Genomic DNA, 115,343 nt, shown 5'->3' with positions numbered 1-115,343 from the left:
CGAAACACCGCATGGTTCCAGTACTCCCGCCCTGATCCGCTGCGCCACTACGCCGACCTGCGCCACGTTCTCTCCAAGTACGCGCAGCGACTCGCCCGGGACATCGACTCGGGCGCTCGCCCAACGTCGCTCGGCTAGTAATCCAGCAGGATTTCGCTGTCTGACCTGGTCTTTTCGCTGGGTGGCGGGAGTATAGCGGGACTTCGATCGTGCGGGGCGGTCTCACGGGGACCGCGCTCGATCGTGCGACAACGCCGCAGGAAGTGCGTCTCACCCCTTCAGCCCACGGCCAGTCAGGGCATCGAGGAGTGCGATGGCCTCGCGGCGGCTCAGCAGCTCGTGGAAGCGCTCGTTGCGGAAGTTCCGCAGGCACGCGTAGCAGCTGCTCTCCGGGCCGCACTCGCAGGCCGCCACCCGGGCAAGCGCGGCAGAGACAACCGGTTCGAGCCGCAAGCCCATGGACACGGCGTTGCCCGCGCCCCCCGGAGTGGTGTCGAAGAGCAGCAGGGACGGCATGCCGTCGGTGCCGGTGTGAACCGTGCCGTCGATGTCGTCGCGGCTGATCTCCAGGCGCGCGGCGGCGCCTTCGAGCAGTGCGTACAAGCCGGAGCGCAGACGGGCCGGGGTGGCGGTCAGGGCTGTGAGCGGGTCCAGATGGATCTGGAGAAAGTCGGTCTGGTACCGGTGAGCGAGGGAGACGACGCGGAGGGGACCAGTGCACTGGGTGTCTTTCAGCAGGTGCGGGTGGCCGCCGCGCAAAGGCCCGGCCTGAGCGTGCGGACGGCCCCAGCCGCACCAGTCGCAGATCTGGTATCCGGCACCGGCCGGTCCCTCAGAGACAACCACCATCTCTCCCCGGGTGCCCGCCGACCAGAGCGTGGTGTGGCCGGAGACGAAGGTGATCGCGCCTTCCTGGAGGTCGGCGGTGTCGGTGGACATGTGGACGTCGCCGTACCAGGACCGTCGTGGCGGGGTCTGCCCCGGGCGGCGCTGTGGTCCGCGCGCGGCGACGAAACCGTAGACCGGTTCGACGTACCGGCGTTGCGCGGCCGCGGACTGCGTGCCGCAGGCGGCGCAGACGGGGTCCACGGGTTCGGTGGCCTCCCGGTAGCGGCCGCAGGCCACGCACACGGCGTAGTGGCGGCTGACCAGTTCGCGGTCCGGCAGCCGGTAGACGCCGGCGGACGCCCACAGGTGGCCGCCCGCCACGATCTCGGCCCCCGGGGCGTACTCGTGGACGGCGGCGCTCAGGTCACGGGTGAGTTCGAGTTGCCCCGAGACGGCGCCACCCTCCTGAGGGATGCGCAGTTCGACGGTGTCCACGGGGAAGCCGTACTTGGGCAGCACGTTGCGGTTGGCGAGGACGCCGAGCAGTTCGCGTTGGGTGAGGTTACGGATGACCTTCTCGTACATCTCCGCCTGCCGGTACTTGCGGGCGACCGCCGCTTGGTCGCGGCGTTCGCTGTACGAGGTGACGTCCTGGTCGAGAATCTGCTGCGCGGCCCGCAGGAGCCGGTCCAGTTCGGCGACCCAGTCGCCGGAGTCGATGCCGATCTCTTTCTGGACCTGGTTGGGGAGAACCCCGCGCAGGGAGGCCATGACGCTGTCCGGAACGGGGGTCAGCCAGTCGCGCACCGTGTGGGCGGCGATCTCGCCGGTGGTGTCGTCGGGAAGGAAGAACTCTCCCGCCTTGCGCCAGATCCGGCCCCGCTCGTCCTTCATGGCACGGAAGAAGGCGGCGAGCGCGATGGAGTGGGCGTGGCGGCGGTCGATCCGGACGTTGTCGACGGGGACGATCGGGGCCCGTACCTCCCCGGCGATCATCCGCTCGGGCTCCGCAAACCGGGCGAGGTCGTGGGGCCGCCGCTGCGCGTAGGTGAGGACCAGCGCGGCCGAGTCGGCGCGGCGGCCGGCGCGGCCGGCGCGCTGGACGTAGTTGGCGGTGGAGGGCGGCATGTTGCGCAGGACGACGGCCTGGAGTTCACCGACGTCGACGCCGAGTTCGAAGGTGGTGGAGCAGGACAGGGCGTTGACCTGCCCTCGGACGAACTCCCCCTGGATCTCGGCGGCCTTCTCCCCGGTCCACTGCGCGGTGTGCTCCTGGGCGCGCAGGGGAACGGGGTCGAACGTCAGGTAGAGGCGCCGCAGGTGCTCGTCCGTCTCGGGCGACGGCTTGAAGTCCTCCAGGCGTCCTGTGCAGCGCAGCGTCGGGCACACACCGCGCACGGACAGCGCGGTGATACGGCGGCAGCGGTCGCAGACGTACAGCGGACCGCTGTCCGCCGTCACCGGCCGCAACCGCAGCCAGGTGTGGTCGAGTCGGCGGACGACGCCGATCCCCGGTTGGCTTTCGGACGGCAGCCAGTCGGCGAGGTGACCTGTCGTGAGGTCGGTCCACAGGCGGTTCAAGACATCGAGGGCGGTGGCCCGTCGTTCGCCCTGGTGGCCGAGGGCGTCGAGCACGCGTACGAGGTAGTCGACGCGTCGGTTTGAGGCGCCCGCGGCGCTGGGCAGCCAGCTGATCACTCTGCGCTTAGCCTCGGAGCCCTGGGAGCGGACCCAGATGGGCCCCTTGCGTGGGGCGAACGCCTCGTCGCCCGCGTCGACGTCCTCGGGCATGGTGAGCGCACCCTGGTTGCGCAGGGTACGCAGGAGTTCCTGCAGCAGCAGCCATGCCTCGTCGTCCGTGAGGCCGAGTGGGGTGAGGGCGGCGGGCGGCTGCCAGAACGGCTCGCGGTCGATGTCGATCCGGAGCAGGCCGAGGCCTTCGAGTGACTGTCGGTCGTCGAGGCTGAGCACTTCCTGCATCACCCACAGAGCCACTTCGCGCTGCTTGGCCTGGCGGGAGTCGTTGCGGCGGAAGACTCCGGCGCGGTCGGCGGCGCGGATGGTGTGGGCGACGAGGTCGTCGATGTGCAGGGGCTCGTCGGGGTCGGGGCAGCCCTGTCGGACGGCCTGGGTGATCAGGCGCCGGTGCTGGATGCGGGTGTAGGAGTCCTCCAGGTAGGGCGCGAAGTACGCGGCGGCCTGTCGGCTGTCGCTGAAGAACAGCAGCTTGCGGCCCTGTCCGGGCAGTGCGGCGGCCGGGCCGTCGGTCGCCGGAGGCAGCGCCTGGTAAAGGGCGGTGCTGAGGACGGCGGCCGAAGCCTCGTTGCCCGCCTCGAACAGGCGGATCATGCCGTGACCACGCGCTCCGCAGGCGAGGCATGCGGCCGGGGTGCCCTCGTGGGTGTCGAGTTGGTGGACTCGGCGCAGTTCGGTGCCACCGCATCCAGGAGCGGTGCAGGATGCCGTGGCCGCGGGGTGCACGACCGCACAGCGAGTGCACAGTCGGCGTTCCTTGAGGCCGCCCTTGGCGTTGTCGCCGAGTGTCTCGTCGTCCTCGTCGGCACCGGTGTCCGAGCCGTCCCCGTCGAGGAGCAGCCAAGTGTGGGGGCTGTCGGGAGACTTGCGGTGTGCGAGGCGGGCCTGTGCCCCCTTGCCGGTGAGGGTGCCGTGCAGGTGTACGGCACCGCAGCGGCGGCAGGCGCCCACCTCGAAGGAGGGGCGGGCACACCGCGCGCAGGTCTCGTGGCGGGCCAGGTCGAGGTGGGGGCCTGCCGGGTCGAGGCAGGTGAAGGCGCCTTCCGTGGCGCGTGCGAAAAGGTGGTAGCGGGCGGAAAGCACGGGAGCACCGTCGGTGTCGGTCACCTGGCTGGCGAGTTGGATGAGCGCGGTGACCGCCGCGGGTCCGACGGGGTCACCGGGAAAGACGTCGCGGGCGATCTCGTTCACGGGCCGGGGTCCGTCGGCGAGGGCCCGGCGCAGAGCCACGGTGCCGGCCTCAGCGGCGAGGGCGGTGGCCGCGGTCGTGTCGGCGGGCAGGCCGTGCATGCGGGAGGCCGACACGATCTCCGGTCCGGGGTCGGCGGTCGTGGCCAGGCGCAGGTACTCGGTGGTCGGCAGCGGTCCCCAGTGCGGGCCGTCGGGTGTCCCGACCCGGGTGGCGGTGACCAGGTCCTGGGCGGCGGGTTCGCTCGCGTCCCACCGGAAGGGGACGTCGAAGAGGGCCTGGGCGAAGGCGGTGACGGCGGCCGGGTTCTCCTCCGCGCCGACGGTGGCACTGGTGGCGATGGCCTGGATCTCCCGACCCTGCCCCACACGGTCCTTCAAACGGCGCAGCAGCATGGCGAGTTCCGCGCCGCGCGCTCCGTCGTAGACGTGGGCCTCGTCGACGACGACGAACCGCCAGGAACCCGCCTGTTCTCCCTCGAAGAGGTCCATGTCCTGGGGGCGGAGCAGCAGGTACTCCAGCATGGCGTAGTTGGTGAGCAGGAGGTGGGGCGGTGTGGCGCGCATCTCGCGTCGGCTGAGCAGTTCGTTGGGCAGGCGCGGTTCGCCGGGGTTGAGCTGCTCGAAGGTGTCGGCGGCGCGCTGCGGATCGTCCTTGGTGTCGCCGGTGTAGCGGCCGAAGGTGATGTGGGGGGCGTCGGCGAGAAGTCGGCGCAGTCGCTTCATCTGGTCGTTGGCCAGGGCGTTCATCGGGTAGAGCAGCAGGGCGCGGACACCGGGTCCGAGGGTGCCGCGGGCGTGTTCGGCGGCAAGGGCGTTGAGGACGGGCAGGAGGAAGCTCTCGGTCTTGCCGGAGCCGGTGCCGGTGGCCACGACGAGGTTGTGTCCGGCGACGGCCTTGCGCAGCGCCTGTTCCTGATGCCGGTACAGGGGACGGTCGGCGGGCAGTGCGGGGCCGGTCAGCTGCTGGAACGCGGGGTCGAGTACGCCCTCTGCGACGAGCTCGTTCAGGGTGGCGCCCGGCGCGTAGGCGGGGGTGGCCTCCAGCAGGGGCCCCTTGGTGAGCAGCGGGCTGGTGTCGATGGCGTGGGCGAGGGCCTCGGCCAGGCGGGGCTCGCGCAGGGGCAGCAGGGAACGCAGGTAGCGGCGGTAGGTGTCGCTGATCATGCGGGAGGTGGCGAGCGGGTCGAGGCTGTGCACGGGAGGCTCCGATGTGAGGGTCGGCTTCGGACGAGCGGTGGGGCGGTACCGGTGCCGTACGGGATGGACGGGAACCGGTGGTCAGCCGGTGCTGTGCACGGCTTCCGCGGTGACCAGGCATTCCGCGAGGGCGATGTCGACGGCGGTGAGATCCGGTGCGTGGGACGCGATGGGCGTCCACAGGTGGCGAAGTCCCCGTTCCAGACCGGCAGCACGGGCGTCACCGGCGGCGGCGAGCCTCGCGATCAACGCGCATCCCAGAGACAGGTGAGGGACCCGCATCCAAGCTTCGCCCGGCCCGTGCAACCGGCCTGGGTCCCGTCCGCGGAAGGCCTGGGCCAGGTCGGGGTGTCCGTCGTCCAGGAAGAGCGATACGGCGTCGAGTGCTTCGGAGAACTCCTCACGCGTGGCGTGGTACTGGAGGTCCTTGCGGGCACGGAACGCCTGCCAGGCGGCGTCGGCACGAGTGTCGGGGTCCAGAAGGCCCCGAGGGACGACACGGGCGCTGCGCCACACGGCCTGCTGCTGGAGTTCAGGGAGCTGGTCGAGGGCACGGGTCTGGGCGTCGAACCGGCCGACCGCGCCGCTCGGATCTGCCTGCCCGGCCAGCAACGTCGCGCTGGCGTCGCCCAGAAACTGGCCGACCTCGCCGAGGAGTTCCGCCTCCTCCGGGTAGAGCTCGCCGACGTCATAAGCGGGGTGACCGGAGAGATACGGCAGCAACGGGGCCGTGAGCAGCAGCGCACACAAAGGAGCCTGCCGCCAGACGCGACGTACGGTGGCAGGGTCCGCCACTTCCCGTATCCGCAGGGCGGCGAGACCGCTGCCCGCGAGCACGGAGGCGAGTTCGCCGGAGCGCAGTGCGCTGTCGGCCGCTCCCGTGAGGGCGGTGGGCCCGGCGTCCGCGAGGGCGCTGCGGCATTCCGCCGGTGCCGTCTCTCTGGCTCCGCACGCCTGCAGGTCGCGTCCGCGGGCGGCCACGATCCACTGATAGGGGATCGCGTCGGTGTCGCGCGGCAACGCGCCGTGCCCAGCCAGGTACTCCGAGATCCTGGCGCCGGATCCGCGGCCGTCGGCGGAGGTCCACGGGGAGCGGCGCAGCACGAGGGTGTCGCGATCGCGCAGGTGGGGCCATCCGGGAGCTGTGGGTGTGAGGGCGCCCGCCTTCAGGTGCACGATCAGGGGGCCGAGCGACCGCCAGGCCGCTGGCAGCGGGATACGGCCGCTCTGGTCGACGGTGGCCGTCAACGGCTGTTCCCACGGGGCGAAGGCGGCGTACAGGCGGGCGATCAGTTCGCCCGGGTGGCTCAGCCCCCGCAGCAGCAGTCCGCCGCCGTCGGGTACGACGTTTTCCGCGATGGGCTGGGTGCGCACGGTCGCGACATGGACGCTCTCCCCCGCGACCAGCAGCCGTATCTCGGCTTTCACGCAGTCGCGCACGGTGTCCGCCAGGGCCGCCAGTGAGTACCGGAGGTCTCCTCTGCGCGTGCGAGTGCGGCGTTCTGGACGCAGCGTGAGCAGGTTCGTCCCTTCGACGACCAGTGCCAGCAGAGGTGTCAACGCCACCGCCTGTTCCGGCAGGCGGACGGTCAGGGCGCTCTCGCCGGCCAGGTCAGCTGCGTCGATGTCGAGCGGCCGGATGGACCAGGTCAGGGGGTGACCGCCGAGTTCGAGGCGGACCTCGGAGTGCGGAATGCACATCTCGACGGTGAACTGACGGATCCCGTCGCCCAGCACCAGCCCCTTGGTGATCTCGTACGGGGAGAACGCGACGACGCGCTCGGAGGCGGTGACCGGTCCGCCGGTGCCGAGAGTCAGCCGAGCGGGGGCCAGGCCTCCGTGCGGGGCAAGCAGACGCCACTCAGCGGTCGGTTCGGCCGTGATGCCCTCGGCGAGGAAGGCCGCCAGTCGGCGCCTGCGCCGGGAGCCGACGCGGTGGACGAGAATCTCATACGGTCCCAGAAGCGGGCGGGGTACGTCCTTCCAGGGATCGAGGAGCTCCCCGGGAGCACCGGTCTGACGGGCGAGAGGCTCCTCGTGGCCGCGGCGGCGCACTTCGGCCTGCCAGAGTCGCGCGTCCGGCTCACCGGCGCGCCGCGGAAGCCGGAGAGCGGGCGGACGATGCCACACGGGTGCACCGTCGTCGCCCGTGATCCAGGGCAGCGTCGCACCGCCCTCCCACCCGAGCGGCCGTCCGGCGGCTACGTCCAGCCAGTTTCCCGGAACCGCGGCGGCGGCCCGCACCCGCGTCACCCCGGTCAGTGACACCCTGCTCAGCGTCCAGCCGTTCCAGCCGTACGGGGTGGGCAGTTCCACGATGCCGGGGTCGGCGCCCTCGGTCTGCAGGGTGCCGGCGTGGAGAAGGCAGATCTCGGCGGCGGGCAGGGGCTCGTCCGGGGGGATGCGGTGGCCGTCGACGCCGAAGGCCAGGAGGGCGTCGTCCGGGTCCACGATCGCCGAGACATGAGTGGTTCCCGTCGGGTCTGTCGCCTCGACACGGCGCACGGGGCCCGGCAATACCCAGTAGGGCGGCAGGGCTGCAAACACCTCACCGTCGGCGGACAGTTGCCAGTCCCCCGCGTCCGGCTCGCCGGGCAGGGTCAGGAGCACGCTGCCCGCGCCGGGCCCGAGACGGACCTCGGGAGCGGAGGTAGCGCCGCGGGGCGGGGGGACCGAACCGTCCGCTGCGGTCGGCACGCGCCAAGTCCAGCCCAGCGAGCGGGCGGCCTCCTGCGCGGCGCGACTCCATTCGTCGGCGCTCTCCGGGGCGGCTCCGTGTGACCCCAGGTCAGGGCGCGCCGCGAGCACGCGCGCGCGGGCTTTAGCTACCAGGCGCGGGAGTTCCGGACCGTCGGCCAGCGCCACGGTGTGGACCGCGCAGGCGGGCCAGCGTGCGAAGACCGTGTCGCGCGGGAGGTCGGAGTGGTCCGCGAGCAGCCGGTACGCCACCAGCGCTTCCAGGACGAGCGCGGTCCGTACGCCAGCGACCGGCTCAACCGTGCCGGCAGACGGCTCCCCCGCCTCGCGCCAGGCCCGCTCGCAGTCGTCCAGCAACTGCGTGGGATCGACCAGCATGCCCCGCCCCTCCCCGTCTCGGACGTACCGATCTCGCCCGGGACCGACCATCGTTGTACGTTCTACCATTCCTTCACATAAGGAGCATGGGGAATCCGCAGGTGAACGGTGCGCTCCACCCAGGGCGTGACTGATTGTCAGTGGTGGGTGGTGAAATGCGATAAGGCTCGTCGCACCGCAGTACGGCACATGGGGGCACGCTGATGACGACGGACACCGAGGCCGGGACGTCGGCCGTGCTGCATGAGGCGCTGGTAACTGCCGCGGGGCCACAGCGAACCCTGACTCCGGTGGCCTTGCGGGGACTGGTGGCCGGCGTGGACACCGCGGTGGTGGCCGAGGTGCTGGGCCGGGTGATGGCGGAGGGGGTCGCACTGCCTCCGGCCGCGGTGGCCGCGTTCGGTCTGGGAGGCGGTTCGGCGGCACCGGCCGCGCCAGAGCTTCCCACGACGGCCGAGCCGTTGAGCGACACCCAGGATGAACGCAGCGTTCCGGCGGGGCCGGAGCCGGAACCACACCGACCACCATGCTTCGCCCTTGAGCTGCAGCAGGACAGCAGGCTGGACCTTTCCGCGTTGACCGTGCAAGCGCTCGGTCCCGGCGTTCCCTCCGCGTCCCGGCCGCCCCTGCGGGCCGAGAAGCCGTACGAGACGCCCGCCGGTCCTACCACCGCACTCACTGTGCCGCCTTTGCCACGCCCCCGCCCCGAGCTCGTCGCCGAGTCCCCGGAGGAGGACGCTTCCCCACGTCAGGCCGTGGGCGACTCTTTCACGCAATACCGCAAGGAGATCGACAGGTTCCCACTGCTCTCCCGGCAACAGGAGGCGGAGCTGGCCCAGGCCATCGAGGCGGGACTGCTGGCTCGCGAGCGGTTGGACGAGGCCGGCCGGAAGATTGCCCCGAGGCCGCGGCGTGAGCTGGAACAGCTGGTCCGGCTCGGGGAAGTGGCGTTCACGGACTTCGCCCAGGCGAACCTCCGGCTGGTGGTCAGCATGGCCACCTGGTACACGGGCCGTGGGCTGGACCTCATGGATCTGATCCAGGAGGGCAACCTCGGTCTGCTGCGCGCCATCGAGAAGTTCGACCACCTCAAGGGGAACAAATTTTCGACGTACGCCGTCTCGTGGATCCGGCAGGCGATCACACGAGCCCTGGCGGACAAAGGCCGCACGATACGGATCCCCGTCCACGCGTACGAATCCCTGGCCGCACTACGGAAGGCAGCGCGGGAGTTGGGGCACGAGTCACCCACCGACGCTCTTCCCACGGTGGCCGCCCGAGCGGGTGTCACCGTTGACGAGGCGCACGACCTGCTGGCCCGGGTCCGCCGCGTACTCCCCCTAGAAGACCTGACCGAGTCCATTGGTGACGATGCCTTGCACGAAGAAGCGGACCGGAGTATTCAGGGCCCGCACTGGATCGAACCGGACTTCTACTACGGTGACCTGTCGCCGGAAGAAGTCCGTGAGCTGCTCGGCTGCCTCTCCGAACGAGAGTGCCAGGTGATGACCCTCCGACTCGGACTCGACGGCGGCCCCGAGCTCACCCTCGAGGCAATCGGAGCGGAGATGAGCCGCACTCGGGAGCGGATCCGCCAGATCGAGTCCAAGGCCCTGTCGAAGCTGCGGGGGCAGATCGGCGAGAACCGCATCCGCGCCGCCCGTCCGGTCCGCGAGCCGTCGCGCGCCGTACCGAGCGACGTGGACGGGCATCCCAGCGACGTGGCCGTGCCTCCCACCGAGTTCGCTTCCGACGCCCCCTGTGTGCGTCGAAAAGTCTACCAGCCCGGGATCATCGTGGTCGGCCATCAGACGATCCACGTGGGCCTGCAGTGGCACGCGAAAACCGTCACCGTCCTGGTGGCGGACGAGTGGTTCCGAGTGGTGCACGACGGGCGCGAGATCACGACTGTCCGTCGCCAACGCACGGGAGTCGGCAAGATCCATGGGGCTCCGGACTGAGGCGGTGCCGGAGCCCACACTCGGCATCACGCCGCGAGGAACTCACTGGCCCGCCCGCTGTACGACACATACAGCGCCTCCCGCGCCCTCGTGCAGGCGACGAACAGCAGGCATCGCTCGGCGGCCAGGTCGGTGGTGTGCTGGATGCGGTCCACCTCGGCCGGGGTGACGGCCGGCGCGAACGGGAAGGCGGAGCGGGTGACCCCGGCGACGGCGACGCACCGGTACTCCAGGCCCTTCATGCTGTGCAGCGTCGACACCCGTACCCCGACCGCGCTCTCCGGTTCCCCGTCCCGCACCCGCACCACGGGGATGCCGGCCGCGGCGAGGCGGTCGCCGAGCTTGCCCGCCAGGGTGTTGAAGCGGGTGCAGACGGCGATGTCCGAGGGGGCGACACCGGCGTCCATCCAGTCGCGCACCCGGCGCACGACGGCGTCGGCCTCCTCGTTCTCACTCCCGTGCCCTTCGCACACGGGCTGTGCGCCGTGCAGCAGCGAGCGGTATCCGGTGAGGGTGTCGTGGGCGTCGCCGGTCAGGTCGGCGACGGGCTCGCTGTCGAGCAGGCCGCGGGCCCAGCGCAGGATCTCCTCGGTGGAGCGGTAGTTGACGCGCAGTCGTCCGCTGCGTCCCGCGACGGAGATACCGAGGGAGCGCAGCGAGACCCGGGCGTCGTAGATCCGCTGGTGCGGGTCGCCGGTGACGAACAGGTCGTCGGGGCCTTCGGCCGCCAGGACGCGCAGCAGGCGCCATTGCGCCGGGTGCAGGTCCTGCGCCTCGTCCACGACGACATGGTCGTACGCCGGTCCCGCACCCGGCTTGTCGCGCAGCAGCCGGGTGGCCTCGGCGCAGACCTGGAGCCAGGTGTGCGCCCGGTCACGGGTCAGGCCGTCCTCGAACAGGGTCACGGCCTGCCAGACGCGCCGCCGCTGGGTCTGCCCGAGCGCGCTGCCGCGTCCACGCCGTTCGCACGCCAGGTACTCCTCCTCGCTCCGCAGGTCCTGGGCGAGGACCACGTGCCGGTACTCCTGGGACAGGAACGCCTCGTTCCACGACAGTTCGAGGCGGCGGGCCACGCGCTGCCAACGGGTGCGCTCGTCCCGGTCGCCGAGCGCGGTCCCCGGGTTGCCGCGCAGTTGCCGTACGACGCGGTGGGCGACGGCGTCGACGGTGGTGACGTCGACACGGGCGAGCAGCGCCGGGTCGTGGTCGAGCAGCAGGGCGAGGCTGCTCTGCAGGGAGCGGGCCAGGGCTCCGGTGTAGGTGGTGAGGAGGACGCGCGTGTCGGGTGCCCGGTCCAGGAGGTGCTTGACCCGGTGCAGGGCGACGACCGTCTTTCCGGTGCCGGGGCCGCCGGTGATCTGGGCGGGTCCGGCATAGCCGGGCCGGTAGGCGATGCGCCGCTGGGTGGGGTGGAGGAAGATCCGCCAGGCGGCGAAGGGCTTGGTCAGGATGTCGGCGAGTTCGTCGGGGCCGGTGACAAGCGCGATGCGGCTGCGGGTGCGGATGACGGCGGCGGCCAGGTCGTCCCCGGCGGTGTCCTTCGCCGCCGCGCTCTCGGCGACGGTCGTCTTCTGGCGTACGGCGACGAGGTCCCGGTAGATGTCGTCGGGGTCGAGGCCCTCGGCGAGCAGCCACAGCGCCTCGTACTGGTCCTCCGGCATCAGCGACCCGAACGCCTCCAACTGCGCCTTGCCCGTGACGGTGCGTGCGGCGCGCAGGGTGACGTCGTCGACGCCGAGGTGTCGCAGGACGGTGTCCGACCAGGGGGCGAACAGGAGTTGGGGGGCCGCGACGGCCTCCTGAGCGAAGAGCGGGGTGATCTGCTCCATGGCGGTCAGGTCGCGTACTTCGAGGCAGCGGGTCACGGAGTTCACCGTGTAGAGCCGTCGGCGGGCCCAGGAGTAGGCCTTGTCGTGGGGGACGACGTGGACGAAGACGAAGACGTCGCTGCCGTCGTCGGGCGCGAGCAGCACGATCCGCAGCCCGTCGTCGACGCGGATGGTCCGCATCCGCGGGTCACGCGAGCTGACCACCGACTCCAGGTGCAGCCCCTTGTCCGCGTGGAGTTGCGGGACCGTCAACTGCTGGAACTTGGCCATCGCCTTGTGAACGCGGGCGCGGGCCGGTTTGTCCAGCCGGTCGACGCCCTCCCAGAACGTGTTGGTGATCGCGATCTGCGGCATGTTCCCCACCCTTCGACAACACCGACCGACAGAGTATCTGTTGACTCAGTTCACGAAAACCTCCATGATTCGTCGCAGGAGTTGCCGCACTGCACAGGGGCATCGCGAGCGCGGGGGTTGTTGGGGAGATGACACTGCTGGAACCAGATACGGACGGCCAACTCGCCCTGGAAGACGCCTGCGTGGACCTCTTCGATCTGGCCGGTGACCCTCTGGACGCGGCCATGGCCCGGCTGAAGGCGGGCGTGAAGCCGACGGCCGAGGACATCGCCCTGCTCACCGAGGCGGCCCGCACCGCGCAGCGCGCCTTCGAGGAGGTCGGCGCGGCGAACGACGTACTGGACGACGCCTCGGACCTGGGCGAGGACCTGACGACCGCACTCGCGGAGACCCTGCGGCGCCGGGCCCGGGCCGAGGTCCCGGCACTGCTCGGCGCCCTGCGGGCCCAGGCGGCGCGTGTGGAACGCTCCGAGGCCGTCCGCACGATCGCCAACCGCATCCTCGGCAACGGCGGACCTGCCGACCCGGCCGCCCTGGACTCCGTCCCCGCCCTCACCGCCGACCTGCTGCCCCGCGTGCCGTCCGTGTACGACGACGAGGAGGAACCGGGCGCGAGCCTAGCCGACCTGTGGGAGCGTCAGGAACGCCTGGAGCGGGTTCAGGACCGGGTGCGCGGGGAACGGGTGGAGCACGTCGCGGCGCACCTGGTCGCACTCACGGAGCGGATCGTCGACCGGGCCTTCCTCGACGCCCGGTTCACGCGGGCGGCACTTGACGAGATGGACCGGGCCCACGCGCTGTGGTGTGCGTGCCTGGACGAGGGCTGAAGCGCCCCTGACTGTCAGCGGGAAGCCCTAAGGTCCTTCCCACGCGCTACGACCGGACCGATCACCGAGGGGGACGCCGTGCAGGCGAAGGAGACGCTGTTCGCCGATCTCGTCCAGGGCAGGGCACAGCAGTTCCAGGTGCCGCTCTATCAGCGGACTTACTCCTGGACGGAGAAGCAGCTCAGACAGCTGTGGACCGACATCCTGGAGCAGGCCGAGCTGCTGGAGTCCGGGGAGAAGGCGAGCACACACTTCCTGGGGTCCGTGGTGCTCGCGCCGTCGCCGCAGAACGAGGCGACGTTCCCCCGCTGGCTCGTCGTCGACGGTCAGCAGCGGCTGACCACGCTGTCGCTCGCCCTGGCCGCGATCCGCGACCACATAGCGGACGGCGAGCCGGACGAGGCCGAGCGCATCGACGAGGAATACCTCATCAACAAGCGCAAGAACGGCAGCGATCGCTTCCGGCTACTGCCGACCCAGGCTGACCGGGCGCAGTTCGCGGCATACGTTCGCGGGCCGCTCGCGGAGCAGGCCGCCGACGGAGCCGTCGCCGCCGCCTACGGCTTCTTCCGCCGCAAGCTCGTCGAGGCCGCCGATCCGGCCGCCCCGCAGGACGTGCTCCGCATCGAGGAGGCCATCACCTCGCGGCTCACGCTGGTGGCGGTGACAGCCGAGCGCGCGGACAACGTGCACCGCATCTTCGAGTCCCTCAACAACACCGGCCTCAAGCTGAGCCAGGCCGACCTGCTGCGCAACTACCTGTTCATGCGGCTGCCCACCCGCGGTGAGCGCATTTACGAGACCTACTGGCTTCCGCTGCAGGACAGTCTGAGCAACGACGAGCTGGAACAGCTCATGTGGTTGCAGCTGGTGCTCGACGGAGATGACCGGGTCCGCCGCCAGGACCTCTACGCGGCTCAGCAGCAGCGCTTCGAGCGCGGTGAGGTCAGCGAAGCGGAGATCGAGGCGTACATCAAGGAGTTGTACCGGCGCGGCGCCCTCTTCCGTCGCCTGCTGCACCCCGAAGTGGAGCCGAACGCGGCCGTCCGCGCCCATCTGCACCGCTTGGACACCTGGCAGGCCCAGGTCACCTACCCCGCTCTGATGCTGCTGCTCGACCGACGCGAGCGCAGGGACCTCAACTCCGCGGACACGGCCCGCGCGATGTCGTACATCGAGAGCTTCCTAGTACGCCGGATGATGTGCCGCGTGCCGACGAACAACCTCAACAGGATCTTCCAGGCGGTGCCCGGGCAGCTGCCGCTCGACATGCCCGTCGCTGACGGGCTGCACCAGCTCCTCTCCGCCGAAAACCGCTTCTGGCCCGATGACGACGAGCTACGCGAGAAGGTCCGGACGGCACCCTTCTACAAATTCGGGCGCGGGCACCAGCGCAAGCTGGTGCTCCAGCGGCTGGAGGAGAGCTACGAGCATCCCGAACCGGTCGACTTCGCCGCCGCGCAGCTCACCATCGAGCACGTCATGCCGCAGTCGCCGGGCGACGAGTGGCTCCGGATGTTGAGCGAGGACGTGGTCGCCGGCGAGAGCGCGGAGGACCTGCACTCCCGGCTTCAGCACACGCTCGGGAACCTGACGCTGACCGCGGTCAACGCGGAGCTGTCCAACCACCCCTTCGAGCGCAAGCAGGACCTGCTCCAGGGCAGCCACCTGGAGATGAACCGCCGCGTCGCGGCCACAGAACGGTGGGGCGCGGACGAGATCCGCGCGCGTGCCGACGAACTCGCCGACCGCGCGATCGAGCTGTGGCCGGCTCCGTTGCGCGGAGTCGGCCGAGCGGAGCGGAGCCGGGACTGGAACCTGGCCCACCAGGTGCTCGCCGCGCTCCCCCACGGCACCTGGACGTCGTACGGCGATCTCGCGGCGTTCATCGGCTCCGGCGCCCAGGCCGTGGGCAACCATCTGGCCAATACGCCGGGGGTGGCCAACGCGTACCGGGTGCTCACTTCCGAGGGCAAGGTCTCCGACGGCTTCCGCTGGACGCCTCAGGACGCGGGAGGAGACGTCCGAGCCCGGCTGAGCGCCGACGGCGTGCGCTTCACGGCCAACGGGGCCGCCGATCCGGCGCAGCGCCTCTCCGCCGACGAGCTTGCCTCGCTGGTCGGGGAAGCCGACGGCGAGGAGGACGCTGCGCAGCGCGCCCCGGAGAGTCAGGGTGAGGAGACGCGGGCCGACCATTTCTACGCTCAGCTCGTGGCGGAGAACTCCGACGAGAGGCGGTTCTTCCGGCGGCTCGCGGTGCACGACTCTCCCGAGACCGTGGATGCGGTGCGCGCGCTCTTCGCCCACTGGGAGGAACTCGGCGGTTCAATCCAATGGGTAGGAAACGACACCATGAGCAGCGCGTTCCTCACGCTGGGTGAGACGATCGCCCCGGGCCGCTTGATCGCGCCGATGAGCCTCATGCCGGGCGCTGGGTGGGCCGGCTGGGCGCACGTCGACTTCCAGATTCTGGCCGCACACAAGCCTTTCACCGACCACGCCCTGCGTACCGAATTCCTCAGGCGCCTCAACGAACTTGAAGGTGTCGACCTCCAGGAGAGAAAGCCGGGGCCGGACCCCAGGTTCCAGTTGTCCGTGCTGGAGAAGGACCGCAACCGTGAGCTGCTCGTCGAGACTCTGACGTGGTTCCGGGACCGCTGGGAGAGTCGGGGCACGGACTGAGGCAAGGACTGAGGGGGCCCAGGTTGATCCTCACGAGTCAAACAGTGCCCCCTGGCGGTCCGCCCCTCGCCAAAGGGCGCGAGCAAGGACGAGACCCCCTACCTCAGCCACGCCCGCCCGCGTAACAGGCGGGCGACGGCCGGCATCTGATGGCCGGTGGTGAACAGACCGTCGAAGAGGAGGACGGTGCGGTCCTCGACACGGCGCACGATGCGGATGGCCTTGGCATGGGCGGCGGCCGCGAGGCGTTTGGCTCGTCACGCCCAGCTCACCTCACGTCGACGAGTCCTCGGCCGCCGAGCCGACGGCCCCATCGTGCCGCAAAGCGGGCTGTTCCGGCCGTCCCCGGAAGGCGGCTCCCTTGGCTGTCCGCGATTCGACGCGTTCCACGATGCGGTCGATGACCCGTTGAGGGTCCTTCCACTTCAGCGCCAGCCGGTCGTGGTCCATCCCGTGCTCGGAGACGATGTCCCGCAGTTGTTCGATGCCGAGCTCGCTCAAGCTCGAACGGAGTCCCGTGTCGCCGGTTTCGGCGAACACCGCGAACGGGTCGATCACTCCCGGAGCTCGTCGGCTACGCCTCGGGCGTTCTGCCGGCCGAGGTGCGGTCTGCGCATCGGGAGGCGTCAGCGCCTTGGCCAGTGCTCGGGCAAAGCGTGTCGTGCGTGCGGCTTCGGACGCCACCACGCCGAGGACACGTGCGAGCGTCGCCGCGAGCTCCGGGTCGGAGGCGCCGAGCTTGGTCAGGGCTTCTTCGGCCTCCCGCACCTGGGCATTCAGGAGACCGTTGTCGTCGGGCCGAGTGTCGCTCTGCTCGGTCACGCCTTCTCCTCGACCAGTTCGATGAACTCCTGCGTCATGCCACGGAAAGCGTCGAACCCGCCCTGGTAGCCATACTTCTGCCGCAGGGTACCGCGACCGACGAACTCCGCCGAACCGGCGATGTCGTTCTTCTCGGGGATGAAGGTCGGCAGCACGGCGGGGAGCTTCTTGTCGTCCTGAAGTCGCCTGACAGTGTTCCAGTGGACCGTCGAATTGGCCTTGTATTTCGTGATGACGATGCCGATCTCTTTGATGGTCTCACCCAGGTCGTCCGCGAAGGCCCGCACCCGCCGCTGGATCTGGGGGATGCCGTAGGTGGACAGGACGTCGGGAATGGTCGGGATGATGTATCCCTCGGAGATGCGCAGACCGTTCAAAGTGACGATGCCGAGGTTGGGAGGGCAGTCGACGAGGACGTAGTCATAGTCATCAATGATCTTCCGGATCGCCTTGCGCAGGAGATCGGTGGGGTTGTTGGCGTGGAAACGCCCCCTCGGCATGGACGCCAGGCGATCCTGGACGTCGATGAGATCCAGCGAAGAAGGCAGGAGGTCCACCTTCGTCACCGCGTCCACCGAAGAGACATTGCGCTGGAGTGTCTTCTCCAGGTCGAACTCCAGAGGCTCGTCCTCGGGCCGGAGGGCATCCTTGAACAGGGTCGCCAGGGTGTATCCCTCGTCGTTGAGCTCCTCCCACTTCTCCTCCCCGATCAGGACCGTGGTCAGATTGGTCTGCGGGTCGAGATCGACCACCAGGACCCGCTTGCGGAACTCCGCGGAGAGGAACTCCGCGAGTCCTGCCGTGGTCGTGGTCTTCCCGACTCCGCCCTTCAGGTTGATGGTCGAGATGACATGGGCTTTGGGTGCCATGTGTTTCTTCCTCCGTTTGAGGTAGCGCTGAATCTGACTCGCCCGGAAAACCGGACCGCTCCGCAGGTCCGCGACGGGAGCGGGGAAGTGTTTGTCACGGGCGCGCCAATTCGCTACGACCGTCCGGCCGACCCCCGCCATCTCCGCCACTTCGAACAGTCCGACGAGTTGGTCTTCCGCTTCGGGCGTGCCTGCCATGACATCTCCCCGTGAACGGCCTTCACGATTACCCGTTAAGCGTGAAGGCCGTTCACAACCACCGTCAATCCCCAACTCCGTTGACTGGGAGCACAGTTGAGCTCACGCGCCCCCCTTGGGCGCGGGTTTGCGCCGGGCGTACTCCGCCCACACCGTCTTCCCTCCAGGGTGATGGGGCGCGCAGCCCCAGGCGTCGGCGAGCGAGGCGACGAGGAGCAGACCGCGTCCGGACTCGCCGTCCGCGTCAGGCGTCGGTGCGGGGAGACGGTCGCCTCGGGCGTCCGTGACCTCGATCCGCAGGGTGCCGGCCGTGAGGGTCAGGGCGAGGCGGGCGTGGCGGCCCCGTACGCGGCCGTGCAGGGCGGCGTTCGCGGTGAGTTCCGCGATGAGGAGGGAGGCCGTGGCCGCGTCCTCGTCGCCGACCGCGCCCTCCGGGCAGTCCCGCTGGGCGGCGAGCCAGCGTTCGGCAGTGTGACGGGCGGTGTGGGCGCCGTGTCGGCTGGTGGGGAACGTGAGGCGGAAGTGGTGGGTGGTGGCGGTCGGTTCACCGGTGACGGTGACGGTTTGCTGGATCACCTCACCGAGAGTGACGGAGTGCTTCTACTGTGTGGAGGGTGCGGGGCGGTACGGAGGGTGACTGTCCCGGTCCGGAGGGCGGGATGTCCGGGCGTACGGCCGTGACCTGGCCGGACGTTCGACGGTTCGCCCCCGGTGCGACGGAAGTGGGCGGTGGTACGGGATGGCGGCACAGGCGGACGGTTCGGGGCTTCCCACCGGCGGTGAGGCGGACGGTACGGACGAGGTGGCCGACCTGTTCCGAGCGCTCGGGCGGCAGATCAAGGTCGCGCGGGCACGGGCCGGGATGAGCCAGAAGGAACTGGGCGACCGGCTCGGGTACGGGGAGGAGACCATCTCGTCCGTGGAGCGGGGGCGGCGGACGCCTCAGCCTGAACTTCTGGTCGCGGTCGATGAGTTGCTGGCGTGCGGGGGGCTGCTGGCTGCGGCTGCGGAGGATGTGGAGCGGGCGCGGGCGAGGAGGAGGGTGCGGCATCCGGAGTGGTTCAGGGATTATGCGCGGTTGGAGGCGGAGGCGGTTGAGCTCCACGACTACAGCGCGCTCGCCGTTCCCGGGCTCTTGCAGACCAAGGCGCACGCTCAGGTGGTGTTCCGGACGCGGCAACCCCTGTTGGACGAGGAGACCGTCGAACAACGCGTGGCCGCGAGGTTGGACCGCCAGGAGATCTTCAAGCGTTGGCCGCCGCCGTTCACGACGTTCACCATCGAGGAATCAGTCTTGCGCCGCCCGCTCGGTGGGTGGGACGTTCATCACGAGCAACTTGAAGCACTGCTGAGGTTCGGCAGACTGCGCAGCGTCGAACTCCAGGTGCTGCCGATGGACCGCAAGGAACACCCCAGCCTGGGCGGGCCGTTCATCCTGCTCACACCGAAGGGCAAGCCACAGGTGGCCTATCTGGAGGTGCAGCACATCAGCCGGTTGATCACCGACCCGGACGAGGTCCGTATCCTTGCCGCACGCTACGGCAGCACCAGGGCGCAGGCGCTCACGCCAGAAGAGTCACTGACCCTGATCGAGAAGATGCTGGGAGACCGATGAACGCCGAACAGCTCACAGGGCTGGACTGGTTCAAGAGCAGCTACAGCAGCGGCGAAGGGGGTGCGTGCGTCGAGGTCGCCGCCGACCGGACCGCCGTCCGCGTACGGGACTCCAAGGAGCGGGGCACCGGTCCGCAGCTCGCGTTCACGCAGGATGCGTGGGCCGGGTTCGTCGCGGACCTCGGGCGGGAAGGGTTCTGACCCACCCACCCGAGGCTGCGGTACTCAGGCCGCGTGACGCGGCCCCTTCCCCGGCGGCGGGTCCAGCACGGTTCGGTACTCGTCGCCGGTTACCCGCGCCTCTTCCATGCGGTCGTAGAGGTCGAGGATGAGGTTCTTGGTGCGGTAGGCGCCGCCGTGGGCGGCCTCGTCATCACTCTTGATCCTGGAGAACGTGTCCATCACGTACTCCACGTCAGTACGGGCGACGCCGTAGAGCTGGAAGAACGCGGCATCCAACTCCGCGCGCAGCAGGTCACGGCGTTCTTCATCCCATCTGAAGGGCGCTCCCGAGTAGCCGAGGTCCTTTGCAAAGCCCCCCATGTCAGTGCTGGTGTAGGCCAGTTCTACAACGCGATCAATGAACCAACGTGTCCCTCCGAGGGTCGCTTGGAAGTCTGCGAGCCGCGGAACTGGGAGCTGGTAGAGATATCCGAACGTCAGGTTCGTGCCCGCGATCTTCTGCCGAATGACGTAGTCGAAAGCGAACGAGGAAAGGCATCCCTGGAGCAGAGCCGCAGATTCCGCATCCCGGGGAAACATGAGCGGGTTGCTATGGCCGACCCCGAATGGGGGAAGCACAGTGGCCACCATCGTCCGCGAGTCCGTGGAGCGGGCGATGTTCCGCCACCCCATCAGCCACCCGTTCCACCACTCTCGCTCCACCAGCCGGAACTTGACCCCAGCCCACATGATCGGGTTCAGCTTTTTGTCCCGCTTGCCAGAGTCCACGTCGAACGCTGGCACCCAGTACCGGGGCAGCGGCGCGAAGTCGGGGTCGTCGTGCTGTTCCGGTGTTACGCGGGGGAGGGTGCCGACGTTGGCCTGGGCCTGGGTCTGGCCCTCGTACGTGCCGAGGCGGTGGTCGAAGTGGTGGAGCATCTTCGCCTCGTACAGCGGAAGGTACCGGCGCTTCTCCCCCGCTTCGGTGCGGGTGAAGATGTTGCCAGTCAACTCCCAGCCTTCCTTCTCCAGTTGCTGCTTCTCCTGGAACAGGTGGGAGTCGTTGGACATGTCGAACATGCGCATGAACGTCAGGTCCCACGGGTTTGCACCTCCGCTCCCCTCGTCATCCGGTTCCCTTATCAGGACGGGGGCGCGGCGGTAGATCCCCAGGGTGATCTCCGCGTCCCGCCGGGTGCGGAATACCGGAAGCGTGCCCGTGTTGGGGTTGACCAGCAGGATCTCCTCCGGGGGCATGGCGAACCGCCGGCCGTCCAGGTCCTCCATGTACCGGGTGCCGAAGGCGAAGGACGCCTCGTCGACGCGCGCGCCGACGCCGGTGACGGTGAACAGGGAGAAACGCACCGAGTGGTGCACGTCCCGGCTGAGGATGAACGCCTCGTTCTCGAAGTCCAGGAACGACGCGAGGCGGGCCGTACGCACGAGGTCCGAGAAGAACGGCGCCGTCGTCGCGTCGGTGGCGATGCCCGTCGGCAGGACCAGGCCCAGGCGCCCGGTCGGCGCGATGCCCAGGGAGGCCGCCTCGGCGAAGACGGCGTACGTATTGACGTCGCCCCGTCCGGCCAGCGGGAAACGGCCCGAGTCGCGCAGCAGATGGCTGACGCCCTCGGAGAAGCGGCGCGCGGCGATGAACTCGGTGTGCAGCGTGCGGTCCGTCTCCTCCTCGCTCTCGGTCAGCGCGTCGATCATGCGCTCGCGGGCCGCCTTGTTCGCGGCGTTCGCGATCTTCTCGTCACGGGTGGCGAAGAACTCCTGTTCCTGGAGCTTGACGCGCTCCCACGGCGGATTCCCCAGCACACAACTGAACCCGCCCTTCCACCCGGTCCGCTCGTCCACCCCGGGCGCCTCCGCATCCGCCGGAACCCGGAAGACCTCCGGGAACTCCAGATGCCAGTGGAAGAACCGGTACTCCTCCCGTAGGTCCTCGATGTGCTTCAACGTACCGTCCGGCAGGCTCGCGCCGCCGTCCTCGGAGTGCAGCGTGAGCAGGGACTTCGTGGTCAGCGCTGGCGGCGTCGCCGTCTTCGTCTTCTTCCAGACGAACGCCGCGCACCAGGCGTCGGCCAGCTCCAGGGCCCGGATGTAGTCCGGGGACGTGGTCAGCTCGCGGTACGCCTTGGCCTGGTTCTGGACGTCCTCCAGTTCCTGCGAGTCCGTCCCGGTGATCGCCGAGACCGTCTCGCCGAACGTCGAGTTGGACTCGGCCAGCACCTCCTCCTCCGCGAACAGCGCGTCCTGGTTCGCCCCGTGGCGCAGCGCGACCTTCCACGCGGTCCGCTCCGCCGCGTTGCGCTTCTTCAAGTCGGTGACATGCTTCGACTCGTCGCCCTCCAGCGGCTTGAACGCGTCGTCGGGCAGGCCCTCGGCCAGCAGCTTCGGCGTGGTGCCCAGGAGGCCGTTGCCGTGCTTGATGTGGGCGTCGAGGAAGGTGAGCGGACGGCCCGGCCTCATCGCCTCGATCCACAACGACACCTTGGCCAGCTCCACGGCCATCTCGTTGAGGTCGACGCCGTACACGCACCGCGCGATGACGTCGCGCAGCGCGTGCCGTACGTCCTCGGCGCTCGGCTCGGGGTCGTCGGTGCGGATCTCGGCGAGGCGGCGGGCGATGCGGCGGGCGGCGGCGACCAGGAAGTGGCCGGAGCCGCAGGCGGGGTCGCACACCGTCAGGGCGAGCAGCGCTTCCTCGCGCTCCTTCGGCGTCGTACCGGACTTGACGGCCTGGTCGATGACCGGGTCGAGGGTGGAGTCGAGGAGGCAGTCGATGAGGGGGGACGGGGTGTAGTAGGAGCCGGAGGTCTTGCGGTCGTTGCCGTCCAGCTTGGCCAGGACGTACTCGTTGCCCTCGCCGAGGCGCGGCTCCAGTTCGAGCAGGGACTCGTAGACCGAGCCGAGTTCGTCGGCGCCGAGGTGGCGGTAGTCGACCTTGCGGGGGCGGCCCAGCTTGGCGTCGTACACCTCGGACAGGGCGCGTACGGCCTCGTACAGGGACTGGTTGGACAGGCTGAGGCCGTCCAGGATCGCGTCCGTGGCGGTGGGCTCGAACAGGCCGCCCAGCGCGGGGAGTCCGAGTTCAGGGCGGCCGCCCGGCGTGCCGAGGCCCTCGATGACCAGCCGCAGCGCCTGCCACTGGTCGCCGTGGAGGGTGCCGGTGCGGCGGGCGACGCGGCGCAGGCGGGCCGTGGAGAAGTACTTCTCGTACGTGTCGCGGGCCTGCCTGGTGGCGTCGGGGTGCAGGAGCAGGTCGCGGTCCTCGGTGACGAAGAGGAACAGCAGGCGGTAGGCGAGGCGGAGCAGGGCGGGGTGGAGGTCGTCGCGGACGTTCTTGTCGCGGGTGGTGCGCAGGGCGTCGCGCAGGTCGGCGTTGTCGGGGTGGGTGATCAGGCCCGTGCCGATCACGGTCAGGGCCTTCTCGACGCCCTTGCGGAGTTCCTTCAGCGCGCGGGTGCCGCTGTCGATGGCCTCGGTGCGCCACTTCTCCAGCGGGCAGGTCGCGGCTGGCTCGCCCTCGGCGCGGGGCTCGAAGCGGGTGCGGTGCAGCAGGCGCCACAGGAGGACGAAGTCGTCCGAGCGGTCGCCGTCGAAGATCGCGCGCAGGTCGAACTCGATGAAGGCGGCGCCGGTGAGGGAGGCGGACTCGCGCAGCAGGCGCAGCTGGCGGCCGTTGGAGAGGACACCCCAGAGGGTGGAGTCCGCCGAGCGGTTGAGGTACTCCTGCACCATCGACTGGGGGGCCTGCTTGGCCAGTTCGGTGGTGCGCGTGTCGAGGGGGACGTTCCAGCCGGTGAGGTGGACGGGGACATGCGCCCAGTGGTGGCTGACCTCGAAGTCCTTCTCGCCGTCGTGGGAGGGCAGGCCGGGCGCGGGGACGGGGGTGAGGGCGCCGAAGCCGAGCTGCTCGAAGAGGGGCAGCAGCCAGCGTTCGGTGGTGACGCCGACCGCGTGTACGCCGGGGTCGGCGTCGGCGCCGTCGCGGGCCAGGGCGTCCTGGTAGGAGGCCCATACGCCGCGCAGGTAGCCCCAGGAGCGCTCGGCGGCGTCCCGTACCGAGTCGCCCTTGGCGTACAGGCGGTAGTCGGCGGGCTTGGAGCCGGTCTGCTCCTTGCCCTCCTTGATGCGGACCAGGAGGTCGTAGGGCAGGAGGCCGCCGACGGTGGCGACGGTGTCGGTGATGGAGGTCCTGGCGGTGCTCATGCGCCCACTCCCTGGGGGAACGTCGGGGCCGGGCGGTAGTGGTACACGCCCAGGATGTCCGGGTCGCCCTGCGGGACGACCTTCAGGCCCGCGAGGCGGGCGCGGGAGGCGGTGCGGACCCTGCGGTGCGAGGCCTCCAGGGTGCGGCCCAACTCAGCCGACTGGTCGCGCAGTTCGGGCATGATCGCGGGCAGGGCGGCAAGGATCTCGGCGATGTGCTCGGTGGCGAACTTCGGGTCGGTGTTCTGTGTGGCGCGCGCGTCGAGGAGGGCCAGCGCCTCGTCCTCCGGCAGCCAGTCGGGGGCATCGGGCCTGCCGCGGTAGGCGACCACGCGGGCGTCCTCGGCGAGCTGCTCGCGCACCGAGCCGTCACGGGCCGGCAGGTTCAGCTGGAAGCGGTGTCGTACGAGCAGGAGCGTGGTGTTCCGCTCCACGGCCTTCGTACGGACGACTCCGCAGCGGCGGGCCGGGCGCTGCCACTCCGGGACCTTGCCGGCGTCGTCGAGGGCCGCGTCCAGCACGAAGCGGGCGACGGCGGCGACCACCGGGTCCGTGCGGGTGAGGGCGGCCTCGCCGCGCGGGGCGCTGGGGGCGTCGTGGAAGACGACCGGGCGGGGGTGGCGGGGGCCGAGCGCGTGGGAGACGGTGTCGCGCAGGCCCTGCGGGAGGGCGTCGGTGTGCGCGGTGAAGCCACCCTGCTTCGTGAGGGCGGGCATACCGCGCAGGGCGCCCAGGGCGCGGCGGGTGAAGTCCCTCACCTCCTCGCCGGTGCCGAGCGCGGCGAGAATCTCGTCGACCTCGGCCGCCACCTCGTCCTTCTTGATGGTCAGCTGGGCGTAGCGGGAGCGGTGGCGCTTCTCCCGGTCGGCGGAGGACTGCCAGGCGATCTCAAGCTGCTCGGCCACCTCCTCCTGCGCGAACAGCCCCTCCTGCTCGTACGCCGACCGCTCACCGCGCAGGATCAGACCCTCGAACACGGCCTGCATGGCGCTCTCGGACTCCTGCGGCACAGGCACGGAGATGCCGGTGACACGGCGGATCCGCTCGTGCTTGCGGAGCAGGACGTTGAGGACGATGCCGTCGACGGGGTTGTCGGCGCCGTACAGGGTGAGCGCCTTGACGATGTCGGTGCGCTGGCCGAAGCGGTCCACGCGGCCCTCGCGCTGCTCGTGGCGGGTCGGGTTCCACGCGAGGTCGTAGTGGACGACGGCGTCGAAGGACTCCTGGAGGTTGACGCCCTCGGAGAGGCAGTCGGTGGCGACCAGGACGCGGCGCTCGGGCGCGGGGGTACCTTCCTCGTCGGTGCCGGTCAGCTCGGCGATGCGGGTGACGCGTTGGTCGGGCGAGAGTTCGCCGGTGACGGAGGCGACCGCGACCGGGTGTTCGGTGCCCTTCTTGTTGAGGATTTTCGTGAGGTGGTTGGCCACGTAGTCGGCTGTCGCGATGTAGCGGCAGAAGACGATGGGCCGGTAGCCCTTGTCGAGGAGGTCGGAGACGGTGGTGATCAGCTTCTTCAGCTTGGCGTCGCGGGTCGGGCCGTAGAGCTTCTTCGCCGATTCGGCCATGGCGACCAGGCGGGCCTTCTCCTCGTCGTCGGCCTCGGCGTCTTCGGCCTCGGTGCTGGTGGCCTCGGTGCCGGTGGCCGTGGGGAGGCGGGTGCCCGGTACGGCGTCCGCGGACTCGGGGGTCTCGCTGTCGGCCGGGTCGGAGACGGTGCGCTCCCCGGTGCGGTCCGCCTCGGCGGGGGTGTCCGCCTCCTCGACGCCGGCGCGCGTGTTCAGGGACTGCACGGCGGCGGCCGGGGAGGAGGACAGGGTGCGCAGCAGGGCGAGGGTGGACCACCAGCGCTGGCGCTGCTGGAGGGCGCCGTCGGCCGCGCGTACGGTCTCGCGGGCGTACGACAGGACCTCGTCGAGGAGCTTCTTGTAGTCGCGGTGCAAGGTGTAGGCGGTCTCGGCGGTGTCCCGGGAGGACGGGAAGTGCGCGCCGTCCTGGAAGTCCTCGCGGATGTCGGCGCGGCGGCGCTGCACGAAGAACTCGGCGAGCAGCCTACGGCCCGCGTCGGTGTCGAAGGGGACGGAGGCCAGACGGTCGTCGAGCAGGCCGATCAGGCGGCGGAAGGGCTCCTCCTTACCGCTGTGCGGGGTGGCCGTGACCAGCAGGAGGTGGCGGTCGGTCCGGTCGGCGAGGGCGCGCAGCAGCGCGTACCGCTGCTGGGAGGAGCGGGCGGACGCGCCGACCGTGGAGTCGGAGACGCAGGAGTGCGCCTCGTCGACGATCACCAGGTCGGGGCAGTGGCGCAGGAAGTCCTCCCGGTGGCGGGGGGACTTGATGAAGTCGGTGGAGACGACGTACGCGCCGTCCGGGCGGAACACCGACTGGCCGTACGGCGTCTCGCGCTCCAGACGGCCGATCGTGGACGGCAGCACGAGGCGGGCGTCGACGCCGAACTTGCCGTACAGCTCGGCCCGCCACTGCTCGGCCAGAGCGGGCGAGCACAGCACGACCAGGCCGCGGGCGTCGCCCTGCGCCAGCAGCTCGGCGGCGATCAGCCCGGCCTCCACCGTCTTGCCGATACCGACGTCGTCGGCGATCAGCAGCCGGACGGTGTCCTGGCGCAGCGCCATCAGCAGCGGGACCAGCTGGTAGGGGCGGGGGTCGACGGCGATCGAGGCGAGCGACCGGAAGGGGCCCGCGCCGGAGCGGAAGCCGATGCGCAGGGCGGTGCGCAGCAGCCCGGCGGCCTGCTGGTCGCCCAGGTCGGAGGGGGTGGGCGGGGCGAAGGTGGCGGGGACGACGGTCTCCAGGCCGGGCAGGACGCCCGCGATGTCGTCGTCGGCGCCACCGAGCGGGCGCAGGACGAGCAGGTCGGGTGTGGAGTCGGGCAGCACGACCCACTCACGGCCCCGGGCGTGGACGAGGGAGCCGACGGCGTACTGCCGGGTCGGCTGGGCGGCGGTGGTCATGCGGGCCTTCCGGGGTCGGGGCGGTAGGGGTCGTTCGGGCGGGTCAGCCGGGGCGGTGGCCGGGCGGATCGCGTGCGGTCCGTGGACCGGGGCGGACCGAAGGGGTCCTCCCCGGTCCCTGAGATCAGCGGCGCGCCTCGCCGAACACCGAAGGGTAGTCGGCCACGGCCTTCGACCAGTCGTCGTCGTAGCGGATGCGGACGACCTCCCAGCCGATCTCCTTCAGCCGCTCGGCGGCCTCCTCGTCGCGCAGCGTCGTCTCGGCGTGGTCGTGGTGCGGGCCGTCGACGAAGACCGCTACCGGACCGAAGGATGTGTCATAGACGAAGTCAGGCTTGGACAGGGCCGCGCTCAGCCTGACCTGCTGGTGGTCGGGCAGGCGGTGGCCGTGGGTCCTGAGGTAGGCGACGAACCGCTCCTCCAGGGAGGAGTCGGCGCCCTCGATGAGCGCGTCGGCGTGCTCGTCTCGGGTGCGGCCCGCGTGGCTGGAGCCGACCTCGCCGCCCGCGAAGTCCATCAGCAACTGCTTCACCAGGGTGCGGTCGATCATCCGGTGGTGGCGCTGGTTGCCGAAGGAGAGCAGGCAGTCGTAGCAGCCCTTCTCGCACGGGTCGCCCTTGCGCTTCTCGGCTCCCCGGTCGCGCCCGACCTGGTCGAAGTGCGCGATCTCCAGGGCCCGGCGGGCGGCGCGGGCGAGCGCGTCGGGCTCGGCCTGGAGGCGGCGCAGGACGCCCGCGCCGCCCTCGGCGCTCTCGATGAACAGCAGCCGCTCGCGGGGACCGTCGTGCGGCGGCAGCTCCTCGGTGTCCAACTCGGAGTCCTCCAGCTGGAACTCAGCCTCGATGCCCCGCTCCAGCGCGTACTGAAGGGTGATCGCGGTGTCCTTGTCGACGGGGGCCGCGAGCTTGAGGACGAGGATGTTGCGGGTGTCCTGGACGTACGGGATGACGGGGATCTTGCGCACGACCTTCTCCGCGTCGGCGAGGCCCTCGTCCTCCACCGGGGTCTCCCGGCCGGGCGCGCTCGCGCTCGGCCTGCCGGTGGAGCCGGCCAGCCACTGGCCGGTGACCGGGTCGAGCCAGAAGCCGATGTCGCCCTTGGCGACCGAGCGGCGGTAGCCCAGGTTGGTGAGCCGGACGGTGGCGCTGTCGCCGTAGACCAGTTCGGCGAGGAGGCGGCCGGCCGCGGCCTTCGCCTCGGCGCGCAGCGAACCGTCCCGGCCGCCCTCGTGCTGCTTGAAACGGTAGGAGATCTCCACCGCGTAGCCCGTGCGCTGGCGCTCCTCCTCGTCGGAGGAGATCCGGTCGCGGCGGTGGGTGAAGACGGTGTGCAGGTGCAGCAGCCCGGTGCGGGGGTCGCCGTACGAGCTGCCGCAGCCCAGGCAGGTGTCCTCGCGCCGCTCCTCGGGGGACAGATAGCCGCAGCCCTGGCACACCTTGGCGCTCTCGGTGGTCAGTTCGCCGCTGGTGTCCGGCGGCAGCTGCACCCGGTCCACCTTGAACCGGCTGCCCTCGTGGTAGATCAGCGCGCCCGGCCCGAACTCGCGGATCGCGATGAACCGGGACCGCTGGAGGTAGTCGCCGTCGTAGCCGCGGCTGGTGCGGCCGGTGCCGGGGATGTACGCGGCGAGCGGCAGCCGGGGGAAGGAGTAGCCGGGCAGGAAGCCCTCGGAGGCGAAGTAGCGGTACGGGTAGAAGTCGGACAGCACCGTGCGCTCGCCGCCCTGCCTGTTCTCCAGGAGGGCGATCTGGTTCTCCGCCTGGGCGCGGCGGCGGACGGCCTGGGCCTGGGAGCGGCCGGTCGCCGTGCGGTTGCGGATGTTGTCGTGCTGGATCTCCCGCTCCTCCAGGGCCTTGCGGTAGAGGTTCCGCCAGCGTCCGCACTTCTCGTCGAAACGCCCGGGGGCCTTGGCGACGGTGTCCTCCAGCCACTGCTCGTGCCACCAGGACGTCTCGCGCAGGGCGTCGACGCAGCCCGCGAGGACGGTGCGGGCCCGCACGAGGGCGCGCTGCTGGGCGGCCGGGCCGCCGATCTGCTCCCGCACCTCGGGCAGCAGCTCCAGCGAGGGGGTCTTGCCGTCGGTGTCGAGGATCCTGGTCATGGTGCGGCCGAGTTCCAGGCGGGTCTCGGCGAGCCAGATGGCGTGCACGTGCGAGGCGAGCAGGTCCTCGTTGGCCAGGTCGAGGCGGGGCGCGGCGACGGTGCCCGCGACCATCTGGTCGGAGCGGGTGAAGTAGTACTGGTCATGGCTGTTGCCGGTCGCGCAGTACGTGGTGACCAGCGCGGGCTGGCCCGAGCGGCCCGCGCGGCCCGAGCGCTGGGCATAGTTCGCGGGGGTCGGCGGGACGTTGCGGAGGTTGACGGCGTTGAGGCTGGCGATGTCGACGCCGAGCTCCATCGTGGGCGAGCAGTACAGCAGGGGCAGCGGCAGCCCCTTGCTGAACAGCTTCTCCCGCTCCTCGCGGACGTCGGGGTGGACCTGGGCGGTGTGCTCTGCGGCGTGCAGTCCGGCGAAGGTGGACGCGACCTCCTTGTAGAGACCCTTGAAGAAGGCGTTGACGCGGGGGCCCCGGCCGGTGCGGTAGGTGCGGCGCAGCCGGTCCACCGCGCCGTGCTCGTCGTCGCGGGCGTGCCAGCGGATCACCGGGTGGTGGATCTGGTAGCCGGGGTCCTCGCCCCGGCCCTGGGTGATCCGGCTCAGGACACCGCCGTCGGCGAGGACCTCCAGCAGGTCGCGGATCACGTCCTGGACGTCGTCGAGGGAGAGGTCGTGGCCCCAGCCCGGGAAGGTCTCCGGCTTGCGGACGTGGCGGCCGAAGGCGGTGCGGCCGGTGAGGTTCAGCTCGCTGCGGGTGCGCCCGGAGCGGCCCGGCCGGCCGGAGCGGGCCACCGCGACGCCGGGCGCGGGGGGCGCGGACTCGGTCTCGGCGATGGCCCAGGCGTCGTTGAGCTTGGCGGACTCCTTGCCCAGTTCGTTGAATTTGGCCTCGGTGAAGTACGGGGTGTCCACGGCGCGCTGGCGCCGCAACTCGTCCATGAGGACGCGGGCCAGGTCGAGCCGGGTCGCCGGAGTGGCGGTGCGCAGCGGCCCGGCGGCGCGCTGCCAGCGCTCCTCGTCCTGGGCGATCTGGTCGAGCCCCGCGTACTCCAGGCCCAGCAGACCGGTCTGCTCCAGGTTGGGCATGGTGATCCGCCAGCCACGCTCCAGGTCGAGGAAGAGCCGGTACTCCGCCACCTGGGCCAAGGCGCTCAGCGTCTCCTCGGCGAGTGCCTCCACCTCGGTGGGGTTGTTGGCGTACTCGTGACGGGCCAGCCCCATGGCGGCCACGACCTCTTCGCCCAGCCGCTTCCAGCGCAGGCCCGCCTCTCCCGCCTTCAGCATGGCGCGGTAGAGGGCGCCGCGCAGCTGGGTGACCATGACGAAGTCGTTGAAGTGCCCCGCCTGCAGGCTGGCGTCCTGACGGTTGTCGACGAACGTGAGCAACTTGCGTGCGTCGTCGTCGAGTTCGTCCGCGGGCAGGCTCTTGAGGTGGCGGACGATGGAGGCGCTGACGACGGAGGTGGCGGTGGAGCGGCCTTCCTGGTCGAGCGTCATCAGCTTGGCGAAGTCGCGCTCCCTGACCTGCTCGTAGCTGACCCCGCACTCCAGGCAGAACAAGAACGGGGCGGGCACGTAGGTGGCGTACAGGCCGTCTGCGTCCTTGTTCACCGCCGTGCCGTCGGGCCTCACCCACACGGGCTGCGGGGCGCGCTTCTTGCGGCTCGCGGTGAGGACGGGCGTGCCCTTCTTCGGGTCGAGGGTGAGCCAGCTGTCGGGGAAGCGGCGCTGGTCGATCGCGTCCGTGACACGCTCGGGCCACGGGTTGGCGGCCGAGAGGTAGAGGTAGCCCTGTTCGTCGTCCGCGTCCTCACGGGTCCGGAAGGCGACCCTGCCGTCGTCGCTCTGCTCGCGGGCCACGGTGAGGTACTCCTGGCCGCACTCGCGACAGAAGGACAGCGGCAGCAGGAGCTTCTCCGGCTCTCCGGGCACCCGCTGCTGGTAGGTGCGGGTGATGTGGCGGCTGTCCGCCGGCTCCAGGGAGACGTACGCCGAGCCGCCCTTGGAGAGGAACTGGTGGAGGCGGAACGCGAACAGCGCGCGATCGTCGGCGTCGCGGACCTGCGTGCCGGCCCGGAGGGTGGACCGGATGGCCTTGGCGCAGGCGGTGTACGGCTCGTCCTCGGGTGCGTCGCGCGGGATGTCGAAGGCGTCCTCGCGCAGGGCGCGCGCGGCGAGCTCCACGGTGGTGGGCTCGGCGCGCACCAGCAGGCGGGTGCCGTCCTCGTCGGTGGTCTCGGTGAGGCCGAACGCGGTCTCGACCCAGCGGGCCAGCGGGTCGGCCTTGAGTGCGTCGTACTCCAGCGGAGGGTTGTTCTCCCTTACACGGGCGGCGAGTTCGGCACGCGTGGGAGGCGTGTCCCCGGTTGCGCGGACCAGGGTCTCGCCCACCACCCGGTCCGGGGAGATCCCCGTGTCGAACAGCGTGGAGGCGACCTCGGCGACCTCACGGCGGCGGGCGGCGGGGGTGCCCTTGGTGGACATGGTGGCGGAGGTGCCGACGCACTGCAGGGCGGGCGACTCGCACGCCTCGCGCACACGCCGGACCAGCAGGGCGACGTCGGCGCCCTGACGGCCGCGGTAGGTGTGCAGTTCGTCCAGGACGAGGAAGCGCAGGCCCTTGGCCCGGCCGATGAGCCGCTTGCGCTCCTCGGGGCGGGTGAGCATCAGCTCCAGCATCACGTAGTTGGTGAGCAGGATGTCCGGGGGGGTGTCGAGGACCGCGTCCTTCTCGGACTGCTTCTCCTGGCCGGTGTAACGGGCGTATGTGACGGGCTCGTTGCCCTCGCCGTATCCGGCGGTGAGGAACTTTCTCAGCTCGCCCCGCTGGCTGTTGGCCAGCGCGTTCATCGGGTAGACGATGATCGCCTTGATGCTCGGGGGGTCTCCGGGCCGCTTCTCGCTCAGGATCCGGCTGACGATGGGCACGATGTAGCCGAGGCTCTTTCCGGAGCCGGTGCCGGTCGTCAGGACGTACGAGTCCTTCGAGTCGGCGGCCTCGATGGCGTCGCGCTGGTGCCGGTGGAAGCGGATGGGACGGATCGTCGCACCCCGCTTGTCCTTGCCGGTGCGGAAGATCCGCTTGCACTCGGGGTGGAGGAGGCCGAGGTCGTCGGCGAGGTGGTCGACAGTGCCGCCGCTCGCGAAGCTCGGGTTGAGCGAGAGCCAGGGGTCGGGCCACTGGTCGCCGTCGGCAAGGGACTTGGTCACCTTCTCGCCGATCCGCGGGTCGTCGATCACCACCGATCCGGACGTGTACTCCTTGTAGTCCCGGATGAGCCGGCGGTGCACCTCGAAGACGTCCACGTGATCCTCACTAGCTCCCGACGTGATCCACGCCTCACCGTAGTGGGTGAGGCGCACGGGACGAACCGCCCCGCCTTCACCCCATTAGAGCAAGAGCATGTGAACTCAGTCAACGAATAAAGCGTCGCGCGGACGGCATTCGAAGCACCACCGTGTCACACTCTCCCTGACACCAGCCCGGGCAGGGCGCGGCAGGGCACGGAGGGGACGGGCCGCAGCGCAAATGGACACCGGAACACTGATCGCCGGTCGCTACCGGATCAAGCGCCTCATCGGCCGGGGCGGCATGGGAGTCGTCTGGCTCGCCCACGACGAGAACCTGGGCCGCGACGTGGCACTGAAGACCATGAACGTCGATTTAGGACTCACCGAGGAGCAGCGCGCCCGCGACGCCGAAAGGTTCCGCCGGGAGGCGCAGGCCGTCGCGCGACTCGACCATGCGGGCCTCGCCACCGTCTACGACCTCGGCGAGGAGAACGGCACCCGCTTTCTGGTCATGCAGTACGTGATCGGGCCCCCGCTCGACGACCGGATCATCGAGGAGGGCCCGCTCTCCATCGAGGAGACCGCGTCGATCGGCGTCCAGATCGCCTCCGTTCTGGGCTCGGTGCACGCCCGCGAGGTCGTGCACCGCGACCTCAAGGGCAGCAACGTCGTGATCCGCACGGACGGCGTGGTCAAGGTCCTGGACTTCGGCGTCGCCGCCTTCCTCGACCCGGACACCACAGGCCTCACCACGACCGGTGAGCGCCCCGGCAGCCTGGAGTGCATGGCGCCGGAACAGGTGCGGGGCAAGCCGGTCGACCCCCGCACCGATCTGTACGCGCTGGGCTGTCTGCTGTACGCGATGCTGACGGGCGAGCCGGTCTTCACGCACGAGTCCGAACTGATGCTGCCCGGCATGATCCTTGAGCAGCCGCCCGTACCGCCCGGAAGGCTCCGCGCGGGCATCCCCTCCGAACTGGAGGACCTGGTGCTCCAGTTGCTGGCCAAGGACCCCGACGAACGCCCCGCCCACGCCGGCGAGGTGTGGCGGCGCCTCGCCGTGTGGCTGCCCGAGCGCCGCACCCCCGAACAGGCACTCGTCCCGTGGGCCGAGGTCGACCCGCTTCGGCCCTTCACCCACCCGATGGGACCCGAGGCGCGGCCGGTGCGGGCATGGGCGGCATCGGGGCGGAACGGCCGACCGGGGCGGACGGGGGCGGCGTCAGGGCGGCACGGCCGGCCATCGCGCTGACCCGCGCGCCTCGCCGACCGGAACGCGACGCACGCCCCCAAACCCGCCATGACGCATCTGTGAACAAAGTCAATGGTCATGTACGCTGACCGATGCAGTTCGGAGGAAGGGTGGCTTGATCACACACCCATGACCGAGGGAAAAGTCCTCCCTCCACCAGAAATGCCCTGGGAGTGTAGATGTCCACGTCGCGCGCCGTACCGGTGACCTTGGCCGAAATCGCCCGCCTTGCGGGTGTGGGACGAGCCGCGGTGAGCAACTGGCGGCGGCGGCATCCGTCCTTCCCCGAGCGGATCGCCGGCACCGACACCAATCCTCAGTTCTCCTTGACCGACATCGAGGGCTGGCTGCGCGACAACAAGAAGTTGAAGAAGTCCGCCGAGAGGGAATGGCTCTGGCCCGGTTTCGAGGCGCTCGGCGGGCGGGACGAGACCGGGGCCGCGATCGCCGAGGTAGGACGGCTCCTCTCCGGGCGGGTGAGCGACGAAGGCGAAGAGATCCGTGCCGACACACGGGAGTTGATCGAACGGGCCGTGGATCTCGGCCAGCGCGAGGGAGGCACGGAAACGTTCGCTTTTCTGCTGCGCCGCTGGCTCGACGTCCATGTGCGCCAGATCGCCACGACCCCGGAACCGCTGGCATCCCTCATGGCGCAACTCGCTCTCAGGGCGGCCAACGGCCTGGCGGGCGACAGCCCGGGCGGCTCCGGCGGCACCACGGTCATGGACCCTGCTTGCGGCCCCGGGCATCTCCTCCTGGCCGCGGCCGACGCCGCGAGGGCATCCGGCGCCGAGGCACTCACGCTGCTCGGCAGTGACCGGGATGCCGTCCTCGCCTCGCTGGCGGACTCCCGCATGGCCCTCGCCGAGAACGACGGCCACAGGGAGAAGGAGTGGGCGCAGGTCTCCGTACGGGCTGCTGACTCCCTACGCGACGACCCGTTCTCCGGCACCCCCGCCAACATCGTCCTGTGCAACCCGCCCTTCAACGAACGGGACTGGGGATACGAGGAGTTGGCCACCGACGCCCGCTGGAGCCACGGCCTTCCCCCGCGCACCGAGCCCGAACTCGCCTGGGTCCAGCACTGCCTGGCCCAGCTGCGGCCCGGCGGCGCCGCGGTACTGCTGCTGCCGCCCGCCGTCGCGGCCAGGAAGGCCGGCCGCCGCATCCGCGGCTCGCTGCTGCGCACCGGGCAACTGCGGGCCGTCGTCGCGTTGCCGCCGGGCTGCGCTGCACCGCACAGCGTCTCCCTGCACCTGTGGGTGCTGCGGATGCCCTTCCACGGGGAAGGCACACCGGTGGGCGATCGGCTGCTGGTCGCCGACGCGGCCTCGCGCTTCCCCCGGGACCCGGAGGAGAAGTGGACCCCCGACTGGGCGGCGATCAGCGCTTTCGTGCGCGAGGCCGTCGAAGAGGCGGACTCCCCACAGGCCCCTGCCTACGTACGACAGGTGCCCGTCATCGAACTGCTCAACGACGAGGTCGACCTCACCCCTGGACGCCACATTGCCCCGCCCCCGGCGGACACGGCACTCCGACTGGCCGAATCCTGGCGGGAGTTCACCGGGCTCACCGCGAACGTGAACAAGTCGGCCAGGCTGCTCGCGGCGCTCGACCTCGCCACGGCCGAGGCGGAAACACCGACGGCAACCACAGTCGCCGAGCTCGCCCGGGCCGGGGCGCTCACCCTGCGCGGCGGCCAGCAGCCACCGGAGGAATCGATCCACGCCGGCCCGCCGTCCGACGACGGCATCCCCCTCCTCACCGTCCCCGATCTTCTGGTGGACGGCGAACCCCGCAGCTGGCTCGCTCCCGGCACCGCGGCGGCCGGCGAGGCCGTCATCGCCGAACCCGGGGACATCGTGGTGGTGGGCGTCGCCCGTGCCTTCTCCGCCTGGGTCCACGAGGGGCCGCCGACCGCCCTCGGCCCCCAACTGCATGCCGTGCGAGTACAGCCCGAACAGCTCGACGCCTGGTTCCTCGCCGGTTCACTGCGGGCTCCCGCCAATGCCCGGCAGGCCGGCACCCACACCACGAACTCCTCCCGCATCGACGTCCGCCGTCTTCAGATCCGCCAGGTTCCCCTCGGAGAACAACGGCGCTACGGAGAGGCGTTCCGCGAACTCACCGCCTTCGAACGGCTGCTGCGCCGCGCGGCCGACCTCGGCACCAGCCTTGCCCGCGACCTTGGCGACGAACTGGCGGCCGGACGCCTGGCCAACCAGGCGTAGCACATCGGCTCGCCCGCAACGGCTGGCGTCACGCCTCCCCGTGTCTGGGCTCGGCCAAGCGGGCCGTGAGCTGGGCGTCGACCGCGTGGCGTACGGCCTCGACACGAGCCGCGAGTTCCGGTGGCAGTCCGGCGGCGGTGCGGCCCGCCGTGTCGACCGCCGCGATGGCCGCCTCCAGTTCACCGAACGTGAGCCGGCACTCGGCCGTGCGCAGCCGGATCAGCGCGCGATCGGCCCGCTCGGCCGGGCCGTCCCCGTGAATGAGATCGTTGTCGACGGCCTGGTAGAGGCGGGCCGCAGTGCCGAAGTTGCCGGAGAGGCGGAATCCGTCCGCAGCCCCCTGCCACACGCGACGCACCAGAGGGCGCCGATCACCCCACTCCTTGCGGACCCGTTCTGTCAGACCGTGCAGCCGGTCGGTCGCGTCGCCCGGCTCACCGGACGCAATCTCCGACTCGGCCTGCGCGCAGAGCTGTTCCACCACGCGGGCGTCCAGCCACTCGTCGGCCGGTGCGGACGCGACAGGCAGCGTGAGAGCGACCGGACGCGGACGAACAGCCTGGTCCCGCGGCCGACGCAGGGGGGCGGTGGGGTCGGGGTGGGTGCGGGGCCGGGGTTCGGGATCGCCGATCCCCGGGGCGAACGGGTCGAGGACCTCCAGGACCTCGTCAACGGCCGGGCGCTGCTCGGGCTTCTTGGCGAGCATCCGCAGTACGAGATCGTCGATCGGCTCCGGGATGCCCGCGGCGTACGTGCTCGGTGGCAGCGGCTCCTCGTTGAGGTGCTTGTCGGTCAGGCCGGACTCCGCGCCGAGCGGGAACGGGGGCCGCCCGGTGAGGAGTTCGTAGAAGATGCAGCCGAGGCAGTAGACATCCGTGCGCGTGGTGGGCTCGCGCTCCAGGAGCTGCTCCGGCGCCAGATAACCGCGGGTGCCAAGCGTCGAACCGTGTGCCGTGTAACGGGTGGCGTCGGCGTGCAGCGGCTTGGCGATGCCGAAGTCGATGAGGACGGCCCACCCCTCTTCATCGATCATGATGTTCGCGGGCTTGAGGTCCCGGTGTACGACCGGGAGCGTGTGTGCGCAGGCCAACGCCCCTGCCACCTGGATGGCGACGGCAACTGCCGTGGCCAGAGGCAGGGGGCTGTGCTCGTCGAGGAAGGTCCGCAGACTCACTCCGGTCACCAGGCGCATGGCGATGTAGGGGACGCCCCGGTGCGATCCGCTCCCGTAGAGTTCGGTGATTCCCGGATGATCGAGCGTGCCCAGGAGGTTGGCCTCGCGCCGGAACCGGGCGTTCCTGACGGCGAGTTCGACATCCCGCTCGTACGGGTCGAGGCAGTACAGGGCCTCGGAGTCGTGGCGCAGGAACTTCACCGCCACCTCCCGCCCCCCGGACACCTCTCGGGCCCGCCAGACCTGGGCCATCCCGCCCTTGCCCAGAGAGTCCTTCAACTCGTAGCGCCCGTCGACCAGATCACCCACGCCGGGCTTGTACGTATCCGCGTCCACCACTGTGCCCCTTCGCACCGCTGCGCATCAGACCCACCAGCGTAGCGTGAAAGATTCTGGACACGAGCCGTCCATGGACTCAGTTCACAGATTTATGCCATGCTCTAGTGGCGCCCGGACGTCCTCGGACTCCCGTTGCTCTGGGCACCCTCCTGCCCATACCGCCTGTCACGGGGGTCACCATGCAGAACCCACCCGGTGTCGCCGGCCACGACTGGTTGATCAGGGCGAGCCCCCGGATGGCCCGGCCCGACGACGCGGCCTGTCCCGCCCACCGACGCACCGCGATGCGGCCTCTGCTCGTCGCCGACCCGGCCGTGCCGTTCCGGCGGCCACCCCGCGAGGAGTTCGCATTCGGCCCGCTGTTCACCGCCCTCGACCTGGTGGAACACGACGGATGGTCCGTGGAGCGGGTACGCGAGGAACTCCGGGGCACCCGTGGTCCCTTCCGGGGATGGGGCGCCCCGGTCCACCCCGCCCACCTGGCCTGGACCGCCCACTCCCTGGAGCGCTACGTGGCCGCCCGTACCCGCGAACAGGCGGCCGCCGTCGAGGCCGGGCTGCCTGAGACCAAGCCGGTGAAGCAGCCATGGACGTGGCGCACTCCCCGCACGGACGCTCCCGACGCCCGTGGCGCCCGGCAGTACGAGCACACCCTCTGGGGCCGCATGTACGCCTCCTCCGACGGAAGAATGCGCGACCTATGGCTGCCTTCCATGGGCCGGGCCAAGACCGGCCGCCCCGACGCGGAACTCGGTGCCGTGGCACAGGTGATGGCCTTCGGCGCGCCCACGCCTCGCCGCAAGCAACGCGCCCAACCTCCGCCCACCGCGACCGAGAGCACCAGCTTGCCCCGATTGGTCCGCGTCTTCGACGTCGGGTGCGCCGACGGGTCCGTGGAGGAGCTGCTCTCCGAAGACCCCGGCGAGGCGAGGCAGCGGTTCAGGGACGACGCTGTGCCTGCCTTCGTCACGGCTGCCACCGAACTCGGCGTGCAGCCCGGGGAGAGCTGTGTCGACTGCAAGGCCATCGCCGGCTGCACGGATCTGAAACGCACCCCGCGGCTGTGGGGCGGGCGCCCTCCGGCTCTCGCACGCCAACGCCACTCCGTCTCCGTCTGGGACCTGCGGCTGCACGCCGAGTGCCCCGCCCAGTACCACCTGGTGCGGCGACTGCACCTCACCGACCTCTCGGCCGAGGACCGGGGGGCACGGCGCGGCAGAGCCGTCGATGCCTGGCTCGACGCAGAGCACGCCGAACGCCCGGTGCGCGGCTGCCGGGACCGCGAGATCCCCGAGCCGACGGCGGTACGGGCCAGGGCCGGACTCGACGACACCTCCGCACGCGAGGCTGCCGGGATGCTCGCGGAACACCGGCTCCTGTGCCCCCTCAACGGACTTGACGCCGACGAGCAGGTGCTCGTACAGCATCGGGTCACGGCCTACGTGCCCGAACTCGACATCGTCGTCCTCGCCGTACCCGACCTGGTGTACACCCACCGCGGCCGGTGGATCTGGCGCGAGACCAAGACGTCGGCCCGCCCGCTGTGGGAACGCGATTCCCTGCTCCACACCTATCCCCAACTCGCCCTCGGTGTCCTGCTGTTCCACGCGGGCGCGCTGGGCGACGACCCGCGCCGCTCCTGGGTCGAACTGGAGCACCTACGTGAGGGCCACGGGGAGAGTCGGCTGGAACCCATCGACCCCGGCCGCGACGAGAACGTCGACGAAGCCCGGGCCGTCATCGCCGAACTCGCCCAGCCACTCCTGGACGACACCACCTACGAACCGAGGACCGGACGCCACTGCTACGGCTGTCGGGCCCGGACCTGGTGTCGGCCCGGCACCGCCTACGTCACCGACCATCCGCGCCCCGACACGCAGACCTCGCCACGAGGAGACGCCACGCCCCATGCCTGACCAACAGCTCGTACCGGACTGGCTGTCCAACCCCGATGTCGTCCTCCTGCGGGACGTGGCCACCGCCGTACTGCACCTGGCGGCCGTCGACCGCCTCGACTCCTTCACTCTGCCCTACCCGGCTGGCGCGCAGCGGGCCCTGGATGCCCTGGTACTCCAGTGCCTGCGCAACGGCGCCAAGCCCCCGGCCGGAGTGCCCGAGATGATGCGCTGGGCCCGCGCCCGCCCCCTGGGCAGCTGGCCCCTGGACCGACTGCCCACCGACCTGTTCGACACCGCGGACCAGCTGATCGAGGAGGATTCCGGAGAACCCTCGCAGCTCTGCCACGAGCTCGCCGTGCAGGGGTACGGCGACAGCACCGGACGGCAGTACGACCGCCTGGTGATCCACGAGGCCCTGCGCGCCTGCCGGGCCATGTCGTCACCCGAGTCGTACACGGCCTTCCGTCGCCTCCTGGTGGATCGGCCCGTCCTCACCGAGGCGGACTGGGCCGAGGTGAGCACCGACCTCTTCCTCGACCCCGTGCGCTTTCTCGTCGAGGAGATCTATGCCCCCGTCCCGCTCGGGTTCCGCCGGGACGGCGCGTACCTGTGCTGTCACCGCTGCCTGACCCTGCTCCATCCAGTGTCCGACACCGAGTGGTGGTGCGAGCGCGACCAGTGCCGGCACCAAGGTCCCCCACCGCGCGGCCGGGAACTCGTCGCGTCCGAGGTGGGCGAGCTGCGTCAACTGCGGAAACCTCTGCGGCAGTTCGTCACCGGGCCCGGACGCGCCGAGGTCTTTCTGGAGGACGAGCTACGCGCCCTGGGCCTCACCGTCGAGATGTGGCCCGGCTTCGACGCGTACGACCTTCGCATCACCTTCCCCGACGGTCACGTGTGGGCCGTCGACGTCAAGGACTGGGCACACCCCGCCTTCCTCGGACGCGCCGCCACCGCCGTCCGCCCCGAGCCCCCGTACGACGAAGCCTGTTGGGTGGTGCCCGCATTCCGAGTGCGCGCCCGCCGTGACTACCTGGCCATGTACGCCAAGGAGCGGGGCGCGGGGGCTGGCGGTCTGCGGCTGCTGACGGACGACCAGCTGAAACGGACCGCGCGGCTGCGGCTGTCCGGCGAACGCGGGCCGGACGCGTCCATCGCGCCCCTGCACACAGTGCCTCCGGCCAGGGAGCACGGCGGGGCACGCACAGCGTCGTCCCGGTCCGGAAACCAGACGGCGGCGACCGACGGCGCCGGGAAGAAGGGAGCAGACCATGCGTGACCGTAGCAGCTGGTACCAGCCGGTCGTCGCCGCACTGAGGCCTTGGCCCGAAGAGCACGCCGGGACCCGGCCCGCTCTGCTCTGCCAGGTCGAACTCGCTCTGCGACTGATGGAGACCGTGGCGCCCGGTCACGCTGCCGGCGGGGCGTGGACGCTCCTCGGCGGCTACGGGCTCGCCTTCGCGCGGGCCTCGAAGCTCCCCACCGGCACCACCGAACAGGTCGCGCTGGCCGCGGCCCGGCACCTGCTCTGGCCGATGCGCCGCAGCCGGATGTGGGAACAGAGCCTGGGCGCCTATTTGGAACTGCCCGAACGGCTGCGCGCGTACCGTGTCCCGGCGGCCGGGGAGCCCGCCCACCGGGTCCCCCTCAAGGTGGCGGCCGACCGCTTCACCACCTACGACGACACACTCGCGAACCTCCCCGGCTTCGCGACGAAGGTGCTTCCCCCAGCGGAGGCGGGCGAACACCGGTTCATGGACCGCCGTCACCGGCGCACTTCCGTCACGGTTCCCGCCGATCTCGTGCGGGACCCCTTCCCCGGCCACCCCCTCACCGCCGAACGCCCGGCCACCGCAGGCCCCCTCGACGTCCCACTCGACGAACTCGCCGCCATCGCACGGTGGATGGACGCGGAGGAGCGGCGGCGCGGGCTCAAGGCGGGGAACTGGGAGCAGCGTCTCGCCCAGCTCGACCTCGACACCCGTACCCCGGACGGGACAGTCTTCGAAGCGGCGTCCGCGCTGCCGCTCGACCGGCTCACCCACCTCGTCGGCATGGTCGGCGCCGGCAAGTCGACCTTGATGACCCTGCTCGCCGTCTGGGCGTACCACAAAGGCCTGCGCATCACTCTCGTCGTCGGCGACGTGGCCGAACAGCTGACGCTGACCGAGCTGTTCCGCACGCTCGGCCTGAGCGCCGCCCTGGTACAGGGGGGAACGACGCGGCCCCAGCACACCCAGCGGCTGCACCGCAGACTCGCCGCTCGGGGAGAACACTCGCTACTGGCTCACACCGGGCCCGTCTTCGCCCACCTCAGCACCGCCTGTCCGCTGGACGCCCTGCGCGCACTCGACACGTCCGAGCCGCTGCGCTACACCGACGCGCCGTGCGGTGCCCTTCACCCCGCTCGGCGCAATGAGGCCGCCGAGGAGCTCGCGGCCGAACGCGCGGTACGCGAACTAGAACGAGCCCGAGGCGCCGTCGACAGGCAGGGCGCCACGGACGACAACGATACCGATGAGGAGGACCTGGGCACCCCGCACGCCTGCCCGCTGTGGAGCGTCTGCCCCCGGCACTCCGCCGCGCGTGACCTCGTGGACGCGCTGATCTGGGTGGCCAACCCGGCCAGTCTCGTCCAGACGGCGGTTCCGCGTCAGCTCAACGCCGAGCGCCTGCGCTATCTGGAGCTGGCCTGCCTGCGCAGCGACATCGTCGTCGTCGACGAGGCTGACCGCGTACAGATGCAGCTCGACCAGATGTTCGCCCCGTCGGCCACGCTCGTCACTACCGGTGTCTCCGACTCCTGGCTCGACCAGCTGCAGACCCACGAGATCGCCGAACTCGCCCGGCAGGGACGGCTGCAGCTCTCCGACCAGGACGTGGAACGGTGGTCCTCCGCCCTGGACGTCGTAGGTTCCGCCGCGGACCGGCTGTACGCCATGCTCATCGACGACGGAAGCCTGCGGGACTGGGCTCAGATCGACTACTTCAGTGCCTGGACCCTCCAGGAGAAGCTGCTGCACGCCTGGTACCCGCTGACGCGAGGCCAGGCCGCCGGGCGGCCGGACAGCACGAACGAAGGGGATGTCGAGGACGAGAGCGCACTCTACGAGGACGAGGAAGGGATCGGGGCCCATGGCGGCTCCCCCGTCCCTGACGCTCCCTGGGCGCAGCGACGCACTGAGATCACCGGGTTCTTCGACACGTTCCGCGACGATCCGCTCGGCGGGCGCGGCCCCTATGGAACCCCCGCCGACGAGCTCACGGCCCTCGCCCACGACGTCCTGCACACCCTCGACGAGAAGCGGACACGGCGCCGTGTCCGCGCGCTCCTCGACTCCTTCCTCATCGGAGCGCCGGGCCCGGAACAGCGCCCCATGCCCGCTGCCGAGCGAGGCAAGGAGCCTGCCCCCGAGGACGTACCACTCTCCGAGGAGTGGCGTGAACTCAACGCACGGCGGCTGGAGTTCACACTCGTCCTCGCCGCCCTGCACCAACGCCTGGACCGGGTGACGTTCCTGTGGCCTCAAGTGGAGGCAGCGCTACGGCTGGACTCCGCGGCCCACGAGCTGACCCGCCGCCCGCCCCTCGACTACGCGCCGCTGCTGCCCGAAGCGCCCATGGGCAACGTCCTGGGCTTCCAGTACCTGGTGGACGAACGGGCCGCCGCCCGCAACAAGGACGGGCACCGCACCGGCACCCTGCGCTTCTTCCGTTGCGCGGGCGTGGGCCGGGAACTGCTCCTGGGTCTTCACCAGCTCGGCGCCGACCCAGGCCTCGGCAAGGCAGGCCCACACGTGCTGCTGATGTCGGGCACCAGTTGGGCCGGCACCTCTACCCGGGCCCACGTCCTCGCCCCCGTCCGCGCCGTACTGAAACCGCAGCGCAAGGCTCTCGATGCTATCCGGAAGACCGTGTTCCGCACCGAGTTCCTCTACGACGCCGCAGGACAGCCGATCCGGCTCTCCGGCCAGGACCCCGACCAGCGCGAGGACGTCCTGCGCCTGATGATCGACCGGCTCGCCCGGTCCCGGAGCGACGGCAACGCCTCCCCTCTCCAGAGCGAACTCGCCCAGATCCCCGACCAGCGCCGCAGGCGTGCCCTGCTTCTGGTGGGCAGCTACGCGGAAGCCAAGGTGGCCGCCACCGCCCTGAACGAGATCCCGCGCTGGCGTGGCCGGGTACGCGTCCTGGCCGCCGACGACGCCGAACTGGAGGCCGCCGTCGACGGGACGGCGCCGACGGGGAGCCAGGCGCCGGGCACGGGATCAGGTGCGGGAGCGGTCCGGCGTGGGGACCTCGCGTCCTTCGCCGACGACCCGGACGCCGAACTGCTCGTGGCACCCCTCCTCGCCGTGGAGCGAGGACACAACATCCTCACCGCCCCCCAACGGCACGGCGAGGAGAAGGTGGCGGCGTTCGGAACGGTGTTCTTCCTGGTCCGCCCGCATCCCCGCCCTGACGACCTCTCCCTGGCGGTCTTCGCCATCAACGACTGGGCGACGCGGTTCGTACGCGGTCAGCTGAAGCTGCCGGACGAAGGGACGTTCAGCGACATGGTCACCCAGGCCGGGGACCTGAACGCGGCAGGCAGTGCTTTCAGGACCACCGCACGCGGCGTGTGGCGGCACGTACTGTCACGGCCCTACATCTACTCCTCGCTCTCCGATGACGAGAAGAAGTCCTTCGTCTGGGACCAGCTCGTCACCATCTGGCAGGTCATCGGGCGCCTCGTCCGCGGTGGCGTACCCGCCCGCGTCGTGTTCGTCGACGCGGCCTTCGCACCGCAACTCGCCGCGGCACAGGCCCCCTTCACCGGCCAGGGCCGGCGTCCACGCCGCGCAGGCGACCCCGGGCTGCTGGTCAGGCTACGGGACGTTCTGGCGCCGTACTTCGCCCACACCGACAAGGACACCGGCACCGTCGAGTACGGCGCGCGCACCGATCCCGCCGACGCCGCACTCGTCAAGCTGCTCTACCGCCCGCTGTACGAAGCACTGTGCGCCATGGGGACGTCACCCGGCCCGCGACCGATCGACTGAAATACGTCAACCACCGCCCTGAGCAGCACTGTTGGCGAGCAACCGCACCGCCTAGGTATGGACATCGCAGGGAGAACCGATATGTACAAGAACATCCGCCGATCCGCGTACCACCTGGCCGAGGAGGGCACCCCCTGGACCGAGGACTTCCACGCACTTCCCTTCCCCGAACACTGGCATGCCGGACTCCTCGAACTGCACAACCACGGGCGGGACGAGGAGAAGCGGCAGCCGACGCTGCCCACCCGCCGACTCGACGGCGTGCTCCAGACCCTCGCCCCCGACGTGATCGTCCGCCCCCGGCCGCGGATCCCCGTGGAACCGGGGCCGCAGGCCGCCGAGGACTTCTGGATGTATGTACCGGCCTCGGCGCCCGACCCCCTCCCGGGCCGTTCCATGCAGCAACTCCTCGATGCCTGGCTGCGTACCCTCGGCCCCAAGGACTCCGCACAGGATCCCCGGTTCCGCTCACTGTTGCTCGCGAGCAGCACCGAGCTGAAGCAGAACCTGCCCGAGTGGCAGCCGGTCACAGGCGTCGAACTCCTCACCACCCCGACCACCGGGGGCGGCACAGCCGCCCCGGAACCGCGCCAGTTCCAACTCGCCACCGACGCCCTGGCACGCCGCATCCTGACCCTCGATCCCTTCCCGTTCGAGGGCGGGGAGCTGCGGTTCCGAGCCCTGCCCCGCGGGCCTCGGGACCAGGGCGCGGAACTCATGTCGCAGCCTCTGTGCCGGACCGTCAAACGCAAGGAGTGGTGGTTCTCCGTCCTCCTGAACATCTCCCTGCACACCACGCCCTTCGACCCCAGGCCGCGGCTCCACCTGCACTGGGGTGTACGCCGCTGGGCGACCCACCCTCGGACCACCACCAAACGCCTCAACCTGCCCATCCGGGAGGCCACTACGGTCTACCTGCGGCCCACCATCCCCTGGCTGCCGGGCGCACCGGCCACCGAACGCTACGCACTGGCACGCCTGCGCCGCGACCGGGCCGCCGACACCTTCGTCTGGTCGGAGAACGACACCGCCGGCATCCTGCGCGGACTCAGCCTCGCCGGCAACTTCCCCGACCCCGAACAGCTCCTCACCGAACCGGTTTCCTGGATCGGCGAGGGCCGCGGCGTCCGCGCCGCCGTGGTCCACAGCACCAGAATGGGCAAGCACGAGATCGGCACCGGCTTCATGCCCAACCAGCGGGCCCAGCTCACCGAATGGGCCGAGCAGGCCCTCCCTGAAACACTGGCCCGGGTACCCGACCTCACGCGCGGACGCGGCAAGGGCATCGGCGCTCCGGAGAACCGGCGGCCCAAGCCCAGGACCGACGAGGCCAAGAAGACCGAGCTGCTGCGTGAGACCCGGGCACGGCGCGTGGCACTCGCGGCACAAGCCCGGATCGCCTCCCACGGCCCGGAACAGGCCGACCCGCCCGTGGTGGAGGCCCGGCTGCTGTGGCAGTCGCCCGAGGTACGCGGCGAGGCAGTGGAACAGTTCGCCAAGGCCCTGGGCCTCGACGGCGACGGCGGCGCCAGTGCCGCCCATGTCACGGACCGGGACTTCGACGAGGCCACGCCCGGAGCACCGGTCGTCCTGGAGTGGCGGACGGCGGAGGTCACACTCCGGCTGCGCTGCCTGCCCCTCGCCGACGGACTGGGCGACCGGCTCGTGCCCGACCCGGCCGTCAAGGGCAAAGGCGCGGCGCTCGCGGCTGCCGTCGCCGGACGGCGCCGCGCCCTGCGCGCATGGCTCCGCACGGACGGCGCGGACCCCTTCCGCCCCGAACTCGCCCTCGTGGAAGTCGCACACCGCAGCACATTCCGCCCGGCGTCGACGGACCCCAAGTTCGCCATCCGCCTCGGGTGCGCCGACGCGGGCCTGTTGACTCAGTTCGTCGTCACCCCGTCCACCGACCGGCAGATCGACAATGCGGAAAGCCTCGACCACCGCACGTGCAGCTCGTGGCTCGACGGACTGCGCCAGCTCGGCGTCCGCGTTCTGCCCCAGCACACCCTCGGTGACGATCTTCCGGACTCGCTGCAATACGCGGCGGTGTGGATGGTGAAACGTCGCAAGGACGGCCCGACCCGGTTGCCCAAGCACCTGCCTGTGGCCGTCCTCGTCACCCCGCTCCCGGCCGGGGAAGGCCTTGCAGCCGTACGCGGCTGGGATGACACCGCGGGGGAATGGGTGCCCTACCCGCAGTTCCTCCTCGGTCTGGTGAAACAGGCGGAGATCGACCCCGAAGCGTTCACGGAACCCGGGACTCCAGACGATGACGCACGTCCCGATGCCCCTAGGGTCACCGGCAAGCAGTGGCGCAGCAACCTCGCCCAACAGCGCAGGGAGACCGCGGCATTCCTCCAACGCGTGCTGCACTCCCTCCGAGGGCAACCCACCGCACTGATCACCCACGCTCAGAACAGCCGATTGCACTGGCCCTGGCTCCAGGACGGCCAGACCGAACGCGATCTGATCAAGACCGGCCACGCCCCAGCAGGACGACTGGACGACGAACTGCGCCTCGTACGCGTGCGCGGATGCGGCGGTCGCGAGAGCGCCCAGTGGTGGGGGCTGGCCGACCCGGGCAAGCCCCACGGACAGCCGGCCGGCTTCTGGGCACAGGATCCCCAGCAGCAGTACAGGGCTTCATCGCGCGAGCGGATCTTCTACAGCACCACCGAACGCCCCGGAACCCATGCGATCTCCCCCGCACTCGACCGCCTCGCCACCCGGGTCAACGCAGCAGGCAACCTCACCTCGCAGGCGGGCACCAGCGCCTGGAACCCGACCCTGGTGGAGATCGCGGTACTGGGCTGCCACGAGGATGACGATCCGGCTGCCCCCGTACCGGAGAAGCCCGACGACCCCGAGGCCCTGGCCCTCGCCATGCACCAGCTCCGCCAGGCCCCGGACTACGCCGCTGCCCTGTCTCTCCCCCTCCCACTCCACCTCGCGGGGCTGGCCCAGGCATATGTCCTCCCGACACTCGCCGACGGCGACCGGACTTCGAACGAGGGGTCGGACACACCTGCTGGAAACCAGAGCATGGAGGACCCAGATCTCGCCGACGCGGCCGGACTGTCCACGACGCCGGACGACGAGGCCGAGACTGCCCACGACTGACGACGGGATCGACACCTACGCGGTGCCCTGACGACGGAGGACACCAGTATCCACAGGACCTGTGTTCTGAGAGACCGACGACAGCCCCTGCATGCACCCTTCTCTACTCGTGTGCGCGGTCAGCGGAGGAAGGCGGAACACTGGGGTGACCGTGACCAGTTCGGGTCTGGCCGCGACGTCGGTCACGTCGCCATCGGTCCCCTCGCCGCCGGCGCGGTCAGGCGTTTCCCTCGCTCATCCCGTTCCAGGGTTCGAACCCGCAACCGCTTACCCGACAGCACGTCTGACGAGCCAAGTCACCCCCGCCGGCCGTTCCCGCATCTCACGGTCAGCAAGGGGTTGCCGATCATCGCCTCGGCGCTAGCGTCCAGTGCACGTCGCCTAAATCCGGGCAGATCCACCACCCTTCCAAAACGCCGTTCGCCGTCAGATGGCTGAGCACACCGTGGAACCCTTGATCGCGCAGGCCACAGTCACGGATGATCCGGTCGCACTCACTCAGCCCCTCCCCCGAGGACGGATCGCTGCGCGCCGCGAGATAGACGCCCGACAGTCGCAGCTGCGGCTCTGCTCCACCGATCCGGGCAGGGCACCCGGTGCGCAACGCCCAGTCGGCCGCGCGCCGCCGGTCGGGGCGGGCCGGTGACTGGGCGAGCAGCGTGGCGTCGCGAAGCTCCGCAGCCACTCCGGCCGCTCCGGGACCGTTCACCATGCTTGCCCACCGCGCCTGTTCCAACTCGCGGCAGGCCTGCACCGGATCGATACGAAGGCTGCGCAGCAGGCCCGCACGGAGTTCGACGTGCAGGTACGCGTTCATGCGCAGGGCGCACTGCAGGGCGAGGAGCCTCGCCCCGGCGGACACGTCCGCGGGCAGGGCCGCGGCCAGGTAGCTGAGGATCTCGCTCACGCGGACACGCTCCCCCGGCCCCCGGCCGGGCCGGGGACCGCGCGGCCGCGCGGAAGGCGGGTGGAACGGTGCGGCCAGCACGGTGTCGGGCACGACGGCGGCCTGGGCGGTTGCCGCGGCGCAGGCGCCGCAGGCGTCGGCGAGGCGCCAGACACGGCCGCCACGTTCGCAAGCCAGGAGCAGGCGGATGGGCCCCGCGCACCCGCGGTGACGGCGGTGCCACCGGCAGCCACGTTCATGACACTGACAGATCCGCAGGTGAGGAGCCCTCAGGTCACCGCGGGCATGCCGGGCGAGGTGAGCAAGGGCCGCCGAGCGCGCGGACTGCGCGGTGACCCGTCGGCCGTCCCGGGGACAGTGCTGGCAGACGAGAACGAGCCCGCCGGTCTGGCATCGCAGTTCCACCGTCCAGGTCCGCGCCGCCCGTGGACACACGGTGCGCAGCCTCATGGGCGTGTGTCCCTCCCTTCCCGGTCCGGCGCCAGCCCCACCGCGCGGTACGGCGGGACGGCCGACACCGTAGTGCAGACCCCTGCCCTCCCGCCGGTGGAGCCATCGGGAGAAATAGGGCAGAGGTCTGCACTGACAGGGCAGGGGTCTGCACCGTCGGATGGTCGGGTGACGATCTTGCCGCCCGATCCGGACCTCGACGCCCTCCGACTGGAGCTCGGGCGTCTGCGGGCTGAGCGCAGGTGGAGCTACGACGAGCTCGCCTCCCGCAGCGGCCTGGGCAGGCGCACTGTGATCGAGATCGAGCAGGGCCGCACCGTCGGCACCCTCAAGACATGGCACGCCCTCGCACACGCCCTGGACACACCGCTCGACGAGCTCTTCGCCACCCTCTGCCACGAGCACGGCCTCCCCAGCACCGACGACAGCTCCGACAGCTGATACGGGCCCGTCCAGCGCCGGCGGCGATTCACTCGATCCGGCAACGCCCTATCGAATGCGCGAGCAAGCGTTCGCACTGTTGTCGCCCCGTTCTGCTCTGCCCGGGGGATCATCAGGGTCGCGTACCGCAGGCGGGGCGTGTCGGCTGGCAGGTTCGCCCGCATGTGCCCCTCTCCTTCTCCTTCCGCGCGGCGCTGGGACGGCAGCCGCGCGAGCGCGCCCCAGCGGCGGTCCCTGCGTATCGCCCCCGACAGTGCCAGCCGGTTGCTGCGATGCGGCCAGACCACGTCCTGCCGCGAATGCGGCAATCCGGTCGAGTGCTACCTGGGGGCCGACGACCGGCTGGTGCGGCTGCATCCGCACGAACTGCCGGTGGCCGGGGTGCCGGAGTCCTGCCGCTGGCACGTCAGCCGCGGCATCGTCCATCCCGCGGGCGACGGGAGCATCTGGTGCCGGCTGGCACACGACCTGCTGTGCCCAACCCGCCCGGCTCCGACGGCCGCGCCGCAGCTGTCCGGCCTGCGCCGGACTCTCGCCCTGCGCACCCGCCGTCTGCTGGACACCGGAGTCCTCGCTCCACCTGCCACACTGGCAGGCGGCCCGTCACCGGGCGAGGCCGTCTGCCGTCCAGCCCGGCCCGTCGTGCAGCTGCTGTTCGTCCGCTACCTGGCCTCCCGCCCCGTCGATGAGATCCAGTGCGTCGCCCAGACCCGGCGCCGAACCCGCTGTACGGCCGAGGTCCTCGGCCCCGGCGGGTTGCTCGGGGTGTGGACCCTGGTACCCGTGACCGTGCACCACGGTCAGCTCGCACTGCCGTCGGATGTCATGGCCGTCTACAGCCTGTCCGCACTGCCGTACCAGAACAGCTGCGCTGGCGCACCCAACGGTGCCGGGACCATGCCACAGCGTCGACCGCCGGTGACCTCGCCGTCGCGGACTGGGAACCCTTCGACCCGCTCCGCCACCACGAGCACATCCACACCCGCCTGCCCACGCACGGGCGCCGCCCGGGTGGCCACGCACCTGGGCGGGTCTGGTCGTGACGCATCAGTACGCCGTCGAGATCGTCCTGACGCGACCCGCCACCGTTCGGGAACTTCACCAGGCCCGCCACCGGGTGACGTTCGCCGCGAACGCAGACCGCACCCGGCCGATGACGGTGCAGCGCGGCAAGAGCCCGGGCCGCGCCCTGCACCGCCTGCGCCGCCGCCTGGACACGGTCCTGCCGATCGACGTGCTGACCACGCACTATCCCGACCGCCAGGGCCATGTCCTGCTCAATGTCGCCTTCAGCCGCCGCGCCGACGCGCAGATCCGCGAGGAGGCGGCCGCGCTTGGCCAGCGCGCCGGGGACGTCCTGGCCGAACGAATCACGGCCTATCTCGCGCACGAGCAACGCCAGCGGCGCCACCGCCTCGCATCGCAGATACAGCGCCTGCTCACCCACCACTCCCCGGAAGAAGTTCTGGCCTGCGCCGCAGGCCGCCTTCTGCAGGTACGTCTGCCACGCTGAGCCCGCCGTCGCCTCCCCGGCCGGACGCAGCCACCCGCTGCGCCCCGTTCCGGCCGTTCCCATCCCACGGAGCCCACGTTGCCCACCCCCACCCACGAACAGGTTCACGCGGCGGACACTTTCCGCGCCGGACGGCACCTCGCACTGCAGGCCGGAGCCGGAACCGGGAAGACCAGCACCCTGTGCATGCTCGCCGCCGGCACCAAACGCCGGGGACGCTACCTGGCCTTCAACAAGGACATCGCGCAGGACGCCGCAGCCCGCTTCCCGTCCACGGTGCAGTGCCGGACCGCCCACGCCTTCGCCGCACTCGGACACCGCTATGCCGACCGACTCAACAGCCCCCGCCAGCCGGCCTGGAAGACCGGACAGTCCCTCGGCATCCTCCGCCCCGTACGGATCGCCGACCACGAGATCAGCCAGAGAACCCTGTCCCACAACGTGCTGCGCACCGTCACCCGCTTCTGCCACTCCGCCGACAGCGCACTGGCCCAACACCACGTGCCGCGCCTACGCGGCCTCGACGCCCCCGCCGCCCATCGGCAGTTCGCCGAACTCGTGCTCCCCTTCGCCGCCAAGGCATGGGCGGACCTGCAGCGGCCCGACCACGGCATCGTCCGCTTCGAACACGACCACTACCTCAAGATGTGGGCGCTGACCAGGCCGAAGATCGAGGCCGACTTCCTCCTCCTCGACGAGGCCCAGGACACCAACCCGGTGCTGGAGCAGGTGTTCACCGCACAGCGCGACCACGCCCAGCTCGTCATGGTCGGCGACTCCGCCCAAGCCATCTACGGCTGGCGGGGCGCAACCGACGTGATGACCGGCTTCGACGCCGAACAGCTGACCCTCACCCGCTCGTTCCGCTTCGGGCCACAGATCGCCAACGAGGCCAACCGGTGGCTCGCGCTCGCCGACGCCCCTATCCGACTGACGGGCACCACCAGCGTTCCCGCAGAGGTCAGCAGCGTCGACCACCCCGACGCCGTGCTGTGCCGCACCAACATCGGCGCCATGACAGAGGTCATGCGTCTGCTCGGCGAAGGACACCGCGTAGCCCTCACCCGGGGAGGCCGGCAACTGGCCCAACTTGCCTCTGCCGCACGCGACTTGAAGGGAAGGCGCCGCACTCATCACCCCGAGCTGGTGCTGTTCGCGTCCTGGGGCGACCTGCAGGACTACGCCGCCTACGATCCGGCCGGCTGCGACCTGCAGCCCTTCGTCGACCTCATCGACACCCACGGTCCCGACACCATCCTCGCTGCCGTGTCCGACCTCACCGAGGAAGCACACGCCGACGTCACCGTCTCCACCGCCCACAAAGCCAAAGGCCGCGAATGGCCGACCGTCAGGATCGGCAACGACTTCCCCCAGCCGAAGGACCCCAACTCCGGCACGAGCGCGGCCGACCAGGCCCCGGAAGTAAGCGGCACGGACGCCCGCCTCGCCTACGTCGCCGTCACCCGTGCCCGCCACCAACTCGACCTCGGCGGCCTGGCATGGAACGCCACCCCTCAGGAGAACGAGAGTGGTTGACGCCGCAGACATCGAGGGGCAGCCAGTTCCCCAGCCCGTCCACGACCAGGGCGGCCGAGTGGTGGCCTAGCCAGTCGACTCGGTCATCTCGCAAGCCTTGTGCAGCACACTCAACCTCTCGCTGGTGTCGTCGCAGGTAGAGCTACCTCCAGTTACAGAGAGTCAACGACGGCGACCATGATTTGCCAACTAGGGTTCTCATGATTTGCCAACAAGGATTCTCCACCCGCTCCCGACCTGCGCATCCCAGTCCATGATTCGCCAACTAGAGTTCTCGGTCACAGAAGGATCCATGCCCAGAACTTAGGGTGACCTTACTTCACGGTCGCGCGCAACGCGCCGCCGCCAGGCCAGGGCGCAGACCCCGAGCAGGATCACCAGCGACCCGCTCCCGACCACCGTGCCGAGCCGCAGACCGGGCGGGTGGAAGGTGCAGGTGACGCTGGTCGAGGAGCCGTCGAGGGGCACCGCGATCAGCCCGTGGTACTCGGCGGCGGGCACGGGGTCGGCGTCACCCGCGGCGCAGCGCCAGCCGGCGATCCGCGGGGCCGCGAGGACGGCCGTTCCCTTGCTGCCGGCGGGGAGCTCGGCGCGGACGGTCCCGTCGTCCACGCTCACTTCGGTGGCGCCGGTGGCCTCGAGCCGCGCGGTGGCGGCGCTCAGTTTCCCGGTGTCCAGACAGCCGACCGCCCGGTCCGGGACGGTGCCGTCCGCGTTCGGCGACAGCTCGATCCGCAGGCGCCCGGAGGCCGGGACCAGTCCGAGCCGCTGCATGGCGGCGATCTTGGTGAGGGGGTGGTGATCGGCCCGGAACCGCCCGGTCAGGCCCTCGGCGGAGGCGCCGGCGAGCCGTGCGGTGCCCGAGAAGTGCGGCGCCCACAGATACACCTCGCTGCCCGCGGGGCACGAGGCCGTGATCGTCGGGCGGTCGGGGGCGTCGACCCGCAGGCCGGGCCGGTCGTCCCGGCTGCGGTGCGGGACGTCGCCGGCGGCGGTGCGCACGGTGAGCCGGGGCACGGTGTAGACACGGCTGCCCAGCAGCAGTTCCTGGTTGCGGTACGGGGACGGGCCGAAGGAAGCGGCCCCCGCGGAGGGCCGCACGGTCACCAGGGGCGGTACGTCCGCGCGGGACACGGTCACTCCGGTGCCGTCCTGCGGGAACCAGTTCTGGTGCGGGTCCGGCGGGGAGTGCACCCGGGCGCCGACGGAGAAGATCACGTCCGTGACGGCGTTGTCCAGGCTCTGCAGGCTGCGGCCACCCGAGGTCCAGCCGGCGCCGAGGGCGGTGAGCGTGCGGTAGAGCACGTCGGAGGTGTGGCTGCTGTAGTACTGGGCGCCCTGGCCGCCCACCATGAGCGGATCGTTGCCCACGGTCTGCTCTCGGCCCGGGTCGGTGCGGTAGCGGGGCCAGCCGTCGGCCCGCGCCGCCGCCTCCGCCTGCTGGTCCCGCCGCTCCCCCCAGGGCGCGTAGTCGTCCATGTGGCCGAACCGCATCCGGGTGGCCACGGCGGAGGTGGCGGTGGCCTCGCCGAGCTGGGTGCCGAGGAGGAGGGCCACCGCGAGCAGGGCTGCCGGTGTGCGGCGGCGTGCCCCGGGGGCGCGGGCGAGCAGGGCCAGCCCGCCCAGCGCGCCGGCGGCGGCCGCCAGGAGTACCGGCCAGGCGAAGGAACGGACCAGGTCGCTGCCGCTCGCGACCAGGACGATCAGCGCGTACAGCGCGGCCGCCGCGCTCAGCGCACGCCGGTCGGGAGGGCCGTAGGACAGGGTGTGCCAGGCCGCGATCACCAGCAGGGCGCACAGGACGAAGGCCTCGCGGTAGGAGCTGCCCTGCGGCGGGGTAAGGGCGTGCCACAGCAGCTGGGTGGGCCCCCACTGCATCGACAGGGTCACCGCGGCCACCAGCAGGGGCCAGCCGGCCCGCACCCGGCGGGGGGCCGCCCGGTGGAAGGGCAGGGCGAGGGCCAGCAGCAGTGCGGTGGTGCCCACGTAGACGGCGGGCGAGCCGAAGCTGTAGGTCGTCGGCAGCAGGCGGGCCAGCAGGTCCTCGGTCGGCACCGGGGTGAAGTGCTTGAACCGGCCCGGGGAGGCGTGCGCGGTCCCGAAGTACACCACCGCCACCACCGGTGCGGCCAGCCCCATGCCGAGGGCGACGGTCGCACCGGCCCGGCCGGCCACCGCGAGGGCCCGGCGGCGTGGGAGGCCGGAGAGCCACAGCCGTAACAGCAGGACGAGTCCGGCGGCGAGGGTGGCCATGTACGCCGTGTAGAAGTTGGCGATCCAGGCCGCCGCCACGACCGCCACACCGAGGAGGGGCCGCCGTCCGTGCAGGGTCCATTCGCCGGCCAGGCACAGCAGCGGCAGGGCTATGAGCCCGTCGAGCCACATCAGGTTGTACGAGGCGCTCGCCACGGTCCAGCCGCACAGGGCGTACGACGCCCCCAGCAGCCCCGCCGCCCACCAGCGGCCGGGCCGCAGCCGAGGCAGCAGCCAGGCCATGGCGGCGCCGGCGCAGGCGATCTTCAGCACGGTGATCACATAGACCGCGAGGTCGATCTCGTCCCGCGGGAACACCGCCACGAGCAGGGCGAACGGGCTGGTGAGGTAGGTGCCGAGGTCGGGCAGGAAGCTCGCGCCGAACCCGGACTGCCAGTTGACGAGCAGCCCGCCGTCGGCTCTGCCGTGCAGCAGGTCCCAGAGGTGGGCGTGGAACGGCAGGTACTGGTTGCCCAGGTCGTTGACGCTGCGGGTGCGGGGGCCGAAGGGGTAGCTGCGGGCGATGGCGTCGGCGGCGCAGAGCACGGTGACGCAGATCAGGGCCGCGAGCAGGGCGGCCCGGCCCGGGCCGGTCGGGCGGGGCGGCCGGAGCCGGGCGAGGCGGCGGGGGGCCTGGCCCGACGGCGCCTTCCCTGCCAACGGTGCCGGAGCCTTCTCCGGCCGGACGTCTTTGTGCAGGGTCGAGCGATTCATGTCGGACAGGCCCCCCTGAGAATCGGCACGGGCCGGTGTTCCCCCGGGGTGGTCACCCCCGCACCGGCATGATCCGCCGACTTAGACGGCGGGCCTCACCGGTTGGTTGGGTGCTCCCGGGGGAACAGGAGGTGTCCCGCGGATGAACCGGGCCTACCGCTGTCCGATCCGCAGAAAGGTGACCGAGTTCGCCGGGAAGGTGTACGTGAACGTGTCGGAGACTCCGCTGAAGGTGGAGGTCACCGGGGCCACCGGGGTCTCCGTCTCCGTGTTGACCGCGTTCGGGTCGGCGGTGAGCGTGGTCACCTTCGCCCGGGGCGCGACCTCGGTGCCGCCGAGGTCGATCGCCGTACGGGCGTCGGCGGACTGGGCGTTGACGACCTTGACGATCAGGTCGCCGGTCTTCCTGTCCTCGGTGACGACCTGGCGGAACGGCTCGGCCGGCTTGTCGTCGGTGAAGCTCCCCCATTCCTGGCCGTCGAGGTAGAGGGTGACCTGTCGGCCCCGCACCTTGATGTCGATGTCGTAGGCGCGGCCCGTCTCGATGGTGCCGGCCTTGGAGACCAGCGTCGACTTGCCGCCGTCCACGGCCTGTTCGACGGCGGTGGTGGTGTTGTTCCAGCCGCCGAGGTTCCACCAGTAGTAGTTGCCGGTGTCCTTGACGCCGAAGGCGACGAGGAAGCCCTCCTTGCCGGCCTTCTTGGTGGCCTTCACATGCAGGTCGTAGTCGTGCCAGTCGGCGTCACCGGCCGAGACCATGGTGTTCTCGGCGGCGACGTCGGTCTGCACGTACTGGCCGTCCTGGAGGGTCCAGCTGCCGCCGCCGGTGTGCGTCCACTGCGCGGCGTCGCCGGAGAAGTCGTCGGAGAGCAGCGTGCCGCCGTCCGCGTCCGTCACCTTCACGTCGTCGTACGCCGCCGTGGTCGCCCAGGTGGAGAGACCGACGGCGCCGGTGATCGGGCCCTGCAGGGACGGTGTGCCGGTGGCGGTCGAGGGGACGACCCGGTCGCCGACGTTGGTCATGAACAGCTTCTGGACCTCGTAGTCGGCGGAGTTCCAGGCGGCGTGGTTGTTGAACCACACCATGTCCGGGCTCCACTGGACGTAGTCCTCGTTGGCGAACAGCGGGGCGTAGGAGGCGAGTTTCACGACGTCCGCGTTGCGTTCCAGGCCGGTCATGAAGGCGGCTTCGGCGAGGCCGTTCTTGAAGGCGTTGCCCTGGGACGCGTACTCGCCGAGGAAGACCGCGGGGCCGCCGCGGTCGTAGGAGTCGTAGCGGTCGTTGTTCTGCAGGAACCACTGCGGGCTGTTGTAGTAGTGCTCGTCGACCATGTCGACCTGGGCGTCCCTGTTGAGCTGCCAGGCCGTGTCGAAGGTCGAACCCGAGTCGTCCGGGCCGGAGTTGGAGATGACGGTGATGTCCGGGTACTTCGCCTCGATGGCGGCCCGGAACTCCTTGAAGCGGGCGAGGAACTCGTTCGGGAGGTTCTCCTCGTTGCCGACCTCGATGTGGGTGAGGTGGAAGGGCTCGGGGTGGCCCATCCGGGCGCGCTTCCTGCCCCAGGTGGACGTCACCGGCCCGTTGGCGAACTCGATGAGGTCGAGGGTGTCCTGCACATGCCGCTCGAGCAGGGCGTCGTCGACGACCGCCTTGTTCTGGCCGCAGCCGGTCACCAGGGCCGGCACGACGGGCAGCGGCATCGCGCCGACGTCCTCGGCGAAGCGGAAGTACTCGTAGTAGCCGAGTCCGTAACTCTGGTTGTAGCCCCAGAAGTTGGCGTTGGTGGCCCGCTCCTCGACCGGTCCGACGGTGTCCTTCCACTGGTAGGAGCGGGCACGCTGATAACCGGAGGCCGCGCTGTAGTCCTGCATGGAGCCGGTGTTGACCAGACAGCCGCCGGGGAAGCGGACGAAGCCCGGGTGCAGGGCCGCGATCTTCTCGGCGAGGTCCTTGCGCAGACCGTTGGGCTCGTGCCGGTAGGTGTCGCGGGGGAACAGGGACACCATGTCGAGCGCGGTCGCGGCCGAGGAGGCCACGGTGAGCCGGCCCTCGCTGCTGGTGCGGCCGGCGGTGAAGGCCGCCTTGTACCGCGCCCAGCCGCCGCTGCGCACGGCGACGCGGCGGGCGGTGGCGAGCGTGCCGTCGGCGTCCTGCAGCGAGACCGTCAGGGTGGTGCCGCTCTCGGCGCGGGCCCACACCGAGAAGTCGTACTTCTTGCCCTGCTCGACCCGGACGCCGGTGTTGTAGCCCGCGTTGGTGACGGACGAACCGGCGCCCAGGGAGAGGTAGTTGCGGTTGCGGTCGCCCAGACGGCCCGCGTCGTCCACGACGTTCGCCGTTCCGGAGACCGTCCAGGAGGTCAGCGGGGTGTACGCCTTGTTGTCCACGGCGGAGTACTCGAAGGACCGGTTCTGGACGAGCTCGGCGTACAGACCGCCGTCGGCCGCCCGGTTGATGTCCTCGAAGAAGACGCCGTACATCGTGTCGTCGATCTTCGCGCCCTTCGCGGTGGGGTCGACGGTGATGGCGTAGTCCGTGACGTCGGCGGTGCCGGCGGCCTGAGCGGGGGCGGGGACCAGACCTGCGGCCAGCAGGAAGGTGCTCGCCCCGAGACCGAGTCTCAGTCGGGTGGTGCTGCGTGACATGGATGCTCCGCGGCTCTCTGTTCAGGAACGGGTCAGGAACGTTCGAGATGTCGGACCTTGATCAGCACTTCGAACGGCAAGATAGGGAGGGGGCCGGGGGGCGTCAATGGGTCTCGCGGCAACGGAAGTTTCGGGAGTGAACGCCGATGGACGAGTACTGGCCGGTCTCCGATGTGCTCCTGTACCTGGCCGGGAGCTGGCGGGTGGAGCGGTCGGTGCGGGATCTCACGAGCGGTGACGCGGGCGCGTTCACGGGTGCGACCGATTTCCGGCCGCTCGCCGAGGGCGGGCTGCTGCACCTCGAGTCCGGCACGTTCACCTGGCAGGGCGTGGCACGGCCCGCCGAACGCACCCTGCGCTTCCTGCCGGGTCCGGTGCCCGGCACGGCGGACGTCCGGTTCGCCGACGGCCGCCCCTTCCACGACCTGGACCTGACGACCGGCCGGCACACGGCCGACCATCCCTGCTCGGCCGACCTCTACCGCGGCGAGTTCGCCGTCCGCGACGCGGACCACTGGCGGACCGTGTGGCGGGTGGGCGGCCCGGCCAAGGACCTGCTGCTGACCACGGACTACGCGCGCGTGGGCTGAACCGACGCCCCCTCGAAACGGAGGTTCCAGCGGCCGCCGCGGCCGGTGACGGTCGTCGTCGACAGGGGGCGTACGTCGATGTTCCAGTACGTGGCCGGCGGCGCCTTGAGCGCGTACACCAGGGCGGCGCGGATCACGCTGGGCTCGGCGACCGCGACGATCTTGTCGCCGTCGCCGATCGGCCGGGTGTCGAGCCAGTCGCCCACCCGGGTGATGAAGTCCAGCAGGGACTCGCCGCCGTGCGGGGTCGCCAGGGGGTCGGCCAGCCAGGTGTCCACGGCCTGCGGCTCACGGGCCATCGCCTCGCCGAGGGTGAGGCCCCGCCAGCGGCCCATGTCGCAGTCCCGCAGCGCGAGTTGTACCAGCGGGGCGTACCCGAGGACGTCACCGGTGGCGCGGCTGCGCGGGGTGGGCGAGCAGTAGCGCAGCTCGGCGGCGGCGAGGGGCAGGAGATCGGGGACCACCCGCTGCACCTCCTGCCAGCCCGCCTGATCCAGCGGCCGGTCGTCCTCGAAGCGCTCCGCGAGCAGCGGTGAGCTGCGCGCGGCGGCGACGAACGTGACCCGAAGTGGCATGCGGAGATGGTGAGCCGAGCAACTGCGCAGGTCAAGAGATGCCGGCCGACGGCCGTGGGAATTCTTACCAACGAGTCAGGACCTGCCGGACAAGTCGCCGGAAATCGAGTGGCCGGACCCCGTCGCCGGGAGCGCCTCGTCACAGGCCGCCCGCAGCCGCCGCACCCCTTCCACGATCTCCTCCGGGCCGGCGACGGCCGCGAAGCTCAGGCGGATGTGCGGGGCCGGGGGCTCGGCGCTGAAGTACGGGCGCCCGGGGAGGACGGCGACTCCGGCACGCAGGGCGGCGCCCGTGAGCGCGGTCTCGTCGGCTCCGTCGGGCAGTCGCAGCCACAGGTGGTAGCCGCCGGACGGGACGTGCGGGAGGGCCAGTTCGGGCAGGTGCAGCCGGAGTGCCGAGGTCATGACGTCCCGGCGGGCCCGCAACTCGGCGGCGACGGCCCGAAGATGGCGGGGCCAGGCGGGCGAGCCGACGAGCTCGAGGGCCGCCTCCTGGAGCGGGCGGGGCACGAAGAAGGTGTCGACGACCTGGATGGCGCGCAGCCGTTCCAGCACGGGCCCGCGGGCGGCCAGGGCACAGACCCGGAAGCTGGGCGAGGTCGCCTTGGTGAGCGAGCCGACGTGGACGACGACGCCGTCGGGATCGTCGGAGGCGAGCGGACGCGGCAGCGGTCCGGCGTCCTCGTGCGCGAGCCGCCGTACGAAGTCGTCCTCGACGACGAAGGCACCCGCCTCCCGGGCGATGCGCAGCACCTCGCCGCGGCGGGCGGGGGCGAGGACGGCGCCGGTCGGGTTCTGGAACAGCGGCTGGCAGACGAACACCCGGGCGCCGGTGGCCCGGAACGCGTCGGCGAGCAGCTCCGGCCGCACCCCGTCGGGGTCGACCGGGACCGGTACGGGACGCAGTCCCGCGGAGCGGGCGATCGCGAGCATGCCGGGGTACGTGGGCGACTCGACGAGCACCGGCGCGCCGGGCGGGGCGAGGGCGTGCAGGGCGGTGGTGAGCGCCGCCTGACCGCCCGCGCCGATCAGCACCTCGGCCGCGTTCACGGCTCCGCCGATGGTGCGCGCGAACCACTCCCGCAACTCGGGCAGGCCCTCCATCGGCGGCCGCCCCCAGGCGCCGGGCCGCCGGCCGGCCCGGGCCAGCGCCGCGGACATCGCGCGCTCCGGCTGGAGCGAGGGGTGCAGATAGCCGCCGTTGAACTCGATCACCCCGGGAGGCGGGGCGGCCAGCGAGACGGTGACTCCGGAGGCGTCCACCGAGCGCGGGACGAGATCGGCGGCGCCGTCCGCGCTGAGGGCAACCTCCTGCCAGGACGTGTCGCCGGCCGGGGCGGACGCGGCGCGTGGCCGGGCCCGGAAGGCGCCCGCGCCCGGCCGGGTCACCACCAGGCCCTCGGCGGCGAGTTGCGCCAGGGCGCGCGAGACCGTGACCGGGCTCACCCGGAACCGCTCCACGAGAACGCGGCTCGACGGGAGTCTTCCCCCTGGCGAATAGCGGTCCAGCTCTCGTCGCAGCTGACCGGCCAGTTCACCGACACTGCTACTCTCTTGCATGAAGACACAGAGTAGCGCTACTGCGCCGCCCGCGATAGCGGTCACCGCCTCGCGCACCACCGGCCTCGGCACGCTCCAGGCCGCCCTGGGTGTCGTCACCTTTTCCCTCACCTTCCCCGCCACCGTCTGGGGCCTGGAGGGCTTCGGGCCCTGGTCGCTGGTCGCCGTCCGCGGTGTGCTGGCCGCGCTGATCGCGGGCGGCTGTCTGCTGGCCCTGCGTGTGCCGGTGCCCGAGCGGCGGCACCGGGCGGGACTGGCGGTCGTGGCGGCCGGGGTCGTCGTCGGCTTCCCCCTCTTCACCACGCTCGCCCTGCAGACGTCCACCACCTCGCACGCCGCGGTCATCGTGGGCCTCCTGCCGCTGACCACCGCGCTGCTGTCCGCTCTGCGCGTCGGCACCCGCCCCTCGCGCGCCTTCTGGGCGGCGGCGCTGGCAGGTGCCGCCGCGGTGCTGGCGTTCACCGTGCAGCAGAGCGGCTCCACCCTGACCAGCGCCGACCTCTTTCTGTTCGCGGCGCTGCTGGTGTGCGGGGCCGCCTACACCGAGGGCGGCCGGCTGGCCCGGATGATGCCGGGCTGGCAGGTGATCGGCTGGGCGCTGGTGTTCTGCCTGCCGATCGGCGTGCCCGCCGCCGCCCTGGCCCTGGCCCATGAGCCCGTGCGTCTGACCGCGCACAGCGTCGCCGGGCTGCTCTGGACCGCGGCCGGCTCGCAGTTCCTGGGCCTGGTCGTCTGGTACCGCGGCATGGCGGCCATCGGCATTCCCAAGGCCAGCCAGTTGCAGTTGGCGCAGCCCCTGCTCACACTGGTGTGGTCGGTGCTGCTGCTGGGCGAGCACCTCACGCCCGCCGCCCCGCTGACGGCCGCGGCCGTCCTGGTCTGCATCGCCGTCACACAACGGGCACGCGGCTAGACTCGAACACACGGACGCTCCCACGTCGTGAGGAGGCCCCAGAGATGCATGCAACCACGGGCGACCAGTTCGTCCAGCACGGCAGAGTGGTCGGCCAGGCCGACAAGGTCGGCGAGATCGTCGAAGTCATGGGCCCCGAGGGCACTCCCCCGTACCGCGTCCGCTTCGCGGACGGGCACGAGGGCCTGTGCTCCCCCGGCCCGGACACCGAGATCCGGCACCGGACCACCGAGGAACGGCGGTAGGTCAGCGCGGCGGCTTCGCCGGCTTCCCGTAGTGGTCGGCGACCACCCGCCCCATCGCCCCCAGCCGGTTCGCCTGCACGTCCTTCGCCGCGAAGAACACATGCCCGCGCGCCTGCGGGTACTTCTTGGCGAGAGTGAGGTGCCGGGTCAGCTCGTCCTGGTCCGCCCAGGCCGCGGGCTGACCCGAGGTGCCCGCCTTGTACAGGCCCTCGCCCAGGTACAGCCGGGTCCGGCTTCCCTCGGCCACCTCCGCCCACCAGGGCACGAGCTTGGCGTAGTCGGCCGCCGAGTTGCCGATCTCCCAGTACAGCTGGGGGACGACGTAGTCGAGCCAGCCCTCCCGCACCCACTTGCGGCTGTCCGCGTAGATCTCGTCGTACGACTGGAACGCCCGGGTGTCCGAGCCCCGGGAGTCGCTGGAGGCGTTGCGCCACACGCCGAACGGGCTGATGCCGAACTGGGTGCCCGGCCGTACGTCCTTGATCCGGGCGGCCGTCTCCTGCACCAGTCTGTCCACGTTGTCGCGCCGCCAGGCGGCCCGGTTGGCGAAACCGCCGCCGTGGGCGTCGTAGGCGGCGTCGTCGTCGAAGGTCTGGCCCGCCAGCGGGTAGGGGTAGAAGTAGTCGTCGAAGTGCACCGCGTCGACCGGGTACTTCTTCACGGCGTCCAGGATCGCGTCCTGCACGAAGGAACGGACGGCCGGCAGACCGGGGTTGTAGTAGAGCTTCCCGCCGTACGACACCACCCAGTCCGGGTGCCTGCGCGCCGGGTGGGCGGCGACCAGCTTCGAGAGGTCGTCGTGGGTGGCGATCCGGTACGGGTTGAACCAGGCGTGCAGCTCCAGACCGCGGGCGTGGGCCTCGGTGACGGCCGTGCCCAGCGGGTCCCAGCCCGGTGATTCGCCCTGGGTGCCGGTGAGGACCTGCGACCAGGGCTCGTACGGCGACGGCCACAGCGCGTCGGCGGCCGGCCGCACCTGGAGGAGCACGGTGTTGAGCCGGTCGCGGACCGCGAGGTCGAGCCACGTGATCAGCTCGGCCCGCTGCTGTGCCGCCGTCAGGCCCGGCCGCGAGGGCCAGTCGCGGTTGCCGACCGTGGCCAGCCACATGCCCCGCATCTCGGTCGTCGCCCGGGGGTCCCCGTCTCCCGTCCCCGCAGGAGCGGCCGCCGGAGTGGCCGCCGCGCCCGTCGTCGTGAACGCCGACAGCGCCGCCAGCGCGAAGGCCCGCCGGGTCAGTCGCCCCATCGCACCCATCCCCACATCACACCGTGGATCCGCTCGGTCACGGATCGTCTCCGCGCACAGCATGCACCCACCCCGGCGATCGATCATCGATACTTGCTAGTAACGTGCACGATCGGAGCAGGCAGAGTCCCAGTGCGGCGGAAAGGATCGATGTGAACGACATCGAACAGATCGGAGTGGTGGGCTGCGGCCAGATGGGGGCGGGCATCGCCGAGGTCTGTGCCCGCGCCGGACTCGACGTCAAGGTCGCCGAGACCACCGGGGAGGCCCTGGAGATAGGCCGGACCCGGCTGCTGAACTCCCTGGCCAAGGCCGCCGAGCGCGGCAAGATCAGCGAGGAGGAACGGGACGCGACCCTGTCGCGGCTCAGCTTCACCACGGATCTCGGCGAGTTCGCCGACCGCGATCTGGTCATCGAGGCCGTCGTCGAGAACGAGCAGGTCAAGACCGAGATCTTCCAGGTCCTCGACCAGGTGGTGACCCGCCCGGACGCGATCCTGGCCTCCAACACCTCCTCCATCCCGCTGGTGAGGCTGGCGGTCACCACCTCACGGCCCGACCAGGTCGTCGGCATCCACTTCTTCAACCCGGCCCCGGTGCAGAAGCTGGTCGAGCTGATCCCGGCGCTGACCACCTCCGAGGGCACGCTGAGCCGGGCACAGCTGTTCGCCGAGAAGGTGCTCGGCAAGCACGCCATCCGCGCCCAGGACCGCTCCGGTTTCGTGGTCAACGCGCTGCTGATCCCCTATCTGCTCTCCGCGATCCGGATGTTCGAGACGGGCATCGCCAGCCGCGAGGACATCGACAACGGCATGGAGATGGGCTGCGCCCACCCGATGGGCCCGCTGAAGCTGTCCGACCTGATCGGCCTGGACACGGTCGCCTCGGTCGCGCAGTCGATGTACGACGAGTACAAGGAGCCGCTGTACGCCGCTCCCCCGCTGCTGGCGCGCATGGTCGACGCGGGCCGGCTGGGCCGCAAGACGGGCTCGGGCTTCTACACGTACGCCTGACTACCGGCGGTGAACGAGACGGGCCCGGCGCTCCGCGGAGTGCCGGGCCCGTCCGTTTCACACGCCGTGTGCGCGGCGGGCCCGCATATGCCGGGCGCACACGCTCCCCTCCGGCCCACCAGGCGAGTTGACTCATCATGCACATGCAAGGGATGTGAGACGACTACGGAAAGGAGCGGACTCGTGACCGCCGACCCCGAGCATCCCGTGGTTCATGGAGAACTCGCAGAGTTACGTCGCCGGCTGGACGTGGCCTACGCCCGCGTCGAGGGTGGGCTGGCCCTGCTGTCCCATCGCACCGAGGAGACCGCCAAGGAACTGGACGAGCTGAACACCCGGATGATCTCGCTGGAACACGCGCGCTGGCCGCTGCCCTCGCTGGCGGCGCTCACGGCCCTGGGGGCACTGGTCGTCACGGTCTGGCAGGCCCTGGGCCGCTGAGTGTCTCCTACGCTTCGCCGAGCCTGAGGTGGTGCAGCAGCATCAACGCGGCCGCCATGTTGGCGGCCGGGACCTCCCCCCGGGCGACCAGGTCGGGCACGAGCTTGAGGGGAACCCACTCCCGGCGGTCCGACTCGAAGTCGTCCACGGGGTGCCCCACGTACTCGCCGTCGTCCGACCAGTAGATGTGGTGGACGGCGTCGGTGAGACCGTTGGACGGTTCCACGCTCATGAGGTGGTGCAGGGGCCCCGGCCGCCAGCCGGTCTCCTCCTCGAGTTCCCTGGCGGCCGCGTGCTCGATGTCCTCGCCGTCCTCGACGACACCCGCCGCGAGTTCCCAGCCCCAGCTGTCGGTGATGAAGCGGTGTCGCCACAGGAGCAGCACCTCGTTCGCCTCGTTGACCACGGTGGCCACGGCGACCGGCCGCAGCCGTATCAGGAAGTGGTCCAGGTGCCGGCCGTCCGGCAGCTCGACGTCGGCCAGGTTGACGCTGAACCAGCGGTTTTCATACACAGTTTGTTCGTTCTGTTTCGTCCACTGCACGGTTCTGCCACCTTCCGTCGGGTGAGTGGCAATATCGCAGCAGGGACTGTGCCTCGCCGGTGTTCAGGTACCCGCTGACCGCCAAGGTCTACAGCGGGACGCGCAGCGCTCCGTCGATGAGTTCGGCGGCCTCGGCCGTGCCCGCGCAGCCGCTGCGCGCCAGGTGTTCGCGCACCGCCCGGAGCCGGTCGCGCAGCCGCTGGGACTCCATCCCTCTCGCCTGCTCGGCCATCTGCACCGCGGTGACCACCGCGTTGTCGGCGTTGCCCTGACGCAGTTCGATCGTGCTGAGCATGGCGAGCCGGTGCACCCGGCCCCGGTCGTGCGCGGGACTGCCGACGGCCGCATGCGCGTGTTCGGCGGCCGCGGCGATCTCCCCCAGACTGAGCAGCGCCTCCGCCACCTGTACGTTGACCAGCCCCGGCTGGACATAGCCGGTCTCGTCGGGCTCGTGCCCCCGCCGGATGCGTTCGGCGGCCGTCTCCGCCCGCCGGATGCACGACAGGGCACTCGTGCCGTCACCGAGGTGGGCGTACGCCTTGGCCTGCATCGCGTACAGATCGGAGGCGAGGGCGGGGGTGATGTGTTTGCCGGCGGCCCGCAGCGCGGCCTCCGCGAAGGCGACGGCCTGCCGGTGCTCCCGCATGAACAGCGACTGGTTGACGAGCAGCGCGATCACGTACGCCCCGAGTCCCCGGTCCCCGCTGGCCTTCGCCAGCCGCAGGGCCTGGTGGAAGTAACGCTGGGCCAGACCGTGCGCGTCGGAGTCGTACGCGCAGATGCCCGCGACCGCGACCAACCCACCGGTGGCCCGGTGCAGTTGACGCCCCGTCTCGTCGGTGTAGCTGCCGCGCAGCAGGGGCGCGGCCTCGGCGTTCAGGAACCCGACGATCCGGCTGCGGGTCGCCACGCCGCCGGCCTTGCGGTACATCTGCTCGTAGTGCGTACGGGCGGCGCGCAGCATCTCGATGTCGGCGGACGTGACGTGATGCCGGCCGCCGCGGGAGACGTCCACGTCCTCCGGCGGGTTCTCCCACTCCCACACCGGCATCACGGCGGGCGTCCCGGTCACGGCGGGCGCGCCGAGGAGGTGCGGCCGCTGCTGCTCGTCGGAACGCCACAGCGCGGTGGCCCGCTCGACGAAGCCGGAGAGGGAGGTGCCGTGCGGGGTGGACGGCTGGCCCGGCACGCCGAGGCCGATGTCGTCCAGGGTCACCGGCCGGTGCAGACGGCTCGCGAGGACCTCACAGATCAGGTCGGGCACCTGCCCGCGCGGCCGCTGGCCCTTCAACCACCGGGCCACGGCGGTGTGTTCGTACCGCAGCGCGAGTCCACGGGCCCGGCCCGCCTGGTTCACATGGGCGGCGAGGCCCGCGTGCGAGATGCCCGCCTCGTCCAGGATCGCGTCGAGCAGAGTGTTGGGCTGCATTGGGTGCCCCCCGGTGCCTCGGTGCCGCCAGAGTAGTGGGTCCGAATTCACACGGGGTGTGAAGCGAGTGCGCGTATCCGTGATGTGCGCGCGCTGTCGCGGAGAGTTTCCGGCCTGTTGAGTTGAATGCCTCGCAAGAGGCTCGCCGGGCCGTCGGCTCCCCCTCATGAACGACGGTCCGGCGTTCGCGTGGGGCGCGTCCGCGCGGCGGAGCCCGGGAACAGACTCGGACCGGCCCCGAGAGGCCGGTCCGAGTCTGTCACCTGGATGAAGGCATCAGCCCCGCAGGACCGCCCCCGTCCGCTCCCCCGCCAGGGCGACGGCCGCGTCGCGCGCGGCCGACGCCTCGTCGACCGTCAGCGTCCGGTCGCCCGCGCGGAAGCGCAGCGCGTACGCCAGCGACTGCTTCCCGTCGCCGAGCTGCTCGTCGTTCACGTACACGTCGAACAGCCGGATTCCCTCCAGCAGTTCGCCCGCGCCCTCGCGCAGCGCGGCCTCGACCTCGGCGTGCGGGACGAACTTGTCGACGACGAGAGCGACGTCCTGCGTGGCGACGGGGAAGGTGGAGATGCTCGGCGCCTGCGGGGTGTCGTCGCCGACCGCCTCCAGGACGTCGAGGTCCAGCTCCATCGCGGAGGTGCGGGCCGGCAGGCCGAGCGCCTTCAGGACGCGCGGGTGCAGCTCGCCGGCGTGGCCGACGACCGTCTCCGTGCCGTCGGCCACGACCGCGAACTCGGCGCAGCGCCCCGGGTGCCACGGGCCGTACTGGCCCTTGCGGACGATCAGTTCGGCCCCGGCCTCCCGGGCGACCGCGCGTCCGGCCTCGACCGCGTCGGCCCAGTCGGCCGGACGGCCCCTGCCCCACCAGCCGGCCTGCTCGCGGGCGCCCGCGAGGACGGCGGCGACGTGGCGCGGCTGCTCGGGGAGGACCGCGTTCAGCGCGGCGAGCTCCTCGTCGGTGGGCCGGCGGTCGACCGGGAGGTGACCGGCGACCCCGGCCTCCTCACGCGGGTGGAAGACCAGGCCGGTCTCGAACAGCGCGAGGTCGTGGCTGCCCCGGCCGTCGTTGCGCCGCAGCGCGCCGAGCAGGCCCGGCAGCAGCGACGTGCGGAGCGCGGGCTCCTCGTCGTTCAGCGGGTTGGTGAGCTTGACGACCCGGCGGGCCGGGTCGTCCGCGTCCAGTCCGAGCTGGTCGAAGACGCCCTCGCTGATGAACGGGTAGTTCGGCGCCTCGACATAGCCGGCCCCGGCCAGGGCGCGCCCGACGCGGCGGTGCAGGCGCTGGCGGTGGGTGAGGCCGCGGCCCGAGGGGAGCTTGGGCAGCGTGGAGGGCAGGTTCTCGTAGCCCTCCAGGCGGATGACCTCCTCCGCCAGGTCGTTGGCCTCGGCGAGGTCGGGCCGCCAGGACGGCACGGTGACGATCAGCTCGTCCTGCCCGTAGACGTCGCAGCCGATCTCCTGGAGACGGCGGACGACGGTCTCCCGGCCGTAGCCGACGCCCGCGACCTGGTCCGGGTGGTTCGCCGGCACGGTGATGGTGTGCGGGGCGGACGGGGCGAGGATCGTCGTGACGCCCGCGTCGGCGGTACCGCCCGCGAGGAGGACCAGCAGGTCGACCGTGCGCTGGGCGGCGGCCGCGGCGGCGGCCGGGTCGACGCCGCGCTCGAAGCGGCGGGACGCCTCGGAGGACAGCTTGTGCCGGCGGGCCGTGCGCGCGATGGAGACCGCGTCGAAGTGCGCGGCCTCGATGACGACGTCACCGGTGGACTTCTCGGTGTCGTCGTGGTCGGCGATCTCGGTGTCGGCGCCGCCCATGACCCCGGCGAGACCGATGGGGCCGCGGTCGTCGGTGATGACGAGGTCCTCGGAGTGCAGCTTCCGCGTGACGCCGTCGAGGGTGACGATCTGCTCGCCCTCCCCGGCCCGGCGGACGCCGATGGCGCCCTGGACCAGCGAGCGGTCGTAGGCGTGCAGCGGCTGGCCGAGCTCCATCATCACGTAGTTGGTGATGTCGACGGCGAGGGAGATCGGGCGCATGCCGACCTTCTGCAGCCTGCGCTTCAGCCAGATCGGGGAGCGCGCCTCGGGGCTCAGACCGGTGACGGTGCGGGCGGTGAAGCGGTCGCAGCCGAAGGGGTCGGAGACCTGGACCGGGTAGCCGAAGGCGTTGGGGCCCGGTACGTCGATCAGGGCGGGGTCGCGCAGCGGCAGGCCGTAGGCGATGGCGGTCTCGCGGGCGACGCCCCGGATGGACAGGCAGTCGCCGCGGTTGGCGGTGACGGCGATGTCCAGGACCTCGTCGACCAGCTCCAGGAGCTCGATGGCGTCCTTGCCGACCTCGGTCTCGGGCGGCAGCACGATGATGCCCTTGGTGCCGTCGTCGCCCATGCCCAGCTCGTCGCTCGAGCAGATCATGCCGTGCGAGGTCTTGCCGTACGTCTTGCGCGCGGCGATGGCGAAGCCGCCGGGCAGGACGGCGCCCGGGAGGACGACGACGACCTTGTCGCCGACGGCGAAGTTGCGGGCGCCGCAGACGATCTCCTGCGGCTCGCCGGTGCCGTTGGCGGTGGAGACGTCGACGGTGCAGAAGCGGATCGGCTTCTTGAAGCCCTCCAGCTCCTCGATCGTCAGCACCTGGCCCACGACGAGCGGGCCCTTCAGGTCGGCTCCGAGGTGTTCGACGGTCTCGACCTCGAGACCCGCCGACACGAGCTTGGCCTGCACGTCACGGCCGGTCTCGGTGGCCGGCAGGTCGACGTACTCCCGCAGCCAGGAAAGCGGGACCCGCATCAGATCTCCATCCCGAACGGCCGGGTGAACCGGACGTCACCCTCGACCATGTCTCGCATGTCCTCGACGTTGTGGCGGAACATCAGCATCCGCTCGATGCCGAACCCGAAGGCGAACCCGCTGTACTTCTCCGGGTCGACACCGCAGGCGGCCAGCACCTTGGGGTTGACCATGCCGCAGCCGCCCAGCTCGATCCAGCCCTCGCTGGAGCAGGTGCGGCAGGGCCGGTCGGGGTTGCCGACGGACTCGCCGCGGCAGACGTAGCACACCATGTCCATCTCGGCGGACGGCTCGGTGAAGGGGAAGAAGTTCGGCCGCAGCCGGGTCTTCATGCCCTCGCCGAACAGGGACTGGACCATGTGGTCCAGGGTGCCCTTGAGGTCGGCCATGGTCAGGCCCTCGTCGACGGCGAGCAGCTCGACCTGGTGGAAGACCGGGGTGTGCGTGGCGTCCAGCTCGTCGGTGCGGTACACACGGCCGGGGCAGATCACGTACACCGGCAGCTCGCGGTCGAGCAGGGAGCGGATCTGCACCGGCGAGGTGTGGGTGCGCAGGACGACGCCGGACTCGGTGCCGCCTTCGGGGCCCTGCACGAAGAAGGTGTCGGCCTCGCCGCGGGCCGGGTGGTCCGGGCCGATGTTGAGGGCGTCGAAGTTGAACCACTCGGCCTCGACCTGGGGGCCCTCGGCGACCTCGTAGCCCATGGCCACGAAGACGTCCTCGATGCGCTCCGAGAGGGTGGTGAGGGGGTGGCGGGCGCCGGCCGGTACGCGGTCGTACGGCAGGGTGACGTCCACCGCCTCCTCGACCAGCACCCGGGCGTCACGCTCGGCCTCCAGCTCCTCCTGACGGGCGGCGAGGCCCTTGTTCACGGCGCTGCGGGCCTGGCCGACCAGCTTGCCCGCGGCGGCCTTGGCGTGCGGCGGCAGGGCGCCGATCTCGCGGTTGGCGAGGGCCAGCGGGGAGGTGCCCCCGGTGTGGGCGACCTTGGCCTCCTGGAGCGCGTCGAGCGAGTCCGCGGCGGCGAAGGCGGCGAGCGCCTCGTCCCGCAGCGATTCGATCTCTTCCGGTTTCAACGCCTCGACCTCGACAGGGTCGTACGACTTATTCGGTGCCGACATCTCTTCCCGTGCTTCCGATTGGCTGGCTGAAGGTCCCCGTGACCGGCTCGTGGGTCTGATGTGTGTGGGACACAAAGGTGCCAAAGGCCGAGTCTAACGGGGTGAGGGAGTGCGAACGCGCCCGCGGGCGGCTCAGGCGTATCTCTCAGGAGAGATAGGCCGGGGCGCCGACGGGCAACGTAAATCGAAACTCGGCGCCGCCGCCGGGGGCGCGGCCGACCGTGATGGTGCCGCCGTGGGCTTCGACGATGCCCTTCACGATGTACAGCCCGAGGCCGGTGCCACCGCGCTTGCTGCCCCGCCAGAAGCGGGTGAAGACGCGGTTCATGGACTCCTCCGGGATGCCGGCGCCCTCGTCGCTCACGGTGACCGACGTGCCGATGTCCTCCCCCTCCCGGGGGGACGCGGCGGGCGTGACGTCAATCGTGACGGTTCCCTCGCCGTGGCGCACCGCATTTTCGATGAGGTTGCTGAGGACCTGGTCGACCTTGTCGGGGTCGGCCCACAGCGCGGGCAGCGGCTGCTCGATGCGCAGCAGGAACCGGTCGGCGGGCTGCCCGGCGGCGACGTAGGCCTGGATGTGCCGTCCGACGGCGGCGCCTATGTCGACCGGCTGCCGCCGCACCTCCAGCCTGCCGCTGTCTATCCGCGAGATGTCCAGCAGTTCGGCGATGAGGCGGGTGACGCGGTCGGCGTCGGCGTCGACGGTCTCCAGCATCAGCCGCTTCTGGTCGTCGGTGAAGCGGGACCACTTGGCGAGCAGGGTGGCGGTGAAGCCCTTGACGGAGGTGAGCGGGGAGCGCAGTTCGTGGGCGACGGTGGCGATCAGCTCGGCGTGGCTGCGCTCGGTGCGGCGGCGGGCCTCGGTGTCGCGCAGGGAGACGACGACACGGCGGACCGGCCCGGTGGGTTCGCCGCGCACGTAGCGCACGGTGACCAGCACTTCCCGCCCGCCGGGCAGCAGCAGGTTGCGCTCGGGCTGCCCGACGCGGATGGCGAGGCCGCCGTAGGGGTCGGTGAGCTGCCACCAGCGGCGGCCTTCGAGGTCCTCCAACGGAAGGGCCGCCTCGAGCCGCTGTCCGAGGGCGTCCTCGGCCGCCATCGCCGTGATGCGGGCGGCGGCCGCGTTGAAGCAGATCACCTGGCCGTGTTCGTCGGCGACGACGAGCCCGTCGGGCAGGTCGTCGGGGTCGATGCCGAGTTCGGCGAGGTCACCGGCGGGACGGGCCGCTCCCGGTGCGCTGCTCGTGCCGACACTCATCCCCGTACCTCACCTCCCGTCCTCCCGGAAGAGGCGCCCCGAGCACGTCACCCTACTAGCTCTCGGTGACGGAGCGGCACCCTCCGGAGGCGCGCTGTGCACGGGCCGATGCGTAGAGACATACGGCCGCGGCGGTCGCGAGGTTCAGGCTCTCGGCCTTCCCGTGGATCGGGACGCGCACGACGGCGTCCGCGAGCGCGCGGGTCTCCTCCGGAAGCCCCCAGGCCTCGTTGCCGAACACCCACGCGGTGGGCCCGCCCATGGTCCCCTTGTCGAGTTCGTCGTCCAGGTCGTCCTCGCCCGCCCCGTCGGCGGCGAGGATCCGCACACCGGCCTCCTTGAGCCCGGCCACGGCCCGCTCGACGGGCACGCCGACGGCGACGGGCAGATGGAACAGCGACCCGACGGAGGCGCGCACGGCCTTGGGGTTGTAGAGATCGACGGACGCGTCGGTCAGGACGACGGCCTCGGCGCCGGCGGCGTCGGCGCACCGCAGGACGGTCCCGGCGTTCCCGGGATCCCGCACGTGCGCCAGGACGGCGACCAGTCCGGGCCGGGCGGCGAGGATCTCCTCGAAGGGCGTGTCGACGAACCGGCAGATCCCGACGAGCCCCTGTGGGGTCACCGTCGTCGAGATGTCCGCGATGACCTGCTCGTCGGCGAGGTGGACGCGGGCACCGACGTCCCGTGCCTCCCCGATGATGTCCGCGTACCGCTCGGCCGCCTCCACGGTGGCGAACAGCTCCACGAGCGTGTCCCCGCCGTGCCCGGCCGCCTCCCGCACGGCCTGCGGCCCCTCCGCGAGAAACAGCCGCTCCTTCCCCCGGAAGTTCCGCCGCGCGAGCCGCCGGGCGGCGGAGACTCGGGGGGAGCGGGGGGAGATGAGGTCGGGGGTGGCGGGCATGTGCGGTTCACCTTCAGCGGTAAGTGCGGACACGGCAGGACCCGCAGGCTTCCGGAGCCTGCGGGTCCTCAGTCACGTCGGCCTGACGCCGGCGCGGCGTCACGCAGCCTTGGGGGCGTTCACGTCCGACGGCAGCGCCTTCTGGGCCACCTCGACGAGCGCGGCGAACGCGTTCGCGTCGTTCACGGCCAGCTCGGCCAGGATCTTGCGGTCGACCTCGACGTTCGCGGCCTTCAGACCCTGGATGAAGCGGTTGTAGGTGATGCCGTTGGCGCGGGCAGCGGCGTTGATGCGCTGGATCCACAGCTGACGGAAGTCGCCCTTGCGCTTCTTGCGGTCGTTGTAGTTGTAGACCAGCGAGTGGGTGACCTGCTCCTTGGCCTTGCGGTACAGGCGCGAACGCTGACCGCGGTAGCCGGAGGCCTGCTCGAGGATCGCCCGGCGCTTCTTGTGGGCGTTGACTGCCCGCTTGACGCGTGCCACTTGTTAACTCCTTGTAGCGGGGCCGTGGTTGGACTCACACGGCCCGGAATCGATTGGGTCCCGGTCCTGACGTACGGCGCTCAGTGGAAGGCGCCGGAGCGTCACTTGCCGAGAAGCTTCTTGATCTTCGCGGCGTCGCCCGGGGCCATCTCGGCGTTGCCGGTGAGGCGACGCGTCACGCGGGACGACTTGTGCTCAAGCAGGTGGCGCTTGCCGGCGCGCTCACGGAGCACCTTGCCGGAGCCGGTGATCTTGAAGCGCTTGCTGGCACCGCTGTGCGACTTGTTCTTCGGCATAGCGCCGTTCTCTCCTCGTCGGTGGCGCTCCGGTGCCCGGTCGTGAAACCGGGCACGGGGTGGAGCGTCGCTCTAGTGTCGGTTACGTCAGTGGGGACTCGCGTCCCCCCTGGATCACGCCTCGGCTGAAGCCTCGGCCGGTGCCTCGGCGTCTTCCGCCTCGGCGTTCACGGCGTCGGCGTCCGCGGCGTTCTGCGAGCGGCCGGGGTTGGCCTTCGCCTCGGCCTTGCGGGCCTCCTGCGCCTGACGGGCCTCGGCCATGGCCTCGGTCTTCTTCTTGTGCGGACCGAGGACCATGATCATGTTGCGGCCGTCCTGCTTCGGGTTCGACTCGACGAACCCGAGATCCTGGACGTCCTCCGCGAGACGCTGCAGCAGTCGGTATCCCAGTTCGGGACGGGACTGCTCACGACCGCGGAACATGATCGTGATCTTGACCTTGTCGCCCTGCTTGAGGAACCGGACGACGTGACCCTTCTTGGTGTCATAGTCGTGCGGGTCGATCTTCGGCCGGAGCTTCATCTCCTTGATGACCGTGTGCGCCTGGTTCTTGCGCGCCTCACGGGCCTTCATGGCCGACTCGTACTTGAATTTCCCGTAGTCCATGAGCTTGCAGACCGGCGGGCGGGCGTTCGCCGCGACCTCGACCAGGTCCAGGTCGTACTCCTGCGCAAGCTCCAGTGCCTTGGCCAGGGGGACGATGCCCACCTGCTCGCCACTGGGACCGACAAGTCGCACCTCGGGAACGCGAATCCGGTCGTTGATGCGGGGCTCGGCGCTGATGGATCCTCCTATGTAGCACCACGCGGCAGCCTGGCGGACGGCCACGTAACGTCTGTGTCGTTAGACCTATAACCACGCCGAAGCACAAAAAATGCCCCGAACGATCACATGCGGGGCTCCAAGCACTACCGGAGCACCGTCGCGAGGGATCGCGGGGCGCACTACCGGGCGACTCCATCGTCCGTACGGAACGATGGTGGCCGCCTGACCGGGGTGACCCGCCGTCCCTGGGGGACAGTCGGGTGGGAGCTCGGAGTCTCCACTTGTGGGCCGGGCCCGCCTGCCGAGTGGCACGCGTGTCCGACCGGTCGTTACACGAGATTAGCAGTCTGCGCCAGGAACGGCCAATCGAGCCCTCGGCACGGGGCCCGGCGGGCCTGCGCCTATGGTGTCCTGCATGAGTGAGAGCCCCGATTTCAACGAGATGACCCGCGACATCGCCGAGGTCCCGGCGGTCGAGGTGATCGTGACGGTCGCCGTGAACCTGATGAGCGCCGCCGCGGTGAAACTCGGGCTCACCGAGGAAGGCGACAAGTACAAGGACCTCGACGAGGCCCGCAAGCTGGTCACCGCCCTCGCCGGTCTGCTCGACGCGAGCGCGACCGAGATCAGTTCCTTCCACGCGGCCCCGCTGCGCGACGGCCTGAAGTCGCTGCAGCTCGCCTTCCGCGAGGCGTCACTCGTCCCGGACGAGCCGGGCCATGGCCCGGGCGAGAAGTACACCGGCCCGATCTACGGCTGAGGCCGGCGGGCACTGGATTCACTCGCGTACGTACAGGGGCTCGCCCGGAGGTGTCGTCCCGGCCGGCAGCAGTGCCAGGTCGAGGCCGCGCACGAGGCGGGCCCGCAGCGTCTCGTCGGCGGCGAGGCGCCCGGCGACCGACCGGGCGGCCTCCGCGGGGACGGCGGCCGGGCCGAGGACGAGGGCGAGGGTGCCGTCGGCCCGCCCCGGCCCGAGGTGGGCGCTGAGCACGTCCGGTTCCGCGGCCACCACGGCCCGTACCGCCTCCCGCACCGCCGGATCGGCGAGCGGATCGGCGCTCGTACGGCCCTCCGCGAGCGCCAGCAGCGCGGGCCCCGTCAGCTCGAAGGCGACCGGCCCCGCCAGGTCGAGCACCACGGTGTCCGCCTTCTCGTGCGCGGCGGCCTGCAGGGCCTGGTGCAGGGGTACGGCGACGGGCCGGGCAGCCGGGTCCCAGCGGGCCAGGGAGTCGGTGGACGTGAAGGCCGGCAGGGCGGTGCGGGCGCCCGCCTTCAGGGTGGGGACCGCCATGTCGCTGGTCTTCTCGCGGCGCAGCCCGTTCTCGTCCTCCTCGACCTCGCCGAGCACGGCCACGACGGGAACCAGCAGCCGGGCGCCCTTGAGCGCCTGCAGGACGGGTCCCACGGCGGTGCGGTCCTCGGCCCAGGCGGCGAGCGCCGCGCTCAGCCCGGGGTCGGCCGAGCCGTCGTCGTCGGAGAAGCCTGGGTCGGGAATGTTCTTGTTCGCCACGGTCACCGACCTTATCGGGGGGATGCTGCTGGGCTTGTGCGGGCCCGGAAACACGGCGGTCACGGATTTCACAGGATTCTCAGTCTCCGCTGACGTACCTCTAACGTCCGTCTAACGGCCCGCACAGTCGGCGTCGCCACCATCTCGGGCATGGAGTCTTCCAGAGCACGTCGTGGCCGCCGCTCCCGCCCTTCCCGGCGACGTCCGCTCCTCTACATCACGCTCGCCACCGTGGCCGTCCTGGGCGCCACCGCGGGCGGGACCGTCTATGTGAAGGGGCACGCTCACTCCGGTACGGGCGCCGTATCGTCGTCCTCTCCGGCGCCGTCGGCGTCCGCGTCGGAGTCGGAGTCGGAGTCGGACGAGGGGATCTCGGTGGAGTCGGTGGCAGCACCCGAGGTGGACTACGACACTCTGCTGGCCAAGGCCATGACGTCGGTGAGCGTGCCGAGCGGGGCGAAGGTGTCCGCGGCCGTGCTCGACGTGGACTCCGGGGACGGCGCCGCGTACGGGGACGCCGCGTTCGACACGGCGAGCATCGTCAAGGTGGACATCCTGGCGACATTGCTGCTCCAGGCGCAGGACGCGGGCCGGCACCTCACCGCGAGCGAGAAGTCGTACGCCACCACGATGATCGAGAACAGCGACAACACCTCGGCCTCGGCGCTGTGGGACGCCATCGGGCAGGCCGAGGGGCTGGACGCGGCGAACGAGCGGTTCGGGCTCACGGACACCGAGGGCGGCGACGGGGCGTTGTGGGGGCTGACCCAGACCACGGCCGCCGACCAGCTCACGCTGCTCCAGCAGGTCTTCGGGGACGACTCGGAACTGAGCGAGGCCTCGCAGGCGTACATCCAGGGGCTGATGGGGCAGATCGCCGCCGATCAGCACTGGGGCGTCTCCGCGGCGGCGGACGGCTCGGCGTGGGCGCTGAAGAACGGCTGGCTGCCGCGGAGCACGACCGGGCTGTGGGACATCAACAGCATCGGACGGGTGACGTCCGGCGGGCACACCTACCTGGTGGCGGTGCTGTCGAACGGCAACGCGACGCAGGCGAAGGGCATCACGCTGGTGGAGGCGGCGGCGAAGGCTGCGGTCTCGGCCCTCGCGGACGACACCACGTCGGCGACCGCTTCGGCTTCGGCCACCGGGTGGTGACGGGCGGTCCCAGTGCTGGATTCCTCATGAGGTCGAACAGCACGCGTACGTGCTCCTGCGGCTGAACCGGCGCCGGTGAGGCCCCTCCTGGGGTCCGGCGCCTCGCCGGCATCGCCGTCCGCTTCGGCATCTCCGTCCGCGCCGCACCCGCCTGCGCTCAGCAGCGGAGCGAGGACATGCGGCCGGAAAGTATCGCCATGTGTCCCTCCGGCCACTCATCACCTCCCCCGGCTGCGCCGAGACTGGTTCGCGTAACTGCATTTGCCAGCCAATGACAACGCCGCTTTCCCGCTCGGCGATGTTTCTCGGACCCACCACGTGGGCCAACAGGGCTGCGATCCATTCGGAGGCTCCATGGATGTCGTGGAAGACACCACAGGCAGCAGGTCGGAGACCAACTGGAAGGAAATCCAACGCAGTTCTGAGTTCGTCGAACTGCGGCGTCGGCAGCGTGTTTTCGCTTTTCCGCTGACTGGGTTCTTCCTGACCTGGTACCTGCTCTATCTGGTGCTGGCCGACTACGCGCACGAGTTCATGGCCACGAAGGTGGCCGGCAACATCACGCTCGGGCTGGTACTCGGTCTCCTGCAGTTCGTGTCCACCTTTCTGATCACGATCGCGTACGTGTGGTTCGCGAACCGGCGACTGGATCCCGTCGCCGATGCCGTCCGAGACCGGGCCGAGGTGTGATCGCGTGAACAACAACCACCCGGGCCTGAACATCACCGTCTTCGGCGTGTTCGTCGCCATCAGCCTCGTCGTCGTGTACCGCGTCAACCGCGGCACCCGGTCCGCATCCGGTTTCTACACCGGCGACAGCGGCTTCACCGGTCGGCAGAACGGCGTCGCACTCGCAGGTGACTACCTGTCGGCCGCCGCGTTCCTCGGCATCACCGGGGCCATCGCCCTCAACGGGTACGACGGCTTCCTGTACTCGATCGGGTTCCTCGTCGCATGGCTCGTCGCGCTCCTGCTCGTCGCCGAGTTGCTGCGCAACACCGGCCGTTTCACGATGGCCGACGTCCTCAGCTTCCGGATGCGCCAGCGCCCCGTACGCACGGCGGCGGCGATCTCCACACTCGCCGTGACCTTCTTCTACCTGCTCGCCCAGATGAACGGTGCGGGCGGCCTGGTCGCCCTCCTGCTCGGCGTGGGCGACGAGGTGGGACAGGCCGTGGTCATCACGGTGGTGGGCGTCGTGATGATCGCCTACGTGTTGATCGGCGGCATGAAGGGCACCACCTGGGTCCAGATCATCAAGGCGTTGCTGCTGTTCGCGACGGCATTCGTGATGACCGTCTGGATCCTCAGCCGTTACGGATTCAACGTCTCCTCGCTGCTCGGCGATGTGGTGCGGCACGGCGGGGAGAACGGCGAGGCGATGCTCGCACCGGGCAAGCAATACGGTGCGACCGGCACCACCAGGGCCGACTTCCTCTCCCTCGGCATCACGCTGGTCCTCGGCACGGCCGGTCTCCCGCACGTGCTGATGAGGTTCTACACCGTCCCCGACGCCCGGGCGGCCCGGCGTTCCGTGGTGTGGGCGATCGGCCTGATCGGCGCGTTCCTGCTGATGACGATGGTGCTCGGCTACGGAGCGGCTGCTCTGGTCGGTTCGGAGCGCATACTCGGCGCCCCCGGCAAGGTGAACTCGGCGATCCCCCTGCTGGCCGCCGAGCTCGGCGGTCCGGCACTGCTCGGCCTCGTCGCGGCAGTGGCGTTCGCGACGATCCTCGCAGTCGTCGCCGGGCTGGCGATCACCGCGGCGGCGTCGTTCGCTCACGACATCTACCTGAACGTGATCAAGAAGAACGATCCCGATGCCGGCGCGTCCCAAGTGGTCGTGGCCCGCTGGGCGGTCGTGGTCATCGGGCTGGTCTCGATCGTCGGCGGCATCGTGACCAACGGTCAGAACGTCGCGTTCCTCGTGGCGCTGGCGTTCGCGGTGGCCGCCTCGGCGAACCTGCCCACGACGCTGTACACGTTGTTCTGGAAACGATTCAACACGACCGGCGCACTGTGGAGCATGTACGGCGGGCTGGGCACGACGATAACGCTGATCGTGTTCTCCCCCGTCGTTTCCGGCAGCGAGACGGCCATCTTCCCCAAGGCCGACTTCGACTGGTTCCCGTTGTCCAACCCCGGCATCGTCTCAATTCCCCTGTCCTTCCTTCTCGGTTGTGTCGGCACCCTGCTCTCCGGCGAAAAGGCCGACGCTGTGAAACACGCCGAGATGGAGGTACGCGCATTGACCGGAATAGGCGTCGACCGCGCCACCGGAACGAAAGGAACAGCATGAAGCTCGACCGACCGGCAGCTCCCGACCCTTACGGTCTCCTGCCCGCGGTTCCCTCGTTTCAGCTCTTGTCGACGGATGTCGCGGACGGGAAGCAGCTGTCCGACGACCACACGCTGGACGGGGCGAATCGTTCACCCCGGCTGAGCTGGTCCGGGTTCCCCGACACGACGCGAAGCTTCGTGGTCACCTGCTTCGACCCGGACGCACCCACCCCCTCGGGGTTCTGGCACTGGACGGCGCTCGATATTCCGGTCACCACGACCGAGCTGTCCGCCGGTGCGGGAGCAAGTGACGAAACGCTGCCCCGCGGCGCGTTCCACGTCCGCAACGACTTCGGTGCCCGCGCCTACGGCGGCGCGGCACCCCCTCCCGGCGATCGCGACCACCGCTACTGCTTCGCCGTGCACGCGGTCGACGTCGAGCACCTCGACCTCACTCCCGACGCCACACCGACCGCGGCGGCGTTCACCCTCCTCTTCCACACCCTCGCCAGAGGGGTCGTCACGCCCGTCTACTCCCGTTGAGCGGTCACGGGAGACGGCACGGCGAAACGCCTCCGGCACAGACCGACGACCGACATCACGCGCATGACGAGCCAAGCGAACGGAGCACACGACCGATGATCCCGCACGACCAGCCACTGAAGATCGGCTCGCTTCTCTTCGAGGGACTGGACCAGATCGACCTCACCGGACCCTTCGAAGTACTCTCTCAGATCCCGAACTCGACCTACTCGGTGTACGCCAGGACGACCGACCCGGTCCAGGACATCCACGGTCTGCGGCTGACCGCCGACGCCACGCTGGCCGACGCACCGCAGCTCGACGTGCTGCACGTGCCGGGCGGGTTCGGGCAGGAAGCGCTGATGGAAGACGACGAGGTGCTGGACTGGATCAGGCGGCAGGCGCTCGGGGCACACTCCGTGTTCTCCGTCTGCACGGGGGCGCTGCTGTGCGGTGCCGCGGGCCTGCTCCAGGGCCGCCGCGCGACCACGCACTGGTCGGCGATCCACCTCCTGCCCTACTTCGGTGCGATCCCGGTCGACGACCGGGTCGTCGTGGACGGGAACTGGGTCTTCGCCGGGGGTGTCACGGCGGGGATCGACGGGGCCCTGCAGCTGGCCGCCGAGCTGCGCGGCGAACCAGCGGCCCAGCGCATCCAGCTGGCGATGCAGTACGCGCCGGAACCGCCGTTCGACAGCGGGACACCGGAGACCGCGCCGGCCGAGGTACTGGAGGCGGCGAAGCGGTCGGTGGCGAAGCTGACGGCCCAGCGGGAAGCGACCGCCGAACGGATCGGCAAGAAGCTCGGCGTGGAACTCCCGGCTGCGGGCTGACCACCACGGACGGTGTCCCGGCATCATCGCCGGGACACCGTCCGCTCGTTCCCCCGGTCACGGCGACGGCGCCGGCTCGCTGGACGTCCTGACGGCGTCGTTCGGAGTGGTGTGGAACGCCCGCCGGTAGTCGGACGGGGCGATGTGCAAGATCTCGCGGAACCTTCGCCGAAAGGCCACCGTCGTCTCGAACCCGCATCGGGTGGCGATCTGGGCGATTGTCAGATCCGAGGTCTCCAGCAGCCGCTGTGCCCGCAGCACCCGCTGGCGCGTGACCCACTTCCACGGGGAGGTCCCGAACTGCGCCTGGAAGTGGCGGCCGAAGGAGCGGGGGCTGTAGCCGATGTGATCGGCCATCTCGGCGACGCTCAAGGGCTGCTCCAGCCGCTCGTCGAGCCAGCTCAGAAGCCGCGCCATGTCGATGTTGGCCGAGACGGGGTGCGGGAGGCGGTGTTCGACGAACTGGGCCTGGTCCCCGGCCCGGTGCGGGGACACCAGCGTCCGGCGCGCAACCTTGTTCGCCGCCTCGGCACCGAAGTCGCCGCGGATGATGTGCAGACAGAGATCGATCCCCGCGGCGACGCCCCCCGAGGAGAGCAGATCGCCGTCGTCGACGTAGAGGACGTTGTCCTCGACCGTCGCTTCCGGGAACAGGCGGCGCAGGTCCCCGGTGACCGCCCAGTGCGTGGTCGCCCTGCGGCCGTCGAGCAGGCCACTGTGCCCCAGGGCGAAGGCGCCGGTGCAGATCGACACCATCCGAGCGCCGCCGGCCGCGGCCCGGCGCAACGCCGACGCCGTCGCCCGGGGCAACGGGTCCGTGATGGGGCCGTAGCCGGGGACGAGCACGGTGTCGGCCTGATCGAGCAGTTCCAACCCGCCCTGTCCGGCGACCTGCGCACCACAGGCGGAAACCACCGGGCCACCGTCCGAGGTGCACACCCTCAACTCGTACCGCGGAGGATCGGGGTCACGGTGCCGGAACCCGAAGAACTGCGAGGCCGCGCCGAAGTCCAGCAGGACCAGGCCGTCGAGCGCCAGAACCACAACACGATGCATGGCGGGAAAGTATCAGAGGGTGTCCCTCCCGCCACTCCCCCGAGCAACGGAACAGCATGGAGGATCGGGCCATGAGTGAAGCTGTCGCCTTGACCAGAAGCCTCGTCGCGCTCGACACGGCCGGACACGACGAGAGCAGGGCCGTCGCCGTGCTGGCTCCCCTGCTGGAGAGCGCGGGCTTCGACGTCAGCACCGTCGAGCACGCACCCGGCCGGTGCACCCTCGTCGCGGAGTGGTCGATCGACCACGATGTGCCGCCGCTCTGCCTGTCGGGGCACCTCGACACCGTCCCGCTCGGTGCCGCGCCCTGGACGCACGACCCGTTCTTCGCCGAGCAGGACGGCGACCGCCTCCACGGCCGCGGTACCAGCGACATGAAAGGAGGGGTGGCCGCGATCGTGGCGGCCGCCACCCGGCTCACATCCGGACGCGCGCGCCGGGCTGGGCTCCGTATCGTGCTGACAGCAGCCGAGGAGACCGGATCCGACGGTGCACGCGCCGCGGCGTCGCTGCTGCGGGGCAGACCCAGCGGACCGCTGGTGATCACCGAGCCGACCGCCAACACCGTCGCCTACGGGCACAAGGGAGCGCTGTGGCTCACAGGGCGCGCCGTCGGGGTCACCGCGCACGGATCGACGCCGTCGCTCGGCGTGAACGCGATCACCCGGCTCGCGCACGCCACCGTGCGGCTCGCCCACCACTCGTTCCGCCACGAGGCGCATCCGGTGATGGGGGAACCGACACTCAACGTCGGGACCTTCCACGGCGGTCTCAACACCAACTCCGTGCCCGACCGGGCCGAGATGACGCTCGACGTCCGTACCGTCGCCGGACAGCGGCACGACTTGGTTTCGGCGGAGCTGGCCGCCTGCGCGGGGCCGGACGTGGAGTGGGAGCCGCTGGTCGACCTTCCGCCGGTGTGGACGCAGCCGGACGGTGAGTGGGCGGCCTCTGTCGCTTCCGACGTGCGGGAGATCACCGGTGTGACACAGCCCGGGCCGAGGGGGATGTCGTACTTCACCGATGCCGCGGTCCTGGCTCCCGCGCTCGGTTCGGTGCCGACAGTGATCTGCGGCCCCGGCGAACCCGACCAGGCACACGTCACCGACGAGTGGTGCTCGACGAGCCGGATCGATGAGTCGGTGGCGATCCTGCAACAGCTCTGCCGGTCATGGTGCGGGCTGTGAGCAGCGCGAGAGCCGGACCGGCCCCGGCCCTCGGTCCCCGACCCGGGCGTGCGCGCGGTGGCGGGCTCCCAGGTGCCGCGACGGGTCCTCGCCAAGGGGCACTAGTAGGCCTCGTCGTCGGTGTCCGGCTCGCGGCGGCCGCGCCACAGGACGACCGCGCCCATCAGGAGCACCACCCCGGCGCCGCCCGCGAGGGGGGCCACCCAGCTGGAGGTGTCGTCCTCGGACGGGGCCGGTTCGGGGCCCGAGCCGAAGTACTTCTTGCCGTAGGCCAGGGACTCGAGGCCCTCGGGCTTGAGGCGGGCGGCGGCCTTGATCGCGGCGGCCGGGTCGATGAAGCCGAAGCCCCGGGAGTCGTCGCGCCCGCCCACGGGAGGGTTGCTCGCGGTGTCCTCGAGGAGCTTCTTGATCTGGGCCGGGGTGAGACCCGGGTGGGCCGCCTCGATGAGGGCGACGGTTCCCGAGACGAACGCCGAGGCGGCGCTGGTCCCCCAACCCTTGTAGTACTTGAGGTCCGGTTCGGCGATGACGACGTCTTTGCCCGGGGCGCTGACCGTGGCGTACCAGCGGCGGGTGGAGAAGTCCGCCCGGGCGCCCTCGCGGTCGACGGCGGTCGCGGCGATCACCCCGGGGTAGGCGGCCGGGTAGGAGATGTGGTCGCCCGTCTTGCCGCCGTTGCCCGCGGAGGCGACGACCACGACGCCCTTCTTCAGCGCGTACTGGATGGCCTCGTCCTCGGCGGGCTCGGGGTGGGCGGAGGCCGAGTCGTCGCCGAGGGACAGGTTGATGACGTCGGCGTCGTGGTCGGCGGCCCAGCGGATGCCCTCGGCGAGGGCGTTGCCGCGGGTGTTGCGGGCCTTGGTGCGCTGCGGGTCGCCGTCCTCGAGGATCACCCGGACCGGCAGGATCTTCACCTCCGGGGCGATGCCCGTGACGCCGTCGCCGTTGTCGTACCCGTGGCCGTGACCGGCGATGATGCCGGCCATGGCGGTGCCGTGCACGGCCCAGGCGTTCTGGCCCTCGACCGCGCCGAAGCCGACCATGTCCTTGCCTTTGAGGACGTTCCCGACGAGGTCGGGGTGGTCGGCCTCCACGCCGGTGTCCAGGACGGCGACGGTGATGCCCTTGCCCTTGGTGGTCTGCCAGACCTCCTGGGCGTGCAGGGCGTCCAGGGCCCACTGCTGGGCGCGGATGCCGTCGGCGTGGGCGGGGGCGGCGGGCAGCAGGGCGACGGAGCCGGCGAGGAGGCAGCAGAGGAGCCCGGCGCGGCGACCGGTCCGACGGGTCCGACGGGTTGTGGGGCGGCGGATCATCCGGGCTGCTCCGAGGGCGGCGTGACGGCGATTTTGCGCAGGGCGCGCTCCACACGGTCGGCGAGGCCCTGGGCCTCGTTGCCCAGGCCGGCCTGGGCGGGGGCCGTGGTGGCGCCGGACGCGGTGGCCTCCTGCGCGGACTGGGGGGCGTCGACGGTACGGCCGTCGGCCCAGCCGGAGACGGAGTAGACGACGACCGGGGCGTCGGTGAGGACCGAGATCGTCCACGAGGCGCGCTGCTTGTCGCCGAAGGCGGCGGCGACGGTGCCCTTCGCGGCGTAGGGCCGCGGCATGAGGTCGGTGCGCTTCGCCAGGCCCTCCTTGTCGAAGCGGGTCTCCAGGGAGCGCATGGCGTTGGCGTCGGCGGTGGTGAAGAGCAGGCCGACGGTGGTGACGTAGCTCTGGGTGGCGTCGGTGTAGGTGGCGCGCAGGAGCCGCTGGCAGCCGACGGGGGCGAGGGCCCGGCTCAGCAGCGGGTCGAAGGCGTCGGCGCAGCCGCTGTCCGGGGCGACGGCGACCCGGGTCCAGATCCGGTCGGCTCCGCCGGGTCCGGCGCCCTGGCCCGCGATGGTCACGGGGAACAGGTCGTCGACGGGAACGTTGTGCCACAGCCCGCCGGCCGCGGTGTACGCGCCCCGCTCGCTTCCGCCCTGCGCGTCCCCTATGAGCCAACTCCCGGTGACGGCACCGCCGATCAGCCCGAGGCCGAGCACGAGGCAGGCGGCGGCCGCGACGGTGCGCGTCCGCCGGCCCAGCCGCCGGGGCTCGTCCCCGAACCCTTCGGGCCGGGCGAAGGTGACGACGGGCCGGGTGGCACCGGAGGCACCGCCGGGGCTCATGGGAGCGCTCCAGGAGAGAGCAGGGTCGGGCGAGACCCCACCGGACGAGCCCGCGCCGGGAGCGGCCGTGGGCCGGGGCGGGGGTGCGGCGGGGGCTGTCCTCGGCCGCGGCGGGGGTGCGGTGGGGGGCCGGACCGTGGTGTCCGGGTCCGCGGACCGGGCGGCGAAGTCGGGGTGGCGGACGGGGGAGGCGGGGCTCCAGGCCGGCTGCGCGTCCGGGTCGACGGGGAGCGGTGGCGCGGCGGGGCGCTGCCCGGAAGCGGGCGCCGAACCCTGGTCCGGGTCCTTCTGGGCGGCCCGGCCCGGGGCGGGAACCCAGCTGCGGGGCAGTGGGCTCCAGGCGCTCTCGTCGGCGGACTCGGCGGCGGGACGCGGGCCGGCGGGGGCCGTGGGGCGGGGAATCGCCGAACCCTCCGCCCGCGGGCCGTCGGAACGGACGCCGCCCGGGCTGCCGGGTCCGGCGCTCCGCGAGGACGTCGCGCCGGTGGCGCCCGTGTCCCGGGGGCCACCGCTCTCGGCGGGGCGCGGCGCCGTCGGGCCACCGGTACGCCCACCGGTCGTCCCCGTGGCGCGGAACCTTTCGGGACGCACCGGCCGGAAGCCGAGCGGGCGGGCGGGAGCCGGCCCGGCGGGCGGGGTGGGGCGGGGGGTGTCGGTCGTCGGGTCCGGGCGGGGACCGCCGGATGCGGTGCGGCCGGGGAAGGGGACATCCCCTCGCGAGGTCGGCTCGTCACGCCGGGCGGCCGAACGGTCGCCACCCGCCGGACGATCGGTTCCGGCGGGACGGCGTGCTTCCGCCTGGCGGTCCGCCGCGGCCGTGCTACCCGTTTCCGCCTGCCTGTCCGCCGGTGGCGGGGTGTCCGGGAAGCGGGCCGAGGCGGGCGGCGGGGGCGGGGCCATGGCGTCCGGGGGGTGGGGAAAGCGCGGTGCGGGGGGTGCCGTGTCGGAGCGTGGGGAGGCGCTGGCGCCGGGCACGGGGGCGTACGGCCTGACCCAGGGCGAGGCTCCCCGGGGTGTCCTCGGAGTGGGCGACGCGGTGCGGGTCGAGGCGGACGGGGCGTCCGCGGGGGTCTCGGGCACGTCCCTCGATGTCCCTCCGCCCGGTGTCCCGGTGGGCTCGGCCGTACCCGCCTCGGCCGTGCCCGCCTCGGGCGGCTCGCCGGCCGTTTCCTCCGGCGTGGGCTCCCCGGGCGGCCGGGTCGGGCGCGGGGGGACGCCGGGGCGGGGCGGCACGTCGGGGCGCGGGGGGACCGAGGCGCGGCGTGCTTCCGTGCTCATGCACCCCCCGTTTCCTCGTGCCCGGGCCGTCGTTCTCGTACGCGGGCCGACGTGCGCTTGCCCGGCGGCCCGGTGCGGACACGGTGGTCCGCCCTGGGCACGCATACCCGCACGGGCGGACCGGCATCCCGGCGCGGGTCCCCGCGGCCGGAGCCGTCGTCCGTGCGTGCGCGTCACTCTACGGCTTGTTGCCGACCGAACGGGAACCAGTCCGCGACCCGCGGGGCATCTGCCCGGATCGTCCCCCTACCCTGCGGTAATCCTGTCTGGCAGGCTTCGTTCATGACTGCGCGCGCCGCCGACCGGGCCCGTTACGACCGGGCCACCGAGCACCTCGACGCCCCTCTCGCGATCGTCGACCTGGAGGCCTTCGACGCCAACGCGGCCGACCTCGTCCGCCGGGCCGGCGGCAAGCCGATCCGCGTGGCCAGCAAGTCGATCCGCTGCCGGACGCTGATCGAACGCGTCCTGGCGAAGGACGGCTTCGCGGGGATCATGTCCTTCACCCTCGCCGAATCGCTGTGGCTCGCCCGCTCCGGTTTCGACGACATCCTGCTCGCCTACCCCTCCGCCGACCGGTCCGCCTTCGCCGAGCTCGCCGCCGACCCCAAGCTGGCCTCCGCCGTCACGGTCATGGTCGACGACGTGGCCCAGCTGGAACTCATCGACGCGGCGCGCGCGGGCGGCACCGAAGTCGTCCGGGTCTGCCTGGAGTTGGACACCTCGCTGAAGCTGCTCGGCGGCCGGCTCCGGGTCGGCGCCCTGCGTTCCCCGCTGCACTCCCCCGCCCAGGTCGCCGAGGTGGCTCGGGCGGTGGCCCGGCGGCCGGGGTTCGAGCTGGTGGGGATCATGGCGTACGAGGGGCACATCGCCGGTGTCGGTGACGCCGTCGCCGGGCGGCCCCTCCGCTCCCGCGCGATCCGGCTGATGCAGGCCACGGCCCGGCGTGAACTGGCCGAGCGGCGCGCCGCCGTGGTGCGGGCGGTGCGGGCCGTCGTACCGGATCTGGAGTTCGTCAACGGCGGCGGCACCGGCAGCGTCCAGCACACCGCCGCGGAGGACGCGGTCACGGAGATCGCCGCCGGGTCGGGGCTGTACGTGCCGCGGCTCTTCGACAACTACACGTCGTTCAGCGGGCGTCCGGCCGCGCTGTTCGCCCAGCCCGTGGTACGGCGGCCGGGGGTCGGTGTGGTGACCGTGCTCGGCGGCGGCTACCCGGCCTCCGGTGCCGCCGGACCCGACCGGCTCCCGGTGCCGTACCTCCCGGAGGGGCTGCGCTACGACCCCCAGGAGGGCCCCGGCGAGGTGCAGACCCCGCTCATCGGCTCCCCCGCCGACGATCTGCTGATCGGCGACAAGGTGTGGTTCCGGCACGCGAAGGCCGGTGAGCTGTGCGAGCGGTTCGAGACGCTGCACCTCGTCGAGGGGGACGCGGTCACGGCGACCGTGCCCACCTACCGCGGCGAGGGCCAAACGTTCCTCTGAGGACGGCGGAGACCTACAGCGGCGTGACGTACGCCCCGGCGATCCCGCCGTCGACCAGGAAGTCGGAGGCGTTGACGAACGAGGAGTCGTCGCTGGCCAGGAAGGCGACGGCGGCGGCGATCTCCTCGGCCTCGGCGAACCGGCCCACCGGGATGTGGACGAGGCGGCGCGCGGCGCGCTCCGGGTCCTTGGCGAACAGCTCCTGCAGGAGAGGGGTGTTGACCGGGCCGGGGCAGAGGGCGTTCACGCGGATGCCCTCGCGCGCGAACTGCACGCCCAGTTCGCGCGACATGGCGAGCACGCCGCCCTTGGACGCCGTGTACGAGATCTGGGACGTGGCGGCGCCCATCCGCGCCACGAACGACGCCGTGTTGATGATGGAGCCCTTGCCCTGGCGCCGCATGTAGGGAATCGCGGCCTTGCAGCACAGGTAGACGGAGGTCAGGTTGACCTCCTGGACCCGCTTCCAGGCCTCGAGGCCGGTCTCCAGGATGGAGTCGTCGTCGGGCGGGGAGATGCCCGCGTTGTTGAAGGCGATGTCGACGCTGCCGTAGGTGTCGTACGCCGTCCTGAACAGCGCCTCGACCTGCTCCGGGTCGGTGACGTCGACCTTCACGAAGGTCCCGCCGGTCTCCTCGGCGGCCGCCTTGCCGCGGGCCTCGTCGACGTCGCCGCAGACGACGTGCGCGCCCTCGGAGGCGAGCCGGCGCGCGGTGGCGAGGCCGATGCCGCTGCCGGCTCCGGTGATGACGGCCGTACGGCCGACGAGCCGCCGGCAGATGATCTCTTCAGGCGATGCGGTCACTGTGCGGGGCCCTCCGTGCTGATGAAGACGTTCTTGGTTTCGGTGAACGCGGCCAGGGCGTCCGGGCCGAGCTCGCGGCCGACGCCGGACTGCTTGTAGCCGCCGAACGGGGTCCAGTAGCGAACGCTGGAGTGGGAGTTCACGGACAGGTTCCCGGCGCGCACGGCCTGCGAGACGCGCAGCGCGCGGCCGATGTCACGGGTCCAGACGGAGCCGGAGAGGCCGTAGGGGGTGTCGTTGGCGAGCCGTACGGCGTCCGCCTCGTCGGTGAAGGGCAGCAGGACGGCGACGGGTCCGAAGATCTCCTCGCGGGCCGCGTCGGAGTCGGGCGCGGCGCCCGTGAGGACGGTCGGCGGGAACCAGAATCCGGGGCCCTCGGGGGCGGTGCCGCGCAGCGCCCGGGCGTCGTCCGGCACGAACGACCGTACGCGGTCCACCTGCCGGCGGGAGATCAGCGGACCCATGTGGGTGGCCTCGTCGGCCGGGTCCCCGACCACGACGGCCGACAGCTCCCGGGCGAGATGCTCGGCCACCTCGTCGTAGACGCTCTCCTGGACCAGGATCCGGGTGCGGGCGCAGCAGTCCTGTCCGGAGTTGTCGAGGAAGGAGAACGGGTCGACGGCGGCCTTGAGGTCGGCGTCGGCGAAGACGATGTTGGGGCTCTTGCCGCCGAGTTCCAGGGTGACGGGCTTGACCTGCCGGGCGCAGCGCTCCATGACCTCGCGGCCGGTGCGGGTGGAGCCGGTGAAAACGATCTTCGCGACGCCCGGGTGGTCGACGAGCGCACGTCCGGCGACCGCGCCGTGGCCGGGGAGGACCTGGAACAGACCCTCGGGAAGCCCTGCATCCAGGGCGAGTTCGGCCAGCCGCAGGGCGGTGAGCGGGGTGGTCTCGGCCGGTTTGAGGACGACCGCGTTGCCGGCGGCGAGGGCCGGGAAGGAGCCCCAGGCGGCGATCGGCATGGGGAAGTTCCAGGGGGCGATCACTCCGACCACGCCGAGCGGTTCGTGGAAGGTGACGTTCCAGCCGCCCGGTACGGGGATCTGGCTGCCGAGGAGCCGTTCCACACCCCCCGCGGCGTACAGCAGCAGGTCGCGGGCGTTGCCGGCCTCCCAGCGGGCGTTGCCGAGGAGGTGGCCGGCCTCCCGGACCTCGAGCCCGGCCAGTTCTTCGAGACGGGTGTCGACGACGTCGGCGAAACGGCGCAGCAGCCGGGCCCGGTCGGCGGGCGGGAGCGCGGCCCACTTGGGCTGCGCCCCCGCGGCACGTACGACGGCCGCGTCCACGTCGGCCTCGGTGGCGGCGGGAACGGTCGCGACGACCTCTTCCGTCGCCGGATTGAGGACGGTCAGCTCATGCTCGTACGACAACGAAGGACCTTTCACAGACGTTCGAAGGAGCGGCGCAGCTCCCAGTCGGTGACCGCGGCGTCGAAGGCCTCCAGCTCGACGCGGGCCATGTTGGCGTAGTGCGCGACGACCTCCTCGCCGAACGCGGCCAGGGCGATGGGACTGTCCGCCCAGAGCCCGGCGGCCTCGCGGAGGGTGGTGGGGACGTGCGCGTAGTCGGCGGTGTAGGCGTTGCCGGGGCAGGCCTCGGGGAGTTCGAGCTTCTGCTCGATGCCGTACAGGCCGGCCGCGACCAGGCCCGCGACCGCGAGGTGCGGGTTGACGTCACCGCCCGGGAGCCGGTTCTCGAAGCGCAGGGAGCGGCCGTGTCCCACGACCCGCAGCGCGCAGGTGCGGTTGTCGTGCCCCCAGGCGACGGCGGTCGGGGCGAAGGAGCCCGGCTGGAACCGCTTGTAGGAGTTGATGTTGGGGGCGTAGAGGAGGGAGAAGTCGCGCAGGGCCGCCAGTTGTCCGGCGAGGAAGTACCGCATGACCTCGGACATCCCGTCGGGCCCGGCCATCGCGTTGTTTCCGGCGGCGTCCGCGAGCGAGAGGTGGATGTGGCAGGAGTTGCCCTCGCGCTCGTTGTACTTCGCCATGAAGGTGAGGGAGACGCCCTCCTGGGCGGCGATCTCCTTGGCGCCGGTCTTGTAGATGGCGTGCTGGTCGCAGGTGACCAGTGCCTCGTCGTAGCGGAAGGCGATCTCGTGCTGGCCGGGGTTGCACTCGCCCTTGGCGGACTCCACGGTGAGGCCGGCGGCCGCCATCTCGTTGCGGATGCGGCGCAGCAGCGGCTCGATGCGTCCCGTCCCGAGGACCGAGTAGTCGATGTTGTACTGGTTGGCGGGGGTGAGCCCCCGGTAGTCGGCGTCCCAGGCCTGCTCGTAGGTGTCCTTGAAGACGATGAACTCCAGCTCGGTGCCGACCTGGGCGGTGAAGCCGTGCTCGGCGAGGCGCTCCAGCTGGCGGCGGAGGATCTGGCGGGGCGCGGCGACCACGGGCGAGCCGTCGTTCCAGGCGAGGTCGGCGACGAGCATCGCCGTGCCGGTGTTCCAGGGGACGCGGCGCAGGGTGGACAGGTCGGGGTGCATGGCGAAGTCGCCGTAGCCACGGTCCCAGGAGGACATCGCGTAGCCGTCGACGGTGTTCATCTCGGTGTCGACGGCGAGGAGGTAGTTGCAGCCCTCGGTGCCGTGCCGGAGGACTTCGTCGAGGAAGAAGCGTGCGGCGAACCGCTTGCCCTGGAGGCGCCCTTGCATGTCGGGGAAGGCCAGGACGACAGTGTCGATCTCACCGCTCGCCACGAGGGCGTGCAGTTCCTCGACGGCGAGCGGGGGTGTGCGGTCTGCCACGGTGGGGCTCCTTCGGCTTCTTCGCGCTGCCGCTGCGCTTCTGCGGCCGGGCCGGGAGCCATAAGGTATTGCGGAGAACCATTGCTTGGGAAGGGGGCACGGCCAGATGTCGCTGGACGCGGACGGCGGAATGGACGACCGGCTGACGCCGGTGCTGCGGCCGGTGCGGGCGGGGAACGGCTTCGAGGAGGCGCTGGAACAGATCCTGCAGGTCGTACGGCTGGGTCTGGTGCCCGGCGGCGAGCGGCTGCCGGCCGAGCGGGAGCTCGCGGAGCGGCTCGGGATCAGCCGGGTGACGCTGCGCGAGGTGCTGAAGGTGCTGCAGGACCAGGGTCTGGTGGAATCCCGGCGGGGGCGCTACGGCGGAACGTTTGTCCTTCCCCGTACGGCGCTCGACGCGGGCGGCGAGGACGAGTTGCGGCGCCGGATCACCGAGGTCGACATCGAGGACGTCCTGCGGTTCCGGGAGGTCCTGGAGGTCGGTGCGGCCGGGCTTTGCGCCGCGCACGGGCTCGACGACGAGCAGGCCGACCGGCTGCGCGAGGCGCTGGCCCGGACGGCGGACGCGCCGCTCGCCGACTACCGCCGCCGGGACACCCTCCTGCACCTCACGCTCGCCGAACTGTGCGGCTCGCCGTCCCTCACCGCCCAGTACGCCGGGGTGCGGGCTACGGTGAACGACCTGCTCGACTGCATCCCGCTACTGGTGCGCAACCTGGAGCACTCCCAGCGGCAGCACACCGCGCTCGTGGAGGCGGTGCTCGACGGGGACGCGGACGGCGCGCGGGAGATGATGAGGGAGCACTGCGCGGGCACGGCGGCCCTGCTCAGGGGCTTCCTCGCGTGAAATGGTATGCGTACGATCCATTGCGGGAGCTTGCTTTGCGGAAGCTTGCTTTGCGGGAGCGGGAGGGCAGATGACGGACGGCAGCCGGCCGCTGATCGGCGTGAGCACCTATCTGGAGGCCGGGGCGCGCTGGGGCGTGTGGGAGCTGGAGGCCGCACTGCTGCCGGTGGGCTATCCGCGGCTGGTGCAGCGGGCGGGCGGCCTCGCCGCCATGCTCCCGCCGGACGCGCCCGAGCACGCGGCCGCGGCGGTCGCCCGGCTCGACGGGCTGGTCGTCGCGGGGGGCCCGGACGTCGAACCCGTCCGCTACGGCGCGGAGCCCGACCCCCGCACCGGCCCGCCGGCCCGCGAGCGGGACGCGTGGGAGCTGGCCCTGATCGACGCGGCACTCTCGGCCGGGCTGCCGCTGCTGGGCATCTGCCGGGGCATGCAACTGCTGAACGTGGCCCTCGGCGGGACGCTGACCCAGCACATCGACGGGCACGCGGAGGTGGTCGGCGTCTTCGGCCGTCACCCGGTGAAGCCGGTCCCCGGCACGCGGTACGCCGCCGCCGTGCCGGAGGAGGCCACGGTACCGACGTACCACCATCAGGCCGTCGACCGCCTCGGCGCGGGTCTGGTCCCGAGCGCGTACGCGGAGGACGGGACGGTGGAGGCCGTGGAGCCGCATTCCGCCGACGGCTGGGTGCTGGGTGTGCAGTGGCATCCGGAGATGGGCGACGACCTGCGCGTGATGCGGGCGCTGGTCGAGGCCGCTACGGCCGCTTCAGCCGCCTCCTGAGCCACGCGAGACCCGCCTCTCCCTGTGCCCGCTGGAAGGCGCGCAGGGTGGGCAGGCCGGGCGGGTCGGGGCGCAGCGCGTGCTCCACGAAGTAGCCGGTCAGCGCGGCCAGGGCTACGGTGACGGCGTGCGGGTCGGCCTCCCGCCCCAGCGGATGTGCCGTGAACGCCTCCTCGGGATCGGGGCCGCCCTGGGCGCGCACGCAGGGCAGCATCACGAGCAGGTCGAACCAGGGCGCGGCCAGCAGGGCGTGCGGCCAGTCGACGAACACGACGCCGTCGCCGTCGTCGCCGGTGAGCAGCATGTTGTCGGCGCGCAGGTCGCCGTGCGCGAGGGTGTCGCCGGCGGCGGCCTCGGCCCAGCCGGCGGCGAGTCCGGCGAGCTCGGTCACGTGGGCGCGGGTCCAGGGATCCAGGCGGGCGCGGAGCTCTGCCGCCTCCGGTGCCCTCAGACGCTCCCAGCCGACGAAGGCGTCGGCGAGCGACTCCGCCACGGGCGGAGCGGCGATCGGGGCCGGGGTGAGGGAGCGGCTCAGTTCGGCCACCGCGTCCAGCACCCGCCGCAACTCCCGCTCCCGCCAAGGGACATGCGGCTGACGGCCGGGAACGTCCTCGAAGACGAGGGCGACCCACGTGCCGTCGTCGTAGGTACCGAGGAGCCGGGGCGCGGGGACGGCCGGGGGCAGCGCGGCGGCGTTACGGGCCTCGGCCCGGTGCAGGCCCGGGCTGTCCGGGTTGGTCTCGGCGCTGACGGCCTTGACGAAGGCCCGGTGGCCCGCGGCGGTGCGCAGGCGGGCGGCGACGCCCGGGGAGAAGCCGCCGGGCTGGGTGGCGGCGTGGGTGACGGGGGCGCCGAGGAGGTCCGCGACGCCGTCGCGTACGGCCCCCGGAAGATCTTCCCAGGGGGTACGGACGCCTGTGGCGGGCGGGGCGGAGGACGGCATGCGCCTCATGGTGGGGGACGCACGCGTCCACGCGCCAAGGATTTCCAGGCCGACGACCAGACCGTCGGGTCCGTCCGCACGAAACTCATCCCGGGGGTGTCCCAAACGCGGGCGACTTCACGTGGATCACGTTGGTGTCGCTCTCCGGCGCACAGCCGACGTCCTTGCAGACGAGACGGATGTCCCCCTTGCTGTCCTCCGCCTCGGTCGTGTTGCTCATCGGTCCCCCGGTCCCCTGATCGACCATGCTGCCCGACGGCAGCAGCCCAGCGGTTCTTCCGGGGCCGCTGGTTCGAACCTAAGCCCCTCACCCCCGGGTCAGCGACAGCAGCTCCCTCGCCGGGCCCGTCGGACGGTGGCCCGTGGGCCAGACCGCGCGCAGGTCGCGGGCCAGGGACACGCCTTCGACCGGGACGCTCACCAGCCTCCGCATCGCCAGCTCCTCCCCCACCGCCAGTTCGCTCAGCACCGCCGGACCGGCCCCGCTGACCGCGGCCGCCTTCACGGCCGTGGTGGACGAGAGCTCGATCAGCGGACGGGCCAGGCCCCCCAACGCCGTGTCGAGGACCTGCCGGGTGCCAGAGCCCTCCTCCCGGAGGATCAAGGGGGTCGCGGCGAGTTCCGAGGCCTCCAGGGGGCGCCTGCGGCGCGCCCAGGGGTGGCCGGGGGCCGTCACGACGATCAGCCGGTCGTGGGCTATGACCACGGAGTCCAGACCCGTGGGGACGGTCAGTCCCTCCACGAAGCCGAGGTCCGCCTCGTCGGAGAGCAACCGCTCCGCCACGGCGGCCGAGTTGCCCGCGAGGAGGGACACCGCGGTGTCCGGCCGTTCGGCACGCAGGGCGAGGAGCCAGCCCGGCAGCAGGTACTCGGCGATCGTCATGCTCGCCGCCACCCTGAGCCGGGAGTCACGGCGGTCGCGGAGTGCCTGGGCCCCGATGTCGAAGGCCTCCGCCGCCTCCACGATCCGCCGCGCCCAGTCCGTCACCAGCGCGCCCGCGTCCGTGAGCCGGGAGCCGCGCGGCGAGCGGTCCACCAGCGCCACCCCCAGCTGGCGTTCCATGGAACGGATCCGGCTGCTGGCGGCCGGCTGGGTGATGCCCAGCTCGCGCGCCGCCGCGCCGAGGCTGCCGAGCCGAGCGACCGCCAGCAGCAGTTCGAGCGCTCCGAGATCCGGCACCCGGTGCGCCAGCGTGCCACCTGCGCCGGTCCGGACGTCCTTCTGCCCGGAACCCTGCCCCGCACCCTGTGCCGCGCCATGCCCCGTACGGCTGCTCATAAAGGAACCTTATGTCCTGATGGGGACGTACCCCGTGGCCGCCCTGCTCGGGCGGGTCAGCGGAGAGCTGCTCGCAGGCCGTCGGGCAGCACGTCCCCGGCGCAGGTGTCCCGGCCGAGGACCATCCAGGGGCGGCGCCAGATCGGTACGACGGCCGTGACGCGGTCGTCGGCCTTTCGGCGCCTGCCACCCGCCTCCGCCTCGTCCAGCCGGCGCGGCCGTGCCCCGCGACCCGCCTACCGCTTCCGGTTCCGCACGGCCTCGATGTGCTCCGCCACGGCGACGACGACCACCCGGGTGTCCGGCACGGTCGCCCGCCAGCGGTGGCGGACCCCGCCGGTGAGGTACAGGGTGTCGCCGCGGCCCAGGCGGTAGGCGCGGCCCTCGGCCTCTATCTCCACGGCGCCGTCGGCGACGAACATCAACTGGTCGTTGCGGTACTGGATTTCCCGGCCGGCCTCGTGACCGCCGGTGAACTCCGTGGCGTGCATCTGGTGGTGGCCGCGCACCAGGGAGCGGGAGCGCGGCTCGGGGCCGGCCGCCTGGCTGTCGTCGGCCCGTACGACGTCCACGCTGCACGCCGGGTCGGCGGCGGCGAGGAGTTCGACGGCCGTGGTGCGCAGGGCGTCGGCGACTTTCTCCAGGGAGCCGGTGCTGGGCCGCGCGCGGTCGTTCTCGATCTGGCTCAGGAACGGGACCGACAGGCCGCTGCGCTCGGCCACGACGGCGAGCGTCAGATCGAGGGACCGGCGGCGGCGCCGCACGGCCGCGCCCACCCGAAGGGGCTGTTCTTTGTGGTCGCCCATCGCTCCGGCTCCCTCCTTCGCTCGTCGGAACCGTTGATGCCCTGCCGAGTTCTCTGATGAGTTCTCTGCACCCTACGCATGTTCGGCAAACCGTTTCATGTGGCCGTCACATCGAGGACACCGGGCGTCACACGCGACCTGACAGTTCGCGCCAGTCGGCCGGCCCGGGGACGGGCCGGGCCGAAGTCCGTCCGCGCCGTTTCCGAGTCCTATTCAGTTCAATGCGCGCGCGGCCGTGAGTGTTCCCGCTCGTCGTGGGCTTCCCACCACAACGGCTCGGGTGAGGACATGGCTCTGCGTGGTTGGCTGAATCCTTACCGTGGCGACGGCACGCCGAAGGGCCCTGGCCCGGATGACACGCGTACCTTCTCGATCGGGGTCGGGGAGGGAGCGGTGTCGGCCCCCGCCGGTCACCCGGGGACCTGTGCGGCATGATGCGAGGCGTGACCGGACGACTGATGCTCCTCGACACCGCCTCGCTGTACTTCCGCGCCTATTTCGGCGTCCCGGACTCCGTGAAGGCCCCGGACGGCACCCCGGTGAACGCCGTGCGCGGGCTGCTGGACTTCATCGACCGGCTGGTCAAGGACCACCGGCCGGACGAACTGGTGGCCTGTATGGACGCCGACTGGCGCCCGCAGTGGCGGGTCGACCTGATCCCCTCCTACAAGGCGCACCGCGTCGCCGAGGAGCACGAGACCGGACCGGACGAGGAGGAGGTGCCGGACACCCTCTCGCCGCAGGTGCCGGTCATCGAGGCCGTGCTGGACGCGCTCGGCATCGCACGGGTGGGCGTCGCGGGCTACGAGGCGGACGACGTGATCGGCACGTTCACCGCGCGGGCGAAGGGCCCGGTCGACATCGTCACCGGCGACCGCGACCTCTACCAGTTGGTGGACGACGCGCGCGGGGTGCGGGTGCTCTATCCGCTCAAGGGCGTCGGCACCCTGCAGATGACCGACGAGAGCTGGCTGCGCGAGAAGTACGGCGTCGACGGACGCGGGTACGCCGATCTGGCACTGCTGCGCGGCGACCCCAGCGACGGCCTGCCGGGCGTGCCGGGCATCGGGGAGAAGACCGCGGCCAAGCTGCTGGCCGAGTTCGGCGATCTGGCCGGGATCATGGCGGCGGTCGACGACCCGAAGGCGAAGCTCACGCCGTCCCAGCGGGGGCGGCTGGACGAGGCGCGCCCCTACGTCGCCGTCGCGCCGAAGGTGGTGAAGGTCGCCGACGACGTGCCGCTGCCGGACATGGACACGACTTTGCCCCACGCGCCGCGCGACGGAGCGACACTGGAGGCCCTGGCGGAGCGCTGGGGGCTGGGCGGATCGCTGCAGCGGCTGTTGCTCACACTGAGCACGTAAGCATTGTTTTCGCTTGTCGGAATGACTTTCGCGGTGGCGGAAAGTCATGCTCGTCAAAAGAGGTCGCTCAACCTCTCACAGGGGGAGCATCATCGGGGGCAGGGATGCTAACTTAGGTAAACCTAACCATAGCAAAATGGGAGGCCGCCATGGCAGAACGTCCGGCACGGAAACCCCGTAAGCCCCACTCCGCGCAGGTCGTCCGTACGGAACGGCTGACTCCGCACATGCAGCGGGTGGTGCTCGGCGGTGACGGGCTGGCCGACTTCACGGCGGGCACCTGCACCGACCACTACGTGAAACTCCTCTTCGGCCCCGAAGGCGTGACCTACCCGGAGCCCTTCGACCTGGAGCGGATCCGTGCCGAGTTCCCGCGCGAGCAGTGGCCCGTTACCAGGACCTACACCGTGCGGGGCTGGGACGCCGAACAGCGCGAACTGACCCTGGACTTCGTCATCCACGGCGCCGAGGGCCTCGCCGGGCCGTGGGCGGTGCGCGTGCAACCGGGTGAGACCGTCCGCTTCATGGGCCCCGGCGGCGCCTACGCCCCCGACCAGGAGGCCGACTGGCATCTCCTCGCCGGCGACGAGAGCGCTCTGCCGGCGATAGCCACCGCGCTGGAATCACTGCCCTCCGGCACCCTGGCGCACGCCTTCATCGAGGTCAGCGGCCCCGAGGAGGAGCAGAAGATCGACTCCGACGTGGCGGTCACCTGGCTGCACCGCGGGGAGCGGCCCGTCGGCGAGATGCTCGTCGAGGCCGTCCGCGCGCTGGAGTTCCCCGAGGGCCGCCCGCACGCGTTCGTGCACGGCGAAGCCGCCGCGGTGAAGGAACTGCGCCGACTGCTCCGCGTCGAGCTCGAGATCCCCCGCGAGGACCTGTCGATCTCCGGCTACTGGCGGCTCGGCCACAACGAGGACGGCTGGCAGGCCTCGAAGCGGGAGTGGAACGCACGCGTGGAGGCGGAGCAGGAGGGCTCGGCGCCGGCGGCCTGAGTCCGGCGAAGGCGGCCCGCACTCGTGGCGCGGGCCGCACTCGCGAGACCCCGAGGGGCACACCGACCGTCGATGCGGACCGCCGGGGCCGCCGCGACGCCTACACCGACCGCTGGTACGACCGGAACGTCCGGATCGACAGCCACACCGCGGCCGCCGCCAGCGCGAGCAGCGCCCCGCCGCGGCCGAGCACCACGCCCAGGTCGGGGTGGGCACCGAGCGCCGAACGGCCCGCGACCATCGCCCAGTCGAGCGGGTTGAAGTCCGCCACGTGCCGTATCCACGAGGGCATCCGGGCCGGAGCCATGAAGGCGGAGGACAGGAAGGTCAGCGGCAGCAGCAGGAAGGTGTTGACGCCGATGATCGACTCCCGCTCCCGCACCAGCATGCCCAGCGCGTTGGACAGCGCCCCGAACACCGTGCCCAGCAGGACGGCGGCGGCGATGAGGACCGCGACACCGGTGACACCGCCCGGGTAGTCCGCGCCGCCCAGCAGACCGAGCAGCACGATGACGCCCGACTGCAGGGCGATGACGATGCCGTTGTGCACGACATTGCCGTTCATCAGTGCGGCCCGGCTGGCCGGGGTGGTCAGGAAGCGGTTCAGCGTGCCGCGCTGGATCTCCTCCAGCGTGCCCATGCCCGACCACATGCCGACGCCCAGCGCGCTCATCACGACCACGCCCGGCACCAGGTAGTCCAGGTAGGAGGTCGTCCCGAAACCGCCGAGTTCGACGACGTTCTTGAACGAGCCGCCGAAGAGGAACAGCCAGATCACCGGTTGGACCAGCGTGATCACGGCGTACGCGGGCTGCCGGGCGAACACCATGAGCTGACGCTGCGTCATGAACCAGGTCTGGGTGACGACGGTGTTCATCGGCCGCCTCCGGCGAGGGCGGGGGCCTCGGCGGCACCGGCTCCGGAACCCGCCCCGGCGTCCGCCTCGGCGTAACGGCGGCCCGCGTAGCGCAGGTACACGTCGTCGAGGGAGGGCCGGGCCACGGTCGCGGTGGCGACGGCGACCCCGGCCCGCTCCAGCGCACCCAGCAGGGCCGGCAGGGCGGCGGCCCCGTCGTCGGTGCGGACACTCACCCGGCGCCCGTCGCACAGCACCTCATGGACGCCCGGCAGCGCGCCGAGCGCGCCGTCCAGCAGGGTGCGGCCCGCCTCGCCGAGAGGCGAACGCAGTTCCACGTGCACGGCGTCGCCGCGGAGTTCGCCCTTGAGGGAGTCCGGGGTGCCGGTGACGACGATCCGGCCGCGGTCGACGATGGCGACGCGCTCGGCGAGCCGGTCGGCCTCCTCCAGGTAGTGCGTGGTGAGCAGGATGGTGAGCCCCTCCTCACCGGCCAGCCGGCCCAGCTCGTCCCACATCGCGGTGCGGGCCTCGGGGTCCAGGCCGGTGGTGGGCTCGTCGAGGAAGAGCACCTCCGGCCGGTGCACCAGGCCGAGTGCCACGTCGAGCCGGCGCCGCATACCGCCGGAGTAGCCCTTGACCGGCCGCCGGGCGGCCTCGGTGAGGGTGAACCGGTCGAGCAACTCCGAGACCCTGTGCTCGAGTTCGGCGCCCCTCATGCCGTGGAGGCGGCCTTGCAGGCGGAGGTTCTCGCGGCCGGTGGCGACCGGGTCGGCGCCGGAGTTCTGGGCGACCACGCCGATCGCGCGGCGGACCCGGTCCGGGTGACGCAGCACGTCGTGCCCGGCGACCGTCGCCGAGCCGGAGTCGGGGCGGGCCAGGGTGGTGAGGATCTTGACGGTGGTGGACTTGCCTGCGCCGTTGGGGCCGAGGAGTCCGAAGACGGTACCGGTCTCGACGGTGATGTCCAGGCCGGCCAGGGCGGTGACGCCGCCCTGGTAGGTCTTGATCAGCTGACGCGCCTCCACCGCGGGCGCACGGGTCGTACTCATCACGATGCTGCTCTCCTGTGTGAGCGGAAATGACTGCTGATCCGCCGAAGGAGCACCGGGCTATCCTGGGTGTGCCGCACCTCGATCGCCTGGAGCTGCCTCACGGCGGGTTCAGTTCGGGGTTCGAGACCCCGGCGGGCCTGCTGCAACAGTCCTGCCGGGGTCTTTCTCATGTGGTGAACTCTGCGGGCAGCTCCCCCGTCTCATGGAAAAGGCGCCACCGCTCGACGCCGGGCAGCGAGCCCTTCCTGATCTCCTCGAGGAAACCGCCGACCCACTCGACCTGTGCCTCGATCATGTGCAGTTGGTACTCGACCTCGACGAGAAAGAGCCTCGGCACGGTCTCGGACACCTTCTCGAGGCCGCCCCGGCCGCTCGCCAACTGCACCTCCAGCGAGCTCAGCCGGGTCTCCAACAGCCGCACCACCTCGTCCGGCGGCAGCGCCGCCATCAGCGAGAGCGCCGTCTCGAAGATGGGGTACTCCTTCGCCGGTATGGCGATCAGGTCGGCAAGCCACTCGGTCATCTCCTCGCGCCCGGCCTCGGTGAGGCCGTAGACCGTGCGCTCGGGACGGTTTCCCTGCCGCTCCACACCGGTCACCTCGACGAAGCCGTACTTCTCGAGGTTCTGCACGACCGTGTAGAGCGAGCCGTAGTTGGTCTTGGTGCTGGTGTCCTTCCCCTGACTGCGCAGGGTCTGGGCGATCTCGTACGGATGCATCGGCTTCTGCCAGAGCGTCGTCATCACGGCCAGAGCCAGCGGGTTGCCGAGCTTGCGGCGCTTCCTCGCCATGGCGACCACCTCCCCGTACCGACCTCGCATCCGAATATCCGCGTCCGAACATATCGCGTCCCTCCCGACCCGGTCAATGGATGCGATATAACGCGATCGAGTGAAGCCGGCGAAGGCGTGAGGACTTGGGCCCGCCCCGGACACGACGGCGTGACGCTCCCGAAACAGCCCGTCCCTAATTTCTGTCGCCCGACAGGAATTCGCGCCCAAGGCAGGTGCCGCCGTGACGACCACCTCTCCGTCCGACGTACGTCCCGACCCGCCGCACTCCCCCGCCGCCTCCGACGACGGCTCCCTCGCCGAGTTCGGCTACCGCCAGGAACTGCACCGCAGCCTGGGCAGGTACGCCTCGTTCGCCGCCGGGTTCTCCTTCATCTCCGTACTGACGACCGTCTTCCAGTTCTTCGCCTTCGGGTACGCCTTCGGCGGCCCGGTCTTCTTCTGGGCCTGGCCGGTGGTGCTGGTCGGACAGCTGCTGGTGGCCGCCTGCTTCGCGGAACTGGCCGCGCGCTATCCGATCTCGGGCGCGATCTACCAGTGGTCCTCGCGGCTGTCGACGCCTTCGTTCGGCTGGTTCGCGGGCTGGATCATGGTGATCGGGCAGATCGTGGTGGTCGCGGCGGCCGCGCTGGCGCTGCAGATGGTGCTCCCGGCGATCTGGTCCGGCTTCCAGCTGGTCGGCACCGACCCCTCGCCCGTCTCCCCCGACGGCGCGGCCAACGCGGCACTGCTCGGCGTGATCCTGCTGGTGCTCACGACCCTCGTGAACGTCGTCGACAACCGCGTGATGTCGGTGATCAACCGGGTCGGGGTGACCGCCGAGATCATCGGTGCCGTCCTCATCGTCGTCCTGCTGCTCACCCACTCCGAGCGCACGCCCGGCATCACCTTCCACACCACGGGCGCGGCCCAGTCCGGTCTGTTCGGGGCGCTGGCGGTGGGCTCGTTCACCGCCGCCTACGTGATGATCGGCTTCGACAGCGCGGGCGAGATGAGCGAGGAGACCCACAACCCCCGCCGCACGGCGCCCCGCACGATCCTCACGGCGCTCGGCGCGGCCGGTCTGCTCGGCGGGCTGATCGTGCTCGGCGGACTGCTCGCCGCGCCCAGCCTCACCGACGGGCATCTCGGCGTCGACGGGCTCAGCTACGTCCTCACCAGCAGCCTCGGCGACGGCGTCGGCAAGGCGCTCCTCGCGGACGTCGTGATCGCCATCGCGGTGGCCACGCTCGCCATCCAGACGGCGGCCTGCCGGATGCTGTTCTCCATGGCCCGCGACGGTCAGCTCCCGTTCTCCGCCCGCCTCGCACGCGTGAACCCCCGCACCGGCATGCCGAGCGCCCCGGCCCTGGTCGTCGGCGTCCTCGCGGCGGCCCTCCTGCTGCTCAACTTCGCCTCACCGGACGCCTTCCTGGCCATCGGCACCACCTGCATCGTGATGCTGTACCTGGCGTACGCGATGGTCACAGGCCCGCTCCTGGTCCGCCGGCTGCGCGGCGGCTTCCCCTCGTCGGGCACGGAGTCGTCGGGCACCGAGTCGCCCGGCACGGACGAGACCGGCGCCCCCCTGTTCTCCCTGGGCCGCTGGGGCGTCCCCGTCAACGCCCTCGCGCTGCTCTACGGCCTGCTGATGACGGTCAACCTGGCCTGGCCCCGGGCCGCGGTGTACGACCCGGCGGGCGGGCACTGGTACTTCCAGTGGTTCACCGTGCTGTTCCTGCTGGTCAGCGTGGGTGCCGGAGCCCTGTACCGGTGGCGGAGCGCACAACGCGCGCACTCGGCTGAAAAACCCGCTCCGGCTCTCCCGGAACCGATTCGATAGCCGCCGCGGCCGTGTCCTCCTCGGTCAGCCAGAAGCCGAGGTACTCGTCGAGAGTGATCGACGGCTTCGAGTGCCCGAGGCGGACCTGAACCAACTTCACGTTCTCCCGCTTCGTGATCGGCGTCGTGGCGTAAAGTCCCGAAGACTGTGAAGCGTGCACTTCTTCGGGACACGCACGTCTGTCATGCGGACCATCGTTGTGGGAGCCGGCGCCGTCGGCCTGGCAGCCGCCATCACCGCGCCGCTTCGCCCGCCGGTGACCGGCCCCGGCCCCCCACTACCGACCGTTTTCCCTCATCCAGATCCCAGGAGTCCCTTCATGAGCGCCCCGCGGATCCTCCCGGCGCAGGCGGGGTCTGCCCGCCAGGGTGGTCCACAGGTGGTGCGAGGGGACGTCGTCCTCGGGGAGTCGGGCGATCATGTAGCGGACGCAGCGTTCGATCTTGACCCGCCACAGGCGGGCCGCCTCGTTTCCATCGGCGTTGCACAACGCGTCGTAGACGGCGGTGTCCTCGTCGGCGATGGTGTCACAGGCCTGGCTGTAGTCCATGTCCAGAACCGTGACGAACATGCGCAGGCGGGCCGTGAGGCGTTCGAAGGTGCGGGCCGCCTGCGGGAGGTCCGCGGTACGGGCGAGGGCGTCCTGGAACCACAGGTCGACTTCACGCATGCGGGCGTGATCGCCGTCCCGGGCGGCGGCGTGGACCTCCGCCAGGGCCGCTGAGGCCGGAGCGAGGTGCTCGCGGCCGAGCATGGCGACGCGGCGGATGAGCAGCGTACCGAGGCCGGCGCGCAGGGCGTAGAGATCGAGGACGTCCTTCGGCGTGACGGCGGGGACGGCGGTCGCGCCGTCCGGGAGCAGGTCGAGCATGCCCTCTTCGGCCAGCGCCCGCAGCCCCGCGCGGATGACCCGGCGTGAGAGGCCGAGGCGGACCGCGAGCGGCGCCTCCCGGACGCGGTCGCCAGGCCGGTGAGAACCGGCGAGGAGGGCTTCGCGCAGCAGGCCTACGACGGGGTCGGTGGTGATGGGAGCGCCGGGCGGAGCGTCGGGGGAGGTGATCCGGGGCGTCGTGGGGACGTCCGGGTGGGCGGCCGCGCGCCCGTCGGGGGCGTTCGAGTCGTTGTCAGGGCCGCAGATGGCCGGGATGTCGTACGGCGGGCGCGGAGCGGCGATCCGGGTGAAGGCAGCTGCGGAGGGCGTCCACGTGGTGGACCAGGTCAGCAGGGCCTCGCGCAGGCGGGGCAGGTCGGGTGCGGCCTCGCGAGGGAGCTGGGCGCCGGCGGCGAGGAGGCGCCGGGTCTCGTCGGTCCACGTCGCCGGGGTGGGTGCGCGGTGCCAGCGCAGGCGCGGGGGCGGCAGCCCGGCCGTGTCCGGCCGCTCGGGGGTGCCGCACGCCTCCGCCGGTACGCCGTGCGCCAGCAGGTGCACGAATGTCCCGGCACCCGCTGCCGACGTCACCTGCTCCAGGAACGCGCGCAGAGCCGGGTGGTCCGTCCAGGGCGCGTCCTGCGTGTGCTGCTTGCCCCGCAGCGCTGCGAAGGCGCAGGCCACCGCCAGTACGTGGGATGCCTTCCCGTCCTGGCCGAACAGCCGGCCCGTGGCGGTCGCCGCAGAGGTGCGTACGGCCCCGCCGCCGCCCGCCCGGGCTGTCACGGCGAGCACGCACACCGGCGGGGCCACGAACAGACCGACCATCTCCTCGGCGTGGTCCGGCAGGGACCACGCCCGGCGCGGCCCGACCGTGGCGCGCGCCCCCGGCTGGACGCGGTGAGTCCGCCAGATCCGGCTCACCGTGCTCTGGCTCAGGCCGGTCTCGGCCGCCATGGAACGGGTCGACCAGATCTGCCTCGCACCAGCCGGTGGCGGGGCGAGTGTGCGGCCGAGGACGTGCGCCACGGTGTCGTCGTCGGCAGCGGGAGGCCGGCCGGGACGGGGTTGCTCGTCCAGGCCGTCCAGCCGTTCGGCGAGGAAGCGTGCGCGCCACTTGCCGACCATGTCGCGCGAGATACCGAGGCGTTGGGCCACGGCGGTATTGGTGGGCTCGTCCGCGCACGCCAGCACGATCTGCGCACGCAGGGCCCGCGCCTGTGAGCAGGAGCGGCTGCGGGTCCTGAGCAGCAACGCGGCCCGTTCGTCCTCGGTGAGGATCACGGCGTTGCGGGGACGGCCGGCCATGACGGCAACCGTAGCCGAATTTCTGAATCAGAGGTGCCCCGGCATCCGCGGGACAGCGGGGGTGTTGTTGGCGGCCCGTGGCCCTCACATACTTCGCTGGCACCGGGTGCCGCGCTCCCGGGAGCCCGCGCCGATGACGCTCGCCGGGCAGCACGCACGACGGCTGAAAGACATCAACCCCGACCTGGACCGGACCTGCCCCCACCTGGGCCAGGTCCGGGAACCGCTCCCAGAGGTTGTGATGACCGCAGACGCAGGGAACAGACTGAAAGACGTAGTGATCGTCGGAGGCGGCATCGCGGGACTGGCCGCGGGCTGGCGGCTGCGGCACTGGGACACGCTCCTGCTCGAGTCGGAGGGACGGGTCGGTGGACGCATCCGATCGGAGCGCCGCGGACCGTACTGGCTCAACTGGGGCGGGCACGTCTACGCCGGCGGGAACTCCGCCACGTCCTGGCTCCTCGGCGACACCGGCATCGATTCGACCCCGGTGACGGGATCGCTGGCCGGGCTGGCCATGAACGGCAAGCTGCTCCTCAAGGGCCGGGTGGAGAGTTACCCGTTCCGGATCCCCATGCCGTGGTCCGCCCGCGTCGGGATGGTGAAGGCCGGTGCCAAGGTCGCGCTGGCCGTCACCCGATACGCCAGGATCGTCCAGCGGCGGCCCGGCGAGGACGAAGCCACCCGACAGCAGCGGGTCTACGACTTCATGAACGACCGCACCTTCGCCGATTTCGTCGGCGACCTGCCCGAAGACGCCGAAGCACTGTTCAAGCCCACGGTGACCCGGTCAGCCGCCGACATGGACCAGCTCTCCGCCGGTGCCGGCGTCGGCTATTTCAGCCTGGTCTGGAGCGTCGGTGGCGGCCTCTCCCAAAGCATCCTCGGCGGGCCGTCCACCCTCACCGAGAGCATCGCCGCAGCCCTGTCGGACCGGGTGCGGTTGAACGCGGCCGTCGACGAGATCGTCCAGAAGAAGGACTCGGTCGTCGTCCGTTACCGGCAGGACGGAGCCGAGAAGGAGGTCGAGGCGCGCTGCGTGGTCCTGGCCACTCCCGCGACCGTCAGCCACCGGGTCGCGGTCGATCTCGACCGCGACGTCCGGGAGGCCCTGTCGAAGATCGTCTACGGCCCGTACGTGAGCGCGGCGTTCCTCACCGACGAGACCGAGCGTCAGGTCTGGGACGACGCCTACGCCATCGCGACGCCGAAGCGGTCCTTCAACGTCGCGCTGAACCTCTCGAACATCGCGCGCGGTCTCGAGCCGGAACGCCGGCCCGGCAGCAGCCTCATGGTCTTCTCGCCCGGCAGTCTGGCGCGCACGCTCCTCGAACTCGACGATGACGAGATCCGCCGGACCTACCTCGACGAGCTCGGCCAGGTCCTGCCGGGCTTCGCCGACAAGGTCGTCGAAGCCGAGGTCCAGCGCTGGCCCACAGGCGCGCCCTACTGCTTCCCCGGTCGTGGGCAGCTGCAGCAGACGCTGACTCGCCGCACCGGCCGGGTGCTCCTGGCCGGTGACTACCTCGGCACCCTCTACACCGAGACCGCGATCCAGACCGGCCTGTCCGCCGCGCAGGAGGCCCGGAGCCTGCTGGCCACCGACCGGCAGGCCACCCGGCACGGCCTGGCGCCGGTGGACGCGGTCACGTAGATCCGCCGCCCCGTCCGGAGCCCCGACTGCTCCGGTGCGGCAAACCCATGAGCCTGGCATCCGCGCCCCCGGCCGATACCTGCCCACAGCTTTACCTGAGGGTTCACCTGAGGAGACTCGAGAATGTCGTCACAGCTGAGCGGTGTCCTGACCGCACTTGCCTCACCGTTCACGTCGGACGGGGAGATCGACGAGAAAACACTGCGCCGCCTGGTCGACCGCAGCGTCGACGGCGGGGTCGACGGCGTCGTCGCCTGCGGATCCACCGGTGAGTTCGCGGCGATGAGCGGCGCGGAACGGCGCAGGGTGGTCGAGACCGTTGTCGACCAGGTGGCCGGACGTGTCCCGGTCATCGCGCAGACCGGCGCGTTGAGCACCAAGGAGGCGGTCGAACTGTCCCTCCACGCGCAGGCCGCCGGAGCTTCGGTCCTGATGGTGGTCGCCCCGTACTACGAGCCGCTCACTCTCGACGAAACGCTGCGCTACCTGCGCACCGTCGCCGACGCCGTGGACATTCCGATCATGCTCTACAACCTGCCCGGGGCCACCGGTGTCAATCTCTCGCCGGACACCGTCGGACGGCTCGCCCGCGAGGTCGAGAACATCCGGTACATCAAGGACACCAGCGCGGACATGGCTCAGGCCGGGCAGCTGATCCAGCGCCACGGCGACGTCATCTCCACCTTCGTCGGCTGGGACAGCCTTCTCCTGACCGCGATCTCCGAGGGCGCCGCCGGTGTCATGGCAGGGACCGCGAACGTGATGCCGGCCGAACTCGTCTCGATCCACCGTGCCTTGCGCGACGGCGAACTCGAACGCGCGCGATCCGAGTGGGCACGGATCTACCCGCTGATGGACGCGATCATGACCGCTCCGTTCATTCCGGCGGTCAAGGCAGCCCTGGGGGCAGCCGGATTCCCCGTCGGAAGCCCCCGTGAGCCGGTACTCGGCCTCGACGCCGCCACAACGGCCAGGATCTCCTCCCTGGTCAAGGAGCTTCCACAGCTGTCGGCAGCCTCCGGCCTCACGACAGCCACGGCTGCACACGCAGCGGGCGCGCCGCCTCTGATCTCCGCTGCCGACCTCCCTCCGGCCCGGCATTTCGTCGACGGGACGTTCATCGACGGATCGCCCGAGCGCGTCATCGACGTGGTCGACCCGAGCACGGAAAGCGTCATCGCCCGGATTCCCGAGGGAACCCCCGAGGACATCGACCGAGCGGTCGCCGCTGCGGTCGCGGCCAAGGAGCAGTGGGCTCGGCGGGTCCCCAAGGACCGCTCGGAAGTGCTGCACGCCATCGCCGACCGGGTGGCCGAGAACACCGACCTCCTCGTCAGGCTGGAGTCGGCCAACACCGGTAAGCCGCTCGCGGTGTCACGGGACGACGTCGACGGCACCATCGACACCTTCCGCTTCATGGCCGGTGCGTTGCGCGCGACCACGTCCATGGCCGCCGGCGACTACGCCGAGGACCACCTGTCTGTCATTCTGCGTGAGCCGCTCGGGGTGATCGGCGTGATCACCCCCTGGAACTATCCCCTGCTCATGGCGGCCTGGAAGATCGCGCCCATTCTCGCCGCCGGCAACACCCTGGTCATCAAGCCGTCCGAGCAGACCCCGCTGACCACGCTGAAGTTCATCGAACTCGTGGCCGATCTCCTGCCGCGCGGTGTGGTGAACGTGGTGACCGGTTACGGCGCGGTTGCCGGCGCCCGGCTCGCCGAGCACCCGGACGTGGACATGATCGCCCTGACCGGTTCGGTCGCCAGCGGCCGTGCCGTCGCCCGGGCCGCTGCCGACACCCTCAAGCGGGTGCACCTCGAACTCGGCGGCAAGGCCCCGGTCGTGATCTTCCCGGACGCCGATCTCGCCGCTGCCGCATCGTCGCTGCGCGTCGCCGGCTTCTGGAACTCGGGCCAGGAATGCGGGGCCGCGTGCCGCGTACTCGTCCACGAATCGGTCGCCGGGCAGTTCGTCGAGCAGCTCGTCGACGAGGTCCGGGCCCTGGTCGTCGGTGAGCCGCAGGCCGGAGAGGACGTCGAGGTCGGCCCCATGGTCTCGAAGGCGCACTTCGACCGTGTCAGGGGGTACTTGGAGCGGGCGAAGAACGAAGGCGTCCGAGCGGCGACCGGAGGCGGGGCCATCGACAGGCCCGGTTACTTCGTGGCCCCGACCGTGCTGGTCGACGTACCCGAAGGGGCCGAAGTCACGCGCGAGGAGATCTTCGGCCCCGTGGTCACGGTCGAGACCTTCAGCGACGAGGAGGAGGCGGTACGGCGGGCCAACGACGTGCCTCTCGGTCTGTCGGCATCGGTGTGGACCGAGAACGCCCGCCGCAGTCACGACATCGCCGCGCGGCTCGACTTCGGAACCGTCTGGGTCAACTCACATCTGGTGCTGGCCGGCGAAGTCCCCTGGGGCGGATTCAAGGGATCCGGCTACGGCCGGGACCTGTCGATCTACGCGCTGCAGGACTACTCGCGCACCAAGCACGTCATGCACAACCATGGGCGCTGACCCCGTCCTTCCAGAGGATGCGTGGAGGTTTGCGCAGAGTTGGTTTCTTGAGGACGAACGGACTCATCGAGGGGTGGTCGACGGTCACCCCACTGCGGCCCGCCTCCGGCCGGACGGTCCGAAACCCGTCGGCGGGCGACGGGTCAGGGCACGAGAAACTCGCTCCCGGCCGCGTCCTGGCCCCCGTGGCGCGCCCGCCGGATCACCGCCCAGGCGGCTGCGGCATCCTGCACGCCGATGCCGACGCTGCCGTAGAACACGATGTCGTCGGGCTGCTTCCGGGCGGTCGCACGGCCCACGACGACGTCCCCGAGGCCGACGAGGTCCTCCCGTAGGAGGTCTCCCGACCGCAGTGCCGCCACGACCGGCCCGCAGTGCCCTGCAGCGGTGGCGGGGTCGTCGACGACGACGGCTCCCGACCGGCGCAGCACCTCGGGGTCGGCCTCGCAGCGCGTCGGCTCGACGGATCCGACGCTCACCACGGTGCAGCCCTTCGCCAGCCAGGCACCGAGGACAACGGGCGTCTCGCTCAGCGTGCACGCGGCGACGACATGGGCTTCCGCCACCGCCTCCTCGGCAGTCCTGGCGGCTGCCACCTCGATGCCGAGTTCGGCGGCGAGTTCGGCCGCGGCGGCCAGGCTGTTGCCCGGTGTGGGGCTCCAGATGCGCACCGTCCGCAGGGGGCGTACGCGGGCGATGGCACGTACGTGGGCCCGGGCCTGCACGCCGGAGCCGATGACCGCGAGCCGGGTGGCGTCAGGACGCGCGAGGACGGAGACGGCGAGGGCGCTCGCGGCGGCCGTGCGCAGGGTCGTCACCGCCGTCCCGTCCATCACGGCCACGGGGCGGCCGGTTTCCGGATCGAGCGCGGTGATCAGGGCGCTGACGTTGGGCAGTCCGCGCCCGCTGTTGCCCTGGTTGAGGCTGCCGAACTTGCAGACCGCGCCGGTGTCCGCCGACAGGCGGGAGGCGTAGCAGAAGACGATCGAGCCGTCGAAGCGGCTGGGATAGAGGATCTTTTCCGGCAGTTCGGCGGTCCGGTCGCCCAGGGCGGTGAACGCCACCCGCTGGGACTCGATGGCGGTGTCGGGATCGAAGAGCGCCTCCACCTGACGCTCGGACAGGAAGAGGATCTCCTGCGGTGCTTCCGGCATGCGCTCCTGCCTCTTCGTTACGGGGCTCGCTACGGTAACCGGCTCCGGCGTCGGGCGGCGTACGGGCCCTGCGTCGCCGACCGGGCCCGCGTCGGCCGCCGCGGAGGACGCGCCGAGCGACACACCGGCGGCGACGAGCAGGCTTCCCAGCAACTGCCCGGCACCGAAGCTTCCCGTGCCCACCATAGGTGCCGTCAGCGCGGCCGAGACCGGGATCAGGCCGGACAGCAGTGCCATGCCCACCGCGCCGATCCGGTGGATCGCGCCGAACCACAGCACGATACCCAGCACCGTCACGGCCAGGATCTGCCACGCCAGCGCCGCCGCCTCCGCCCCGTCGGGCATCCGCACCCACGCCGAACCGTCGAGGGCCAGGCCCAGTGCGGCCGCCTCCACCGAAGCGATCGCGCACGCGCAGGTGGTCAGCAGCAGTGGCCCCAGCACTCTCAGCACCGGCACGACGAACAGGGCCATGACCACCTCCCCGCCCAGCGCCGCCAGCGACCAGAGCAGACCCGCCGCGTCCGTCCGCCCGAAGCCCTGGACCACCGCGGCGCCCGCCGCCACGACCAGCGCTCCGCAGGCCACCCGGCCCGAGGGGCGTCTCGACTCCATCAGCGGTGCCAGGATCGCCACCACCACCGGTGTGCATCCCACCACGACGCCCGGTACGGCGGGCTCGGCGGTGCGCTCGGCGGAGAGCACCGCCACGTTGAACCCGACCAGGCCCGCCGCCGCCACCATAGTGAGCCGCACCCACAGCCGTGGGGTGAGCCGGCGGACCGGGGCCCATCCGCGCCGGGTGCACAGGACGGCCAGCAGCAGGAACCCGAGGGCGTAGCGCACCGACTGCCCGCCCAGGAACGGGTAGTGCGCCATCACGCTGCTCGCCACGAAGGACATGCCCACCAGGACGGCGGAGGCGGTGCCCATCAGCAAACCGAACCGGTGCGACGGGGTCATCCGCGGCACGGCGACCACCGCACTCGTCACCACCGCGTCGCTTCCCCCCTGTTCATGCCTCGTCGAAAACCGGCACCCCGGGTGCGCGGGTGGCCGCGTCAGGTGGGCGCACCCGCGCGCCGGGGGTGTGTCAGCCGCCGAGATAGGCGCTGACGATCTCCTGGTCCTCGGCCAGCTCGTCCGCGGGACCATGGAGTTTCAGGGAGCCGGATTCCAGAACGTAGGCGCGGTCCGCGACCTCGAGCGCGGCCAGTGCGTTCTGTTCCACGAGCAGCACCGTGGTGCCCTGCTCACGGATCCGGACGATCGTTTCGAAGATGACGTCGACGAGCACCGGGGCCAGTCCCATGGAGGGTTCGTCGAGCAGCAGCAGCTGGGGCCTCGCCATCATCGCCCGCCCGACGGCGAGCATCTGCTGCTCGCCGCCGGACATGGTGCCCGCCTTCTGGTGGATGCGTTCCCGGAGCCGGGGGAAGAGCTCCAGGATCATCTCCCGGTCCTCGGCTATCCCCTCCTTGTCCTTGCGCAGGAACGCGCCCATGTCGAGGTTCTCGTCCACGGTCATCTTGGGGAAGATCCGCCGCCCCTCCGGAGAGTGGGCGATACCGCGCCTGACGACCTCGTGATCGGCCACACCGTTGAGCTTGCCGCCCTGGAAGGTCACCGTGCCGCGCCGCACCGGCAGCAGGCCGGAGATCGCCCGCAGAGTGGTGGACTTGCCTGCGCCGTTGGAGCCGATGAGGGTGACGATCTCGCCGGGGTAGACGGTCAGCGACAGGCCCTTCACCGCCGCGATGTTGCCGTAGTAGACGTGGATCTCGTCGAGTTCGAGCATCGGCTCGCGCGTCTCGGTCACGCCGTTGGCGCCGCTCATATCTTCTTGTCCCTTCCGGACTTCCCGAGATACGCCTCGATCACCCGCTGGTCGTTCCTGATGTCGTCAGGGCCGCCTTCGGCGATCTTCTCTCCTCTGTCGAGGACCGTGATCCGGTCGGAGACCTGCATGACGACGCTCATGTCGTGCTCGATGAGCAGGACCGAGAGGTCCTTCTCGTCACGCAGCCTGTGCACGAACGAGGTGAACGTCGCCGACTCCTGCGGATTCATCCCGGCGGTCGGCTCGTCCAGCAGCAGGACGCTCGGGTCGAGCGCGAGCGCGCGGGCGATCTCCAGCCGACGCTGGTCGCCGTAGGAGATGTTGCGTGCGTACTCGCCCGCGAACTTGCCGATGCCGACGAATTCCAGCAGCTCCCGGGCGGTCTCCTGGGCCTCCCGCTCCTCGCGGCGCTGCCGGGGGGTTCGCACGATGGTGTGGAAGGGCCCCGCCCGCAGCTTGGAATGCATGGCGACCTTCACGTTCTCCTCGGCCGTCATCAGGCCGAAGAGCCGGATGTTCTGGAACGTACGGGCCATGCCGAGGGCGGCGATCTTGTGCGGGACCAGAGTGGTGATGTCCCGGTCGCCGAGGACCACCCTGCCGCTGGTCGCCCGGTACAGGCCGGTGAGCACGTTGAAGAACGTCGTCTTGCCGGCGCCGTTGGGCCCGATCAGGCTGACCACGGACTGCTCGGGGATGGTGAAACTGACGTCGTTGACCGCCACCAGGCCGCCGAACTGCACCGTGATGTGGTCGGCGCGCAGCTTCAGCCCGGTCTCGGTGTTCCGGGGTGCTGTCTGCGGAGTCGTCATGCCTTCTCCCCTGCTCCGTCGGTGGCGATGACGGCTTCCAGGTCCTCGTCCAGTTCGGGTGCCGCTTCCTCCATGTCTGCGTGCAGCGACTCCATGTCGGTCCGGCTGGGTTCCTTCAGGATCAGTCGGGTGCGGGATTCGGGCAGGATGCCCTCGCGCCGGAACAGCATCATCAGGACGAGGATGCCGCCGAACAGCAGAAAGTTGTACGAGGGGAAGTTGACGTTCGTCCCGAACTGCTCGTTGAAGGACGTGCCGAACTGCGGCAGCCCGGTGGAGTTGATCCAGGCGAGCACGAGCGCGCCCAGGATGACGCCCCAGACGTTGCCCATGCCGCCGAGCACGACCATCGCCAGCAGGGTGATGGAGATCGAGAAGTTGAACCGGTCGGGCAGAACACCGTTGACGTGCGTGGCGAAGGCGACTCCGCCGAGGCCTCCCGCCACCGCGCCGACCGCGTAGGCCGCGAGCTTGGTGCGCATCAGCGGCACGCCCATCATGCTCGCGGCGAGTTCGTCCTCGCGGATGGCCAGCCAGGCGCGGCCCAGCCGGCCCTCGCGCAGCCGCAGCGTGATGAAGACGACGAGCGCGGCGATCCCTACGAAGATCAGGTACTTCCACACCAGGTCGAACGGCCCGAGCTTGGTGGAGCCGATGGCGATCGGGTCGACCGGGGTGATGCCCAGGGCGCCGTTGGTCAGGTTGAAGCCACCGATGTCGTCGCCGTTCAGGAAGACCTGCGGGATGATCTCACCGAAGCCGAGCGTCACGAGCGCGAGGTAGTCGCTCTTCAGGCGCAGGGTGGGCGCGCCGATGATCACGCCCCACAGTGCGCAGAACGCTCCTCCGACGATCAGCACCAGCCAGAAGCTGATGTGGATGCCCGGCCCGGACGCGCCGCCGAAGAAGTTGAAGTTGACATCGTAGAACTTGCCGGACATCAGCCAGCCCGCGACGTAGCCGCCGATGGCCCAGAAGGCGACGAAGCCCAGGTCCAGCAGGCCGGCGTAGCCCACCACGATGTTCAGACCGAGTGCGCAGATCACCCACACCAGCGCCTCGTTGACCGAGGTGAGCGGCAGCCAGTTACGGAAGAACGTCTGGCCGCCGGGTCCGAGGTTGGGGATCATGTAGTAGTAGGCCAGGAACACCAGGACCGCCGCGGCGGTGTATCCCAGCGGCCACCGCAGCCGGTGCGGTACGGATACGGATATGGAAGCCATGGGCTACACCTTCTCCGTGGTCGGTCGGCCCAGCAGGCCTTCGGGCTTGAAGACCATGAGCAGGATGAGGATGGTGAAGACCACTGTCTGGGACCACTTCTGGTGGAACCCGTAGGGCAGGCCGTCGTTGAAGCCCTGGATGACGCCGATCAGCAGGCCGCCCAGCACCGCGCCGGAGATGTTGCCGATGCCGCCGAGGACCGCGGAGGTGAAGGCGATGAGCCCCATCTGGTAGCCCAGGTTGTACGCCGTGGTGCCCACGACCTGCTGGTACATCACGCCCGCGGTGCCGGCCAGCGCCCCGCCGATCAGGAAGGTGAAGGAGATGGTCCGGTTCACGTTGACGCCCATGAGCCGGGCGGCGTCCTGGTCCTGGGCGACGGCCCGCATCGCCTTGCCCTGCCTGGTGCTGGTGACGACCCACTTCAGCAGCAGCAGGACGGGCACGGTCACCGCGATGACGGCCAGCAGGCTGTAGTCGACGGTGAAGCCGCCGAACCCGAAGGATCCTTCGGGGAGAATGGTCGGCCACTGCTGGGGCGTCGAGCCGTTCCACTTCAGGCCGATGAACTGCAGCATGAAGCTCATGCCGACCGCGGTGATCAGCGGGGCGAGTTTGGGAGCCCGCCGCAGGCGCCGGTAGGCCACGAACTCCAGGGTCACGTTGACGCCGCCGCAGAAGGCCATGGTGGCGACCAGCGTGACGAGCAGGAGCACCCATCCGAGGAGCGTGGAGGTGGTCTGGCCCATGACGGTGGTCAGCAGGAATCCGCTGAACAGGGCTCCGAGCATGAACAGGTCGCCGTGGGCGAAGTTGATCAGCTCGATGATGCCGTAGACCAGGGTGTACCCGAGCGCGATGAGCGCGTAGAGCATCCCGTTGTTGAGTCCCTCAGCGCCCGCCGAGAAGAACTGTGAGGGTGCGTGGATCAGGTTGACGCCGAGCCAGACGACGACGCCGAAGAGAATGGCGTACGTGACATAGCGTTGGAAAACCGCTTTGCGGTCGATCGTGGCTGGTACCACGACGCTGGTAGCAGCTGCTGCCATGAAGGGTCCTCGGGGGGATGAGATCACGTGCAGGAGAGCCGGCCGGAAGCCGGTCCGGGGCGGGCGGCACCTGGTCGGATGCCGCCCGCCCCGCAGGCCTCAGCTCAGCTGACGGGCCACGCCTTCAGGAACTTCTCCTCGTTGTCCTTGACGTTGATCACCGAGATGTCCAGGACATCGACATCGCCCGTCTTCGGGGAGATGGTGAGCGTCTTGCCCACGGCCGACTCGTCGGCCGGGATGGATATCCCGCTGCCCGAGAACACCTGGTCCCGGACGCCCGCCCGGGTCCCGTCGGACTGCTCGATGGCCTTCAGCATCACCTGCAGCGCCTCTACCGCATACAGCGCGTAGTTGGTCGCCGGGTCGGCGCCGTACTTCTTCTTGAAGGCGTCGAGGAGCTTCGCGCCGACGCCGCCCTGCTCGCGCAGGCTGGTGGTGGTCAGGCCCGCGAAGGTGAGGTACGAGCCCTGGGCCTGCGCCAGCTTGTCGAAGTCCGGGTAGCCGCTGAAGCCGTCGGGTGCTATCAGCTTCACCTTGGAGTTGTCGCCAAGGACCTTGACCTTGTCCTTGACCAACTGGCCACCGTTGTTGTCGAAGATGCCGCCGACGTAGACGCAGTCCGGGTTCGTCGCCTTGATGTTGGTGAAGAGCGCGGTGTAGTTCGGCTGCTTGAGGTCCCACGCCTCGTTGCCGAGCACCTTGATGCCCTGCTTCTTCGCCTCGTCCGCGAACGCCTTGGCG

81 protein-coding genes and 2 pseudogenes (2 of these 83 only partly in view) are annotated in these 115,343 nt (G+C 71.1%); 36 read left to right on the top strand and 47 right to left on the bottom strand.

The genetic code is table 11. From position 1 onward, the window contains the following. Positions 1 to 138, top strand: the 3' end of a protein-coding gene (locus tag ABT057_RS15395) for a TniQ family protein (protein ID WP_352343417.1). Its footprint begins 1,698 nt before the window's first position; 138 of the gene's 1,836 nt are visible here — the last part of the coding sequence; the start codon falls outside the window, past its left edge; the stop codon is at positions 136 to 138. Positions 139 to 270: 132 nt separating this feature from the next. On the opposite strand, the gene ABT057_RS15390 is transcribed toward ABT057_RS15395, so the two are convergent. Beyond that, positions 271 to 4,971, bottom strand: coding sequence for a DEAD/DEAH box helicase family protein (locus ABT057_RS15390; protein ID WP_352343416.1), 4,701 nt, complete (start codon positions 4,969 to 4,971; stop codon positions 271 to 273). An 81-nt stretch (positions 4,972 to 5,052) separates the two neighbouring features. Next, complete coding sequence (locus ABT057_RS15385; RefSeq protein WP_352343415.1) at positions 5,053 to 8,046, bottom strand: hypothetical protein; 2,994 nt, start codon at positions 8,044 to 8,046, stop codon at positions 5,053 to 5,055. Positions 8,047 to 8,249: 203 nt separating this feature from the next. Between ABT057_RS15385 and ABT057_RS15380 the strand changes: the two genes are divergently transcribed. After that, positions 8,250 to 10,007, top strand: a complete 1,758-nt coding sequence (locus ABT057_RS15380; RefSeq protein ID WP_352343413.1) for a sigma-70 family RNA polymerase sigma factor — start codon at positions 8,250 to 8,252, stop codon at positions 10,005 to 10,007. Positions 10,008 to 10,033: 26 nt separating this feature from the next. Here the strand turns inward: ABT057_RS15380 and ABT057_RS15375 are convergent, their stop codons facing one another. Then, positions 10,034 to 12,190 carry a UvrD-helicase domain-containing protein gene (locus tag ABT057_RS15375; protein ID WP_352343411.1) on the bottom strand — a complete coding sequence of 719 codons (2,157 nt, stop codon included), beginning with the start codon at positions 12,188 to 12,190 and terminating at the stop codon, positions 10,034 to 10,036. Between the two features lie 128 nt (positions 12,191 to 12,318). Between ABT057_RS15375 and ABT057_RS15370 the strand changes: the two genes are divergently transcribed. Both ABT057_RS15370 and ABT057_RS15365 read left to right on the top strand, forming a co-directional pair. Further along, positions 12,319 to 13,017: a hypothetical protein gene (locus ABT057_RS15370; protein WP_352343409.1), complete on the top strand. Its 699-nt coding sequence runs from the start codon at positions 12,319 to 12,321 to the stop codon at positions 13,015 to 13,017. 78 nt (positions 13,018 to 13,095) lie between these two features. Then, positions 13,096 to 15,699: a GmrSD restriction endonuclease domain-containing protein gene (locus tag ABT057_RS15365; RefSeq protein WP_352343408.1), complete on the top strand. Its 2,604-nt coding sequence runs from the start codon at positions 13,096 to 13,098 to the stop codon at positions 15,697 to 15,699. Between the two features lie 273 nt (positions 15,700 to 15,972). Here the strand turns inward: ABT057_RS15365 and ABT057_RS15360 are convergent, their stop codons facing one another. The 3 genes from ABT057_RS15360 to ABT057_RS15350 form a co-directional block, all read right to left on the bottom strand. Next, positions 15,973 to 16,521, bottom strand: coding sequence for a hypothetical protein (locus ABT057_RS15360; RefSeq protein WP_352343407.1), 549 nt, complete (start codon positions 16,519 to 16,521; stop codon positions 15,973 to 15,975). Continuing rightward, positions 16,518 to 17,588: a ParA family protein gene (locus ABT057_RS15355; RefSeq protein ID WP_352343406.1), complete on the bottom strand. Its 1,071-nt coding sequence runs from the start codon at positions 17,586 to 17,588 to the stop codon at positions 16,518 to 16,520. Before ABT057_RS15355 ends, ABT057_RS15360 begins: the two co-directional genes overlap by 4 nt. A 102-nt stretch (positions 17,589 to 17,690) precedes the next feature. Next, the gene (locus tag ABT057_RS15350) at positions 17,691 to 18,164 is read right to left on the bottom strand and encodes an ATP-binding protein (protein WP_352343404.1); all 474 of its coding nucleotides are present in this window, start codon (positions 18,162 to 18,164) and stop codon (positions 17,691 to 17,693) included. Positions 18,165 to 18,327: 163 nt separating this feature from the next. On the opposite strand from ABT057_RS15350, the gene ABT057_RS15345 reads away from it, so the two are divergent. Together ABT057_RS15345 and ABT057_RS15340 are read left to right on the top strand one after the other, a co-directional pair. Continuing rightward, positions 18,328 to 19,203 carry a helix-turn-helix domain-containing protein gene (locus ABT057_RS15345; protein ID WP_352343402.1) on the top strand — a complete coding sequence of 292 codons (876 nt, stop codon included), beginning with the start codon at positions 18,328 to 18,330 and terminating at the stop codon, positions 19,201 to 19,203. Then, complete coding sequence (locus ABT057_RS15340) at positions 19,200 to 19,403, top strand: DUF397 domain-containing protein (RefSeq protein WP_352343401.1); 204 nt, start codon at positions 19,200 to 19,202, stop codon at positions 19,401 to 19,403. Before ABT057_RS15345 ends, ABT057_RS15340 begins: the two co-directional genes overlap by 4 nt. A gap of 24 nt (positions 19,404 to 19,427) precedes the next feature. On the opposite strand, the gene ABT057_RS15335 is transcribed toward ABT057_RS15340, so the two are convergent. From ABT057_RS15335 to ABT057_RS15325, 3 genes are all read right to left on the bottom strand, one after another. Beyond that, positions 19,428 to 23,579 (bottom strand): Eco57I restriction-modification methylase domain-containing protein, encoded by a 4,152-nt coding sequence (locus ABT057_RS15335; RefSeq protein WP_352343400.1) that lies wholly within the window; start codon positions 23,577 to 23,579, stop codon positions 19,428 to 19,430. Beyond that, positions 23,576 to 26,545: a DUF8741 domain-containing protein gene (locus tag ABT057_RS15330; protein WP_352343399.1), complete on the bottom strand. Its 2,970-nt coding sequence runs from the start codon at positions 26,543 to 26,545 to the stop codon at positions 23,576 to 23,578. Before ABT057_RS15330 ends, ABT057_RS15335 begins: the two co-directional genes overlap by 4 nt. A gap of 124 nt (positions 26,546 to 26,669) precedes the next feature. Next, positions 26,670 to 31,949: a DEAD/DEAH box helicase gene (locus tag ABT057_RS15325; RefSeq protein WP_352343398.1), complete on the bottom strand. Its 5,280-nt coding sequence runs from the start codon at positions 31,947 to 31,949 to the stop codon at positions 26,670 to 26,672. Between the two features lie 223 nt (positions 31,950 to 32,172). Between ABT057_RS15325 and ABT057_RS15320 the strand changes: the two genes are divergently transcribed. Continuing rightward, positions 32,173 to 33,186 carry a serine/threonine-protein kinase gene (locus ABT057_RS15320; RefSeq protein WP_327715986.1) on the top strand — a complete coding sequence of 338 codons (1,014 nt, stop codon included), beginning with the start codon at positions 32,173 to 32,175 and terminating at the stop codon, positions 33,184 to 33,186. Positions 33,187 to 33,365: 179 nt separating this feature from the next. Then, the gene (locus tag ABT057_RS15315) at positions 33,366 to 35,417 is read left to right on the top strand and encodes an N-6 DNA methylase (protein ID WP_352343396.1); all 2,052 of its coding nucleotides are present in this window, start codon (positions 33,366 to 33,368) and stop codon (positions 35,415 to 35,417) included. A 28-nt stretch (positions 35,418 to 35,445) separates the two neighbouring features. On the opposite strand, the gene ABT057_RS15310 is transcribed toward ABT057_RS15315, so the two are convergent. Then, the gene (locus tag ABT057_RS15310) at positions 35,446 to 36,927 is read right to left on the bottom strand and encodes a serine/threonine-protein kinase (protein ID WP_352343394.1); all 1,482 of its coding nucleotides are present in this window, start codon (positions 36,925 to 36,927) and stop codon (positions 35,446 to 35,448) included. A 182-nt stretch (positions 36,928 to 37,109) separates the two neighbouring features. On the opposite strand from ABT057_RS15310, the gene ABT057_RS15305 reads away from it, so the two are divergent. The 4 genes from ABT057_RS15305 to ABT057_RS15290 all read left to right on the top strand — a co-directional run bounded on the left by ABT057_RS15305 (position 37,110) and on the right by ABT057_RS15290 (position 46,993). Further along, a complete protein-coding gene (locus ABT057_RS15305; RefSeq protein ID WP_352343392.1) occupies positions 37,110 to 38,846 on the top strand; it encodes a PD-(D/E)XK nuclease family protein in 1,737 nt (578 codons plus the stop codon). Continuing rightward, positions 38,839 to 40,107 carry a pPIWI_RE_Y domain-containing protein gene (locus ABT057_RS15300; protein WP_352343391.1) on the top strand — a complete coding sequence of 423 codons (1,269 nt, stop codon included), beginning with the start codon at positions 38,839 to 38,841 and terminating at the stop codon, positions 40,105 to 40,107. The genes ABT057_RS15305 and ABT057_RS15300 overlap by 8 nt, the downstream gene beginning before the upstream one ends. After that, positions 40,100 to 43,870, top strand: a complete 3,771-nt coding sequence (locus ABT057_RS15295; RefSeq protein WP_352343389.1) for a pPIWI_RE_Z domain-containing protein — start codon at positions 40,100 to 40,102, stop codon at positions 43,868 to 43,870. The genes ABT057_RS15300 and ABT057_RS15295 overlap by 8 nt, the downstream gene beginning before the upstream one ends. An 81-nt stretch (positions 43,871 to 43,951) precedes the next feature. Beyond that, positions 43,952 to 46,993 (top strand): pPIWI_RE module domain-containing protein, encoded by a 3,042-nt coding sequence (locus tag ABT057_RS15290; RefSeq protein WP_352343388.1) that lies wholly within the window; start codon positions 43,952 to 43,954, stop codon positions 46,991 to 46,993. 346 nt (positions 46,994 to 47,339) lie between these two features. On the opposite strand, the gene ABT057_RS15285 is transcribed toward ABT057_RS15290, so the two are convergent. Then, positions 47,340 to 47,900: a hypothetical protein gene (locus ABT057_RS15285; protein WP_352343386.1), complete on the bottom strand. Its 561-nt coding sequence runs from the start codon at positions 47,898 to 47,900 to the stop codon at positions 47,340 to 47,342. A gap of 618 nt (positions 47,901 to 48,518) precedes the next feature. Between ABT057_RS15285 and ABT057_RS15280 the strand changes: the two genes are divergently transcribed. The 4 genes and pseudogenes from ABT057_RS15280 to ABT057_RS15265 all read left to right on the top strand — a co-directional run bounded on the left by ABT057_RS15280 (position 48,519) and on the right by ABT057_RS15265 (position 51,840). After that, positions 48,519 to 48,791: a helix-turn-helix transcriptional regulator gene (locus tag ABT057_RS15280; RefSeq protein WP_352343385.1), complete on the top strand. Its 273-nt coding sequence runs from the start codon at positions 48,519 to 48,521 to the stop codon at positions 48,789 to 48,791. A 162-nt stretch (positions 48,792 to 48,953) separates the two neighbouring features. After that, positions 48,954 to 49,292 (top strand): annotated as a pseudogene (locus ABT057_RS15275) (DUF6083 domain-containing protein); the annotation flags it as partial. Between the two features lie 538 nt (positions 49,293 to 49,830). Then, complete coding sequence (locus ABT057_RS15270; protein WP_352343384.1) at positions 49,831 to 50,304, top strand: hypothetical protein; 474 nt, start codon at positions 49,831 to 49,833, stop codon at positions 50,302 to 50,304. Positions 50,305 to 50,382: 78 nt separating this feature from the next. Further along, complete coding sequence (locus ABT057_RS15265; protein WP_352343382.1) at positions 50,383 to 51,840, top strand: UvrD-helicase domain-containing protein; 1,458 nt, start codon at positions 50,383 to 50,385, stop codon at positions 51,838 to 51,840. Between the two features lie 303 nt (positions 51,841 to 52,143). On the opposite strand, the gene ABT057_RS15260 is transcribed toward ABT057_RS15265, so the two are convergent. Both ABT057_RS15260 and ABT057_RS15255 read right to left on the bottom strand, forming a co-directional pair. Then, positions 52,144 to 54,807: a YfhO family protein gene (locus ABT057_RS15260; protein ID WP_352343381.1), complete on the bottom strand. Its 2,664-nt coding sequence runs from the start codon at positions 54,805 to 54,807 to the stop codon at positions 52,144 to 52,146. A 153-nt stretch (positions 54,808 to 54,960) separates the two neighbouring features. Beyond that, on the bottom strand, positions 54,961 to 57,453 hold the full coding sequence (locus ABT057_RS15255) for an alpha-L-arabinofuranosidase family protein (RefSeq protein WP_352343379.1): 2,493 nt from the start codon (positions 57,451 to 57,453) through the stop codon (positions 54,961 to 54,963). A gap of 146 nt (positions 57,454 to 57,599) precedes the next feature. Here ABT057_RS15255 and ABT057_RS15250 point away from each other — a divergent pair, with 146 nt between their 5' ends. Further along, positions 57,600 to 58,043 (top strand): DUF6314 family protein, encoded by a 444-nt coding sequence (locus tag ABT057_RS15250; RefSeq protein ID WP_352343377.1) that lies wholly within the window; start codon positions 57,600 to 57,602, stop codon positions 58,041 to 58,043. On the opposite strand, the gene ABT057_RS15245 is transcribed toward ABT057_RS15250, so the two are convergent. Both ABT057_RS15245 and ABT057_RS15240 read right to left on the bottom strand, forming a co-directional pair. Next, complete coding sequence (locus ABT057_RS15245) at positions 58,025 to 58,618, bottom strand: histidine phosphatase family protein (RefSeq protein WP_352343376.1); 594 nt, start codon at positions 58,616 to 58,618, stop codon at positions 58,025 to 58,027. The two genes, ABT057_RS15250 and ABT057_RS15245, sit on opposite strands and share 19 nt — an antisense overlap. A gap of 75 nt (positions 58,619 to 58,693) precedes the next feature. Next, entirely contained in the window at positions 58,694 to 60,178 is a 1,485-nt protein-coding gene (locus tag ABT057_RS15240; protein ID WP_352343375.1) for an aminotransferase-like domain-containing protein, read from the bottom strand. Between ABT057_RS15240 and ABT057_RS15235 the strand changes: the two genes are divergently transcribed. Continuing rightward, positions 60,177 to 61,091, top strand: a complete 915-nt coding sequence (locus ABT057_RS15235) for a DMT family transporter (RefSeq protein ID WP_352343373.1) — start codon at positions 60,177 to 60,179, stop codon at positions 61,089 to 61,091. The genes ABT057_RS15240 and ABT057_RS15235 overlap by 2 nt on opposite strands. Before the next feature lie 44 nt (positions 61,092 to 61,135). Then, positions 61,136 to 61,336, top strand: coding sequence for a DUF1918 domain-containing protein (locus tag ABT057_RS15230; protein ID WP_352343371.1), 201 nt, complete (start codon positions 61,136 to 61,138; stop codon positions 61,334 to 61,336). Between the two features lies 1 nt (position 61,337). Here the strand turns inward: ABT057_RS15230 and ABT057_RS15225 are convergent, their stop codons facing one another. After that, on the bottom strand, positions 61,338 to 62,582 hold the full coding sequence (locus ABT057_RS15225) for a glycoside hydrolase family 10-like protein (protein WP_352343370.1): 1,245 nt from the start codon (positions 62,580 to 62,582) through the stop codon (positions 61,338 to 61,340). 152 nt (positions 62,583 to 62,734) lie between these two features. Here ABT057_RS15225 and ABT057_RS15220 point away from each other — a divergent pair, with 152 nt between their 5' ends. Continuing rightward, on the top strand, positions 62,735 to 63,595 hold the full coding sequence (locus ABT057_RS15220; RefSeq protein ID WP_352343368.1) for a 3-hydroxybutyryl-CoA dehydrogenase: 861 nt from the start codon (positions 62,735 to 62,737) through the stop codon (positions 63,593 to 63,595). Positions 63,596 to 63,778: 183 nt separating this feature from the next. Beyond that, positions 63,779 to 64,036 carry a hypothetical protein gene (locus ABT057_RS15215; RefSeq protein WP_352343366.1) on the top strand — a complete coding sequence of 86 codons (258 nt, stop codon included), beginning with the start codon at positions 63,779 to 63,781 and terminating at the stop codon, positions 64,034 to 64,036. Between the two features lie 7 nt (positions 64,037 to 64,043). Here the strand turns inward: ABT057_RS15215 and ABT057_RS15210 are convergent, their stop codons facing one another. From ABT057_RS15210 to infC, 9 genes are all read right to left on the bottom strand, one after another. Then, on the bottom strand, positions 64,044 to 64,580 hold the full coding sequence (locus tag ABT057_RS15210) for an NUDIX hydrolase (RefSeq protein ID WP_352343364.1): 537 nt from the start codon (positions 64,578 to 64,580) through the stop codon (positions 64,044 to 64,046). An 88-nt stretch (positions 64,581 to 64,668) separates the two neighbouring features. Further along, the gene (locus tag ABT057_RS15205) at positions 64,669 to 66,009 is read right to left on the bottom strand and encodes an NsdA family TPR-like regulatory protein (protein ID WP_352343363.1); all 1,341 of its coding nucleotides are present in this window, start codon (positions 66,007 to 66,009) and stop codon (positions 64,669 to 64,671) included. Positions 66,010 to 66,285: 276 nt separating this feature from the next. Further along, the gene (pheT, locus tag ABT057_RS15200) at positions 66,286 to 68,799 is read right to left on the bottom strand and encodes a phenylalanine--tRNA ligase subunit beta (RefSeq protein ID WP_352343361.1); all 2,514 of its coding nucleotides are present in this window, start codon (positions 68,797 to 68,799) and stop codon (positions 66,286 to 66,288) included. After that, positions 68,799 to 69,920 carry a phenylalanine--tRNA ligase subunit alpha gene (pheS, locus tag ABT057_RS15195; protein ID WP_352343359.1) on the bottom strand — a complete coding sequence of 374 codons (1,122 nt, stop codon included), beginning with the start codon at positions 69,918 to 69,920 and terminating at the stop codon, positions 68,799 to 68,801. The genes pheT and pheS overlap by 1 nt, the downstream gene beginning before the upstream one ends. A gap of 145 nt (positions 69,921 to 70,065) precedes the next feature. Then, the gene (locus tag ABT057_RS15190) at positions 70,066 to 71,181 is read right to left on the bottom strand and encodes a sensor histidine kinase (RefSeq protein WP_352343358.1); all 1,116 of its coding nucleotides are present in this window, start codon (positions 71,179 to 71,181) and stop codon (positions 70,066 to 70,068) included. 55 nt (positions 71,182 to 71,236) lie between these two features. Next, the gene (locus tag ABT057_RS15185) at positions 71,237 to 72,085 is read right to left on the bottom strand and encodes a TrmH family RNA methyltransferase (protein ID WP_352343357.1); all 849 of its coding nucleotides are present in this window, start codon (positions 72,083 to 72,085) and stop codon (positions 71,237 to 71,239) included. A 99-nt stretch (positions 72,086 to 72,184) separates the two neighbouring features. Beyond that, the gene (gene rplT / locus ABT057_RS15180) at positions 72,185 to 72,568 is read right to left on the bottom strand and encodes a 50S ribosomal protein L20 (RefSeq protein ID WP_006141703.1); all 384 of its coding nucleotides are present in this window, start codon (positions 72,566 to 72,568) and stop codon (positions 72,185 to 72,187) included. Between the two features lie 101 nt (positions 72,569 to 72,669). Further along, positions 72,670 to 72,864 (bottom strand): 50S ribosomal protein L35, encoded by a 195-nt coding sequence (gene rpmI, locus ABT057_RS15175; RefSeq protein WP_003977225.1) that lies wholly within the window; start codon positions 72,862 to 72,864, stop codon positions 72,670 to 72,672. 114 nt (positions 72,865 to 72,978) lie between these two features. Further along, the gene (infC, locus tag ABT057_RS15170) at positions 72,979 to 73,692 is read right to left on the bottom strand and encodes a translation initiation factor IF-3 (protein ID WP_352343355.1); all 714 of its coding nucleotides are present in this window, start codon (positions 73,690 to 73,692) and stop codon (positions 72,979 to 72,981) included. Positions 73,693 to 74,044: 352 nt separating this feature from the next. Here infC and ABT057_RS15165 point away from each other — a divergent pair, with 352 nt between their 5' ends. Continuing rightward, positions 74,045 to 74,389 carry a DUF1844 domain-containing protein gene (locus ABT057_RS15165; RefSeq protein WP_352343354.1) on the top strand — a complete coding sequence of 115 codons (345 nt, stop codon included), beginning with the start codon at positions 74,045 to 74,047 and terminating at the stop codon, positions 74,387 to 74,389. Between the two features lie 18 nt (positions 74,390 to 74,407). Here ABT057_RS15165 and ABT057_RS15160 read toward each other — a convergent pair whose 3' ends face one another. Next, positions 74,408 to 75,139 carry an SseB family protein gene (locus ABT057_RS15160; protein ID WP_352343353.1) on the bottom strand — a complete coding sequence of 244 codons (732 nt, stop codon included), beginning with the start codon at positions 75,137 to 75,139 and terminating at the stop codon, positions 74,408 to 74,410. A 150-nt stretch (positions 75,140 to 75,289) separates the two neighbouring features. Between ABT057_RS15160 and ABT057_RS15155 the strand changes: the two genes are divergently transcribed. The 5 genes from ABT057_RS15155 to ABT057_RS15135 all read left to right on the top strand — a co-directional run bounded on the left by ABT057_RS15155 (position 75,290) and on the right by ABT057_RS15135 (position 79,932). Next, positions 75,290 to 76,297, top strand: a complete 1,008-nt coding sequence (locus ABT057_RS15155; protein WP_352343351.1) for a serine hydrolase — start codon at positions 75,290 to 75,292, stop codon at positions 76,295 to 76,297. Between the two features lie 363 nt (positions 76,298 to 76,660). Next, a complete protein-coding gene (locus ABT057_RS15150; protein WP_352343349.1) occupies positions 76,661 to 76,987 on the top strand; it encodes a DUF485 domain-containing protein in 327 nt (108 codons plus the stop codon). After that, positions 76,959 to 78,596, top strand: a complete 1,638-nt coding sequence (locus tag ABT057_RS15145; protein ID WP_502973908.1) for a monocarboxylic acid transporter — start codon at positions 76,959 to 76,961, stop codon at positions 78,594 to 78,596. Before ABT057_RS15150 ends, ABT057_RS15145 begins: the two co-directional genes overlap by 29 nt. Beyond that, positions 78,593 to 79,120: a YbhB/YbcL family Raf kinase inhibitor-like protein gene (locus tag ABT057_RS15140; protein WP_352343347.1), complete on the top strand. Its 528-nt coding sequence runs from the start codon at positions 78,593 to 78,595 to the stop codon at positions 79,118 to 79,120. The genes ABT057_RS15145 and ABT057_RS15140 overlap by 4 nt, the downstream gene beginning before the upstream one ends. A gap of 95 nt (positions 79,121 to 79,215) precedes the next feature. Beyond that, positions 79,216 to 79,932 carry a DJ-1/PfpI family protein gene (locus tag ABT057_RS15135; protein WP_352343345.1) on the top strand — a complete coding sequence of 239 codons (717 nt, stop codon included), beginning with the start codon at positions 79,216 to 79,218 and terminating at the stop codon, positions 79,930 to 79,932. A gap of 57 nt (positions 79,933 to 79,989) precedes the next feature. Here the strand turns inward: ABT057_RS15135 and ABT057_RS15130 are convergent, their stop codons facing one another. Continuing rightward, positions 79,990 to 80,988, bottom strand: a complete 999-nt coding sequence (locus ABT057_RS15130) for a GlxA family transcriptional regulator (RefSeq protein ID WP_352343344.1) — start codon at positions 80,986 to 80,988, stop codon at positions 79,990 to 79,992. A gap of 71 nt (positions 80,989 to 81,059) precedes the next feature. Between ABT057_RS15130 and ABT057_RS15125 the strand changes: the two genes are divergently transcribed. Then, the gene (locus tag ABT057_RS15125) at positions 81,060 to 82,175 is read left to right on the top strand and encodes a M20 family metallopeptidase (RefSeq protein WP_352343342.1); all 1,116 of its coding nucleotides are present in this window, start codon (positions 81,060 to 81,062) and stop codon (positions 82,173 to 82,175) included. A 101-nt stretch (positions 82,176 to 82,276) separates the two neighbouring features. On the opposite strand, the gene mycP is transcribed toward ABT057_RS15125, so the two are convergent. Next, positions 82,277 to 83,488 carry a type VII secretion-associated serine protease mycosin gene (gene mycP, locus ABT057_RS15120; protein WP_352343340.1) on the bottom strand — a complete coding sequence of 404 codons (1,212 nt, stop codon included), beginning with the start codon at positions 83,486 to 83,488 and terminating at the stop codon, positions 82,277 to 82,279. Beyond that, complete coding sequence (locus ABT057_RS15115; RefSeq protein WP_352343338.1) at positions 83,485 to 85,605, bottom strand: hypothetical protein; 2,121 nt, start codon at positions 85,603 to 85,605, stop codon at positions 83,485 to 83,487. The genes mycP and ABT057_RS15115 overlap by 4 nt, the downstream gene beginning before the upstream one ends. Before the next feature lie 282 nt (positions 85,606 to 85,887). Between ABT057_RS15115 and ABT057_RS15110 the strand changes: the two genes are divergently transcribed. After that, positions 85,888 to 87,090: an amino acid deaminase/aldolase gene (locus ABT057_RS15110; protein ID WP_352343337.1), complete on the top strand. Its 1,203-nt coding sequence runs from the start codon at positions 85,888 to 85,890 to the stop codon at positions 87,088 to 87,090. Between the two features lie 13 nt (positions 87,091 to 87,103). Here ABT057_RS15110 and ABT057_RS15105 read toward each other — a convergent pair whose 3' ends face one another. From ABT057_RS15105 to ABT057_RS15095, 3 genes are read right to left on the bottom strand one after another with little or no spacing between them, the layout of a single operon-like run. After that, entirely contained in the window at positions 87,104 to 87,895 is a 792-nt protein-coding gene (locus ABT057_RS15105; protein ID WP_352343336.1) for a 3-oxoacyl-ACP reductase, read from the bottom strand. Continuing rightward, positions 87,892 to 89,265 (bottom strand): aldehyde dehydrogenase family protein, encoded by a 1,374-nt coding sequence (locus ABT057_RS15100; RefSeq protein WP_352343334.1) that lies wholly within the window; start codon positions 89,263 to 89,265, stop codon positions 87,892 to 87,894. The genes ABT057_RS15105 and ABT057_RS15100 overlap by 4 nt, the downstream gene beginning before the upstream one ends. 11 nt (positions 89,266 to 89,276) lie before the next feature. After that, the gene (locus ABT057_RS15095; RefSeq protein ID WP_352343332.1) at positions 89,277 to 90,635 is read right to left on the bottom strand and encodes a glutamine synthetase family protein; all 1,359 of its coding nucleotides are present in this window, start codon (positions 90,633 to 90,635) and stop codon (positions 89,277 to 89,279) included. A gap of 106 nt (positions 90,636 to 90,741) precedes the next feature. Between ABT057_RS15095 and ABT057_RS15090 the strand changes: the two genes are divergently transcribed. Both ABT057_RS15090 and ABT057_RS15085 read left to right on the top strand, forming a co-directional pair. Beyond that, positions 90,742 to 91,482 (top strand): FadR/GntR family transcriptional regulator, encoded by a 741-nt coding sequence (locus tag ABT057_RS15090; protein ID WP_352343330.1) that lies wholly within the window; start codon positions 90,742 to 90,744, stop codon positions 91,480 to 91,482. Positions 91,483 to 91,552: 70 nt separating this feature from the next. Beyond that, positions 91,553 to 92,263, top strand: a complete 711-nt coding sequence (locus ABT057_RS15085; RefSeq protein ID WP_352343328.1) for a gamma-glutamyl-gamma-aminobutyrate hydrolase family protein — start codon at positions 91,553 to 91,555, stop codon at positions 92,261 to 92,263. Here the strand turns inward: ABT057_RS15085 and ABT057_RS15080 are convergent. The 5 genes and pseudogenes from ABT057_RS15080 to ABT057_RS15060 all read right to left on the bottom strand — a co-directional run bounded on the left by ABT057_RS15080 (position 92,238) and on the right by ABT057_RS15060 (position 95,291). Then, entirely contained in the window at positions 92,238 to 93,206 is a 969-nt protein-coding gene (locus ABT057_RS15080; RefSeq protein ID WP_352343326.1) for a phosphotransferase, read from the bottom strand. The genes ABT057_RS15085 and ABT057_RS15080 overlap by 26 nt on opposite strands. An 85-nt stretch (positions 93,207 to 93,291) precedes the next feature. Beyond that, positions 93,292 to 93,426: a hypothetical protein gene (locus tag ABT057_RS15075; protein ID WP_352343325.1), complete on the bottom strand. Its 135-nt coding sequence runs from the start codon at positions 93,424 to 93,426 to the stop codon at positions 93,292 to 93,294. Between the two features lie 87 nt (positions 93,427 to 93,513). Beyond that, the gene (locus tag ABT057_RS15070; RefSeq protein WP_352343324.1) at positions 93,514 to 94,485 is read right to left on the bottom strand and encodes a LysR family transcriptional regulator; all 972 of its coding nucleotides are present in this window, start codon (positions 94,483 to 94,485) and stop codon (positions 93,514 to 93,516) included. Between the two features lie 86 nt (positions 94,486 to 94,571). Then, a pseudogene (locus ABT057_RS15065) lies at positions 94,572 to 94,718 on the bottom strand (helical backbone metal receptor); the annotation flags it as partial. 3 nt (positions 94,719 to 94,721) lie between these two features. After that, the gene (locus ABT057_RS15060) at positions 94,722 to 95,291 is read right to left on the bottom strand and encodes a helix-turn-helix domain-containing protein (protein ID WP_352343323.1); all 570 of its coding nucleotides are present in this window, start codon (positions 95,289 to 95,291) and stop codon (positions 94,722 to 94,724) included. Between the two features lie 434 nt (positions 95,292 to 95,725). Here ABT057_RS15060 and ABT057_RS15055 point away from each other — a divergent pair, with 434 nt between their 5' ends. After that, positions 95,726 to 96,655: a 5'-3' exonuclease gene (locus ABT057_RS15055; RefSeq protein WP_352343442.1), complete on the top strand. Its 930-nt coding sequence runs from the start codon at positions 95,726 to 95,728 to the stop codon at positions 96,653 to 96,655. A 149-nt stretch (positions 96,656 to 96,804) separates the two neighbouring features. Further along, positions 96,805 to 97,650 carry a siderophore-interacting protein gene (locus ABT057_RS15050; RefSeq protein WP_352343322.1) on the top strand — a complete coding sequence of 282 codons (846 nt, stop codon included), beginning with the start codon at positions 96,805 to 96,807 and terminating at the stop codon, positions 97,648 to 97,650. Positions 97,651 to 97,750: 100 nt separating this feature from the next. Here ABT057_RS15050 and ABT057_RS15045 read toward each other — a convergent pair whose 3' ends face one another. From ABT057_RS15045 to ABT057_RS15035, 3 genes are all read right to left on the bottom strand, one after another. Then, positions 97,751 to 98,527 (bottom strand): ABC transporter permease, encoded by a 777-nt coding sequence (locus ABT057_RS15045; protein WP_352343320.1) that lies wholly within the window; start codon positions 98,525 to 98,527, stop codon positions 97,751 to 97,753. Next, positions 98,524 to 99,558 carry an ABC transporter ATP-binding protein gene (locus tag ABT057_RS15040; RefSeq protein WP_352343318.1) on the bottom strand — a complete coding sequence of 345 codons (1,035 nt, stop codon included), beginning with the start codon at positions 99,556 to 99,558 and terminating at the stop codon, positions 98,524 to 98,526. The genes ABT057_RS15045 and ABT057_RS15040 overlap by 4 nt, the downstream gene beginning before the upstream one ends. 169 nt (positions 99,559 to 99,727) lie before the next feature. Then, positions 99,728 to 100,351 (bottom strand): PadR family transcriptional regulator, encoded by a 624-nt coding sequence (locus ABT057_RS15035; protein ID WP_352343317.1) that lies wholly within the window; start codon positions 100,349 to 100,351, stop codon positions 99,728 to 99,730. A gap of 223 nt (positions 100,352 to 100,574) precedes the next feature. On the opposite strand from ABT057_RS15035, the gene ABT057_RS15030 reads away from it, so the two are divergent. Next, positions 100,575 to 102,173 carry an amino acid permease gene (locus ABT057_RS15030; protein WP_352343316.1) on the top strand — a complete coding sequence of 533 codons (1,599 nt, stop codon included), beginning with the start codon at positions 100,575 to 100,577 and terminating at the stop codon, positions 102,171 to 102,173. 277 nt (positions 102,174 to 102,450) lie between these two features. Here ABT057_RS15030 and ABT057_RS15025 read toward each other — a convergent pair whose 3' ends face one another. Next, positions 102,451 to 104,349 carry a helix-turn-helix domain-containing protein gene (locus ABT057_RS15025; protein WP_352343315.1) on the bottom strand — a complete coding sequence of 633 codons (1,899 nt, stop codon included), beginning with the start codon at positions 104,347 to 104,349 and terminating at the stop codon, positions 102,451 to 102,453. A 277-nt stretch (positions 104,350 to 104,626) separates the two neighbouring features. On the opposite strand from ABT057_RS15025, the gene ABT057_RS15020 reads away from it, so the two are divergent. After that, positions 104,627 to 106,003, top strand: a complete 1,377-nt coding sequence (locus ABT057_RS15020) for an NAD(P)/FAD-dependent oxidoreductase (protein WP_352343314.1) — start codon at positions 104,627 to 104,629, stop codon at positions 106,001 to 106,003. A gap of 123 nt (positions 106,004 to 106,126) precedes the next feature. Continuing rightward, entirely contained in the window at positions 106,127 to 108,520 is a 2,394-nt protein-coding gene (gene dapA, locus ABT057_RS15015; RefSeq protein ID WP_352343312.1) for a 4-hydroxy-tetrahydrodipicolinate synthase, read from the top strand. A gap of 143 nt (positions 108,521 to 108,663) precedes the next feature. Here the strand turns inward: dapA and ABT057_RS15010 are convergent, their stop codons facing one another. From ABT057_RS15010 to ABT057_RS14985, 6 genes are all read right to left on the bottom strand, one after another. Continuing rightward, the gene (locus tag ABT057_RS15010) at positions 108,664 to 110,667 is read right to left on the bottom strand and encodes an EamA family transporter (protein WP_352343311.1); all 2,004 of its coding nucleotides are present in this window, start codon (positions 110,665 to 110,667) and stop codon (positions 108,664 to 108,666) included. Positions 110,668 to 110,767: 100 nt separating this feature from the next. After that, positions 110,768 to 111,511, bottom strand: a complete 744-nt coding sequence (locus tag ABT057_RS15005; protein WP_352343310.1) for an ABC transporter ATP-binding protein — start codon at positions 111,509 to 111,511, stop codon at positions 110,768 to 110,770. Next, positions 111,508 to 112,326 carry an ABC transporter ATP-binding protein gene (locus ABT057_RS15000; protein ID WP_352343308.1) on the bottom strand — a complete coding sequence of 273 codons (819 nt, stop codon included), beginning with the start codon at positions 112,324 to 112,326 and terminating at the stop codon, positions 111,508 to 111,510. Before ABT057_RS15000 ends, ABT057_RS15005 begins: the two co-directional genes overlap by 4 nt. Continuing rightward, on the bottom strand, positions 112,323 to 113,549 hold the full coding sequence (locus ABT057_RS14995; RefSeq protein WP_352343307.1) for a branched-chain amino acid ABC transporter permease: 1,227 nt from the start codon (positions 113,547 to 113,549) through the stop codon (positions 112,323 to 112,325). The genes ABT057_RS15000 and ABT057_RS14995 overlap by 4 nt, the downstream gene beginning before the upstream one ends. Positions 113,550 to 113,552: 3 nt before the next feature. Beyond that, the gene (locus ABT057_RS14990) at positions 113,553 to 114,599 is read right to left on the bottom strand and encodes a branched-chain amino acid ABC transporter permease (protein WP_352343306.1); all 1,047 of its coding nucleotides are present in this window, start codon (positions 114,597 to 114,599) and stop codon (positions 113,553 to 113,555) included. A 104-nt stretch (positions 114,600 to 114,703) separates the two neighbouring features. Beyond that, positions 114,704 to 115,343, bottom strand: the 3' portion of a protein-coding gene (locus tag ABT057_RS14985) for a branched-chain amino acid ABC transporter substrate-binding protein (protein ID WP_352343305.1). Its footprint extends 515 nt past the window's final position; only the last 640 of its 1,155 coding nucleotides appear in the window; the start codon falls outside the window, past its right edge — the gene reads right to left on this strand; the stop codon is at positions 114,704 to 114,706.

The sequence above is a fragment of the Streptomyces sp. NPDC002588 genome (assembly GCF_040295925.1).
Lineage (GTDB): Bacteria > Actinomycetota > Actinomycetes > Streptomycetales > Streptomycetaceae > Streptomyces.
Note: the sequence above shows the minus strand (reverse complement) of the source record. Positions and strands in the feature narration are given on the sequence as shown.

Excerpts from the sequence above, each read along its gene's own strand:
- ABT057_RS15240 (WP_352343375.1), bottom strand. The coding sequence starts at position 60,178 with ATGCAAGAGAGTAGCAGTGTCGGTGAACTGGCCGGTCAGCTGCGACGA.
- mycP (WP_352343340.1), bottom strand. The coding sequence starts at position 83,488 with ATGATCCGCCGCCCCACAACCCGTCGGACCCGTCGGACCGGTCGCCGC.
- ABT057_RS15250 (WP_352343377.1), top strand. The coding sequence starts at position 57,600 with ATGGACGAGTACTGGCCGGTCTCCGATGTGCTCCTGTACCTGGCCGGG.
- ABT057_RS15355 (WP_352343406.1), bottom strand. The coding sequence starts at position 17,588 with ATGGCAGGCACGCCCGAAGCGGAAGACCAACTCGTCGGACTGTTCGAA.
- ABT057_RS15005 (WP_352343310.1), bottom strand. The coding sequence starts at position 111,511 with ATGAGCGGCGCCAACGGCGTGACCGAGACGCGCGAGCCGATGCTCGAA.
- ABT057_RS15140 (WP_352343347.1), top strand. The coding sequence starts at position 78,593 with ATGAAGCTCGACCGACCGGCAGCTCCCGACCCTTACGGTCTCCTGCCC.
- ABT057_RS15370 (WP_352343409.1), top strand. The coding sequence starts at position 12,319 with ATGACACTGCTGGAACCAGATACGGACGGCCAACTCGCCCTGGAAGAC.
- ABT057_RS15380 (WP_352343413.1), top strand. The coding sequence starts at position 8,250 with ATGACGACGGACACCGAGGCCGGGACGTCGGCCGTGCTGCATGAGGCG.
- ABT057_RS15115 (WP_352343338.1), bottom strand. The coding sequence starts at position 85,605 with ATGAGCACGGAAGCACGCCGCGCCTCGGTCCCCCCGCGCCCCGACGTG.
- ABT057_RS15080 (WP_352343326.1), bottom strand. The coding sequence starts at position 93,206 with ATGCCGTCCTCCGCCCCGCCCGCCACAGGCGTCCGTACCCCCTGGGAA.
- ABT057_RS15300 (WP_352343391.1), top strand. The coding sequence starts at position 38,839 with ATGCCTGACCAACAGCTCGTACCGGACTGGCTGTCCAACCCCGATGTC.
- ABT057_RS15340 (WP_352343401.1), top strand. The coding sequence starts at position 19,200 with ATGAACGCCGAACAGCTCACAGGGCTGGACTGGTTCAAGAGCAGCTAC.
- ABT057_RS15110 (WP_352343337.1), top strand. The coding sequence starts at position 85,888 with ATGACTGCGCGCGCCGCCGACCGGGCCCGTTACGACCGGGCCACCGAG.
- ABT057_RS15385 (WP_352343415.1), bottom strand. The coding sequence starts at position 8,046 with ATGCTGGTCGATCCCACGCAGTTGCTGGACGACTGCGAGCGGGCCTGG.
- pheS (WP_352343359.1), bottom strand. The coding sequence starts at position 69,920 with ATGTCGGCACCGAATAAGTCGTACGACCCTGTCGAGGTCGAGGCGTTG.
- ABT057_RS15125 (WP_352343342.1), top strand. The coding sequence starts at position 81,060 with ATGAGTGAAGCTGTCGCCTTGACCAGAAGCCTCGTCGCGCTCGACACG.
- ABT057_RS15245 (WP_352343376.1), bottom strand. The coding sequence starts at position 58,618 with ATGCCACTTCGGGTCACGTTCGTCGCCGCCGCGCGCAGCTCACCGCTG.
- ABT057_RS15155 (WP_352343351.1), top strand. The coding sequence starts at position 75,290 with ATGGAGTCTTCCAGAGCACGTCGTGGCCGCCGCTCCCGCCCTTCCCGG.
- ABT057_RS14995 (WP_352343307.1), bottom strand. The coding sequence starts at position 113,549 with ATGGCTTCCATATCCGTATCCGTACCGCACCGGCTGCGGTGGCCGCTG.
- ABT057_RS15305 (WP_352343392.1), top strand. The coding sequence starts at position 37,110 with ATGCAGAACCCACCCGGTGTCGCCGGCCACGACTGGTTGATCAGGGCG.
- ABT057_RS15255 (WP_352343379.1), bottom strand. The coding sequence starts at position 57,453 with ATGTCACGCAGCACCACCCGACTGAGACTCGGTCTCGGGGCGAGCACC.
- ABT057_RS15345 (WP_352343402.1), top strand. The coding sequence starts at position 18,328 with ATGGCGGCACAGGCGGACGGTTCGGGGCTTCCCACCGGCGGTGAGGCG.
- ABT057_RS15290 (WP_352343388.1), top strand. The coding sequence starts at position 43,952 with ATGTACAAGAACATCCGCCGATCCGCGTACCACCTGGCCGAGGAGGGC.
- rpmI (WP_003977225.1), bottom strand. The coding sequence starts at position 72,864 with ATGCCGAAGAACAAGTCGCACAGCGGTGCCAGCAAGCGCTTCAAGATC.
- ABT057_RS15060 (WP_352343323.1), bottom strand. The coding sequence starts at position 95,291 with ATGGGCGACCACAAAGAACAGCCCCTTCGGGTGGGCGCGGCCGTGCGG.
- ABT057_RS15135 (WP_352343345.1), top strand. The coding sequence starts at position 79,216 with ATGATCCCGCACGACCAGCCACTGAAGATCGGCTCGCTTCTCTTCGAG.
- ABT057_RS15000 (WP_352343308.1), bottom strand. The coding sequence starts at position 112,326 with ATGACGACTCCGCAGACAGCACCCCGGAACACCGAGACCGGGCTGAAG.
- ABT057_RS15130 (WP_352343344.1), bottom strand. The coding sequence starts at position 80,988 with ATGCATCGTGTTGTGGTTCTGGCGCTCGACGGCCTGGTCCTGCTGGAC.
- ABT057_RS15315 (WP_352343396.1), top strand. The coding sequence starts at position 33,366 with ATGTCCACGTCGCGCGCCGTACCGGTGACCTTGGCCGAAATCGCCCGC.
- ABT057_RS15075 (WP_352343325.1), bottom strand. The coding sequence starts at position 93,426 with ATGAGCAACACGACCGAGGCGGAGGACAGCAAGGGGGACATCCGTCTC.
- dapA (WP_352343312.1), top strand. The coding sequence starts at position 106,127 with ATGTCGTCACAGCTGAGCGGTGTCCTGACCGCACTTGCCTCACCGTTC.
- ABT057_RS15335 (WP_352343400.1), bottom strand. The coding sequence starts at position 23,579 with ATGAGCACCGCCAGGACCTCCATCACCGACACCGTCGCCACCGTCGGC.
- ABT057_RS15205 (WP_352343363.1), bottom strand. The coding sequence starts at position 66,009 with ATGCAGCCCAACACTCTGCTCGACGCGATCCTGGACGAGGCGGGCATC.
- ABT057_RS15185 (WP_352343357.1), bottom strand. The coding sequence starts at position 72,085 with ATGCCCGCCACCCCCGACCTCATCTCCCCCCGCTCCCCCCGAGTCTCC.
- ABT057_RS15040 (WP_352343318.1), bottom strand. The coding sequence starts at position 99,558 with ATGAGTACGACCCGTGCGCCCGCGGTGGAGGCGCGTCAGCTGATCAAG.
- ABT057_RS15225 (WP_352343370.1), bottom strand. The coding sequence starts at position 62,582 with ATGGGGCGACTGACCCGGCGGGCCTTCGCGCTGGCGGCGCTGTCGGCG.
- ABT057_RS15320 (WP_327715986.1), top strand. The coding sequence starts at position 32,173 with ATGGACACCGGAACACTGATCGCCGGTCGCTACCGGATCAAGCGCCTC.
- ABT057_RS15165 (WP_352343354.1), top strand. The coding sequence starts at position 74,045 with ATGAGTGAGAGCCCCGATTTCAACGAGATGACCCGCGACATCGCCGAG.
- ABT057_RS15025 (WP_352343315.1), bottom strand. The coding sequence starts at position 104,349 with ATGGCCGGCCGTCCCCGCAACGCCGTGATCCTCACCGAGGACGAACGG.
- pheT (WP_352343361.1), bottom strand. The coding sequence starts at position 68,799 with ATGCGGGTCCCGCTTTCCTGGCTGCGGGAGTACGTCGACCTGCCGGCC.
- ABT057_RS15070 (WP_352343324.1), bottom strand. The coding sequence starts at position 94,485 with ATGAGCAGCCGTACGGGGCATGGCGCGGCACAGGGTGCGGGGCAGGGT.
- ABT057_RS15090 (WP_352343330.1), top strand. The coding sequence starts at position 90,742 with ATGTCGCTGGACGCGGACGGCGGAATGGACGACCGGCTGACGCCGGTG.
- ABT057_RS15055 (WP_352343442.1), top strand. The coding sequence starts at position 95,726 with ATGCGAGGCGTGACCGGACGACTGATGCTCCTCGACACCGCCTCGCTG.
- ABT057_RS15230 (WP_352343371.1), top strand. The coding sequence starts at position 61,136 with ATGCATGCAACCACGGGCGACCAGTTCGTCCAGCACGGCAGAGTGGTC.
- ABT057_RS15050 (WP_352343322.1), top strand. The coding sequence starts at position 96,805 with ATGGCAGAACGTCCGGCACGGAAACCCCGTAAGCCCCACTCCGCGCAG.
- ABT057_RS15260 (WP_352343381.1), bottom strand. The coding sequence starts at position 54,807 with ATGAATCGCTCGACCCTGCACAAAGACGTCCGGCCGGAGAAGGCTCCG.
- ABT057_RS15295 (WP_352343389.1), top strand. The coding sequence starts at position 40,100 with ATGCGTGACCGTAGCAGCTGGTACCAGCCGGTCGTCGCCGCACTGAGG.
- ABT057_RS15085 (WP_352343328.1), top strand. The coding sequence starts at position 91,553 with ATGACGGACGGCAGCCGGCCGCTGATCGGCGTGAGCACCTATCTGGAG.
- ABT057_RS15145 (WP_502973908.1), top strand. The coding sequence starts at position 76,959 with ATGCCGTCCGAGACCGGGCCGAGGTGTGATCGCGTGAACAACAACCAC.
- ABT057_RS15035 (WP_352343317.1), bottom strand. The coding sequence starts at position 100,351 with ATGGCGAGGAAGCGCCGCAAGCTCGGCAACCCGCTGGCTCTGGCCGTG.
- ABT057_RS15045 (WP_352343320.1), bottom strand. The coding sequence starts at position 98,527 with ATGAACACCGTCGTCACCCAGACCTGGTTCATGACGCAGCGTCAGCTC.
- ABT057_RS15330 (WP_352343399.1), bottom strand. The coding sequence starts at position 26,545 with ATGACCACCGCCGCCCAGCCGACCCGGCAGTACGCCGTCGGCTCCCTC.
- ABT057_RS15235 (WP_352343373.1), top strand. The coding sequence starts at position 60,177 with ATGAAGACACAGAGTAGCGCTACTGCGCCGCCCGCGATAGCGGTCACC.
- ABT057_RS14990 (WP_352343306.1), bottom strand. The coding sequence starts at position 114,599 with ATGGCAGCAGCTGCTACCAGCGTCGTGGTACCAGCCACGATCGACCGC.
- ABT057_RS15190 (WP_352343358.1), bottom strand. The coding sequence starts at position 71,181 with ATGAGTGTCGGCACGAGCAGCGCACCGGGAGCGGCCCGTCCCGCCGGT.
- ABT057_RS15375 (WP_352343411.1), bottom strand. The coding sequence starts at position 12,190 with ATGCCGCAGATCGCGATCACCAACACGTTCTGGGAGGGCGTCGACCGG.